Origin of the sequence: Streptomyces sp. HmicA12 (assembly GCF_000373565.1) — a bacterium.
Lineage (GTDB): Bacteria > Actinomycetota > Actinomycetes > Streptomycetales > Streptomycetaceae > Streptomyces.
Genome location: NZ_KB891851.1, coordinates 1 through 115,343, shown reverse-complemented (window position 1 = coordinate 115,343; position 115,343 = coordinate 1). Strand labels below are relative to the sequence as shown.

Below are 115,343 nucleotides of genomic sequence, written 5' to 3'. Positions count from 1 at the left end.
AAGCTCAGCGGCGTCCACATCATCCGCACCGCCTCGCTGTCCGTCCGCGTCAAGGACGTGCCGGACGCGCTCGACAGAGCACGCACCGCCACCGAGGACGCGGGCGGTTACGTCGGCAACGAGTCGACCGACCGCGACGGCCACGGCCACGAGCGCACCCGGGTCACGCTGCGGGTGCCGCAGGAGTCGTACGAGGACGTGGCCGACCGGCTCGCCGGCTCGGGCCGGCTGCTGTCGCGGAACGAGTCCGCCAAGGACGTCACCGACCAGGTCGTCGACGTGGACAGCCGGATCAAGTCCCAGCGGGCGAGCGTGGCGCGGGTGCGGGAACTCATGGACCGGGCGACGAAGTTGAGCGACGTCGTGACGCTGGAGGGCGAACTGAGCAACCGGCAGACGGAGTTGGAGGCGCTGCTCGCCCAGCAGGCGTCCCTGGAGGACCGCACGACGCTGGCGACGATCACGCTGAAGCTGTCCGAGGCCCCGGCGAAGGCGGGCGACGGGGGCGGCGACGACGGGCCTGGGTTCCTGGACGCGCTGTCCGGTGGCTGGGGCGCCTTCGTGACGTTCCTGAAGTGGATCGGGATCGTGCTCGCGGCCGTCCTGCCGTTCGCGGCGCTCGTGGCGCTGCTCGTGGTGGTGTGGGCGCGTCTCGTGCGGCCCCGGCTGCCGCGCCGGCCCGCGCCGGAGCCGGTGCGCACGGCCTTCGGCCCGCTCCCGGCGCACCCCGAGCGGGACGCCGACGAGCGGCACTGACGCGGGCGGTCCACGTAGCGTGGGGCCATGACTGCTGAGCGACTCGTGGTGATCGGCGGTGACGCGGCGGGCATGTCCGCCGCGTCGCAGGCACGCCGTCTTCGTGGCCCGGACGAACTGGAGATCGTGGCGTTCGAGCGGGGGCGCTTCACGTCGTACTCGGCGTGCGGGATCCCGTACTGGGTGGGGGGCCAGGTCGGGGAGCGGGACGAGCTGATCGCGCGCTCGCCCGAGGAGCACCGGGCGCGCGGCATCGATCTGCGGATGCGGACCGAGGTCGTGGAGATCGATGTCGAGGGGCGGCGGGTGCGCTCCCGTGACCTCGACGACGAGGGCTCGGGCGAGACCTGGACCTCGTACGACAAACTCGTGATCGCGACGGGGGCCCGCCCGGTCCGCCCGGCGCTGCCGGGGATCGACGCGCCGGGAGTGCACGGGGTGCAGACGCTCGGCGACGGGCAGGCGCTGCTCGACTCCCTCCGGGGGACGCGGGGGCGCCGGGCCGTGGTCGTGGGCGCCGGGTACATCGGCGTCGAGATGGCCGAGGCGCTCATCCACCGCGGGTACGAGGTCACCGTCGTCAACCGCGGGGCCGAGCCGATGTCGACGCTGGACGCGGACATGGGGCGCCTGGTGCACGAGGCGATGACCGGCATGGGCATCACCATGGTCGACGACACCGAGGTCACGAAGATCCTCACCGGGGACGACGGGCGGGTGCGGGCCGTGGCGGCCGAGGACGCCGAGTACCCCGCGGACGTCGTGGTGCTGGGGATCGGTGTGCGCCCGGAGACCGCGCTCGCGCGGGACGCCGGGCTGCCGCTCGGCGAACACGGCGGGCTGCTCACGGACCTGGCGATGCGGGTGCGCGGGCACGAGGACGTGTGGGCGGGCGGCGACTGCGTCGAGGTGCGCGATCTGGTGTCGGGGACCTTCCGGCACATCGCGCTCGGTACCCACGCGAACAAGCACGGGCAGGTCATCGGGTCGAACGTGGGCGGGGGTTACGCCACGTTCCCCGGCGTCGTCGGCACGGCGGTCAGCAAGGTGTGCGACCTGGAGATCGCCCGCACCGGGCTGCGCGAGAAGGACGCGCGGCGGGCCGGGCTGCGGTACGTGACGGTGACCATCGAGTCGACGAGCCGGGCGGGCTACTACCCGGGGGCGGCGCCGATGACGGTGAAGATGCTGGCCGAGCGGCGCACCGGACGGCTGCTCGGGGTGCAGATCGTGGGGCGTGAGGGGGCCGCGAAGCGGGTCGACGTCGCGGCGGTCGCGCTGACCGCGGGGATGACGGTGGAGCAGATGACCGCGCTCGACCTGGGGTACGCGCCGCCGTTCTCCCCGGTGTGGGACCCGGTGCTGGTGGCGGCGCGCAAGGCGGTGGCGGCGGTGCGGGCCGCCACCGGCTGACGCGTCGGTTCCTAAAGGGTGTTGCACATCGGTGATCTCGCTCGGATTCAGCCACCAGGCGCATGGTCAACTGCCCGCTTGTGCGGCGTTTTCCACCGTCTCGACCGGCGTCTACGGGCGGGAGCTGGAGATCGTTCCGACCTTGTGCAACGCCCTTTAGCGGGCGGTCTGCGTGTGCACGTACTCCACGAGCCGGGTCAGCGCCGTGGGGTCGGTGGTCGGCAGCACGCCGTGCCCGAGGTTGAACACGTGGCCCTCCAGTCCCGCGGCGGCGTCGAGCACCTCGCGCGCCTTCTCCTCCACGGCCTCGGGCGTGGAGAAGAGGATCGCCGGGTCGATGTTGCCCTGCAGCGCCTTGCCGGGACCGACGCGGCGCGCGGCCTCGTCCAGCGGGACGCGCCAGTCGACGCCGACGACGTCGGCGCCGGCCTCGCCCATGAGCCCGAGCAGTTCGCCGGTGCCGACACCGAAGTGGATGCGCGGCACGCCGTAGTGCGCGACCGACTGGAACACCTTTTCGGAGGCGGGCATCACCGAGCGGCGGTAGTCCGCCGGGGAGAGCGCGCCCACCCACGAGTCGAAGAGCTGCACGGCGCTCGCGCCCGCCTCGATCTGCACCTTCAGGAACGCGGAGGTGATCTCGGCGAGCCGGTCCAGCAGGTCGGTCCACAGCTGCGGGTCGCCGTACATGAGGGCCTTGGTGTTCTCGTGGTTGCGGGACGGGCCGCCCTCCACGAGGTAGCTGGCGAGGGTGAACGGCGCGCCCGCGAAGCCGATGAGCGGGGTGGCGCCCAGCTCGGCGGTGAGCAGGCCGACGGCCTCGGTGACGTACGAGACGTCGTCCGGGGTGAGGTCGCGCAGCTGGGCCAGGTCGGCGCGCGAGCGGATCGGGTTGGCGACGACCGGGCCGACGCCGGGCTTGATGTCGAGGTCGATGCCGATGGCCTTGAGCGGCACGACGATGTCGCTGTAGTAGACGGCGGCGTCGACCTTGTGGCGGCGCACCGGCTGCATCGTGATCTCGGCGACCAGCTCGGGCCGCGTGCACGACTCCAGCATCGGAATGCCTTCGCGGACCTTCAGGTACTCGGGCAGCGAACGCCCCGCCTGCCGCATGAACCACACCGGCGTGTGCGGCACGGGCTCACGCCTGCACGCCTTGAGAAAAGCTGAGTCGTACGTCGCTGACGGCTGCTGCTGGCCCGTGGCCTCGGTGTTGGCACTCACAGCGGAAAGTCTCGCACGCCCGCACGCAACCCCGGGAACGGCCTCGCCCACGGGTGTCCTTACCCGCGCCCGGCGTCCGTTCGCCTTACCCTTCCCACGCAGAGAACGCTGGCGACTCCGACGGGAAGAGTGAATCGGTGCGGGAGGGGCAGAACGCTCGGGACATGAACGCTGCACATGAGGACGACGCCACCCCGCCCGCCTTCCGCACAGCAGTCGACGCCCTGCGCGGCGCACGGCTGCGCCAGGAGATCGAGATCGACCCCACGCGCCCGCCGCAGCGCCTGGCTCCTTATTCGTACGCGCTCGAAGCCACGGTCGTCGAACCGGGCACCGACATGGACGACGCCGACGCGCTGGCCGACGGCCGCCTCGTCCTGCTGCACGACCCGGCCGGACACGAGGCCTGGCACGGCACCTTCCGCCTGGTGACGCTGGTGCGCGCGGAGCTCGAACCGGAGATGGCGGCCGATCCGCTGCTCCCGGACGTCTGCTGGTCCTGGCTGACCGGGGCCCTGCAGGCCAGAGGCCTCTCCTACGGGGAGCCGTCCGGCACGGTCACGCGGGCCAGTTCGCACTACTTCGGCGGCCTCGGCGACCGCCCGCCCGCCTCGCAGATCGAGATTCGCGCGTCATGGACTCCGCGCGAGGGCCTGGGCGGCGTACCGGACACGGCCGCGCACCTCGCCGCGTGGTGCGAACTGCTCTGTCAGGTCGCGGGACTGCCGCCGGTGCCGGCGGGTCCGCAGGGCTCGGACGGCGCCGTGGTGACGCTGCCGCAGCGAAGGGGCCCTCAGAGCCACTGATTCGAGGGGCGGATTTCGGCCACGTCGGTCGTGCCGCCCCTTCTTCATGCCCTCCTCCCGGGGGATTCGATTCGGTTCGATCTTCGGATGATCGATCACGTGTCCGAATTGCGTGAATTGTTACTCACCAAATCGTGATCTTTCTCTAAAGGCGGGCGGGTTTGCTGCCGAAGACGTCAGTGACCTTGAAAGCACGGTTCATCCCGGCTTCATCCCCGAGCCGGCCCCGTCCCGCACCCCAGGAGGCCTGGTGTCCGTTCTCCTCGAGCAGCCCTCAAGCCTGGTCGCCTACCGCCCGAACAAGCCGACCGCGATGGTGGTCGTGGCCGACCCCCGCGTCCGTTCCACCGTCACCCGCCATCTGTGGGCGCTCGGTGTTCGAGACGTGATCGAGGCCTCGTCCGTCGCGGAGGCTCGTCCCCGCATCGGCAACCCCCGTGACATCTGCGTCGCCGACGTCCACCTCCCCGACGGATCCGGACTGACGCTCCTCTCCGAAACCCGAGCCGCGGGCTGGCCCAACGGCCTCGCCCTCTCCGCCGCCGACGACATCGGCGCCGTACGCAACGCCCTGGCGGGCGGTGTGAAGGGCTATGTCGTCACCGGCACCCGCACCAACGTAGGTCTGCCCACCCGCCCCGGCGCCGCCCCCATCGGTTCGGCGGCCGCCCGTATGCAGCGCCGCCCCCCGGGTGCCCCGAGCCACCCGGGCGGCTACCGCGAGCTCTCCGGCCGTGAGGTCGAGGTGCTCCGGCTCGTCGCCGAGGGTCAGTCGAACAAGGCCATCGGAGTCTCGATGGGCCTGTCCGCGCTGACCGTCAAGAGCCACCTCGCCCGGATCGCCCGCAAGCTCGGCACGGGTGACCGCGCCGGGATGGTGGCGGTCGCCCTGCGCACCGGAATCATTCACTGAACCCACTGATCGCCTGCTGGCCGGATCTTTCCGGTGTACGCACCTTCAGCGCCCGTCGACGGAACGTTCCGTCGACGGGCGCCGTCCGTTCACAGATACCCTTGACAGGTGACCGACGCCCAAGAAACCGCAGCAGACAGCTCACTGCGCACCACCGGGGGCGCCCCTCCGGACGACGACGTCACTGCTGACGGGGCGCCGATTCCGCTGCTCGAACCGCGCGAGGGCATCCCGCCGGTGATCGCCGACGAGGCCGCGCTGGCCGAGGTGGTCGCGGCGTTCGCCGCGGGTACCGGACCGGTCGCCGTCGACGCCGAGCGCGCGTCCGGCTACCGCTACGGGCAGCGCGCCTACCTGGTGCAGCTGCGCCGCGAGGGGGCGGGCACCGCGCTCGTCGACCCCGTGGCCTGCCCCGACCTCTCCGCCCTCGGCGACGCCCTCGCGGACACCGAGTGGGTCCTGCACGCCGCCACCCAGGACCTGCCGTGCCTGCGCGAAATAGGCATGCTGCCCTCGCGGCTCTTCGACACCGAACTGGCCGGGCGGCTCGCCGGGTTCCCGCGCGTGGGCCTCGGCGCCATGGTCGAGAACGTGCTCGGCTACGTATTGGAGAAGGGGCACTCAGCGGTCGACTGGTCGACCCGGCCGCTGCCCGATCCATGGCTGCGGTACGCCGCCCTCGACGTCGAGCTGCTGGTCGACCTGCGGGACGCGCTCGAGAAGGAGCTCGACCGGCAGGGCAAGCTGGAGTGGGCCCGCGAGGAGTTCGACGCCATCGCCTCGGCCCCGCCCGCGCCGCCGCGCAAGGACCCGTGGCGGCGCACGTCCGGGATGCACAAGGTGCGGCGCCGCCGGCAGATGGCCGTCGTCCGGGAACTGTGGACCGCACGGGACAAGGTCGCCCAGCGGCGCGACGTCTCGCCGGGCAAGGTGCTCGGGGACGGGGCGATCGTCGAGGCCGCGCTCGCGCTGCCGCCCACCGTGCACGCGCTCTCCGGGCTGCCCGGCTTCGGGCACCGCATGGGCCGTCGTCAGCTGGAGCAGTGGCAGGCCGCCGTCGACCGGGCCAAGGAGCTTCCGGAGGCGGAGCTGCCGCAGCCGGGCCAGCCGGTCGCCGGACCACCGCCGCCGCGCGCCTGGGCCGACAAGGACCCGGTCGCCGCGGCCCGGCTCTCCGCGGCCCGCGCCGCGGTGTCGGCGCTCGCCGAGACGCTGAACATGCCGCAGGAGAACCTGATCACGCCGGACACGGTGCGGCGCGTGTGCTGGGAGCCGCCGGCCTCCGCGGACGCCGACTCCGTCTCGGCGGCGCTGGCCGGGCACGGGGCCCGGCGGTGGCAGGTGGAGCAGGTGACGCCGGTGCTCGTCGCCGCGCTGGCCGCCGCGCGGGGCTGACCCGTCCTTGGAGCGCCCCTCGATCTTTGGTCGGGGGGCGCTTTCTCTGTCTGCGGGTGGGTGGGGGCTGGTCGCGCAGTTCCCCGCGCCCCTGAGGGCTTGCGGCTTCGCCGCTTGCCCTCATCGATGGAGAAGGCGCACGCAGTGCGCATCTCCAGGGGCGCGGGGAACTGCGCGAGAAGCCCCACCGGCCGTCAGCCGACAACGGTGTGACCTTCGCCGCTCCGGCCGGGGGGACTGGGCAGCATGGTTACCCGCAAGTAGCATGATGGAGTGAGCGCACGCTCAGTCGCGCGCCGCAGCAGTGCAATCCCGCATCTGGAGGAGAGCCATCGTGCCTCGTACCGTCAGGGACGTCGTCTTCGTCGACGGCGTCCGCACCCCGTTCGGCAAGGCGGGCCCGAAGGGCATCTACCACGAGACCCGCGCCGACGACCTCGTCGTGAAGTCCATCCGGGAGCTGCTGCGCCGCAACCCGAACCTGGACCCGGCCAAGATCGACGAGGTCGCCATCGCCGCGACCACGCAGATCGGCGACCAGGGCCTGACCCTGGGCCGCACGGCGGGCATCCTCGCCGGGCTGCCGCAGTCGGTCCCGGGCTACTCGATCGACCGTATGTGCGCCGGTGCGCTCACGGCCGTCACCACCGCCGCGGGCTCGGTCGCGTTCGGCGCGTACGACGCCGTCATCGCCGGTGGCGTCGAGCACATGGGCCGTCACCCCATGGGCGAGGGCGTCGACCCGAACCCGCGCTTCGTCTCCGAGAAGCTCGTCGACGAGTCGGCCCTGTTCATGGGCATGACCGCCGAGAACCTGCACGACCGCTACCCGCACATCACCAAGCAGCGCGCCGACGAGTACGCCGTGCGCTCGCAGGAGAAGGCGGCGAAGGCGTACGCGAACGGGAAGATCCAGCAGGACCTGGTCCCGATCTCGGTGCGCAACACCAACGCCGAGGTGGGCGAGACCGGTTGGGGTCTCGTGACCGCGGACGAGCCGATGCGGCCGGGCACGACCCTGGAGAACCTCGCGGGGCTCAAGACGCCGTTCCGTACGCACGGCCGCGTCACCGCGGGCAACGCCGCCGGTCTCAACGACGGTGCCACCGCCTCGATCATCGCCTCCGAGGACTTCGCCCGGGAGAACAACCTCCCGGTCAAGATGCGCCTCGTCTCGTACGCCTTCGTGGGCGTCGAGCCGGAGGTCATGGGCTACGGTCCGATCCCGGCGACGGAGAAGGCGCTCGCCAAGGCGGGCCTGTCCATCTCCGACATCGGCCTCTTCGAGGTCAACGAGGCGTTCGCCGTTCAGGTCCTCGCCTTCCTGGACCACTACGGCATCGCGGACGACGACGCGCGCGTCAACCAGTACGGCGGCGCCATCGCGTTCGGCCACCCGCTGGCCTCCTCGGGCGTGCGTCTGATGACGCAGCTGGCCCGTCAGTTCGAGGAGCAGCCCGAGGTGCGTTACGGCCTCACCACCATGTGCGTCGGCTTCGGCATGGGCGCGACGGTCATCTGGGAGAACCCGCACTTCGAGGGGGACAAGTGAGCACCACCGCTGAGCTTTTGAAGGGTGCGGCCGAGCTGTTCCCCGGCGAGGTCGTCACCTCCGCCCACGTACGGCACCTCGAACTGCCTTACGGGGCGGGCCGGTTCGCCCTCATCACGCTGGACAACGGCTTCGACCACACGAAGCCGACCACGTTCGGCCCGGGTTCGCTCGCGAACCTGAACGTCGCCATCGACCAGGTCGAGAAGGAGGCGGCCGACGGTGACATCGTCGGTGTCGGTATCACCGGCAAGCCCTTCATCTTCGCGGTCGGCGCCGACCTCAAGGGCGTCGAGCTGCTGAAGAACCACGAGGACGCGCTCGCCATCGGCAAGGGCGGCCACGAGGTCTTCAAGCGCCTCTCGGGTCTGGCCGTGCCGACCTTCACGTACTACAACGGTGCGGCGATGGGCGGTGGCGTCGAGGTCGGTCTGCACTGCACCTACCGCACCGTCTCGAAGGCGCTGCCCGCCTTCTCGCTCCCCGAGGTCTTCCTCGGCCTGGTCCCCGGCTGGGGCGGCTGCACGCTGCTGCCGAACCTGATCGGTGCCGACAAGGCCGTCTCGGTGATCATCGAGAACAGCCTGAACCAGAACAGGCAGCTCAACGGCAAGAAGGTGCACGAGCTCGGGATCGCCGACGCGATCTTCGAGGGTGCCGACTTCCTGGAGCAGTCGCTGATCTGGACCGCTCAGGTACTGAAGGGCGACGTCAAGGTCGAGCGTCCGGACGTCGACCGCGGTGAGGCCTGGGACCAGGCCGTCGCGCGCGGCACGTTCATCGCCGACTCCAAGGTGCACGGCGCGGCCCCGGCCGCGTACCGCGCGCTGGACATCATCGCCGCGTCCAAGAACGGTGACCTGCAGGCCGGTTACGACGCCGAGGACCAGGCCCTCGCGGACCTGATCATGGGCGGCGAACTGCGGTCCGGCATCTACGCGTTCAACCTGGTGCAGAAGCGCGCCAAGCGGCCCGCCGGCGCGCCGGACAAGTCGCTCGCGCGCCCGGTCACCAAGGTCGGCGTCGTCGGCGCGGGCCTGATGGCCTCGCAGCTGGCGCTGCTGTTCCTGCGCCGCCTCGAGGTGCCGGTCGTGCTGACCGACATCGACCAGGAGCGCGTCGACAAGGGTGTGGGCTACGTCCACGCCGAGATCGACAAGCTGCTCGGCAAGGGCCGCGTCAACCAGGACAAGGCCAACCGCCTGAAGGGGCTCGTCTCCGGCGTCCTCGACAAGGCCGAGGGCTTCTCCGACGCGGACTTCATCATCGAGGCCGTCTTCGAGGAGATCGGCGTCAAGCAGCAGGTGTTCGCCGAGGTCGAGGCCGTCGCCCCGGCGCACGCGATCCTCGCCACCAACACCTCGTCGCTGTCGGTGTCCGAGATGGCGTCGAAGCTGAAGCACCCCGAGCGGGTCGTCGGCTTCCACTTCTTCAACCCGGTCGCGATCCTCCCGCTCCTGGAGATCGTGCGCGGCGAGCAGACCGACGACGCGGCGCTTGCCACGGCGTTCGGTGTCGCCAAGAAGCTGAAGAAGACCGCGGTCCTCGTGAAGGACGCCCCGGCGTTCGTCGTGAACCGCATCCTGACCCGCTTCATGGGCGAGATCCAGAACGTCATCGACGAGGGCACCCCCGTCGAGGTCGCCGAGAAGGCCGTCGAGCCGCTCGGTCTGCCGATGTCGCCGCTGGTCCTCCTGGAGCTGGTCGGCCCGGCCATCGGTCTGCACGTCTCGGAGACCCTGAACCGCGCCTTCCCGGAGCGCTTCACGGTATCCCCGAACCTCGCGGCCGTCGTCAAGGCCGGCAAGCGCGGCTTCTACGTCTACTCCGCCGAGAACGATTTCAAGCCGGAGCTGGACCCCGAGGTCGCCGCGCTCCTCAAGCAGGGCGACGTCGTCCTCACCGAGGAGCAGGTCCGCGACCGGGTGCTCGACGCCGTGGCCCAGGAGATCGGGCTCATGCTCGACGAGGGTGTCGTCGCCGAGGCGCAGGACATCGACCTGTGCCTGATCACCGGTGCGGGCTGGCCCTTCCACCTGGGCGGCATCACGCCGTACCTGGACCGTGAGGGTGTCTCGCAGCGGGTGAACGGCAAGCCGTTCCTGGAGGCGGGCGTGGCGAGCGTGCCCGCGTAACGCTCCTCGACCGCGTCGGTGGTGGCCGTCCCCGTGGTTCGGGGGCGGCCACCGCTGTGCTGGGGCCGCCCGCTCAGCCGGCGGCCTTCTCCAGCGCCGTCACCTGCTCGTGCACCAGGGACTTCGGGCTGCGGGCCGGCGTCGACGTCCCGGTGATGTTCTGCGTCGTGAACGTCGCGATCGTCGTGCCCACCCGGACGACGTGCACGTCCTCGGGAACCTTCGGGTCGTCCTCGGACGGCCCCATCCGCACGACGCCCCGGAAGGCCAACTCCTGGTCGCCCTCGCCGAGTTGCTCCGTTCGCCGGATCCCGGACCAGGCCGTGCCGTTCCGCGGGACCCGGAACGCGCGGCAGCTCGTGAGCGAGCTCCGCAGTTCGGCCATGACCTGCCCGGCGTCCTCGGCACGGTAGGCCGAGAGATACACGTACGCGGTGGCGCCGTCGCGCACCACCATGCGGGTCACACCATGCAGGGGTTGGTGGCCGCTCGCGCCCTGGAGCGCGCCGAGCACCGGTCCGCAGGTCGCCGGTTCGGCGGCGTCACGCGGCACGACCGACGCGGTGCCGTCGCCCACGCCCTCCGTGCCCGCGCCGATCTTCGTGCCGGAGAGGACCGCGCTCTGCAACTCGCGCCCGGTCAGCACCGGCCCTTCCACCCTGTCCTCGGCCCGTACGGTGGGCGACGCCTCCGGGGACCGCGCCCCGGACGTCTCCTCCCCGCCCCCGCACGCGCCGGTCAGCAGCACCGTCGCCACGCCCACCGCGACAGCGGCGACTCTTCGCCGCGCAGCAGTTCTGTTCACTCTTCCCCACCCCTTGATCGGCCGTGGGGCCTAGAACACGTGCCGCCACGCCTCCAGCGCAAGCCCTGTTTCGGCCTTACGGCGCGTGAGCAGCAGGCGATCCGGACCACCGGGCAGCAAGGCGGCGGCGACCACCCGCCCCTCCTCGTCCTCGGTCAGGGCGATCCGGGCGTCGGCCGGCAGCGGATCGCCCGACTCCGCCCACCAGGCGCCCGCGCTCTCCAGCTCGGTCGGGTAGGCGGCGAAGGCGATGCGGCCGGTGCGGGAGCGCTGGGCGAGGAGTGTGCAGTCGACGTCGTCGAGGCGGCAGCGGATCACCGCGACCGGGCCGTCGCCCGCCGCGTCCAGGACCCGTGCCGGGTCGGCGTCGCCGCGCCACGCGCACAGGGCGCCGCCCTCGTCCACGTAGAAGAGCGTGGTGTGGTCCGCTGACGTGGCAAGGGCTCGCAGGGTACCGGGCCGGGGTGCCGCCGTCTGTATCTCCTCGTCCCGCACCGGGGTGCCGCCCGGCTTCTCCTGGCGCCAGCGCAGGATGCCGTCGCCGGTCGCCGCGTACAGCTCGATCAGGCCCGACTCCCTCGCCACCGCGGCGAGTTCACCACGTACGTCGGTGCCCTTGAGGTCGCGCCACGGGTCCCAGCCGCCCTTCTCGGCCTGCGCGCGCATGCTGATCCCGCCGCCGTTGTTGCGGACGAAGACGTGGGCGCGGCCCTGCGCGTCGACGGCGACGGCGGGCGGTCCGGTGCGGTCGCCCTTCTTGTTGGGGTGGCCGATGGGGGCCCAGTCGAGCGCCGCGAGATGCGACTGGAAGTGGGTGGTGTGGATCAGGCCCGATTCGCCGGGGACGGTGGGGCGCCAGGAGACCAGGTGCGCGTAGCCGTTCGCGCTGCGCGCCAGGGCCAGGGCGGGGTGCACGCGCTGGTCGCCGCCGACCGTGCGCGGGGGTGTCCAGGGGCCGCCGGGATCGGACTCCGCACGGCAGACGACGGCGTCGCCCCCGGGGGCGTACGCGTAGGCGCAGAGCCTGCCGTCGCGGCCGCGGATCAGCCAGGTGCCATTCACACCTTCAGCTTATGCGGCCGCGTGCGGGCGGCCATGTCCCCCTCAGGCGGACAGAATTCCCTGCTCCTGGACGAACTCGCCGAGCCAGGTCCGGAACTCCGGACCGAGATCCTCGCGCTCGCACGCCAGTCGGACGACGGCGCGCAGATAGTCGCCGCGGTCCCCCGTGTCGTAGCGGCGCCCCCGGAAGACCACGGCGTGGACCGGGCCGCCCAGCCCCGGGTCGAGGGCCAACTGCCGCAGGGCGTCCGTCAACTGGATCTCCCCGCCGCGGCCCGGCGGGGTGCCGCGCAGAATCCCGAAGATCTGCGGGGCGAGGACGTAGCGGCCGATCACCGCGAGGTTGCTGGGCGCGGTGCCCGGCTCGGGCTTCTCGACGAGGTCGGTCACGGCCAGCACGTCGTCGGCGCCGCCGTCCGCCGGGCCCACCGCGGCGCACCCGTACAGGTGCGTACGGTCGTCCGCCACCTCCATGAGGGCGACGACGCTGCCCCCGCGCTGTTCCTGGACCTCCAGCATCCGCGCGAGCAGCGGGTCGCGCTCGTCGATCAGGTCGTCCCCGAGCAGCACCGCGAACGGAGCCTCGCCGACGTGCGGTTCCGCGGACAGCACGGCGTGACCGAGGCCGAGCGGATCGCCCTGCCGGACGTAGTGGACGTCGGCCAGCTCGCTCGACTCCCGGACATGAGCGAGCCTGGCGGCGTCCCCCTTCAGCTCCAGCAGGTGCTCCAGCTCGTAGGCACGGTCGAAGTGGTCCTCCAGCGCCCGCTTGTTGCGGCCGGTGACCATGAGCACGTCGTCGAGCCCGCTGCGCACGGCCTCCTCCACCACGTACTGGATGGCCGGGCGGTCCACGACCGGGAGCATCTCCTTGGGGGTCGCCTTGGTGGCGGGGAGAAAGCGGGTCCCGAGGCCGGCGGCGGGGATGACGGCCTTGCGGGCGCGGGGGTTCTTGACTGGCACGGTTGTCTCCTGGCGCGGCGGTGACGCGGCGCCTTCTCAAGATCGTCGGACTTCTTCACACTAACCACGCACGCGATCACCGCTTCGCGACCTTTTGGACATCGCGGACGCCCGGCGGAAGTGATTCGTAACCGGCCCTCGATCTATGTCAAAGAGCAACGGCTCCGCGTGCAACCTTTTGCGATCCTGTCCCCATGGACGAACTGTTGTTGGTCGACGGGGCCAATGTCGTCGGCTCGGTACCGGACGGCTGGTGGCGCGACCGGCGCGGGGCCGCCGAGCGCCTGCGGGACCATCTCGTCGAGTACGCCGAGCGCACCGGGACCACGGTGGTCCTGGTCGTCGAAGGCGCCGCACGGGGCGTCGAGTCGGTGCCCGGTGTGCGGGTCGAGTCGGCGTCCGGGAGCGGCGACGACCACATTGTGGCCTTCGTCGAACAGGCCGCACGCCCCGTGGTGGTGGTCACCGCCGACCGTGAACTACGACAAAGAGTGGGTGCGTTGGGGGCCCGGTGCGTGGGGCCGCGGACGGTGTGGCCGGGGCGGTAGGCCGTCGTGTCCCCGGGCCGTCACCCTCCGGCCTTGGCCCGTCGGACCAGTCGCACGCCCTGTCGGATACATTCCCCCCGACCACCGCGTCGAAAAAGGGGACCGTATGCGCACCGGCCGGGTCGTCGTGCTTTCTTTTCTGCTGACCATGGCTGTAGTGCTGGGGAGCGCGCCCTACGCGGCTGCGGGGAGCGCCACATACCGGCTGTGGCACTGGAACATCGCCGGGAACGCGCTGCACCACGGATCTGTTTCCGACGGGCTCATCGACGCGCTCACCGCCTCGGTTCGGCACCGCGACGCGGACCTGGTGTCGCTCAACGAGGTCTGCCACGGCCAGTACGAGGCGGTGCTGAAGCGACTCCGCCATCTCGGCTGGCCGGCCGACCGTACCAACTTCGCCCGGTTCACGCCGACGCTCGGACCACGCGAGGGCCTGTGCCGGGGCTCGGAGGCGTACGGAGTCGCTCTGTTCAGCAAGAGGCCGCTGGGCCCGGCGGCCACGTACGTCCTGCCGTCCGACGGTGCTGTCGAGCGCCGCGTGCTCCTGTGCGCGCCACTCGCCGCACGTCCGAAGGTGACGTTCTGCACCACCCACCTGACACCCATGAGTGCGTACAACAAACGGCAGATCACCGCTCTGCGCACCCACCTGGACGCCTTCGCCCACGCGGGACGCTCCTACATGGTGGCCGGCGACTTCAATGCCCAGCCCCATCAGGAACGCATGGAGCAGTTGTACGCGCCGTCCGCCAACTCGCCTGCCGACCAAGGCGATCGGGGCGCACACCGGGAGCTGGACGATGCGGACGCGAGGCACTGCATGGGGCGCGGCGAGCGGACCTTCACAGTGCCCGCCGCGTCTCTCGGCCCGTGCGGCTCTGGCGTCAAGCTCGATCACCTCCTCGTACGCGCCGCCCAGATCAGCGGCGCGTACTCGGCCGACGCGCTGGCCCTGCCGACCTCCTGCAGCGGCATGCGCTACTGCTCCGACCACCATGCCCTGATCGGTACCGTCTCCCTGCGCAGCGGGCGATAGGCACAGGTCATCGGTCCGACGCCGCGAGCCGGGCGATCGCGTCCGTGGCGCGCGCACAGTTGTCGCGATCCTCGAACGCGAAGAACGCTCGTGCTCGGCGGTCGTACTCCGGTTCCCGCCTGCATCCGTTGGCCAGGTAGCGGATCACTTCGTCGACGACCTCGCTGACTGTCTCGCAGACCGGCCCGAACCCATCGTGCGCCGCCTCGAAGTACCCCTTCCGGGCATGCTTCGCCCAGTACTCGTCCGGGTCGAACCGCGAGTAGATCAAAGGCGTGCCGAGGTAAGCCATGTCGAAGTGGACCGAGGACCAGTCGGTGATGAAAAGGTCGCACTGACGCAGGGCGGTCTGCACACTGACCTTCGTCTGGTCCAGGCGCTGCACGCGCGGGTGGTCCGGTACCACTCCGCCGATCATGTTGCGCATCTCGTAGTGCGGCAAGAAGTCGAGTACGTAGTCGTAGTACTCCAGTGCCTTCATGAGCCTCGGATCCCGCAGAAGGCGCACGTAGAAGTCCCGGTAGCTGGACTCCCGGAAGATCTCCTCGACGGCGTTCTGATCCGCGTCGTCGCCCTGCAGGTACGAGGGGATCGTCAGATACTTGCGCCAGGTGGGCATCAGCAGGATGCGGCGCCCACCGCGGTCGGGCTGCAACGCGTCGAAGCGCGGGAAGCCGAGCGCCTGGGCCTGGGCTCCGTAATGCATGTGCTCGGAGAAGTAGTCGGCCTCCCGCTGACTGGTCGCGAACACCAGGTCCACGCCCGTCCGGTTGCGGTGCAGTGCCTTGCTGCCGTCCTCATCGGTCACGCCGTGCTGGAGAAAGACCCGCCGGGCGCCCACCCGCCAGTTGAGATGCTTGAGGTACTTCGTGCGGTCCCAGTCGTCGGGAAGCATGTATGAGTCGATGTCGTACGCGTTGACCAGCAGGCTCGCGTGGAGCAGCAGGAGCTTGTGCTTCCAGGAGCCGTGCGCCACCACGTTCCCGAGCCGCTTGAGCTTGGCCAGGTCGGCGCTCTGCTTGTCGATGATGTAGTAGACCTTGCGGCGCCGCTCGTGCTTTCGCAGGTAGGTGAACAGGTGCAGGCTGTTGTCCTGCGCCGTGTCCTTGCGTTCGCCGATCAGCCAGATCTCCTTGCCACGGAAGAATCTGAGGGTCATCCGGCGGATGGACCGGGCCCGCCAGAACGGCGCCTTGCGCTTCTTCTGGTCCTGGTCCATGCCCTGGAGGAATTCCTCCCAGTCCCTGTTGCCTCCCTTGCCCCGCACCTCCCTGACGACCAACGACACCTGGTCCTTGCCCTTGGAGAGCGGCAGCACCCAGTGGCCAGCGGCCTTCATGCCCCGGGCGCCGCGCAGCATCGCCGTGGTGCTCATGCACGGCCGCGAGACATCACGGCCCGAGGTGCAGAAGACCAGCTTCAGCGGGAACTCCCCGTCCTTGACCGCTTCCACGGGGAGCAGCGCCTCGAAACCGCCCCATTCCAGGTCGTCCCGGGTCGCCTTGAGGTCGCTGCGCCACACCTGCCGTGCGGGCACCAATTGGCCGCTCTTCTCCGGCCACAGCTGCATGGGGTTGCGCATCGGCCGCTTCATCGGCAGTCCGTTGAGGACGAAGCGGCCCGCGACGAGTATCTCGTCGGAGTTCGGTGCCGGCTGTATCCGCTCCACGTGCACGCTGGTGGCGGAGACCTTGGTCAAGGACAGCAGGGCGCTGGGCACCGAGAGATCGAGGTAGAGGTCTCCTCCTCGCCCGTACACACCGCTGATCACCTGTTCCGGACGCGCGAACAACTCGAACCAGTTGAGGTACATCGCCAGGAACGGCACCCGGTGGCGGGTGTCGTGGGTGGAGCTCACGATCGCGTCGGGCGTCAACTGGGTGTAGACGGCGCGGGCCCGTTCGAAGAGCTGGAACAGCTCCGATTCGTGCATGGCCTCGGGCGCGCGGAGAGCGAAGCCTTGATAGCTGCGCACCAAGAACCGGTTGAGTACTTCCTGGCGGTGACCGGAGAGGCGGGGACGCAGCGACACCAGGTATTCCTCGAGGAGGAGGTGATCCCAGTAGTTCGCCTTGCGCTCCCACAGCTTGTCCATCGTGGAGTCCTCGGCGGCGCGCTTGCGGTACCGGTACACGGTGCTGGGCACCATCGCGATACGGTCAGCGAGAAGCATCGCGGGGACCGAGAAGAATGCGTCCTCGAAGTGCACGCCCTCACGGAAGCGAATGTTGTTCGCCCGGATGAACTCGACGTCGAAGAGCTTGTGGCATGCACTTCCGCCGTGGATCATCTCCGGAATGTTGTCGATTCCGGGATGTACCTGGACTCCGGAGCCGAAGTAGCGCAGCCAGGGCCAGTTGGTCTCCTCCGGAAAGGTCTCCATCCGCCCGATGGTGAGCGGAACGCGCTCCTTGACCGCGGTCCGCCACATGGTTTCCAGGGCGTCGTCGGGCAGCACGTCGTCGGAGTCGCAGAAGGTGATGTAGCGGGCACTCACCAGGTCCATACCTGCGTTCCTGGCGCCGCCGGCCTTGCCTTCGGGATGCACGAACGCCCAGACGTTCTGATACTGAGCGGCGAATGCGGTGGCGATACCGGGCGAGCTGTCGACACTCCCGTTGTCGACCAGGATCACCTGGCAGCGGTCGAATATCGTCTGACGGGCCAGCGAGTCCAGGCACTCCTGGAGATATCTCTCCACATTGAAGATGGGGACGACGACGGCGACGTCGTAGACGGGATCGAACACTTATGACTCCTGTTTTCTGCCGAGTACCCCATTTCTGGAGCGGATGGTGATCAGTGCTGGGCCGACTCGATGACGAGGTGGGCGTTGCCGCCGTCCGCCGTGAGACGCGTGAGACCGTGGAAACCGGTGACGGGGGGCTGTTGGGCAAAGCCTGGCGAGACCGTGCAGGGGCGCGAGACGTCCCGGCCTCGGGTGCACAGAACCAGACGTACCGGGAAGGAGCCGGCCTGGAACTGCCTGGGGTCGAGAGCGACGCTGAAGGCGGCTCCCGGTCGGCCTGTTCCGTCATGGGCCTGACCGTGGTTGACCGCGGGCAGGGTCTTGCCGCTCCGCTCGAACCAGACCTGCAGTTCGATCTTGGCGAGCAGTTCGTCGGGAAGCCCGTTGACCGAGAAGCTGCCGTGGACGACCACGGCCCCTCCCTCGCCCGCAGACACTCCATCGATACGGGCCGGGACCGACGTGACCTTGGTGAGGGGTAGCGCCCAGGACGTACCCGGGTAGTCGACGTAGAGGTCGCCCTCGCGGCCGAAGACCGAGCCGAGGACGGCGGCCGGGCGGTAGAAGAGGTCAAAGTCGCCGTAGTGCATCGCCAGGTATGGCAGCCGGTGCCGGGTGTCATTGGTGCTGCGCGCGAACTGCTCCGAGGTGATCCCCCAGTAGAGTGCGCGGCACCGCTCGAACAGCTGCCGACAGTCGCCCTCGCCGAACACACGCGGGGCCCTCAGCAGGAAACCCTGCAGGCTGCGGATGAGGAATCGCTCCAGCGTCTCCTGGTGGTAGGGGGTCAGGCTCTGGCGCATGCCGGCGAGGTACTCCAGCATCGCCAGTTGGTCAACGTAGTTCTGCGGCAGGTCCCAGATGGTGTCCATCACGGACGTGCCGTCACCCCGCCTGCGGTACTCGTAGACGGGAGCGTCCACCAGCGAGATCCGCTCGGACAGGAGCAGCGCGGGGATCGAGACGTACGCGTCCTCGAAGGCCATGGCGGAACCGAACCGGATGCCTTGGGAGCGCAGCAGGTCGAGGTCGAAGATCTTGTTCCAGCAGGACGCCGAGTGGATCAGGTCCGGGATGTCGACGACGCTGTTCACCGTCTTGACGTTCTTGCCGAAGTACTTGTGCCAGGGCGATTTGACCGGCTTGGGCGTGTGCTTCTCGCGCCCCACGACCACGGTGGCCCTGGTCTTGACAATGGTGTTCCGAAGGACTTCCAGGGACCCCTCGGGGACGATGTCGTCGGCGTCCCAGAAGACGATGTACGGCGTCGAAGCCATGTCCATGCCCATGTTGCGGGCGTCGCCGGCCCGGCCCTGCGGCTGAGCGACCAGGTCAACGTTGGGATGCGCACGCGCGAACTCGCTCGCGATGGCCACGGACTGGTCGCTGCTGCCGTTGTCGACGAGGATCACGTGCGCACGCGCGAAAGCCGTCTGAGCGGCCACTGACGCCAGAAACTCGGAGAAGTAGTTCTGGACGTCACGGAACGGCACGACGACCGTCACGTCACGGTTGGCTTGGGACATTTTTCCTCCTGGCAGACCACATCAGATTTCAACCCCGCACAAGGTGCTCGACGGCCTCGGTCACTCGCGCGTTGTTCTGCTGATCCCGGTACTCGAAGAACTTCTCGACCCGCCGCAGATACTCGGGCTCGCGTTCACAGCCCCCCTGGATGTAGCGAATGATCTCGCCCACCACTTCCTCGGCTGTTTCGCCGACCGGCCCGAATCCGTCACGGCGGGCATCGAAGTACCCCTTCTGGTAGTGCCCGTCCCAGTACTCGTCCGCGTCGAACTGCGCGTAGACCAAGGGAGTTCCGAGGTAGGCGACGTCGAAGGCGGTGGACGACCAGTCCGTGATGAACAGATCGCACCGGCGCATGGCGTCCTGCACGCTGATCTCGTTCTGGTCGAGGACGCGAACCCGGTCGTGGTCCGGCACCATGTCGCCGACAACCGCACGCATTTCGTAGTGCGGCAGGAACTCGAGGGTGTACCCGTACCGTTCCAGAGCCGCCAGCAGCGTCGGGTCGTTGAGGAACCGGACCATGAAACGGCGATAGCTGGAGGCGGACAGTTTGTCGCGCATGGCCTGCTTCGCCTCGCGGCCACCACCGTCACGGCTGTACGAGGGGACGGTCAGGTAAGACCGCCACGTCGGCATGAACAGAATCCGGCGCCCGCCGCGCTCGGGCACCAGCGCGTCGAACCGAGGGAAGCCGGTGATCTCCACCTGGCCCTCGTATCCGAGCTCCTCCGACAGGAACCAAGCCTCGTGCCGACTCACCGCGAGGATCAGGTCCACCCCGGTGCGATTGCGGTGCAGGCCCTTGCTGACGTCCTTGTCCGTCACCCCGTGCTGCAGGAACACTCGGCGTGCCCCCACCCGCCAGTTCAGATGCTTGAGGAAGCGGGTCCTGTCCCAGCCGTCGGGCAGCATGTAGGTGTCGATGTCGTAGGCGTTGATCAGTGCGGACGCGTGCAGCATCAACAGCTTGTGCCGAAGAGAGCTGTGCGCGACGACATGCCCGAGCCCCGCGAGCTGCGCCCGGTCGGGGCTGCCCGCGCGGATGACGTAGTAGGCACCGCGCCGCTTCTCGGCGGTACGTGCGTGCCGGAACAGGTGCCAGCTGTTGTCCTGCGCGGTGTCCCCGCGCTCCCCGAACAACCAGATGTCCCGGCCGAGGAACAGCGGCTTGGTCAGCAGGCGCAGCAGTCGCTGCTTCCAGAAAGGCCGTCTGCGCAGCACGTGCTTGACATCCTTGGCGAGCAGGCTGCCGCGGACGGCCGCCGGGCCGACGCCGCGCGAAGCACCGGAGACCATGAGGACAGCTCGGTTCTTCCCACGCCAGTGCGGCACCACGCGCACGGCACGGTGCCGCACGACGCGCGCCCCGCGCAGGAAACCGGCGGCGACCAGGCACGGGCTGACCGCCTGACCGCCCTCGGCGTCGACGACGAACTCAAGGTCATGGACCCCACGCCTCAGGGAGTCGAGAGGCAGGTCTGCCGTGAACCCGCCCCACTCGGTGTCGGACCGGATGTTCCTCATGTCCCGCCGACGGACCTGAGTGGCCGAGACGCTGAGACGACTCCCCCGCACCCGCACGCCCAGGCGGGCGGGCAAGGGCCGAACGAGCGGCATGCCACAGATCTCGAACCGTCCGGAGATACGCAGCACCTTAGTCCCCGGCACCTTGCGGATGTGCTCCAGGTGCACGGTGAAGGGCGTGCCCTCCAGGAGCGGGGCCAGCTGGTCCGGCAGCGCATCGCCGAGATACGGGCGTCCGTCGCGGACCGAGAGCATGCACAGCCTGGTCGCCCGGTCCGAGAAGAGTTCGAAGTCTGCGATGACGAACGCGACATAGGCCACCCGATGGCGCGCGTCAGCGGTGGCCTCGAGGATCGTCTCGGGTGCGACGTTCCAGTAGATGCTCCGGCAGCGCGCGTAGATCTCCTCCAGTTCGGCCCCCTGGAAGAGATCGGGCGCCCGCAGCGCGAACCCCTGATAGCTGCGTACGAGAAAGAGGTCGAGCACGGTCCGGACGCGGACGGGCAGCGCCGAGCCCAGCCGGTGCAGATATTCGACGAGCCGAAGGTGGTCCCAGTAGTTCTCCCGCCGGGTCCAGATCGCGTCCATGGTCGAATTGCCCGCCGCACGCTTGCGGTACTTGTAGACACACGCGTCGACGAGCGCGAGGCGGGTGGCCAGGACCAGCGCGGAGACGCCCACGTACGCGTCCTCGAAGTGCGTGCCCTCCGCGAACCGGATGCCGTGGGAGCGCAGATAGGCGAGGTCGAACAGCTTGTTGCAGGCGCTCGCGCTATGGATCAGTTCGGGTGCCTCGGCGATGCTGTCGAACGTCCGGTCCCCCTTGCCGAAGTGGCCCTTCCAGGCCCAGTTGGTGGCCTTCGGGAAGGTCTCCATCGCTCCGACCACGACCTGCGCGCCGGTCGCGCGGGACGCCTCCAGCATGCGTTCGAGGGCGGTGCGCGGAAGGACGTCGTCCGAGTCGCAGAAGGTGATGCGCGCGGCGGTGGCCCGGTCCATCCCGAGGTTGCGTGCCGCTCCGGCGCCGCCGCCGTGGCGTACCAGCACGGTCACGTTGGCGTGGCGACGGGCGAAGTCCGCGCAGAGTCGGTAGGAGCTGTCCGTACTGCCGTTGTCGACGAGCAGCACCTCGCACCGGTCGAAGACCGTCTGTGCCTCGATGGAGTCCAGGCATTCCTGGAGATACTGCTCGACGTTGTAGACCGGCACGACCAGCGTGACGTCATAGGAATTCATGCTCGGCGAGGCTCAATCACAAAGGGAGCGGCAAGGACGGGACTCTCAGTGATCAGCGGCATCGAGGACCTTCTCCGGCTCGGCACGTTGCTCAAGAACGTTCGCGTGGCCAGCGGTTTCGTAGGGGCTGGCCACCGGAAAGTAGGCGTTGAGGAAACACGCGAGCATGTCTCGCTGAGCCTCAGGATCTGCGCACTCGACGGTGTCGTTGAGGCAGAAGGTGTCCATGTTCCGGTTGGCGAGAAGCGTGTTCAGACGCCGTTCGGCCAGGTCCGCCGAGAGATCGATGTACCGGTACTGGATCTCGCCCACGGTCGCGCGGGCGGAGTGGTACGCGAAGTAGTGGTGGAGCGACGAGGCGATCGGCACATCCCCGGGCGAACGGAAGCGCGAGTGCTGCGTCGCGGTGTGTTCGTCGGGGAAGGTCCCCTCGATCTCCTGGAGCACGCTCCTGCGCAGCGCGTGCGGCGTGTGCTTCATCTTCTGGGAGATGGCCGTGCCGAACTTCTGCGCAATGAGCCAACGGCTGTTCTTGCCTGCCGCGTTGACCGGGAGATCGTCGGGAGACACCCCGCCACCGGGTATCAGCGCAGGCGAGGTGAAGAACTTCGTGATGCCGTTCGGGTGGAAGAAGTGTCCGGGCGTGACCGGGCGCCCGAAGAAGACGTCGTCGTTCAGGTACAGGAAGCACTCCGAGAGGCCCGGCACATGGTGCAACTGGCTTTCGATGGCGTGCGAGTTGAACGTGGGTAGCGCGGCGGGATCGGAGAAGATCTCCCGGTGATCCACCACGCGCAGGTTCGGGTGCTGCGTGTTGAGCCAGGACGGAACCTGGCCCGCGGTCACGAGGTGGATGTTTCGCACCCAGGGCGCGTTCTGATGGAGCGACCGCAGGGAGTAGCGGAGCTCGTCGCGGCTGGTGAACCGTGAATCGTTGGCCGCCTGCTCGTGCAGTCCGTCCGTACGGAACCAGCCGCGCACGCGGTCGCGCGACTCCCGCCAGACCGGGTCCGAATCGTCGACCCAGGTGTAGATCACATCGATCGGGAACTGGTGATCCTCCGGCAGCGGGACCGCGAACTCCGCCAGAGTGCGGGCGGTTCCCGTCTCGTACGCCGGAGGAATCGCACTGAACAGACTCTGTGGTGCCGACTTGCGGGGAGCATCCAGCGGGACGGCGTCGATGACACGGTTGGGACGGGGCGCCTTCAGTTCGCCGTCCCGCTCGGTCCACACCTCCAGGTCGCATCCGTTGGCCGCACCGAAGACGAGCTGCTGGGTCGGGTCGCACACGTACCACGCGACGCGCAACACCTTGTGCTTGCGCAGCTGCCGCCACGACCGTTCCTCGTCACCGGGCTCCATGCGGGACTCGTTTCCACCGGCGGGGCCCACATAGCCCGGCGCCTGAGCGAAGGCCAGCTGGAGCAGCTCCTCGACCTGCGGACGGGCATCGGCGGGTATCGCCACGGCCGGCAGTCCGCTGTTGGTGCCCCGTACGCAGAAGTGGTCTATGCCTGCCGCCTCGAGGACGGAGACCATGATGTTCAGGTTGCGGGCGCGAGCCGCCCAGTCCGTCGCGCCCTCGACGAGCAGCGCGCGCATGTGACGGCGCCCGACCCGTACGACACGGTTGTTGTACGCGGCACTGTGCCGAGGGGCGTTGCGCTTCCCGCCCATCGCCCAGACCACTGCGGCCGACCGCATGGAGTCGGCTGCGGTGAGCGAGGACTTGACCGCCTTTCGGACCGGGACGGGCATGCCGCGAACGATCCGCTGCCGCGCGCCGGTCGGTACCGCGGAGCGGTACACCGAGAGCAGCGCGCCGGCTTCCGGGTTGTCCGACCCAACCACGAGGCATCCACCATCCACACCTAGCAGCCCTGTTCGCCGGGGAAGTTACACATCTCGCGATGTGCCCCCTCGGCCCAGAGAAGCTCGCCATCACCACATACATCGGGCATCACCCGCATTGCTCTGAGATTGCCGAAACGCCGGGAATCCCAGAAACCTTCACATGAAGGTTTCTTAAAAGTACAGGCACCGACAGATTCTGATCACGTTTGGGCGTGTGACAACGCTCACCAAAAGGGCGTACAACCTTTTATGCTCTTGACGGAATCGAAGAGGGTAGATAGGGGCTCAGCAGCCGGGCAGTCGGTCCCAATCGGACAACACGAGTCCGGGCTCACGACACTGACGGCTCACCAGAACGGTCCGGTCCGACGCGACCGTCGCCATCACGACCCGCCCCCGCCCGTCCAGCGCCAGCGCCGGGGCGCCCGTGCAGGTCACCCCGGTGTCGGTCCACCACATTCCGGAGGCCTCGGCCCCGGCACCGCACAGCCCGAACACGGCCGTGCCGGTGCGCCCCTGATGAGCCAGGACGGTGCAGTCGTAGCCGTCGACAATGGCCCGGAGCATGGCGTGCGGACCCGCCCCGGGGGCCCCTCCCATGGGGAATGCCCACTCACCGGGTCGCTGCGCGTAGACGCCGGTCCCGGTCTGCTCGGTCCAGTACGCGGTGAAGACGCCGGGCACGGCCTCCAGGAGCGCCGCCGATCCTGGAGCAGGGGCCGGCATGAGGTCCTGCGCCCTGCGCAACTCCCCCGCCTGCTCCATCTGCACCCAGCGCATCACCGACCTGCGCCCCGGCGCCAACAGTTCGACGAACCCGGCAGAGGTGGCGGAGGCCGCAAGACCACCGGCCACCTCACCGCCCCTGAGATCCTTCCAGGCCTCCCATGCGCCACTCTTGGACTCACGGCGCAGCATGACCCCACCGGCACCACCGGAGACGAAGATGTGCACCGTGCCCTGTCCGTCGACGGCCGCAGTCGGCACGCCGAGCGCCACAGCGTCCCTCTGGTCGCGGAACGGGTTGCCCAGCGAACGCCATTCCCCCAGCGTCCGACCTGACTGGTACTGCACGGCGTAGACCACGTCGACCTTCGGCACGCCCCCGCTCTGACGCTTCTCCCTACGGCCGATGAAGTGCACGTAGCGGTTGGCGCCCTGGACGACGGTGAGGTCGGTCAGCCCGTCGACGGAGAAGAAGTCCGGCCCGCTCCAGCGTCCGCTGCCGACAACGGTCTCCGTCCAGCGGTGCACTCCGCCCTCGACCAGCGCGTACACCGCGAGTCGGTCGTCGTTCCCGCGCAGCAGCCACGCCCCCGAGGCCACGGTCGCCGCCGCACGGCGAGGCGGCACCTCGACGTCGACATCGGATCGGGACCGCCGCTCCACCGCCTGCGCACCTCTGCCGCGCATGTGTGCCGCCCCTTCCCTCGCCGGGCCCGATGTTCACAGAAGACTCCAGAATCCGGCACATCATAAGCCTGTACGAACACACGTCCTGCCACCCGGTGGATACCGCCCGCCCCCAGGTCACAGCCACGCGGACGGTTCCAGACGCCTGAAAGCCGGAAAGGAACGTCACCTAGGGGGCGTGATCAACCGGGCACATCGCTCAAATGAACATTCGAGTACATGTCTATAGTTCTGCAGTCAAGCGTCAGCCGAGCAGCACCGACCCGGCCCCTCACGGGAGCGGCCTGCTGCCCTTGCCCTCTGGGCACGAGTTGCGAGGACCCGCCGTGAGCCACGACCCGAACACCCCTGTGCCACCGTCCAGACATGCCGCTCCCGGCAAGCGCAGTCGCAAAGCGCCGAAGAAGAAGCGTCGCACGGGCCGGATCGTGCTCTTCTCCCTGCTGGGTCTCGTCCTGGTGCTCGGCGGCACCGCCTACTGGCTCTACTCCCGCCTCGACGGCAACATCACGGGCGTCGACCTCGACAAGGCCATCGGCAAGGACCGCCCCGAGAAGTTGCCGACCTCCGGCCAGAACATCCTGGTCCTCGGCTCCGACTCCCGGTCCGGCGCCAACGCCGCGCTGAAGACCGGCAATGTCTCCGGCGCCCGCTCCGACACCGCCCTGGTGATGCACATACCCGAGGGCCGCAAGCGGGCCACCGCGATCAGCATTCCCCGGGACACCCTGGTCACCCGGCCCGAGTGCACGAAGAAGGACGGCGGCACGCTGCCGTCGGCGAAGCGGGTCATGTTCAACTCCGTGTACTCGGTCGCCGGTCCGGCCTGTGTGGTCAAGACGGTCGAGGCGATGTCCGGGGTGCGCATGGACCACTTCATGGAGATCGACTTCGCCGGATTCAAGGGGCTGGTGGACGCGATCGGCGGTGTCACCGTCAAGGTCGACCAGCCGATCCACGACAAGTCCAGCGGCCTCGACCTCACCGCCGGGACACACGAGCTCGACGGCGACCAGTCGTTGGCGTTCGTGCGCACCCGGCACGGCATCGGCGACGGGTCCGACCTCGGGCGCATCGGCCTCCAGCAGCAGTTCATGATCGCCCTGCTGAGCGAGATCAAGAAGCAGGACCTGCTGGGCAGCCCCACCAAGACATACAAGGTCGCCGACAGCCTCACGGAATCGCTGACCACGGACTCCGGGCTCGCTTCGCTCACCTCGCTCGGCAAGTTCGCGCGCAGCATGAACGGTGTCGACCCCGCGTCCATGGAGACGATCATGCTGCCGGTCGCCTACGACAAGGTCGACCCCAACCGTGTCGTCGCCGCCGAACCGCAGGCGAGCACCCTGTGGAAGGCGATCCGCACCGACTCCACGATCCCCGAGTCGGCGAAGAAGTCACCCGCGACGGGCGGCTGACGCCTGAGGGCCGCCGGACGGGGCGTACACCACCGCTCCGTCCACCCGCGCGACCTCCTCGTACGGGCCGAGCATCCGCCTCAACGTCCGCACCCGCTCCACCCCATAAGCCGCACCCCGCGCATCGTCCACCACCAGCGCAGGCGGCCGCGTCGCGAACTCGGTGCGGAAGGCGCGCCACGTTCCCGGCACCGCCCACTTCTCCCCCACCTGTGGGCCGTCCCGGCCCCCGCTGTAGTTCGTCAGCAGCCCCGCCGTCAGGAAGCGGCTCGCCGGTGAGCGGTCGGCCAGCCAGTACGTCTCCGGGTGCATGCCCCACACCAGGACGGGGTCGTGCGGGGCGGACCGGGCCCGCACCTCGTCGGCGACCCGTTGCGCGTGGACGAGGTCGGGGCGCGGCGCGAGCATGCCCCAGGCCAGGAACAGCCCGCAGCAGCACACGGAGACGAGCAGGGCGCGGGCGACCCGTTCGCGCGGCAGGATCTGCAGTGCGGCGGTGCCCAACAGGGCCAGCGGGGGCACGAGTTGCAGGTAGTAGTGGCCGAAGAAGTGGAAGCCGGCCAGGACCGCGAGGACGGACGAGCCCAGCCAGAGCCACAGGTCGGCGCAGCCCGTGCGGGCGATGCGCAGGACGCGGACGACCGGCGGCAGGATCCCGGCGCAGGCCACGCCGAGGATCGCGGCGTTCACCAACCCCCGTACCAGTACGTGGAGTTCGGAGCCGGTGAAGGAGGCGTACGCGCCCGAACCCGTCACCGTCCAGAACAGGAAACCGGAGGGATCGGTGGCGCAGGCGGCCGCGAGGATCGGCGCCGTCACACCCACCGCGCACCGCACCACGTCCGCCCGGGGCGCCGCGCAGCGCCACATCATCCAGGCCACCGGGACAAGGATGGCCGCCCCGGTCTGCTTGGTGAGGAACGCTCCGGCGACCGCGGCCCCGCACAGGGCCCAGCGGCGCCGGTCGGCGCACCACACGGCCGCCGCGGTCCACGGCAGCATGAACACCTCGAAGGTCGCGGCCTGCGCGTCCTCCGGGTTGAGCCCGATGGACACGAGGAGGTACAGCGCGCCCGCGATGCGCCCGGCCGGGTTGCCCCAGCGGCGGCGGGCGATCGAGGCGAGCAGCACGGCCGTCGCCAACTGGGCCGCCACGGCGCAGACCTTGACCGGTGTGAGCGACTGTGACCCGAAGAGGGCGAACACGGCCTCGTACAGCCAGGGCACGAGCGGCGGTTTGCGGTCGACGACGGTCTCGTACAGGGCGCCGCCGTGCGCCAACATCCTTGCCTGGACGGCGAGATAGCCCTCGTCGGGGTTCCACAGGGGCTGCGCGAAGGAGGGGGCGCGGGTGACGCAGGCGAGCAGGGCGAGGAGCGGGACCAGTCGTCTCCAGTAGCCGCGGCGGGCGGTGGCAGGTCTGGTGTGCGGGGCGTCGCGGCGGTGTTCGGACACGTACGGTAGCGACGGCGACGCCTCGGTGAGCATGGGCGCCAAACTATCCGGCCCCGCAGTCCCTGCCGAAGCGGGACATACGGGGCCGGGTCAAGGGATTGACGGTTACCGGGAGTTGCCGGACCCCGAGGACCCCGAAGCACCCGAGGTGCCCGAAGTCCCCGCGCCCACCGCGGCGCGGCTGTGCCGGCGCCCGTACGCGAAGTAGATGCCGACGCCGATGACCATCCAGATCGCGAACCGCAGCCAGGTCTCCACCGACAGGTTGAGCATCAGCCACACCGAGCAGGCCACGGAGGCGATCGGCAGCACCGGCACCCACGGCGCCGTGAAGCCGCGCGGCAGGTCGGGGCGGGTGCGGCGCAGGATCAGCACGCCGAGGGCGACGATGACGAACGCGAACAGCGTGCCGATGTTGACCAGCTTCGACAGCTCCTCCAGGGAGATGAGGCCGGCCACCAGGGCGGTCAGCACGCCGAGGATGATCGTGGAGCGGTACGGCGTGCGGAACTTGGGGTGCACTGCGCTGAACACCGGCGGCAGCAGTCCGTCGCGGCTCATCGCGAAGAAGACGCGGCTCTGGCCGAGCAGCAGGATCATGCAGACGACGGTGAGGCCGACGACCGCGCCGAAGGAGATGACGCCCGCCCAGAAGGGGTGTCCCACCGCCTTGAAGGCCTCGGCGAGCGGGGCCTCGGGGTCGAGCTTCTTGTAGTTCTGCATGCCGGTGACGACGGCGGCGACGGCCACGTACAGGACCGTGCAGATGGCCAGCGACCCCAGGATGCCGAGCGGGACGTCCTTCTGCGGCTTGCGGGTCTCCTCGGCGGCGGTCGCCACCACGTCGAAGCCGATGAAGGCGAAGAAGACGACGGCGGCGGCCGTGAAGATGCCCATGATGCCGAAGCTGGACGGGGTGAACCCGGCGATCCCTTCGAGGAGGGTCTGGCTCAGTCCTGAGCCGCCCTCGGTGGGCTTGCTCGGCGGGATGTACGGGCTGTAGTTCGACCCGGTGATGAAGAAGGCGCCGACCGCGATGACGATCAGCACCACGGTGACCTTGATCGCGACGACCACGGACGTCACCCAGGCGGACAGCTTCATGCCGATGACCACGACCGCCATGACGGCGAGGACCAGCAGGAACGCGGGCAGGTTGAAGCTGAAGCCGCTGCCCGAACCCGGGCCCTGGAGCACGTCCGGCAGCGGGATGCCCCAGCTGTCCAGGAGTGACTGGACGTAGCCGGACCAGCCGACGGAGACCGTCGCGCAGCCCAGGGCCAGTTCGAGGATGAGGTCCCAGCCGATGATCCAGGCCGGGAACTCGCCGAGCGAGGCGAAGGCGAAGGTGTACGCGGATCCGGCGACCGGGACGGTCGAGGCGAACTCGGCGTAACAGAGCGCCGCGAGCGCGCAGACGACGGCCGCGACGACGAAGGAGAGGGTGACCGCCGGGCCCGCGTAGTCGGTGGCGGCGGTGCCGGTGATGACGAAGATGCCGGAGCCGATGACGACGCCGACGCCGAAGACCGTGAGGTCGAGCGCGGAGAGGGTCTTCTTGAGCTGGTGCTCGGGTTCCTCGGTGTCCTCGATGGACTGCTCGATGGACTTGGTGCGGAACAGGCCGTTCGTGCGTTGCGCACCCGGCCTGGGGCCTGAGTCTGGCTGCGTGGTCACCGGCATACCTCCATGCGGCTCGGTCCTCGGTCTCGACATGATCGAGACGAGTAGGCACCGAATACCCGGCCGGTCACGGGTTTTCACGCGAATGGGCCGGTCGAACCACCCGAAGGGGCCCGACCGGCCCAGAGGCTCGGTCCCGCGTGTGCCGCGGGTCAGTCGCGGGCCGGTTCCATCTCGGCCGCGGAGTGCTCCTGGCGGCCGTCCAGCTTCGACACCAGACCGGTGACCTGGCGGGCGATGTCCGGCGCCGTCAGGCCGATCTCCGCCATGACCTCCTTGCGGGAGGCGTGGTCCAGGAAGCGCGGCGGGATGCCGAAGTCGCGCAGCGGCATGTCGACGCCCGCGTCGCGCAGGGCCTGGGCGATCGACGACCCGACGCCGCCGACGCGGGAGTTGTCCTCGACGGTGACGACGACGCGGTGCCGCTCGGCCAGCGGGGCCATCGCCTCGTCGACCGGCTTGACCCAGCGCGGGTCGACGACGGTCGTGGTGATGCCCTGCTTGTCGAGCAGGTCGGCGATCTCCAGGCACATGGGCGCGAGGGCGCCGACGGAGACCAGGAGCACGTCGGGCCGGTCGGAACCGGGCTCGCGCAGCACGTCCATGCCGCCGACCTTGCCGACCGCCTCGACGGCCGGGCCGACCGCGCCCTTGGAGTAGCGGACGACGGTGGGGGCGTCCTCGACCTGGACGGCCTCGCGCAGCTGGGCGCGGACCTGGTCGGCGTCGCGCGGCGCGGAGATCCGGACGCCGGGGACGACCTGGAGGATCGACATGTCCCACATGCCGTTGTGCGAGGCGCCGTCGGTGCCGGTGACACCGGCCCGGTCCAGGACGAAGGTGACGCCGCACTTGTGCAGGGCCACGTCCATGAGGAGCTGGTCGAAGGCGCGGTTCAGGAACGTCGCGTAGACGGCGAAGACCGGGTGCAGGCCACCGGTGGCCAGGCCGGCCGCGCTGACCGCGCCGTGCTGCTCGGCGATGCCGACGTCGTAGACGCGCTCCGGGAACGCCTTGGCGAACTTGTCCAGGCCGACCGGCTGGAGCATCGCGGCGGTGATCGCGACGATGTCCTCGCGCTCCTGGCCGAGCTTGAGCATCTCCTCGCCGAAGACCGAGGTCCAGTCGGCTCCGGAGGCCTTGATCGGCAGGCCGGTGTCCGGGTGGATGGGGCCGATGCCGTGGAAGCGGTCCGCCTCGTCCTCCAGGGCGGGGCGGTAGCCGCGGCCCTTCTCGGTGAGGCAGTGCACGATGACCGGGCCGCCGAACCGCTTGGCGCGGGTCAGCGCGGACTCCAGGGCCTCGATGTCGTGGCCGTCGATCGGGCCGAGGTACTTCAGGCCGAGGTCCTCGAACATGCCCTGCGGGGCGATGAAGTCCTTGAGGCCCTTCTTGGCGCCGTGCAGCGTCTCGTACAGCGGCTTGCCGACGACCGGGGTGCGCTCCAGGAAGTCCTTCCCACGGGCCAGGAACCGCTCGTAGCCGTCCGTGGTGCGCAGGGTGGCCAGGTGGTTGGCGAGGCCGCCGATGGTGGGGGCGTAGGAGCGCTCGTTGTCGTTGACGACGATGACCAGCGGGCGGTCCTTGGCGGCCGCGATGTTGTTCAGCGCCTCCCAGGCCATACCGCCGGTGAGCGCGCCGTCACCGATGACCGCGACGACGTGGTCGTCCTTGCGGCGCAGCTCGTTCGCCTTCGCCAGGCCGTCGGCCCAGCCGAGGACCGTGGAGGCGTGGCTGTTCTCGATGACGTCGTGCTCGGACTCGGCCTGCGAGGGGTAGCCCGAGAGGCCGCCCTTCATCTTCAGCTTGGAGAAGTCCTGGCGGCCGGTGAGCAGCTTGTGGACGTAGGACTGGTGGCCCGTGTCGAAGAGGATCCGGTCCTGCGGCGACTCGAAGACCCGGTGCAGGGCGATGGTGAGCTCGACCACGCCGAGGTTCGGGCCGAGGTGGCCGCCGGTCTTGGAAACCGCGTCGACGAGGAAGGTCCGGATCTCATCCGCCAGCTGGTCCAGCTGCTCCTGGCTGAGCCGGTCCAGATCGCGCGGTCCCGTGATGCGGGTCAGCAGCGGCACCCGTGCCTCCTTGCAGTAGAGCTGTAGTAGCTGGTTGAGCTGTTCGAGCTTGCCGGGTCTGTCGAGTCTAATGTTCCGCCGTTGTCGGCGGCGTCCGGGCCGTGCGTTCGGGGCATGACTGTGCCCGGCGTCACCGTTGACGCCGGGCACAGTCAGCTCAGAGAGGCACGGTCAGGCGCGGCCGGCCGACTTCTGGGTCTTGCGGGTGACCGAGTCGATGACGACCGTGGCGAGCAGCACGCCACCGGTGATCATGTACTGGATCGGGGTGGCGATGCCCTGGAGGGCGAGGCCGTACTGGATCGAGGTGATGACCAGCACACCGAGGAGCGCGTTCCAGGTGCGGCCCCGGCCACCGAAGAGGCTGGTGCCACCGATGACGGCCGCGGCGATGACGTTCATCAGGAGGTCGCCGGAGCCGGCGCCCTGGTTGGCCGCCGCGATCTTGGAGGCCCAGAAGAGACCGCCGACCGCCGCGAACAGGCCCGCGATGGCGAAGACCGAGATCCGGACCGCCGTGACGTTGATACCGGCACGGCGCGACGCCTCGACGCTGCCGCCGAGCGCGAAGACCTTGCGGCCGTACGAGGTGCGGCGCAGCACGAAGTCCGAGCCGACGAGCACGATGGCGAAGAGCAGCACCGCGAGCGGCAGGCCCTTGTAGTTGTTGAAGATGATCGCCACGCCGAAGACGCCGATGGCGAGCAGCACCGTGCGCACCAGGAGGTCGCTCAGCGGGCGGGACGGGATGCCCGCGGCCTCGCGGCGGCGGTTGCCGAGGAAGCTCGGCACGAAGTAGGCGAGGACCGCGACGACGGCCAGGCCGTAGGCGGCGGCGACGTCCGAGAAGTAGTACGTGGTGAGCTTGCCGACCACGCCGTCGCTGTCGAGGTTGATCGTGCCGTTGGAGCCGAGGATCTGGAGCATGAAGCCGTTCCAGAACAGCAGACCGGCCAGCGTCACGGCGAAGGCGGGCGCGCCCACCCGGGCGAAGAAGAAGCCGTGCAGGGCGCCGATGACGGCACCGGCGGCCAGCGAGACGAGGACGGCGAGCCACTCGTTCATGCCGTGCGTGACGCTCAGTACGGCGGTGATCGCCGAGGAGACGCCGGAGACGGAGCCGACCGACAGGTCGATCTCGCCGAGCAGCAGCACGAAGATGATGCCGACCGACATCATGCCGGTGGCCACCATGGCGACGAAGATGTTGTTGAGGTTCTCCGCGCCCAGGAAGGCCGAGTTCAGGCTCTGGAAGATCGCGCAGATGACGATCAGGCCGATGACGACGGGTATCGCACCCAGGTCACCACCCTTGATCTTGCGCTTGAACTCGCTGATGTAGCCCGCGAAGCCCTGCTCGCGCACGAGGAGGCGGGGGTCCACGGCGGTCACGGCGGCGCCGGCCGCGGCGGGAGCGGCGTCCACGGGGGCCTTGCTCACCTTGGTCTTTTCGATGCTCACTTCTGAGCCTCCGCGTTGCTGCGCGCCGCACGACGGGTCACGGCGTTGTCCGTGGCGCCGGTGATGGCGGAGATGATCTCTTCCTGCGAGGTCGTCTTGACCTCGAACACACCGTTGTTGCGGCCGAGCCGGAGCACGGCGACCTTGTCGGCGACGGCCTTCACATCGGCCATGTTGTGGCTGATGAGGATGACCGCGTGCCCGCGCTCGCGAAGACGCTCCACGAGGTCGAGGACCTGGGCGGTCTGCTCGACACCGAGGGCCGCCGTCGGCTCGTCGAGGATGACGAGCTTGGGCTCGCCGAGCATGGAGCGGGCGATGGCCACGACCTGGCGCTGACCGCCGGAGAGCGAGGCGATCGGGATGCGCACGCTCGGGATGCGGATCGACAGGGTCTGGAGCAGCTCCCTGGCGCGGCGCTCCATCTCGACCTCGTCGAGCACACCGCGGCGCTTGATCTCACGGCCGAGGAACAGGTTGCCGACGACGTCGATGTTGTCGCACAGCGCGAGGTCCTGGTAGACGGTCGCGATGCCCAGGTTCTGGGCGTCGTGCGGCTTGTTGACCGCGACGGCCTTGCCGTCCCACTCGATGACGCCGTCATCGATCGGGTGCACACCGGCGATCGTCTTGACAAGGGTGGACTTTCCGGCGCCGTTGTCGCCGACCAGGGCGACCACCTCACCAGCGTGGACCTCAAGCTCTACGTCGGTGAGCGCCTGGACGGCACCGAATCGCTTGGAGACCCCGCGCAACGCCAGAACAGGCGTAGCGGACACGTGAACCATCTCCTTCGCCGCCAAAGGCCTGACCCGGCGGGAGGTTGAACAGAAGTGAAGACAGAGGGGGGTGATTTCCGTCCGGCGCCCCGCCGTTGAGCTTGCGGGGCTGTCGGCGGCGGGGCGCCGGACGTGCTTACACAGGAGCGCTACCGGGGAAGGTGCGCAAGTCCCGTGCAGGACAAGGGAGTTACCGGAGCGGTGACTCCAACTTGCTTACTTGAGGCCGATCTTGTCGCAGGCGGCCTTGTACTTGGCCGTGCAGATCTCGTCCAGGGTGTAGTAACCCTGGTCGATGACCGTCTCCTTGATGTTCTTCTGCGTCAGCGAGACGACCGGGACGATGACCGACGCGATGCCCTTGTCGGTACCGCTGTCGACGGTGCTGGTCTCCAGGCCCGCGGAGTCGAGCTTGCCCGTCTTGGCGATCGAGACGGCCATCTTGGCGACGGTCTCGGCCTCCTCCGGGTACGACTTGAAGACCGACATGTTCTGGTCACCGGTGACGATGCGCTGCACACCGGCGAGCTCGGCGTCCTGGCCGGTGACCGGCGGGAGCTTGCTCAGGCCCGCGCCCTTGAGCGCGGTGATGATGCCGCCGGCCATGCCGTCGTTGGCGGAGTAGACGCCCTTGATCTTGTCCTTGCCGATCGCCGAGATGGAGGCTTCCATGTTGGCGTTGGCGTTCTCCGGCTTCCACTCCTTGGTGTCGTAGGACTTGGCGATGTTCACCTTGCCCTTGAGCACCGAGAGCGCGCCGTCCTTGAACTGCTTGGCGTTCGGGTCGGTGATCGCGCCGTTCATCATGACGATCTTGCTGCTGGGCTTGGCGTCCGAGCCCATGGCGTCGAGCAGGGCCTTGCCCTGGGTCTTGCCGACCTCGGTGTTGTCGAACGAGGTGTAGGCGGCGATCGGGCCCTCGGCCAGGCGGTCGTAGGCGACGACCGGGATGTCGGCGTCCTTGGCCTTCTTCACGCCGTTGGCGACGGCCTTGTAGTCGACCGCGTCCAGGATCAGGACGTCGACCTTCTTGGTGATCATCGTGTCGATCTGCTGCGACTGCAGGGAAGCATCCTGCTTGGCGTTGAGGTACTCGACCTTGCCCTTGCCGTTGGTCAGCTTGGATATCTGCTTCTCGATGATCGGCTTGTCGAACTTCTCGTAACGAGCCGTCTGGTTCTCCGGAAGGAGCAGGCCGACGGTGATGGCGTCGCCCTTCTTGGAGCCGCTGCTGGCCTTGTCGCCGTCGTCCTTGGACTCCTTGGCGGAGCCACAGGCTGCGAGAGAGACAGCCATGGCGGTGGCACAGAAAGCAAAAGCCGCACGACGCATCTGCGTGTTCACTTCAGAAACCTCCCTGACGAGGCCGCGTCGTTGCGGCCGAGGTAGCTGGGAGTCAACTCGGCCGCAACACAAGCGTCAAGGAGTAAATACTTAACGAGATGGCAACGGTGTCATGCGTTCTCTAAGTGAAGGCAGGTGTAGCAGCGGGAACAGTGCTCCCACCAATACCGTCCAAAAGGGTCGAATCGCCCATTTCACTGAGTGCCAGGGCGAGCGCCCCCAGCACCTCCGCGCGGCCGCCCAACGCCCCAGGAAGGACGGAGAGTTGGCGGGCGGCACTCGGGATCGCGTAGCGGCTCACGGACTCCCTGATGGGCCCCAGGACCAGCTCTCCGGCCTCTGCCAGGTCGCCGCCGAGGACCACCCGGCTGGGGTTCAGCAGATTGCAAAGATTGGCCACACCCGAGCCGATGTGCCGGCCGACGTCCGCGATGACCCGGCGGCACCCGGGGTCGCCGTCGCGCGCGAGGCGGACGACGCCCTCCATGGTCAGATCGGTGCCGTGGCTGGACTGGAGCAGCGGCAGCACGTAGCGGGCGGCGGTGAAGGTCTCCAGGCAGCCGCGGTTGCCGCAGCGGCAGACCGGGCCCGACTCGTCGAGCGTGATGTGCCCGATCTCGCCCGCCGTGCCGCCGGGGCCGCGGTAGATCTTGCCCTCGATGACCAGGCCGGAGCCGACACCGCTCGCGACCTTGATGTAGGCGAGGTCCCTGACCCCGCGCCCGCTCCCCCAGACCAGCTCGCCGAGCGCGCCCAGGTTGGCGTCGTTGTCGACGTGCACGGGGACGCCGAGGCGCCTGCTGAGCTCCTCCGCGGGCCTGGTGCCCGTCCAGCCCGGCAGGATCGACGTGGAGCCGAGCGTGCCGCTCTCCACGTCGATGGGGCCCGGGACGCCGAGCCCGACGCCCGCGACCTTCGTACGGTCCACGCCGGTGGCCGCGATCAGGCGCTCGACCAGCTCTTCCGCGCGGTCGAAGCCCTGCGCCGCGGAGGCGTCCACGTCGAGCGGCTCGGACTCCTCGGCGAGCACCTGGTGCGCCAGATTGCCGATGGCGACCCTGAGGTGCGTGTGGCCGAAGTCGACGCCGATCACGATGCCCGCGTCACCGCTGAGCGAGACGCTGCGGGCCCTGCGGCCGCCGGCCGAGGTGGGCGTGACCTCGACCGTCCCCCCGTCCTTGAGCTCCCGGACGATGTTGGAGACCGTCGCCGCGGACAGGCCCGTCGTCCTCGCGATCTCCGCCTGCGTGAGCGACCCGGCGAGGCGTACGGCGCGCACGACCCGCTCAAGATTGGCCCGGTGCAGCGACGACTGCGACCCCGGAGTCTCCATTGACCCACCCTTATCCGTGGCGCGCGTCACCGTGGGTGACCGAGCCTTGTACAAGTTATGAACTCCAAGCTCCGCTGAATCGCCCAGTGACGTCAAGCCCTTGACAGAAATCGGTTCCAGGCCGTGTCCACCGCCGGCTACCGGCGGTAGCCCGTACACGTGCGAGGGTCCGGCCCCGGAGAGCTGTCTCTCCGGGGCCGGACCCCAGTACGCGAAGCGACGGTGGACGTCAGCGGAAGGTGCCCTGCGACACCGAACCGGCGATCCGGCGCTGGAAGATGATGTAGACGATCAGTACCGGCACGACCGTGATCACGATCGCCGCGAACAGGCCACCGTAGTCGATGTCGTAGACCTGCGAGGACGCGTAGGCGGACATCCCCTGGGTCAGGACCCAGTTGTCCTGGTCGGTGTTGAGCGCCACCGGCAGCAGGAACTGGTTCCACAGCCCCAGGAAGTTGAAGATCGCCACCGCCGCCATGCCCGGACGGGCCATCGGCAGCATCACCTGGAAGAACGCCCGCCAGTCACCGGCGCCGTCGATCAGCGCGGCCTCGTAGACGTCATGCGGCAGGGACCGGAAGAACGCATAGAGGAAGAACACCGTGAACGGCAGCGCGAACGCGACGTAGGTGAGGATCAGCCCCGGCCGCGTGTTCAGCAGCCCGAAGTTCTGCAGCTGGAAGAAGAGCGGCACGATCGCCAGGAAGACGGGGAACGTCAGCCCGGCGAGCATCACGTAGTAGATCAGCCGGCGGCCGGGGAACTCGAACCGGGCCAGGATGTAGGCGCACATCGCGCCCAGCAGCATCACCAGGAACAGCGCGCAGACGACGACGATCACCGAGTTCAGGAAGTACTTCCCGATGCTCGCGTCGGTCCACGCGTGCGCGTAGTTCTCGAACCTCCAGCGATGCGGCAGCTTGAAGGGTGACGAAAGGATCTCGCTGGTCGATTTGAAGGACGAGACCAGCACCCACAGCATGGGCACGATCACGATCACGGACCACAGGATCAGCAGGGTGTGCGAGATCACCGCGAACCTGCGGTCGCTGCTCGCGGCGGCTCTCGTCAGTTTCCGGTCCCGCGCCGGCTTCCGGTCACTCACCGGCTTCCGGTCGGCAGCAACAGCGCTCACTGGGCACCTCCCTTGGCTCCTGCACGCCGAGCCCCGAACCCACGCGCTTTCTTCTTGCCCTCGCCCTCGCCGCCACCCGTCAGACGGTTGACGAGGAACACCAGCGCCGCGAACACCAGGGTGACGACGGCGAGGACGACGCCCATCGCGGTGGCGTATCCGAACTGCTGCTTGGCGAAGGCGACATTGAACAGCCGCTGACTGATCGTCAGGGTCGAGTTGTTCGGACCACCGCCGGGCAACATCGCCTGTACGTAGACGAACGCGTCGAGGGCGGCGATGCCCAGGTAGATGTACGCCGTCTGCACACTGTCCCGGATCGCCGGAAGGGTGATCGAGATCGTCGTCCGGAACCGGCCGGCTCCGTCGATCTTGGCCGCTTCGTACAGCTCGCCGGGAACTCCCTTGATCGCGGCGATGAAGAGCACCGCGTAGAACCCGACGAGCCCCCAGACGATGACGAATATCAGGGCCGGCATCGCGCTCACCGTTTCGCCCAGCCAGGCGAACTTGTCGAACCCGTCGAGGCCGATCCCGGTGAGCACGCCGTTGAGCAGGCCGGCGTTCGGGTCGTACATCTGCGCCCAGATCAGGCCGACGATGATCGCCGGCACGACGTAGGGGAAGAACGAGATGATCCGGTAGAAGGACGCTCCCCGGATTCCCCGGACGGGGCCCTTGCTGGGCCCGCCCAGGGTGATGGCCACCGCGACCCCCAGGGCGAGCGTCAACGTCACCAACGGCACGCAGATCGCCAGCACCGTGACGTTGCGCAACGCCTTCAGGAAGATGTCGTCCTGGAACATCTTCGTGAAGTTGTCGAAGCCGACGAAGTGGTAGTCCGGGCTGAAGCCGCGCCAGTCGGTCATCGCCCAGAAGATCGCCTGCACGAAGGGATACAGGACGAAGAGCACGAAAATGGCCAGCGGAACGCCGAGGAACGCGAGGAAGAACGTCACCCGGTCGAAGGTGAGCTTGCGGCGTCGGGGCCGCCCACCGCGAGCGGCCGGCGTCGGCCGGCGGCTCGCGGTGTCGGAGGTGGTGGTCTTGTCTTTCATCGCAGTGCTAGCTGACCTTGATCTTGTCGACGGAGTCGTCTTCCCTGACCTTGTCGGAGATCTTCTGCAGCGCCGAGGTCAGACCCTTGGCGTCGAGGTCGCCGGCCAGGAACGAGTTCCACGGCACCAACTGGTCGGTGTTCAGCCCGTAGGCCTCGACGAAGTTGTAGGTGAAGATGTTGGTGCCGGCGGCCTCCAGCATCTTCGTCTGCGAGACGAGGGCGGACGAGCCGTAGCCGTCGGCGGGCACGGTGCCCTTGACGATCGTCGGGGCCAGCTTCGTCTTGGAGAAGTTGGCGGCCGCCTTCTCGGACAGCATCGCCCGCAGGACTTCCTTGCCGCCGGCCGGGTTCTTGCCCTGCTTGGGCACGATGTACGGCTCGCCCGCGGCCGCGCGAATCGCCTCGTACGGGATCTTCGGCTTGTCGGTGAGAGTCATCGACGGAAAGCCGGTCATCTGGAAGTCGGCCTTGGTGGCCTTCTTCATCTCGTTCTCGATCCAGCCACCGGACGGGTAGAGCAGCGCCTTCTGGTCGTTGCTCCAGATCGCCTGCGCCTTCTGGAACTGGGTGCCGGAGCCACCGGGGACGAACATCTTCTGCTTGACCATGGTCTCCATGACCTTGATGACGCCCTGGATGGCCGGGTGCGACCAGCAGCCCTTCTCCAGGTTCTCCAGCGCGAGCCGGACCTCGTCGCCGCCCTCCTTGATCGCCGAGTCGATCAGGAGCGTGCGGTAGTAGGTCGCCGCCTCCTTGCCGTGGACGAAGAGGTACTTGCCCTTCTTCTTCGCCTTCTGGCCGAGGTCGAGCGCCTCGTCCCACGTCTTCGGCGGGGTCCAGCTGTTCTCCGCGAACAGCGTCTTGGAGTACCAGACGCCGTACACCGTCATCACGTAGTTGAGCGCGACGAACTTGTCCTTGAACGTCCCCGGGTTCTTGACGCCGGGGTAGACGATGTCGGCGATCTTCTTGCCTTCGTAGGTGTTGGCCTCGAAGACGTCGTCGAGCTCCTCGAGCTGGTCGAGGATGCCGAGGAAGCCGATCTGGTCCTCACCGGAGTTGTCGATGAGGTCCGGCGGGTTGCCGCCGACGAACCGGGGCTGAAGCTCCGGGGCGATGTCGACGACCGGCTTGACCTGGACCTTGAGGCCCTTGACCTGGCTCCCGACCACCTGGTTGACGTAGTCGACGTAGTCGGTGCCGTAGCCGCCGTCGAAGATGGCCGCGTCGACCTTGGAGTTCGCGGCGACGCCGAACGGGTTCTTGGCGTCCTTCTTGCCCTTCGGGCCGCTGTCATTGTCGTCACTGCTGGAGGGAGAGCCACACGCAACCGCGAACGAACCCATGGCTGCCGTCGCGATCGCCCCGCGCAGGAGCGTCCGCCTGTCAAGAGAGCCGGCACGAATGGTCATCTCTGCATCCTCACTGATCGAATGGATCTGTACGGGTGTGCTGCGTGTGCGGCCGCCGGGCCGGGTTGGCCATGCGCCGGCCACACGTCTTTCTGCCGTCGTCTCGGAGCCGCTCGGCGGCACCGATGGTGATCAGCTGAGCAATGCCGGAAGAGCGGTCGCCGGGGCCGTGGCCGGAGCGACGGTCGCGCTCCGCTTGATCAGATCGCGATGGCCCACGCCGGGGGTGGATCCCATGCTCAAGTCCTCGCCTTCTCCAGGACTCAGGCGGTGAACCGGATCCTCCCCGGCACCGCGGTGATGTGCTGTGTTGTCCCCTTCTGAAAGGGGAACGCAGTTGGAGCTGGGTGGTACGAAGAGTTCCGGGGCAGATGAAGAAACACGGATCCCGGGCCGCTTTCCGCGTCCCAGCCGCATCCCCCGTCCCCCGGGTCCGGTCATGGCCTGAACTCGGGCGGGCCGGACGCCGACAGGTATAGTCCACTCCCTGTGAACTGGGCAAGATCGAAAGCAGGTTTGGACATCGGTCTTTTCCGAGTTGAGACCTCCCGGAAATAAGCCGCACCGCGGACGTTGTCGCTCCCCTCAACTGCCTTGCTTTCAAGGGATGTACACAGGGTCACATTCAGCCCTTCACTTCGGCGGCACGCCGACCCGCACCAACACCCTTGACACCGCTGGCCACTTGAAGCCCTACTGGACCTTGCGCAGCGAACTGACAACGTTGTCGACGTCGCCGGGAGGGTGCACACCCCATGCAAGGCAGATCAAGGCCCACACGAGGCAGACTCACCGCCACGGCCGCCCTCGGGGCGGCCGCTCTGGTGCTGACGGCGGCCGGTCAGGGTGCCGCCGTCGCGGCGGCGCCCCAAAAGCCGCGAGCAGCAACGGAGTTCGATTCATCCTTTGAAGCGGGACAACCCGCTCCGGACTGGCTGAACACCGTCGACACCGCCCCGGACGGCACCAAGCGGGCGTCCGGGGTCGACGGCAGCTACACCGGTGGTATTCCGGGCAATGTGAACGGCCATGTGACCGAGGTCCGCGCCAGTGACGAGAACGCGGGCGGCGGCGAGGTCGCGGCGAACCTCGTCGACGGTGAGGCGACCACGAAGTGGCTGGCGTTCACGCCGACTGCCTGGGTCGAGTACGACCTCGACTCCGCGGTCAAGATCACCAAGTACGCGCTGACGTCGGCCAACGACCACGACGAGCGCGACCCGAAGGACTGGGTCCTCAAGGGCTCGGCGGACGGCAAGGAGTGGACGACCCTCGACTCCCGCACCGGCGAGAGCTTCGACAAGCGGCTGACGGCGAAGACGTACGACCTTCAGAGTCCGGCCGAGTACTCCCATTTCCGTATCGAGTTCACGAAGAACAACGGCGCGAGCGACGCGACGCAGCTGGCCGACTTCCAGCTGTCGACGGGTGACGAGCAGGCCCCGGCGCCCGAGGACATGATCTCGCTCGTCGACAAGGGCCCGAGCGGGTCGCCGACGGCCAAGGCGGGGGCGGGCTTCACCGGCACCCGGGCCCTGCGGTACGCGGGCACGCACAAGGCGGACGGCCGCGCGTACTCGTACAACAAGGTCTTCGACGTGAACGTGGCGGTGGCGCGGAACACCGAGCTGTCGTACAAGGTCTTCCCGCAGATGGCGGACGGCGACCGGGACTACGACGCGACGAACGTCTCCGTCGACCTCGCCTTCACCGACGGCACGTACCTGAGCGACCTGAAGGCGGTCGACTCCAACGGCGGTCTGCTCACCCCGCAGGGGCAGGGCGACGCCAAGCGGCTGTACGTGAACCAGTGGAACGCCGTGAAGTCGTCGATCGGGTCGGTCGCGGCCGGCAAGACGATCGACCGGGTGCTGGTCGCGTACGACTCGGCGAAGGGCCCGGCGAAGTTCCGCGGCTGGCTGGACGACATCAGCGTCAAGCAGGTGCAACCGGCCCGTCCCAAGGCCCACTTGAGCGACTACGCGTCCACGACGCGCGGCACGAACTCCAGCGGCGGCTTCAGCCGCGGCAACACGTTCCCGGCGACGGCCGTCCCGCACGGCTTCAACTTCTGGACGCCGGTGACCAACGCGGGCTCGCTGAGCTGGCTGTACGACTACGCGCGTGACAACAACGCGGACAACCTGCCCACCATGGAGGCGCTGGCGGCGAGCCACGAGCCGAGTCCGTGGATGGGTGACCGGCAGACGTTCCAGATCATGCCGTCGGCGAAGTCGGGCGACGCGGTGGACACGTCCCGCACGGGCCGCGCGCTCCCCTTCAAGCACGAGAACGAGACGGCGCGCCCGTACTACTACGGCGTGAAGTTCGAGAACGGCGTGAAGGCCGAGATGACGCCGACGGACCATGCGGCGGCGCTCCGCTTCAGCTACCCCGGCGACGACGCGAGCGTCGTCTTCGACAACGTCTCCGAGCAGGGCGGCCTGACCCTCGACAAGGACACCGGGGTCGTCACCGGCTACTCGGACGTGAAGTCGGGCCTGTCGACGGGTGCCACCCGGCTCTTCGTCTACGGCGTCTTCGACAAGCCGGTCAAGGAAGCCGAATCGGCGGGCGTGAAGGGGCACTTCACGTTCGACGCGGGCAAGGACCGGACCGTCACGCTGCGGCTCGCGACCTCCCTCATCGGCATCGACCAGGCGAAGGACAACCTGGCGCAGGAGCTGCCGGGGTCGCGCTCCTTCGACTCGGTGAAGAACGCGGCGCGCGCCCAGTGGGACACGCTGATGAACAAGGTGGAGGTGGAGGGCGCGACGGAGGACCAGCGCACATCGCTGTACTCGTCGCTGTACCGCCTGTACCTGTACCCCAACTCGGGCTTCGAGAAGGTCCGTTCGGAGGGGAAGAAGGCGTCGTACCAGTACGCGTCGCCGTTCTCGCCGATGCCGGGCCCCGACACCCCGACGCACACCGGCGCGAAGATCGTCGAGGGCAAGCCGTACGTCAACAACGGCTTCTGGGACACGTACCGGACGACCTGGCCCGCGTACTCCCTCCTCACGCCGAAGAAGGCGGGTGAGCTGGTCGACGGGTTCGTGCAGCAGTACCGCGACGGCGGCTGGATCTCGCGCTGGTCCTCGCCCGGTTATGCGGACCTGATGACCGGCACGTCGTCGGACGTGGCGTTCGCCGACGCGTACGTGAAGGGTGTCGACAACTTCGACGTGGAGTCCGCGTACAAGGCGGCCGTGAAGAACGCGACGGTCGTGCCGCCGCAGTCGGGTGTGGGCCGCAAGGGCATGGAGACGTCGCCGTTCCTCGGCTACACCTCCACGGACACCCACGAGGGCCTGTCGTGGGCGCTTGAGGGCTACCTCAACGACTACGGCATCTCGCAGATGGGGCAGGCGCTCTACAAGAAGACCGGCAAGAAGCAGTACAAGGAGGAGTCCGAGTACTTCCTGAACCGGGCCCGCGACTACGTCAACATGTTCGACGACAAGGCCGCCGGTACGGGCTTCTTCCAGGGCAAGGACGCCAAGGGCGACTGGCGCGTGAAGTCCGAGGACTTCGACCCGGCGATCTGGGGCTACGACTACACGGAGACGAACGCGTGGGGTTACGCGTTCACCGCGGTCCAGGACAGCAGGGGCCTGGCGAACCTGTACGGCGGCAAGGACGGTCTGGCGAAGAAGCTGGACACGTACTTCGCGACGCCGGAGACGGGTTCGGCGGACGTGGCCGGTTCCTACGGCGGGGTCATCCACGAGATGACCGAGGCGCGGGACGTCCGGATGGGCATGTACGGCCACTCGAACCAGGTCGCGCACCACGTCACGTACATGTACGACGCGGCGGGCCAGCCGTGGAAGACGCAGGAGAAGGTCCGCGAGGTTCTTTCGCGGCTCTACACGGGCAGCGAGATCGGCCAGGGCTACCACGGTGACGAGGACAACGGCGAGCAGTCGGCCTGGTACCTCTTCTCCTCGCTCGGCTTCTACCCGCTCGTGATGGGCAGCGGCGAATTCGCCATCGGTTCACCGCAGTTCACGAAGATGACGCTGCACCTGGAGAACGGTCACGACCTGGTCGTCAAGGCGCCGAAGAACAGCGCGAAGAACGTCTACGTGCAGGGCGTGAAGGTCAACGGCCGTACGTGGTCGAAGACGTCGCTGCCGAACTCGGTCGTCGCCAAGGGCGGTGTCATCGAGTTCGACATGGGCGCGAAGCCGTCGAAGTGGGGTACGGGTTCGGACGCGGCGCCGACCTCGATCACCCAGGACGACAGGGTGCCCTCACCCCGCAAGGACGCGATCACGGGCTCGGGCCCACTGTTCGACAACTCCTCCGCCACGTCGGCGAGTTCGGAGTCGGTGGAGCTGCCGGTCGGCGCGGACGGCGCGAAGGCGGTGCAGTACACGCTGACGTCGGACGACAAGGCGAAGGCCCCGACGGGCTGGAAGCTGGAGGCGTCGGACGACGGTACGTCGTGGAAGACCGTCGACGAACGCTCCGGCGAGTCCTTCACCTGGGACAAGCAGACCCGGGCGTTCTCGGTACCGCAGCCGGGGACACACAAGCAGTACCGGCTGGTGTTCACCGGCGGGGCGGCGACGGTGGCGGAGGTGGAGCTGCTGAGCTGACCTTCTCCGGCAGCTGAACTCGCGGGCGGGCATGGATGGTTCATGCCCGCCCGTGGCGTCAGCGTCGCCCCATGGATCAGATGGGTCAGGGTGAACTGCGGCTGCACGCCTCGTCGTTCGGCGCCGCGGCGCCCGCCTACGCCGAGCACCGTCCGGACTACGCGCGGGCCGCGGTGGAGTGGGCGCTCGGATGCGCGCCCGGCCCGCGGGTCCTCGACCTCGGCGCCGGGACCGGGAAGCTCACCGCGGCCCTGGCCGCGCTGGGGGCCGAGGTCAGCGCGGTCGAGCCGGACTCGGCGATGCTGGCCGAGCTGCGCCGCGCGCTGCCGGACGTGCGCGCCCTGTCGGGGAGCGCCGAGTCGATTCCGCTGCCGGACGGGTCCGTCGACGCCGTGCTGGCGGGCAACGCGATGCACTGGTTCGACATGGCCGTCGCGGGACCCGAGATCGCCCGGGTCCTCGCGCCCGGCGGTGTCCTGGCCGGTCTGTGGAACGTGCTGGACGACGGGGTGGAGTGGGTCGCCGGGCTCGCGCGGGTCGCCGGGAGCGCGGCCGTCGGGCCGCGGGACACGCCCGCGAGCTGGTGTGTCGAGACGGCGGACATGCACCTTCCGAAGACCGGTGCGGACGCCCGGTTCGGCTCGCCAGAACAGGCCGAGTTCCCGCACGGGCAGGCCCGCACCGCCGACTCCCTCGTCGCGACCCTCGCGACGCGCGCGGGCGTCCTGGTCATGGAGGAGCGGGAGCGGGAGGCCGCGCCGGCCCGGATCCGGGCGTTCCTGGCGAGCAGGCCGGAGACCGCGCGCGGCGGGTTCACGCTGCCGATGCGGACCGGGGCGCTGCGCGTGCGGCGGCTTTAATCAGTGGACGGAACTCCATCACGGCGCCTACTGTCTGCCGTGAACCGTGACGCAGCCCGAGGAGGTGGGACCCATGACCGCAGTACGCAGGTGGGTGCTCCCCTCTTTCCCACGGTCGGGCGGTTGACATAGGTCGCCAGGAGCGCCTGGACGAGGCACTCCTGAAAGGCAGAGACCTATGGATCCAACATTTCCCGCAGTTCCCGCAGTTCCCGCTGTGACGATCGCCCGCGTTTCCGACGGGCAGTGGCAGGCGCTGGACGACGACGGCCGGGTGGCCGGTGACGGCGCGGCCTGGCCCCGGCCCGACGGGCGGCTTTTCCTCAGCATCGACTGCTGGCACGACGCCACGTTCGAGCGGCTTTCCGCCGCCATGCTCGCGGCCCTGCCGAGGCCGCTGTACACGACGGTCGACGAGGCCGACCCCGCCCAGAGGATCCAGTGGGAGCGGCTCGGCTTCACGGCCGGGCGCCGCGAGTGGGTGGTCCGCGTACCCACCGACCCGCAGGTCACGGGCCTGGGCGCGGTGCGGCCGCCGGCCGGTGTGACGGTGCTCCCCCTCGGCGCGGCGGACAAGGATCCGCTGCGCGCGCTGGACCGCGCGATCCGGGCCGAGGTCGAGGCCACCGTCGGCTGGCGGGAGATGCCGGCCGAGGTGCTGCCCCGCCTCGACGACGCCACCGTGATAGACCCTACGAAGTACGCGGTCGCCGCCGAGGGCGGCCGGTACGTGGGCCTGCTCCGTCTGGCGCCGGTGCCCCGGCAGCCACGGATCGGCCTCGTCGCGGTGCTCGCCGACCGGCAGCGCCACGGCATCGCCCGGGCGCTCCTCGCCGACGTGCTGGGTTCCCTGCACCGGTCCGGGGTACGAGCTGCCACGGGCGAGGTCGGCGCCGCCAACGCGGCCGCCGCCGCACTGTTCAACACCATCGGCGCCGAGCGCGCCGGCAGCAACCTGGAGGTCGTACTTCACTAATGCCGAAAACAGGTATCGAGATCGAAGGCACCGTCACGGAGTGTCTCCGCAATGCCACCTTCCAGGTGGAACTGACCAACGGGCACAAGGTGCTCGCGCACATCAGCGGCAAGATCCGGAAGAACTACATCAAGATCCTGCCGTTCGACCGGGTGCTCGTGGAGCTCAGCCCCTACGACCTGACGCGCGGCCGGATCCTCTACCGGTACCGCAACTGATGACCGGCTGAGGTGTCGACCTGACGTCGCGGGTGGGTGCGGGCTCTTCGCGCCCACCCGCTCCGGTGCGGGGCGGTCAGCTGTTCCCTTCCGGCGCGGACCACGCGCGCCGGACCAGGGACCTGACCTGCTCCGCCTGTGCCCGGTGCACCCAGAGCCGGACCGGCCCGTCGTCCGAGGAGCATTCGAGGACGACGGCCCCGGACGGGAGCCACAGCATTTCCTTGAGCGTCATCTCCCGCGTCTGAACCACGAGCAGACCGTCGGGAAGGTGCCGCAGCCGATTCCACCGCCACCGGGGCTCCCAGTGGAACGGCCGGTCGGAGCGGACCCGGCCCAGGCTGTACTTGCGCCCGTCCTGTGGCCGGTTGGCTCCGACGGCGAAGTGGACGGCCTGCCCGGCCTCGGCCCGGGCGGCGGCCCTGCGCGCACGCCACGTCGCGATGGCCGTCCCTGTCAGCGCGCCGAGCCCGACGCACACCCCCGTGAACATGCGCGCAGTAAAGCAGCCGCACGGCCGTGCTGTCCGGCTACCGCCAGAACAGATAGTGCGTGACGCCGCTCGCGCTGGGCACCACGTCCACCTGGAACCGGTCGCGCAGCTCGTCCGGCGACTCCCACAGACGCGAGCCCGAGCCGAGCTTCACGTGCGGCGAGACGGCGACGTGCAGGGTGTCGACGAGGTCGGCGTCGAGGAACTGCCGGATGACGGTCGCGCCGCCGCCGAGCCGGACGTCCTTGCCCTGGGCCGCCTCCTTGGCCTGTGCGAGGACGGTGGCCGGGTCGGCGTCGACGAAGTGGAACGTGGTGTCGGAGAGCGTGATCGGCGGGCGGGTGTGGTGCGTCATCACGAACACCGGCGTACGGAACGGCGGCTCCTCGCCCCACCAGCCCTGCCACTCGTGGTCCTCCCAGGGACCCTTCTGCGGCCCGAACTTGCCGCGGCCCATGATCTCCGCGCCGATGTTGCGGGGGTAGTCCCGTGTCAGGTAGTCGTCGAGGCCGCGGCTGCCGCCCGGGTCGGTGCGCATCGGCCAGCTCGCGGTGGCACCGCACCACGCGAACATGGTGCCCGGGTCGGCGTGCCCGAACGGCCGCTCGAAGCTCTGCCCCTCGCCGGCGCCGAAGCCGTCGCCGGAGACGTTGAAGTTCTGGACGCGCAGCAGTTGGTCCGTCATGCGTCACTCCTGTGATCGCGGGTGTCCTCAAAGTGACTCTGCCGGACGCGGGGACTCATCGCACCAGCGGACAGTCCTGGACGCTGCACACCGAGCAGGAGCGGTCGCGCGGCCCGTGCCGATGGCCGTCCAGTTGGAGGGGCAGCAGGGGGCGGTTCCCCGCGTCGTCCGTCTCCTCGCGCTCGCGGTATTCGAGGAGCATCAGCGCGGAGTCGTCGTCGACGCCCGCGCTGGTGTGGTCGTCGACGTCGCGGCGCAGCTCCACCAGGCAGTCGTCGAGGGACTCGCCGCGCAGCAGGGAGACGCGCTGCACGAGCGGGTAGAACGCGTCCTCGGCGTCCCGGGCCTCGGCGAGCCCGTCGGTGTAGAGCAGGACGCGGTCGCCGGCCGCCAGGTCGACTCGGGTCGGCTCGGGCGGGTCCGGGTCCAGCCACTCCAGGCCGAAGGGCATGGCGGGGCTCGGCGGGTGCGCGAGTTCATGGCCGCCGCCCGCCCGCACGATCAGCGGCGGCGGATGCCCGAAGGAGAGCATCGTCAGCCGGCCCGCGTCGTCGAGCTCGGCGAGGATCGCGGTGACGAACTGCTCCTCCACTCCCCTGCGGTGCAGCGCGCACGAAATGCTGAAGGCGACGCCGTCCAGGTCGACGGCGTCGTGGGCGCTCAGCCGAAAGGCGCTGAGGGTGACGGAGGCCGTGCGTACGGCGTTGAGCCCCTTGCCCTGGACGTCGCCGATGAGGACACGGACGCCGCCGCGCACCGGGACCACCTCGTAGAAGTCGCCGCCGATCCGCGCGTCCTCGGTCGCCGAGAGGTAGGAAGCGGCGATGGCGGCGGGCCCGGTGTCCCCGGGCACGGGGGCGAGGATGACGCCCTGCACGAACTCGGAGATCCGGCGCTGCTGCGCGGCCCGCTGCTCCTGCTGCACCCGCGCGTGGGCGGCGACGGCGGAGGCGACGCTCACCAGGAAGACACTGCCGAGCGCGACGAGCCCGCGCCGCGTGAACAGCAGGTCGTCGTAGGCAGCCACAGCCGCGCACAGCACCATCGCGAACGCCCCGCAGACGGCCACCCGCCGTGGCGAGGCACAGCACGCGGTGAGCGCGGGGCAGACCGCGTACAGCGCCAGCAGCCCGACGGACTCGCCGAGCAGGGCGTCGCACGCGGTGATGACCACGGCCGCGACGATGCCGGGACAGAGCGCGGCGGGCCAGGTGGGCCAGGCGGAGAACGCGGGTTTGCGCATCCCGAAACGGTACATATGCCCTTTGGTAAAGGAAAGGTAATGTCCAAAATGTGAACTACGCGCTCGCCGTACGTGCCGGGCCCGTCACGTACGGCCCCCCGAACTCGCACCACACCACCTTGCCCGGGTCCCGCTCCCCCACCCCCCACTTGTCCGCCAGCGCCGCCACGAGGAGCAGCCCCCGGCCGCCCTCGGCGTCGTCGACCGGTCGCGGTACGGCCGGGCAGCCGTCGCCGCTGTCGTGCACCTCTACGCGGATCAGCTCCCCATCCTCGTACGGCAGCATCCGGAGCAGAAAGCCCCGTCCGGGCGGCACCCCGTGCACCAGTGCGTTGGTGGTCAGCTCGCTGACACAGAGCAGGATGTCGTGCGCCCGCTCCCCCACGCCCCAGGCAGCCAGCGCGGCGCGGGCGAACTCCCGTGCGGCCGGGACCGACTGGCGTTCCCGCCGGTAGAAACGCTCCCGGAATCCGTGGAGTTGGGTGGTCTCGTTCATGGGCAGGAATGTGGCCGACGGTGACCGGCCGTCGGCAGTGCCGCGACCCCGACAGATTCTTTGTCGGGGTTCGAGCGGGATCGAGCGAGAGTGGGGGCGGGGACATTGACGGTCATGAGCACCGGGAAACGTCCGCCGAAGAATCCGTCGGCGATGAGGATGGTCGCCGACCTCGTCGCCCTGTTCCGCAAGTCCGCCGGGTTCACCCAGGCGGGGCTCGCACGCCGCCTCGTCGTCACCGAGTCGACCGTCGCCGCGATCGAGCAGGGCAGGCGGCCTCTGCTGCCGGATCTGGCCGCAGCGCTGGATCAACTCCTGGACACCAAGGGGGCGTTGTCGGTGGCCGTGGCCAGCCTGCCGGAGATCGACCAGTTCCCGTTGTACGCCGAGCAGTACATGGCGCATGAGCGGGAGGTGATCGCGCTGTCCTGGTACGACGTGTTGGCCGTGCCCGGCATTCTTCAGACCGAGGAGTGTGCCCGTACGGTGCTGCGCAATCGCGTCCCGGCGTACGACGAGGACGAGATCGAGACCAAGACTGCGGGCCGCGTCCAGCGCCAGAAGATCCTGCACCGCAAGACCCCGCCGACGCTGAGCTTCATCGTCTGGGAGGCCGCGCTCCAGCTGGCGTACCTGGAACCGCGAGCACGCATCGAGCAACTGCGCCACTTACGCGCATGTGCCGAACTAACGGGTCTGGCTCTGCAGTTCCTGCCGCTCGACGCCCCGGCACACGCCGGACTCGACGGCGCCTTCACCCTGCTGGAAACTCCGACCCACCAGCACCTCGCCTACACCGAGTCGCAACGCGGCAGCCAGTGGGTTTCCGACCCCGACGAGGTGTCCATCCTGGCGCGCAAGTATGCGATGCTGCGATCACAGGCCCTCACTCCGGAGCACTCCAGGGGCCTGCTGAACCGGCTGCTAGGAGAGTCATGAGCACCGTACGGAACTGGTTCAAGTCGAGCCACAGCGGCAGCGAAGGCGGCCAGTGCCTCGAAGTCGCCTACGACTGGCGGAAGTCGAGTTACAGCAACGACGAGGGCGGCGCCTGCGTCGAGGTGGCCACCCACCCCACCGCCATCCACATCCGCGACTCCAAGAACCCCGAAGGCCCCCACTTCACGGTCGCGCCGGAGGCCTGGGCAGCGTTTCTGGACAGCCGCGCGTGAGCGACAGGGACTGATCCGGCACCTCGCCGAGGTGGAGCGGGACTGGCGCACCTGGCTGACCCTGGACGAGCCGCTGCCGAAGCTGTAGGGGCCCAAGGGCGCGGACTTCCACGGGGCCGTGGCCGAGCGGGCCGTGGTCGACGCCGCGTACGCCGATCTGGAGCGCGAGCAGGCGGAGACGGACGCCGCGCCCGCGAAGTTCACGGACCTGGGCGAGCGCGTCGGCAGGGACGGGATCGCGATCCGGGAGCTGATGGTGCACCGGATCGACGAGTACGCCCGGCACAGCGGCCACGCCGACCTGCTGCGCGAGCGCATCGACGGACGGGTGGGCCAGTAGCACCGCCCGTCAGGAACGAGTGGCCGCACCCCCGCGCAGCAGCCACGCCACCACGAGCCCGAGCACGAGACACGCGGCCGCGAGCCCCCAAAGCAGCCCGTGGAAAGCCGAGTCGTAGGCGTGGCCCGCGCCGACCAGGCTCGCCATCACCGACCCGTACACGGCGACCGCGACGGCCTCGCTGCCCAGCCGCAGCGTGTTCACGAACCCGGCGGCCATCCCGGCCTTCTCGGGGGCGACCAGGGCGAGCGCCTGCCCGTCGACGAGCCCGGCCGACAGGCCCATCCCGGCGCCGGTGACGATCATCGGCAGGGCGATGACAGCGACGGCGGCGTGCGGCGAGAAGAGCAGCAGCCCGAGGTCACCGACGACCAGGCAGCCCAGGCTCACCAGGATCAACTTCCTGGCTCCGACACCCCGTTCGACGAGCCTCGCGGCGAGCACCGGGAACGCCGGCACCGGCAAAGTCAGGAGCAGCATCAGCCGACCGGCCGCCGAACTGTCGCGCCCGGTGACGGCCGTCAGGTAGCTCGGCAGGTACGTGAGCAGCGTGACGAAGCCGAAGGACGCCGCGACCGGGACGAGCGCGAGCCCGAGGAACCGCCGCTCGCGCAGCAGCCCGAGATCCAGCACGGGATGCGCGCTGCGCCGCTCCACGACGACGAAGACCGCCAGCGCCACCAGCGCGGCCGCGAACAGGGCGACCGTCCCCGCGCTCATCCAGCCCCACTGCGACGCCTGCACGATCCCGGTGGTCAGCAGCACCGTCGCGGCGACGAAGACGAGGCCGCCCGGTACGTCGAGGCGCGCTGATCCTCGTACGGAATCGGGCACGGTCCGGGCGATCACCGGCACCGCGCACAGCGCCACCAGCAGTGCGGCGGCGTGCAGCGCGAACACCCACCGCCAGCCGACGCCCGCCACCAGCTGCCCCGCGAAGGTCGGGCCGAGCGAGACGCCGATGCCCGCGACGGCCCCGAAGAGCGCGAAGGCGCGGGCCCGTTCGGCTCCTTCGTACGCCGTGGAGAGGATCGCCGCACCGGCCGAGAAGATCGCGGCGCCGCCGACCCCGGCGAGGGCGCGGGCCGCGTCGAGCGCGAGCGGGTCGCTCGCGAAGGCACTGCCCGCGGCGGCCAGGGCGAACAGGAACGCGCCCGCGGCGAAGACCCGTACCCGTCCCATGATGTCGGCGACGGAACCCCAGACGAGGGTGCAGCAGGCGAAGGCGACGTTGAAGGCGTTGACGACCCACTGCAGCGCGGCGTCGGAGGCGTGCAGGTCGGCGCCGATGCCGGGCAGCTCCACGGCGGTCCCGGAGATGGACATCGGGACGACGAAGACGGCGAGGAGGACGGCGCCGAGGGTGAGCCGCTTGCGCCCGCCCGCCTCAACCGGCGGCACGGGCACGGCAGTTGTTCCGGAGATGGACATGCGTGAGAGACCCCCGAGGAGATAGAGGCGAGAGGTTCGATGTGAATCGAACCTGACCTTCGCATGCCATGGAGGTACGATGCAAGTAGAACCTATGGGGATCAGAGAGACCTACGACGCGAGGAGCCGACCATGCCGGACGAGGACGGCCACCCCACCCCGGCCGAGATGGACCTGCGCACGGTCCTGCACGCGCTCTCCGACCCGCACCGCTTCGCGGTGATCGCACAGTTCCTGCGCGAGCCGGACGACACCGAGCGGACCTGCGCGTACTTCCAACTGCCGGTCTCCAAGTCCACGACCTCGCACCACTTCAAGGTGATGCGCGAGGCGGGCCTGCTGCGCATGGTCGACCACGGCAACAGCCGCACGGCGGTCCTGCGCAGGAAGGAGCTGGACGCGCGCTTCCCCGGACTGCTCGACCTCATGGCCGCCGGCTGAGGGCTTGCCCTCGACTCCCGGCGGTGCAACGGTGATTACATGCTTACAGCCGAACAGCACGAGCAGTTGCGCGGCTGGTTCGCCGGCCGCTTGCCCGACGGGCTCTTCGAAGGGCCCGCCGAGATCACCGTGGACCGCGAGGAGATCACGGTCGTCGGCCGTGTCCCCGAGCCGCGGGTCGCGAAGGACGCCTCCGACGCCGAGCGCGCCGCCGCCGTCGAGGGCCGCATCCAGGAGTTCCGCGAACGGACGCGCGAGGAGCGCGTCGGGGTCGCGCGCGAGGCCGAGCACCGGTTCCGCAGGAAGGTGTCCTGGGGCGTGCGCTGCGGCGACGAACAGGCCCTGTTCACCCACGTGTCGGCGCCCGTCATGACCCGGCTGCGGCAGCCCGAGCGCCAGGTCCTGGACACCCTGGTGGCCGGCGGCGTGGCCCGCAGCCGCAGCGACGCGCTGGCCTGGTGCGTTCGGCTCGTCCAGCGCAACGCCGACGACTGGCTCGACGAGCTGCGCGCGTCGCTGGAGCAGGTGCGGCGGGTACGGGCACAAGGGCCGGACGGACCGGACGCATGAGAGAGGGCCGCACCCCCGTCACCGGGGATGCGGCCCTCAACCGCTCTGCCGTACCGCTTAGTTGCGGATCAGGTTGCGCAGCACGTACTGCATGATGCCGCCGTTGCGGTAGTAGTCCGCCTCACCGGGGGTGTCGATGCGGACGACCGCGTCGAACTCGACACCGGTGTCGGTGGTGACCTTCACCGTGGACGGCGTGGTGCCGTTGTTGAGCTCCTCGACGCCGGTGAAGGAGAAGGTCTCCTCGCCGGTCAGGCCGAGGGACTCGGCGTTCTGGCCCTCCGGGAACTGCAGCGGCAGGACGCCCATGCCGATGAGGTTCGAGCGGTGGATGCGCTCGTACGACTCGGTGATGACGGCCTTGACGCCGAGCAGCGCGGTGCCCTTGGCGGCCCAGTCGCGGGACGAACCGGAGCCGTACTCCTTGCCGCCCAGGATGACCAGCGGGGTGCCCTGGTCGATGTAGTTGCGCGACGCGTCGTAGATGAAGGAGACGGGGGCGTCCTCCTTCGTGAAGTCGCGGGTGTAGCCGCCCTCGGTGCCGGGCGCGAGCTGGTTGCGCAGGCGGATGTTGGCGAACGTGCCGCGGATCATGACCTCGTGGTTACCACGGCGCGAGCCGTAGGAGTTGAAGTCACGACGCTCGACGCCGTGCTCCGTGAGGTACTTGCCGGCCGGGGTGTCGGCCTTGATCGCACCGGCCGGGGAGATGTGGTCGGTGGTGACCGAGTCGCCCAGCTTGGCGAGGACGCGGGCGCCCGTGATGTCGGAGACCGGGGTGGTCTCCATCGTCATGCCCTCGAAGTACGGGGGCTTGCGGACGTAGGTCGACTCGCTGTCCCACTCGAAGGTGTTGCCGGTCGGGATCGACAGGGCCTGCCACTGGGCGTCGCCCGCGAAGACGTCCTCGTACGACTTCGAGAACATGTCCTCGCCGATGGCGTTGGCCACCACGTCGTTGACCTCGGCCTCGGTCGGCCACAGGTCCTTGAGGTAGACCGGGTTGCCGTCCTGGTCGGCGCCGAGGGCGTCCTTGGTGATGTCCACCTTCATGGAGCCCGCGATGGCGTACGCGACGACCAGCGGCGGGGACGCCAGGTAGTTCATCTTGACGTCGGGGTTGATGCGGCCCTCGAAGTTCCGGTTGCCGGAGAGGACCGACGTGACCGCGAGGTCGTGGTCGTTGACGGCCTTGGAGACCTCGTCGGGCAGCGGGCCCGAGTTGCCGATGCAGGTGGTGCAGCCGTAGCCGACGAGGTTGAAGCCGACCTTGTCCAGGTACGGGGTCAGACCCGACTTGTCGAAGTAGTCGGTGACGACCTTCGAGCCCGGGGCGAGCGTGGTCTTGACCCACGGCTTGCGGGTCAGGCCCTTCTCGACGGCCTTCTTCGCGACGAGCGCCGCGGCCACCATCACGTACGGGTTCGAGGTGTTGGTGCAGGAGGTGATCGCGGCGACGGTGACGGCGCCGTGGTCCAGCTCGTACGTCGAGCCGTCGGGGGCGGTCACGGTGACCGGGTTCGACGGGACGCCGTTGGAGACGGCCGGGGCGTCGGAGGCCGGGAAGGACTCCTTGCCCGCCTCGGAGTCGTCCGAGACGTAGTTGCGCACGTCCTGGGCGAACTGCTGCGAGGCGTTCGCGAGGACGATGCGGTCCTGCGGGCGCTTCGGACCGGCGATGGAGGGGACGACCGTGGAGAGGTCGAGCTCCAGCTTCTCCGAGAAGTCCGGCTCGGCCTTCGGGTCGAGCCAGAGGCCCTGCTCCTTGGCGTACGCCTCGACGAGCGCGACCTGCTGCTCGCTGCGGCCGGTCAGCTTCAGGTAGTTGATCGTCTCGTCGTCGATCGGGAAGATCGCGGCGGTCGAACCGAACTCCGGCGACATGTTGCCGATGGTGGCGCGGTTGGCCAGCGAGGTGGCGGCGACGCCCTCGCCGTAGAACTCGACGAACTTGCCGACGACGCCGTGCTTGCGCAGCATCTCGGTGATCGTGAGCACGAGGTCGGTGGCGGTGGTGCCGGCCGGGAGCTCGCCGGTCAGCTTGAAGCCGACGACGCGCGGGATCAGCATCGAGACCGGCTGGCCGAGCATCGCGGCCTCGGCCTCGATACCGCCGACGCCCCAGCCCAGGACACCCAGGCCGTTGACCATCGTGGTGTGCGAGTCGGTGCCGACCAGGGTGTCGGGGTAGGCCTGGCCGCCCCGGACCATGACCGTACGGGCCAGCTTCTCGATGTTGACCTGGTGGACGATGCCGGTGCCCGGCGGGACGACCTTGAAGTCGTCGAAGGCCGTCTGGCCCCAGCGCAGGAACTGGTAGCGCTCCTTGTTGCGGCCGTACTCCAGGTCCACGTTCTGCTTGAACGCGTCGCTGGTGCCGAACTTGTCGGCGATGACGGAGTGGTCGATGACCATCTCGGCCGGGGAGAGCGGGTTGACCTTCGCCGGGTCGCCGCCGAGGGCCTTGACGGCCTCACGCATGGTGGCGAGGTCCACGACACACGGGACACCGGTGAAGTCCTGCATGATCACACGGGCCGGCGTGAACTGGATCTCCTGCGAGGGCTGCGCCTGGGAGTCCCAGTTGCCGAGCGCACGGATGTGGTCGGCGGTGATGTTCGCGCCGTCCTCGGTGCGGAGCAGGTTCTCCAGAAGAACCTTGAGGCTGTAGGGAAGGCGTGCGGAGCCCTCGACCTTGTCCAGCCTGAAGATCTCGTACGACTCGTCGCCCACGCTCAGCGTGCTACGGGCGTCGAAGCTGTTCGCCGACACGACAGTCTCCTTCATACATTTATGTGCGCGTTCCACCGCATCCTGCCGCCACGCCACGTTGCCGATCCGCTGAGGTAAGGCTAAGTTAGGTAACCCTTACCAGCAGGCTCGGAGATGCCGTGAGGCCGCGGTGCGCCTCGGCAGATATCTCGATGTCGAGATAACTCTAGTACATGACCCGACGGTGCCATCAAGCGGTGCCGGGCAGCACCTGCCGCTGCGCGTACCCGCGCGCGACCCATCCATCGCCGCATCCATCGTCGTACGAGGCGCGAAGGCGCACCAGCGCTGGCGGCGGCGACCCCTCAGGATTTACTAAGGCAGGCTTATAAACTAGGCTTAGTACATGGCCGAAGAACCGGATCCCGACGCGGTGGCCGCCGCCCTGCTGGCAGGCGTGAGCACGCTGGTGCGCCGCACGCTGCAACTGCCCGTCGACAGCGGACTGACCATGCCGCAGCGGACCGCGCTGTCCCAGCTGGAGCGGCTGGGTCCCACCACGTCCTCGGCGCTCGCCCGCGAGGTGCAGATCACGGCGCAGGCCATGGGCGCGACGCTCGGCGTGCTGCGGGACCGCGGCTTCGTCGAGCGCACCCCCGACCCGGACGACGGCCGGCGCATGGTGCTGACGGTGACCGAGGACGGCCGGCAGGCGCTGCGGGACAAGCGCAACGCCCGGGCCGAACTCATCGCCGGGGTGCTGAGCTCCGACGCGTTCACCCCGGCGGAGCTGGAGCGGCTCGCGGCGGCCGCGCCGCTGATCGAGCGGCTCGCCCGGCGCATCTGACACCGGGGTCCCGGCCCGACCGACGCCGGGACGCGCACCCCGCACCGGACCTGTCGGCGCACCGCCGCCCGTCCACCGACCCGTGCCCGGCGAACCGGCCGGCACCCTCAGGAGATCCTTCATGGCACTGACCGCCATCGATCCCATGCCCGCGCTTGTCGTGATCGACCTGCAGAAGGGCATCGCCCCGACCGGCTCCCCCTTCGCCCCCGTCGTGGAGCGGTCGGCCCGGCTGGCCGCCGCGTTCCGGCGGCACGAACTCCCCGTGATCCTGGTCAACGTGACCGCGGCCCCGCCCGGACGCACCGAGACCGCACGCGTCGGACGCGGCACGGCGCTGCCGGCCGGCTTCGCCGACCTCGTGGACGAGCTCGACGTCCAGCCGGGCGACCACCTGGTCGGCAAGCGGCGGCGCAGCGCGTTCCACGACACCGGGCTCGACACCCTGCTGCGGGATCTCGGGGTCACCCAGGTCGTGCTCACCGGCGTCTCGACCGGCTCGGGCGTCGAGTCGACCGCGCGATCGGCCTCCGACCACGGCTACCACGTCGTCCTGGCCACCGACGCGATGGACGACCCCGACACCGCGATCCACGAGAACAGCGTGCGGCGCGTCTTCCCCAAGCTCGGCGAGACCGCCACCACCGCCGAGATCATCGACATGATGGAGGCGACCCGATGACGCTCCTCGGACGACTGCTGAAGAACCGCAGGTCGGGCGATGCCGACATGGCGTGGCACCTGCCCACGTTGCAGGGCGCCGAGGCGCTGACCCTGTCCAGCCGGGACTTCGGCGACGGCGCCCCCATGCCGGCCCGGAGCGCCGCGAAGAACGTCCGCGGCGAGAACGTCTCCCCGCACCTGACCTGGACCGCTCCGCCCGCGGGAACGGCGCACCTCCTGCTGGTCATGGAGGACATCGACGTCCCGACGCCCAAGCCCGCCGTGCATTGCGTCGCGCTGCTCGACCCGGCGTGCACCGAGCTGGAGCCCGGCGCGCTCGACGCCCGGCAGCCTGCCGCCGGGGTGCGGGTGCTCCGGGCCGGCATCGGCCGCGGCTACCACGGTCCCGGGCCGATCAAGGGCCACGGGCCGCACCGCTACGTCTTCCAGCTGTTCGCCCTCGCGGCCCCCGTGGACGACTCCGTCGGGACGACCCAGGTGGACCGGGCGCGACCCCGGGCCCTGCTGTCCGCGATCACCGCGCCCGTCCTCGGCCGCGCCCGGCTGACCGGCACCTACGAGCGCTGAGGCACCCCTCCCCCAGCACCACGGCGCCGGTCCGATAGCGTCCCGCAATGGCCAGCGACCTTCGCCTCACCGTGCTCGGCAGTGCCACCCCGTACCCGGCGGCCGGGAATCCGTGTTCGGGATATCTCGTCAGCGGCGGCGGCGCCCGGGTGTGGGTGGACGCCGGGAGCGGAACGCTCGGGGCGCTGCAGCGGTACGCGCGCCTCGACGAGCTCGACGCGGTCTGGATCTCGCATCTGCACGCCGACCACACCGCGGATCTGCTCACCGCCTATTACGGGCTGCTGTACGCGGACGTACACCGCGAGGCGCCCCTCCCCCTCTACGGTCCGCCCGGCATCGCCGACCGTGTCGCCGCCTTCCTCACCCACGGCGACCGCCGCAGCCCGGTCGAGCGCGCCTTCGACGTGCGGGAACTGTCGGACGGGCACGGCGCGCGGGTCGGCGGCCTCGATCTGAGCGCGCGTGAGGTGGCGCACGGGATGCCCGCGTTCGCGCTGCGCGTGGAACACGCCGGGAACTCCCTCGTCTACTCCGGGGACAGCGCGCCCTGCGCGGCCCTGACCGAGCTGGCCGACGGGTGCGGGACCCTGCTGTGCGAGGCGGACGGGGACTCCGCGGACGGGGTGCACCACTCGCCGGAGGAGGCCGGGGAGACGGCCGCGGCGGCCGGTGCGGGGCGGCTGATCGTGACGCACGTGGGGCGGGCGATCGAGCCGGGGGACGCGGTGACGCGGGCCGCCTCGCGGTTCGCTGGCCCGGTGGCGTACGCGGCGCCGGGCGCCGTGTTCCCCGTCGACTGATCGGGGCGCGGGCGGGTACTCGGACGGCACCGAGCACCACGGAACGATCCAGCCGTCCCGGCCCAGCCGACCCACGGGAGCCGACATGCCGCTCACCTTCCGCAAGAGCTTCCGCATCCTTCCCGGGGTGCGTCTCAACATCAACCGCAAGTCGTGGTCGATCACGACGGGCGGCGGTTCGCACGGGCCGCGGCACACGCACAGCAGCACGGGCCGCCGGACGACCTCCATGGACCTGCCGGGCCCCTTCGGCTGGCGACGCACACGGACCAGTCGCCGCAAGGGTCACTGACGCTCCGTCACCCTGACGGACCCCCCGGAAATGCGTCATCTCATATCTGAGATAACCTGCCGCTATGGCAGACGACTACCTCGTACGCATCGGCAAGCTCATCCGCGACGCCCGCCAGCACCGGGGCTGGACACAGACGCAGCTTGCCGAGGCGCTCGGCACCAGCCAGAGCGCCGTCAATCGGATCGAGCGCGGCAACCAGAACATCAGCCTTGAGATGATCGCCCGCATCGGCGAGGCGCTCGACAGTGAAATCGTGTCCCTCGGGTACGCGGGACCGATGCATCTGCGCGTCGTCGGCGGACGTCGGCTCTCGGGCTCGATCGACGTCAAGACGAGCAAGAACGCGTGCGTGGCGCTGCTGTGCGCGTCGCTGCTGAACGACGGGCGCACGGTGCTGCGCCGCGTGGCCCGGATCGAGGAGGTCTACCGCCTCCTCGAAGTCCTCAACTCCATCGGTGTGCGCACCCGTTGGATCAACGACGGCGTCGACCTGGAGATCGTGCCGCCCGCCGAGCTCGACATGGGCGCGATCGACGCGGAGGCGGCCCGCCGTACGCGGTCGATCATCATGTTCCTCGGTCCGCTGCTGCACCGCATGGACCGCTTCAAGCTGCCGTACGCGGGCGGTTGCGACCTGGGCACCCGCACGATCGAGCCGCACATGATCGCGCTGCGCCGGTTCGGCCTGGACATCGCGGCGACCGAGGGGCTGTACCACGCGCAGGTCGAGCACGACGTCTCGCCGGACCGGCCGATCGTGCTGACCGAGCGCGGCGACACGGTGACCGAGAACGCGTTGCTGGCAGCGGCCCGGCACGACGGCACGACGATCATCCGCAACGCGTCCTCCAACTACATGGTCCAGGACCTGTGCTTCTTCCTGGAGGCGCTGGGCGTGCGGGTCGAGGGCATCGGCACGACGACGCTGACCGTGCACGGTGTGCCGCGCATCGACGTGAACGTGGACTACTCGCCGTCCGAGGACCCGGTCGAGGCGATGAGCCTGCTGGCCGCCGCGGTGGTCACGGAGTCCGAACTCACGGTCAAGCGGGTGCCGATCGAGTTCCTGGAGATCGAGCTCGCGGTCCTGGAGGAAATGGGCCTCGACCACGACCGCTCGGCGGAGTACGTCGCGGACAACGGGCGCACGCGCCTGGTGGACCTGACCGTGCGGCCCTCCAAACTGGAGGCGCCGATCGACAAGATCCACCCGATGCCGTTCCCGGGTCTGAACATCGACAACGTCCCGTTCTTCGCGGCGATCGCCGCGTCGGCGCAGGGCAAGACCCTCATCCACGACTGGGTCTACGACAACCGCGCCATCTACCTGACGGACCTGAACCGTCTCGGTGGACGCCTCCAACTCCTGGACCCGCACCGGGTGCTGGTCGAGGGACCGACGCGCTGGCGGGCCGCCGAGATGATGTGCCCGCCCGCGCTGCGCCCGGCCGTGGTCGTGCTGCTCGCGATGATGGCGGCCGAGGGCACCTCGGTGCTGCGCAACGTGTATGTCATCAACCGCGGTTACGAGGAGCTGGCGGAGCGGCTGAACTCCGTGGGCGCGCAGATCGAGACGTTCCGCGACATCTAGGCCCGATCCGATGCGCCGTGGCGGCCCCTTCCGGAGTGTTCCGGGAGGGGCCGCCGCGTGTGCGGCTACTTCCTGACCGGGCACACCCCCGGGGTGGCGACCGTGTTGTACTGCGGCGCGGCCTGCGCCGTCACGTTGGTGCTGCCGAGCTGGTTGAGGATCTCGTCGGAGAGCAGGTCCTGCTGGCCCTTGAGCGCGTCGGCGACCACCGTGTCCTTCGGGAACACCATCTCCGCGGCGATGTTGTCCTGCACGATGCGGGCGAGGTTGTCGAGCGCGGTGAAGATCGGGTCCGCCGGCGGCTCCAGGCCGGGCAGGTCGATCAGGTGGGTGGCGACCTTCGCCGCGTTCATGCAGTCCTTGATGATGATGGTGTTCTGGTTGAGCACGCTGGTGGTCCACTGCGAGATCACCACGCAGTACAGATCGGCCCACGCCGCCTCGCCGACCTTGCCGCGCCAGGTCTTCATGATGTCCTGCACGCCCTTGATCTGGGCCTGCGAGGCGTGCTCCATGTTGACGCGGATGGCCGGGTAGACGCTGCCGGAGAACTCCTCGAAGGACGCCATGTCGAAGTGCTGGGCGGCGACGGAGGTCTTGATGAACGCGAGGGCGCCGTCGAGGATCGTGGCGCAGGACGTCTGCAGCGCGGCGGGCAGTCCGGCGGCGGGCAGGTTCTGGCGGGCCGTGGAGAGCTTGCCGGCGTAGGCCTTCAGGGGCTCGATCCACGCGGTGGACGTGTCGTCGTTGTAGGCGACCATCATCAGGTCGTGCGGGTCGATGCGGTCGGCGTTCGGCAGGTTCGGGATCTTGTCCGCGAGATACGAGGCGATCACCGAGAAGACGCCGAGCGGGGTGTGGGCGATGGACTTCGCCAGCTCGAAGGTCTGCGCGACGGGGTTGACGGACTCCTGTCCGTCCTTGGTCACGAGCGTGAACCGGCCGCCCTTGGCGTCGTTCTGGACGACGACCACCGGGGCGAGATGCTTGATCAACTCTGCTTTGAGCGTCGCGTAGTTGGCGCGCATGCCCGCGTTCACGGCGAACATGGACTCCCGCGCCTGCGTCTGGGTGACCGCCGCGGCGGTCACGGTGTCCGCCGTCGAGGTGTCCGCGGCACTCGGGGTCGCCGAGTAGCCGAGCAGGGCCGCGGTACCGACACCGGTGGCGCCACCTATAAAACCTCTGCGCGTAGCCATCTTCGTTTTCTCCATGGGGATTTCGAGAGCTGTCTGCTGGTCATCGGGGGGATCTCGGTCATGGGGGGAACCTTCAACTGGGGGGATCGATGGGGGGATTGGGGGGAGACAGGGAAAGGGCGTGGGCCCTTTCCCTGCCGAAGTGTGTTCGGGTGGGCGCTACTTGAGGTCGCGCTGCTTGGGCACCACGACGCCGAAGCGGTCCTGGATCGTGGCGAGCGCGGCCTCGTGCACCTGCTGGGCCGGGATGCCCCGCGGGTTGCCGTTGACCGGGAGCGGGCGGGTCGCGGAGGCGTCGCCGATCACGGTCGGGTGGTAGCCGTTGTAGACGGCGCCCTCGGTGGTGAACAGGGTGCACATGTGGGTCATGAAGCCGGCGATGATGACGTTCTCGCGGCCGGTCTTCTTGAGCTCCGCGTCGAGGTTCGTGTCGTGGAAGCCGTTGGGGACGGCCTTCTCGACGACGGTCTCGCCCTTGACCGGCTTGAGCGCCGGGATGATCTGGCCCGCCTTCGACGTGAGGTCGTAGCCCTTCTCCACGATGTGGATGACCGGCGTGTGCGCCTTGCGGGCCCGCTCCAGGAGGGTCTTGGTGTTCTTGACGGCCTCGCGCCAGCCGGTGAGCTCCATCGTGCCGTCGGTGTAGACGTTCTGGTAGTCGACGAGGACCAGCGTGGCGTCGGACAGCTTCGCCGGGGTCTCGTCCAGCTTCATCAGCCGGCGCAGCGTCGTCGTGTCCTTCGCGTAGTTCTTCTCGTGCCCCCTCTCCTGGCTCTTCTCGGCGCGCTGGTCACGGCTGTCGGTGCGGGTGGCGGCCTGCGAGTCTCCCCCGCACGCCGTCAGGGTGGCCGCGAGCACGGCGGCGGCGCCCAGCGCGGCGGCCGAACGGAACAGCTTCATCGAACGATCTCCTTCTGCGTCGGAACCACGACCCCGTACAGGTCGGCGATGGTGGCGAGGGCGCTGTAGTGCACCTGGCAGGCGTCGAGGTCGGTGCCGGCGACCGGGAGCGAGCGGGTCGCGGTGGCCTCGGCGACGACGGTGGGGCGGTTGCCGTTCAGGAACGCGCCCTGGGCGGTGAACGCCACGCACATGTGGGTCATCCAGCCCGCGATGACGACGTCCTGGCCCTCCTTGAGGTGCGTGTCGAGGTCGGTGCCGACGAACGCGTTGGGGGCCTGCTTCACGACGACCGGCTCGCCGTCGACGGGCGCGACCTTCGGATGGATCTGCCCGATCTCCGCCCGGATGTCGTACGGGGTGCCCTCGCCGCCGTCGTTGATGACGTGCACGACCTTGGTGCCTGCCTCGCGGGCCCGGGCCAGCAGCTGCGCGGCGGCGTCGAGGGACTTCTCCCAGCCGTCGAGTTCCATGACGCCCCGGGTGTAGGTGTTCTGGAAGTCGATCAGGATCAGCGTCGAGTCGGCCAGCTTCGCGGGCGTCTGGTCGAAGCCGTTGAGCTCGCGCAGCGTGGTTCGGGACATGGGTGTACCGCCTTCGGGATTACGTGGGAGATGCGCGGTCCGGGCCGGTCCGTACGGGTCCGCCGGGCTGCGTCTGCAACGCTATGACCCAGCTGTGACGTCGGCAATGACGTCTAACATGCAGATACCGACATGCCGATCGCTCGCTCAGGAAGAGGGTTCCGTGCCCGACACCGACACCGACACCGCCACCGTCAGACGGCTCATCGTCATCGTGCTCTTCGAGGGCGTCGACCTGCTCGACGTCACCGGGCCGCCCGAGGTGTTCTCGCTCGCCCTGCGCGAGACCGACGAGGCGGCGGGCTACCAGGTCGTGCTCGCCGCGGAGAGCATGGACCCGGTCACCACCGGCGCGGGCGTCCGCATCCTGCCCGACGTCACCTTCGAGGAGGCCGCGGCGGGCGGGATCGACACGCTCCTCGTGCCCGGCGCGGTGGAGATCGACGGGGAGGGCCGGGTGCATCCGCTCGTCGATCCGGAGCTGGTCGGCTGGGTGAAGGTGCTCGCCGGGCGATCGCACCGGATCACCTCGGTGTGCGTGGGCGCGCACCTGCTCGCCGCGGCCGGGCTGCTCGACGGCAAGCGGGCCACCACCCACTGGTCGACGGCACAGCGACTGGCCACCGACCACCCGGCGGTGAAGGTCGACGCGGACCCGATCTTCATCCGCGAGGACAACGTGTGGACGGGCGCCGGAATCAGCGCCTGCCTCGACCTCTCCCTCGCCCTCATCGCCGACGACCTCGGCGAGGCCGTCGCCCTGCGCGTGGCCCGCCAGCTCGTGATGTACCTCAAACGCCCCAGCGGGCAGAGCCAGTTCAGCGTCCCGCTGGAGCAGGTCTCCACGACGCGGCGTATCGAGGACCTGCGCCATCACATCCTGCGCCACATCGCCGAGCCGCTCACGGTCGTCGACCTCGCCGAGTACGCGCACGTCAGCGACCGGCACCTCACCCGCCTGTTCAAGACCGAACTGGGGATGACCCCGCACGCGTACATCGAGTCCGTCCGGGTGGAGAAGGCCCGGCACGAGCTGGAGTCCTCCGACGCCACGCTCGAACGCGTCGCGTCCGTCTGCGGGTTCGGGACGGTGGACACGCTCGTACGTGCCTTCCGGCGCCGCCTCAACACGACGCCGACGGATTACCGGCGGCGGTTCCGGGTTCCTCAGGCGCCGTGACGTCTGTGAAAGTGTGCGGATGAAGCCTCGTCGCCGCTTTCCGTTCGTCGTGTTCGCCGTCGGTACCGCTCTGGCACTGGTGGCGGGATGCGGCGGCGGAGAGGGAACATCCGGGAGCAAGTCCCCTTCATCCGCGCATGGTTCGGCGTCCGATCTCCCGCAGGCCCCGCGGCAGAGCCGGGCGCCCGCGGCCGGAAAGGGGTCCAAGGATCCCGACGACATCAACGGGGACGGGCACAAGGATCTGCTGATGACCGTGTCGACGCTGCCCGTCGACGCCGCCTCGTCCGATCAGTCCGGCTCGCACGAACGGATCGGGGTCGTGTTCGGCTCGGCGCACGGGCTCGATCCGACGACGCGGGCCGTGTACGAGCGCGGCGACTTCGGGCTGCCCCCGCGCGATACCCAGTCCGCCGGCAGCGCGCGGAGCATCTCCACGTCCGGCCTCGTCAACGGCGACCTGGACGGGGACGGGTTCCCCGACTTCGTCAGCCTGGTGCAGGGCGGGAACATCCCCGACGCCTACGGGAACAGCACCACGGCACGCCGCCTCGACCAGTACGTGACCTGGGGTTCACCGGCGGGCCCCGATGGCGGCAAGGCGACCCGGATACGCCTGCCCGCCGAGGCGAAGGACGGCCTCTCCCTCGTGGTGCGCGGGGACTTCGACGGGGACGGGCATCTGGACCTCGCCGCCAATGACGCGGGTATGCGGGGCAAGGTGTGGCTGCTGTACGGGCCCATCGACCGGTCGACGGGCGCCCCGGCCCGCACCGCGACGCTGCCCGGCCACGGCGCGGGCCTCTACGCGGACGCGGTCGACCCGGAACACCCGCGCCGGACGGGCCTGTTGGTGAGCAGCGGCGACGACGGGGAGCAGGCGGACGGCGTCTGGTACGCCGATGTCCGCACCGGCCGCGGCCGGACGCTCCGCAAGGGCAACGCCCACGCGTTCGGCGACTTCGACGGGGACGGCCGCCGCGATCTGGCCGTGGGCGACGACGGCAACCGCAACGACGAGCCGGGGTACGAGAGCGAGGCGCCGGAGGTCGACGGCTCGCTGGCCGTGTACCCGGGCGACGGCGGCGCCCCGGTGACGTACGAGGTGCCGGAGCCGGAAGGGCGCCCCCGCTACGGCCTCGGCTTCTATCTGGCCGCCGATCCGGACGGCGACGGCCGCGACGGTCTCCTGGTCACCGGGGGCGGCGGCGGGGTCACCCTGATCGACGGGGACGCGCGGACCCGCGTACAGCGGCAGGGGCCCGCGCGGCGCGGCGGGAAGAAGGTGTCGGCCACGCGGCGCGCCGCCCATGTCGTCACGGTCGCCGACTTCGACGGCGACGGGAAGGACGAGGTGGTGTGGGCCTGGGGCTGGTTCGGCGGCGGCGGGGACCGCTCGGACGAGGCCACGCACTGGTGGGTCGCGCGGGGTGTGTCGACCCGGGACACCACGTCGTTCGTGACGTCGGGGTTCGCCCGCTGAATCGACGTGGCTGCCCGCGCCCCCGAAGCGAGCGAAGCTCGCTTCCAGGGGCGCGGGGAACTGCGCGGAGCAGGACCACCGGCCCGCACACGCCGAACAACCGGACCCGGCAGACGACAAGGCGCTCCCCGCGACAGACCTCAGGCCTGCGCCACGAACTCCCGGATCGCCGCGGCCAGCGCCCGCGGCTGATCCAGCGGAATCAGCGTGCCGCAGTCGTCCAGCTCCACCAGCCGCCCCTGGGGCAGCAGTTCGGCGAGACGGCGACCGTGGGCGATCGGGTTCATCCGGTCCTGCTTGCCCCAGACGACGAGGGCCGGCCGGTCGTACGCGCGCAGGGCGTCGGCCGCCTCCATCAGCTCGGTCTTCACTCCGGCGCGCAGGTAGTCGACGAGGACCGTGCGGGCCGTCGGGTCCTTGCGCAGCGGTTCGATCCAGCGGTCGAGCAGGTCGTGCGGAACGGGGCGCTGCGCCATCACCGCGTACCCGAGCCCGGGGACGCGCCGCACCGGGCGCACGGACAGGATCCAGGCGTGGAACGCGATACCGCCGGGGAGGCGGGCCGCCATGTCCAGCATCTTGCCGGGGATGCCCGGCGGGTAGTTGTCGAACGCCTCGCAGCCCGCGATGACCATCCGGCCCACCCGATCGGGCCGCTCGGCGACGAGCTGCTGGAGGCGGCCCGAGTCGTTCTCCACGAACACGGTGTCGTCGCCGAGCTTCAGCGCGTCGGCGAACTCGCCTATCAGCAACGCCATCGTGCGCGGGGAGAGTTGGGCGCCGGGCCGCAGGGGTGTGCGGTGGCTGCCGTAGGGCAGGGTCGGGACGATGCACCGTACGGACGTGCCGAGTTCGTCCACGACATGCCGCCACACCGTGCCGTCCTGGGCGAGGCCGTGGAGGAGGACGACGGGGGTGCCGTCGCCGCCCGTGTCCTCGTACGCGATCGGACCTACGGAGAGTTCGGTCTGCTGCGTCGTCATGCGGCCGAGCCTATGCCGCGGTCCGCGATCTACGGCAGGACCGCGGTGCCGTCCAGTTCCACGAGGGCCTGCTCGTCCCAGAGCCTGGTCACCCCGATGACCGCCATCGCCGGATAGTCGCGGCCCGCCAACTCGCGCCAGATGCGGCCGAGTTCACGGGCGTGGGCGCGGTAGTCGGCGATGTCCGTGGCGTAGACCGTGACGCGGGCCAGGTCCGCCGGGGTGCCGCCCGCGTGGCGCAGTGCGGTGAGGAGGTTGGTGAGGGCGCGGGTGAACTGCTCGGGCAGGCCGTCGCCGGTGACCTTTCCGTCGGCGTCCAGGGCCGTCTGGCCGGCGAGCAGGACGATGCGGCTGCCCGTGGCGACGACGGCGTGCGAGAAGCCGGTGGGCGGGGAGAGTTCGGGCGGGTTCACCCGCCGCACGTCGCGGCTCATCGGGCTGCCTCCTTGTACAACTCGCGGGCGATGATGGCCCGTTGGACCTCGGTCGCGCCCTCGTAGATGCGGGGTGCGCGCACCTCGCGGTAGAGGTGTTCCAGAAGGTGGCCGCGGCGCAGGGCCCGGGCGCCGTGCAACTGCACGGCCGTGTCGACGACGTGCTGCGCCGTCTCCGTGGCGAGCAGCTTCGCCATCGCGGCGCGGCGCGGGACGCCGTCGGCGCCCTCGTCGTACGCGGAGGCCGCCGCGTACACCGTCAGGCGTGCGGACTCGACGCGCAGCGCCATGTCGGCGACCTGGTGGGCGACGGTCTGGAGGTCCTTGAGCTTGCCGCCGAACGCGTCGCGTCGCGCGGTGTGAGCCAGGGTCGCGTCGAGCGCGGCCTGGGCCATGCCGAGCGCGAACGCGCCGACGCTGGGGCGGAAGAGGTTGAGGGTGTTCATCGCCACGCGGAAGCCACTGCCGACCTCGCCGAGCACGTCGTCCGCGGTCACCGGGACCCCGTCGAAGGTCAGCGTGCCGATGGGGTGCGGGGACAGCATGTCGAGGGAGGCGCCGGTGAGGCCGGGGCGGTCCGCCGGGACCAGGAAGGCGGTGACGCCGCCGGCTCGGGAATCCGGGGCTCCGGTGCGGGCGAAGACGGTGTAGAAGTCGGCTTCCGGGGCGTTCGAGATCCAGGTCTTCTCGCCACTGAGGAGCCACTGGCCGTGCGCTCCCGGCTCGGCCCGGAGTTCCATGGCCGCCGCGTCCGAGCCCGCGCCCGGCTCGCTCAGCGCGAAGGCCGCCACCGCCCGGCCCGCCCGCACCTCCGGGAGCAGGCGCCGGCGCTGCTCCTCGGTTCCGTACGCGTGGACCGGGTGCGCCCCGAGGCCTTGCAGCGCCAGGGCCGTCTCCGCCTCGGTGGAGACCTGGGCCAGGGACTCGCGCATCAGGCACAGGTCGAGCGCGCCGGAGGTGAACAGGCGGTCCAGGAGGCCGAGCCGGCCGAGTTCGGCGACCAGGGGGCGGTTGACGCGGCCCGGTTCCCCCTTCTCCGCGAGGGGCGCCAGGTGGCGCCGCGCGAAGTCGCGCAGCTCCGCGCACCGGGCGAGCTGGTCGGGGTCGAGCGAAAAGGTGCCCATACATCGAACGGTATCGCGCCCCGTTGACTGTCGTCACCATCACGATACGCTCGATGTGCGACCACGCGCCGAACAGCATGCGACGGCAAGGGGGCACCCGGCCATGGACCGTCCGCTCAGCCCGCTCCTCCCTTCCGCCCACGTCGACACCTTCGCGCGCGACCATCTGCCGCCTCCCGAGCTGTGGCCCGGCCTCCTCCTCGACGACCCCGAGCTGCACTGTCCCGACACGCTCAACTGCGGGGCAGAGCTCCTCGACGCGACGGTGGAGCGGTTCGGCGCGGACCGGCCCGCGCTCCACTGCCCCGGCCAACCCTCATGGTCGTACGGGGAGTTGAAGGCGACCGTCGACCGGATCGCGCACGTCCTCACCGACGACCTGGGCGTCGTGCCCGGCAACCGCGTCCTGCTGCGCGGCCCCACCACCCCTCGGCTCGTGGCCTGTTGGCTCGCGGTGATGAAGGCGGGCGCGGTCGCCGTCACCGTGCTCGCGCAGGCGCGCGCGGCCGAGCTGGCCACGGTGTGCGGCCTCGCGCGGGTGCGGCACGCGCTGTGCGACCCACGGTTCGTGGACGATCTGGCGAAGGCGGAGGCGCCGGGGCTGCGGATCACCGCCTTCGACGACCTCCTGCGCCGCGCGGCCACGAAACCGGCCGCGTACGACGCCGTGCGCACCTCCGCCGACGACGTCGCACTGATCGCCTTCACGTCCGGCACGACCGGGCGGCCCAAGGGCTGCATGCACTTCCACCGGGACGTGCTGGCGATCGCCGACACCTTCTCCCGGCACGTGCTGAAGCCCACGCCCGACGACGTGTTCGCGGGCAGTCCGCCGCTCGGGTTCACCTTCGGACTCGGCGGCCTCGTGGTCTTCCCGCTGCGGGCCGGCGCGTCGGCCCTGCTGCTCGAACAGGCGGGCGCGCCACGGCTGTTGGCGTCGGTGGCCGAGCACCGGGTGTCGGTCCTGTTCACCGCGCCGACCGCCTACCGGGCCATGCTCGCGGACCCGTCCTGGGCGTCGTACGACCTCACGTCCCTGCGTCGCTGCGTCTCCGCCGGGGAGAACCTGCCCGCCGCGACCTGGCACGCCTGGCACGAGGCGACGGGGCTGCGCCTCATCAACGGCATCGGCGCCACCGAACTCCTGCACATCTTCGTCTCGGCCGCCGACGAGGCCGCCCGACCGGGGACGACGGGGGTTCCCGTACCCGGCTGGCAGGCGCGGATCGTCGACCAGGACGGGAACCAACTCCCCGACGGCGAGCCGGGGTTGCTGGCCGTCCGGGGTCCCGTCGGCTGCCGGTACCTCGCCGATCCGCGGCAGACGGTGTACGTGCGGCACGGCTGGAACATCACGGGCGACACGTACGTCCGCGAGGCCGACGGCTACTTCCGGTACGTGGCCCGCGCCGACGACATGATCATTTCCGCCGGGTACAACATCGCGGGCCCCGAGGTCGAGGACGCGCTGCTGCGCCATCCCGACGTGACGGAGGCGGCCGTCGTGGGGCGGCCCGACGAGGCGCGCGGGCAGATCGCGGTCGCGTACGTGGTGCTGCGGCCCGGGGCGCGACGGGACCCGGAGGGCCTGCGGAACTTCGTGAAGGCGGAGCTGGTGCCGTACAAGTGCCCGCGCGCGATCGAGTTCCTGGACGCGCTGCCGCGCACCGCCACGGGAAAGCTCCAGCGCTTCCGGCTCCGCGAGCCCGGAACCGTACAGTGATCACGTGTCCGAGCAGACCCCGCCCCCGCATACGCCCCGGTCGTTGATCGTCACCCTGTACGGCGCCTACGGGCGCGGCTTCCCGGGGCCCGTCCCGGTCGCCGAGCTGATCCGGCTGCTCGGCGCGGCCGGGGTCGACGCGCCGTCCGTGCGCTCGGCGGTGTCCCGGCTCAAGCGGCGCGGTCTGCTGCTCCCCGCGCGCACCGACGCGGGCGCCGCCGGGTACGCGCTCTCCGACGACGCCCGCCTGCTCCTCGACGACGGCGACAGCCGCGTCTACGGCACCGGCGCGCCCCGCGCGGGCTGGATCCTCGCCGTCTTCTCCGTCCCGGAGTCCGAGCGCGCCAGGCGCCACGTCCTGCGCTCCACGCTCACCGGCCTCGGCTTCGGCACGGCGGCGCCCGGCGTGTGGCTGGCGCCCGCGGGCCTGTACGAGGAGGCCCGGCACACCCTGGAACGGGCCGGGTGCGCCGCGTACGTCGACCTGTTCACCGGCGACCACCTGGGCTTCGCGGCGACGGCCGACGCCGTGGCCCGCTGGTGGGACCTGGCGGCCCTGGCCAAGCTCCACGAGGCGTTCCTCGACGAACACGGACCGGTGCTCCGGTCCTGGGAGGCGCGGACCGAGACCCCACCGCAGGAGGCGTACCGGGACTATCTGCTCGCGCTCGACTCGTGGCGGCACCTGCCGTACGCGGACCCGGGGCTGCCGGCGGAGCTGCTGCCCACGGGGTGGCCCGGGGTGCGGTCGGCGGAGGTGTTCCGGGCCCTGCACGCGCGGCTGCACACCGCCGGGGCCCGCTTCGTGAACGCTGCATGAAGAAAGCCCTACCGGTGATCCACATCACATGAAGGCGTGCTAAGGGAACCCTCAGCTCGCTCCATCCCTCTTCTCAGATTGCGCACTTAGCGTCGGGACGCATGAGTCTGATGCGCAAGATGAACCGGGCGCTCACCGCCACCACCGGCCTCCAGGTGCAGCGTGCACACAAGGCGCCGGCGAAGAAGGTGCCGGTGCGGGCCGCCGCGAAACCGGCCGTGAAACCGGTGAAGCGGGCGCCGGCCGCGGTTCCCGAGTACCGATGTACCGACGACCTGGCGACCGACCGGCTGCTCACGAAGCCGGTCTTCATCATGTCCCCGGTGCGTTCCGGATCGACTCTGCTGCGCATGCTGATGAACGCGCACTCCCAGCTGCACTCCCCGCACGAGCTGCACATCCGCCGCCTGGAGGTCGGCTACGGCAGCAAGCTGTCGGAACGGGCCATGGACGCCCTCGACCTGAGCCGGGGCGACCTGGAGCACCTGCTGTGGGACCGCGTGATGCACCGTGAACTCACCAGGTCAGGCAAGGACTTCATCGTCGAGAAGACGCCCAGCAACGCCTTCGTCTACCGGCGGATCCGCGACTGCTGGCCCGATGCCCGGTTCGTGTTCCTGCTGCGCCACCCGGTCTCCATCGCCCGGTCCTGGCACGAGGGCGACCCCGGGAAGCGGACGTACGAGGAGGCCTGCGCCGACGCACTGCGCTACATGAAGGCCGTCGACAACGCCCGTAAGGGACTCACCGGCGGGCACACCGTGCGCTACGAGGAGCTCACCGCCGACCCCGGGGTGAGACTGCGTGGCATCTGCGACTTCCTCGGCATCGACTTCGAACCGTCGATGCTGGAGTACGGCAAGCGCGACGAGACCCAGATGCAGAAGGGGCTCGGCGACTGGCGCGACAAGATCAGGACGGGCACCGTCCAGCCGGGCCGCGAACTGCCGAAGGACGACGAGATCCCCGAGGTCCTCAAGCCCATGTGCAAGGCCTGGGGGTACCTGAAGTGAAGCCCCACGCCGAGGTCGAGCAGGTGTGGCCGCGGGACGGGCGGATCAAGGTGGTCGGCCGGCTGCACGGCCTGGACGCGGCCCGCGAGCGCGGGTGGCGGCTCACGCTGACCCGCCGCTCGCGCCCCGATCACGTACTGCGTTACGACGCCGACCTGCACGGCGAGCGCTTCGCGAGCGAGTGGAGCGTCGCCGACCTGGCCGCGTACGACGGATTCAGCGGCGCCGAGCAGTGGGACCTGCACCTGACGGACGGGACCCGCAAGCTGCGCGTCGGCCGCAGGCTCGACGACATCCGCGGCAAGAAGGCGATCATGGTCTATCCGCAACTGGCCGTACCGGGAGCGGACTTCGGCGTGCAGCCGTACTTCACGGTCGAGGACAACCTGTCCCTGGAGTGCCGCTCATGAGCCACTCCTCGCCGAAGATCCGCTATCTGCTCATGCACGCCTACGGGCGCGGCGGCACCATCCGCACCGTCTTCAACCAGGCCAACTCCCTGGTCGCCGCGGGCTGGGACGTCGAGATCGTGTGCGCCCTGCGCAACCGCGACGAGCTGCAGTTCCCGCTCGACAAGCGGGTTCCCGTGACGACGATCCTCGACATGCGCGAGGGACACCGCCCCGAACAGCCTCCGCCCGCGCGCGGGTTCGGCGCCCTGTGGCGGGCCCTGCGCGGCAGGGCCGAGGACCTGGACGGGCCCGGCAAGGAGATACCCGAGGGCGAGTTCGGCTCCCGGTACTTCACGCGGCGCGTCGAGCTCGCTCTCGCCACCTACCTGCGCTCCCTGACGGACGGCGTCCTCGTCACCACGCGCCCCGCACTGAACTTCCTGTCCGCCGCGCACGCCACGAACGGGGTCGTGCGGGTGGCGCAGGAGCACATGAACCACGGCACGCACAAGCCCGATGTGCAGCGGCGCATCGTCGAGACGTACGGCACCTTCGCCGCCGTCGCCGTGCTGACCGAGCGGGACCGCGCCGAGTACGCGCGGCTGCTGCCGGACGCGCGCGTCGTGCGCATCCCGAACGCCGTGCACTCGCTGGACCAGGTCCCCTCGGACCACGACGCGAAGATCGTGATCGCGGCGGGCCGGCTCTTCCCGCAGAAGGGCTTCGACATCCTGATCCCCGCGTGGGCGAAGCTCGTCGAGGCCTACCCGGACTGGCAGTTGAGGATCTACGGCACCGGCGAGAAGAAGGCGCAGCTGCGCGCGCTCATCGAGGAGCACCACCTCTACAACCACGTCTACCTCATGGGCCACACCGAACGGCTCGACGACGAACTCGCCAAGGCCTCCGTCTACGTGCTGAGTTCACGCTTCGAGGGCCTGCCGATGGTGATGATCGAGGCGATGGCCCACGCCCTGCCGGTGGTCTCCTTCGACTGCCCGACAGGCCCCTCCGACGTGCTCACGCACGGCGTGGACGGGCTGCTCGTACCCGAGCAGGACCCCGACGCCCTCGCCGACGCGCTCGGCCGCCTGATGGACGACGGCGATCTGCGCGCGGAGATGGGCACGGCGGCCCTCCTGACGGCGGCGGCCTACGGCCCCGACGCGGTGCATCCGCGCTGGGAGGCCCTCTTCTCCGAACTGACCACCCCCACCGATGAGTTGCGGCACACCGACGCCGCGAAAGGACGCCACGTATGACGACGGCCAACCGGGCCGGTACGGCACGGCAGCGGAACCGGGGAGCCACGATCTGGCTCACGGGTCTGCCGAGCTCCGGCAAGACCACCGTGGCGCGCGCCCTCGCCGGACGCCTCCGCACGGAGGGCCACCGCGTCGAGGTGCTCGACGGTGACGAGATCCGCCGGTTCCTCTCCGCGGGCCTCGGCTTCAGCCGTGAGGACCGGCACACGAACGTGCAGCGCATCGGCCTGGTCGCCGAGATCCTCGCGCGCAACGGCATCTTCGCCGTCGTGCCCGTCATCGCCCCGTACGCGGACAGCCGCGAGGCCGTCCGCAAACGCCACGAGGCGAGCGACACCCGGTACTTCGAGATCCACGTCGCCACTCCGGTGGAGGTGTGCAGCGAGCGGGACGTGAAGGGCCTGTACGCCCGTCAGGCCGCGGGCCGGCTCAAGGGGCTGACCGGCGTCGACGATCCGTACGAGCCGCCGGTCTCGCCGGACCTCTTCCTGGAGACGCAGCACCAGACGCCGGGCGAGTCGGCCGGTTCGGTGCACGGGGTCCTCGCGGCCAAGGGGCTGGTATGAGCAACTCCTCCTACGCACTGGGCCACTTGGACGCTCTGGAGTCCGAGGCGGTGCACATCTTCCGCGAGGTGGCGGGCGAGTTCGAGCGGCCGGTGATCCTGTTCTCCGGCGGCAAGGACTCCATCGTCATGCTGCACCTGGCACTGAAGGCGTTCGCCCCGGCGCCGGTCCCCTTCCCGCTGCTGCACGTGGACACCGGGCACAACTTCCCCGAGGTCATCGAGTACCGCGACCGCGCGGTGGCCGAGCACGGGCTGCGGCTGCACGTCGCCTCCGTACAGGACTACATCGACCGCGGCGCCCTGAAGGAGCGCCCCGACGGCACCCGTAACCCGCTGCAGACCGTCCCGCTCACCGAGGCCATCCAGAACGAGCGCTTCGACGCGGTCTTCGGCGGCGGGCGCCGCGACGAGGAGAAGGCACGCGCCAAGGAGCGGGTGTTCTCCCTGCGCGACGAGTTCTCGCAGTGGGACCCGCGCCGCCAGCGCCCCGAGCTGTGGCAGCTGTACAACGGCCGCCACGCACCCGGCGAGCACGTCCGCGTCTTCCCGCTCTCCAACTGGACCGAGCTCGACGTCTGGCAGTACATCGCCCGGGAGAACATCGAACTCCCCGAGATCTACTACGCCCACCGGCGCGAGGTGTTCGACCGGAACGGCATGTGGCTGACCGCCGGCGAGTGGGGCGGCCCCAAGGAGGGCGAGGTCCCGCAGAAGCGCCAGGTGCGCTACCGCACCGTCGGCGACATGTCCTGCACCGGCGCCGTCGACTCCGACGCCGAGACGCTGGAGCAGGTCATCGCCGAGATCGCCGCGTCGCGCCTGACCGAGCGGGGTGCCACCCGCGCGGACGACAAGATGTCCGAGGCCGCGATGGAAGACCGCAAGCGCGAAGGGTACTTCTAGACATGTCCGCCACCGAGATCTCCACGAGCGCCGACGTCGGCACCCTGCGCCTGGCCACGGCCGGGTCGGTCGACGACGGCAAGTCCACCCTGGTGGGCCGCCTGCTGCACGACTCCAAGTCGGTCCTCGCCGACCAGCTGGAGTCGATCTCCCGCACCGGCACCCCTGATCTGGCGCTCCTCACGGACGGTCTGCGCGCCGAGCGCGAGCAGGGCATCACGATCGACGTCGCGTACCGCTACTTCGCGACGCCCCGGCGCCGCTTCATCCTCGCGGACACGCCGGGCCATGTGCAGTACACGCGGAACATGGTGACGGGCGCGTCCACGGCTGAGCTCACGATCATCCTGGTGGACGCGCGCAGCGGCGTCGTCGAGCAGACCCGTCGGCACGCGGCGATCGCCGCGATGCTGCGCGTCCCGCACGTCGTGCTCGCCGTGAACAAGATGGACCTCGTCGGGTACGAGGAGGCCGTGTTCGCCCGTACCGCCGAGGAATTCGGCGTGCTGGCAAGCGAGTTGGGCATTCCGGAGGTCACGGCGATCCCCATCTCGGCGCTGGCCGGTGACAACGTCGTGGAGCCTTCCGCGCGCATGGACTGGTACGGCGGCCCGACGGTCCTGGAGCACCTGGAGACGGTCGAGGTCACGGCCGAGTCGCCGGACGCGCCGGCCCGGTTCCCGGTCCAGTACGTCATCCGACACGGGGAATCCCGCTACTACGCGGGCCAGTTGGTCTCGGGCACGCTGCGCGTCGGCGATTCCGTCGTCGTCCACCCCTCGGGCCGCACGTCGACCGTCACCGCCCTCGACGTGCTCGGTGACGCGGTGGACGAGGCGCACGCCGGGGCGTCCCTCACCGTCCGACTCGCCGACGAACTCGACGTGGCGCGGGGCGACTTGATCGCTCCGGCCGACGAGCACGGCCGGGCACCGGAGGTCACGCGGGACGTGCGGGCGGCCGTGTGCCACCTCGCGGACGAGCCACTGGCGGTCGGGCAGCGGGTGCTCGTGCGGCACACCACGCGCACGGTGAAGGCGATCGTCAAGTCCCTGGGCGACGCCGGCCGGTTGACGGCGAACGACCTCGGGCAGGTGGTGCTGCGCACCGCCGAGCCGCTGGCCCTCGACGCGTACGCCGAGATCCGGCGCACCGGCGCGTTCCTGATCGTCGACCCCGCGGACGGGACGACGCTGACCGCGGGGATGGCCGAGCTGTCCCGCTGAGCTCCGTCCGGTCCGGCCCGGGTCTTCGCGGGCCGGACCGCACAGGGTGTGGTCAGTCGTCGAGCGCCTGGTAGAGCGTGGTCCAGAAGTCGTGCATGAGGTGGATCGAGTACGGCACGGACGCGCCCAGCTGCGTGAGCAGGATGCCGGTGATCCCGTTGACGGGGTCGGCGTAGGTCGAGGTGCCGCTGCCGCCGTCCCAGCCGAACTGGCCGACGGGCGCGTAGTCACCGCGGTAGGTGCGCACCGCCATGCCGAGGCCCCAGCCGCCGTGCTGTCCCTGGCCGAACGAGATGTGGACGTTGTCCGTGGCCAGCGCGGTACGGGCGGCGGTCTGCTCCGGCGTGAGCCGGTTCGTCGTCATCAGCTCGACGGCGGGCCGGGACAGGATCCGCTCGCCCTCGTGCACACCGTGGTTCAGCAGCATCCGGAAGTAGGCGTGGTAGTCGTCGGCCGTGGAGTTCAGTCCACCGCCGCCGCCCTGGAACGCGGGCGGCGCGCTGTGGCGTCCCCCTTCGGCCTCGTCCCACACGTGGAACTCGCCGGTCGCCGGGTCGGGCGCGTACAGCGGGGGCAGCCGGTGGATCTGGTCCGCGGGCACGTGGAACCCGGTGTCCTTCATGCCGAGCGGCTCGAAGATCCGCTCGCGCAGGAACGACTCGAACGACTGGCCCGTGACCCGGGAGACGAGGACGCCGACGAGGTCGCTGGCGATCTGGTACTGCCAGCGCTCACCGGGCTGGTACATCAGCGGCAGCGTGCCGAGGCGACGCATCCACTCGTCCTGCTCCGGCATCGGCTCGGGCAGATTGGGGGTGATCCCCTTCCCGAAGACCTCGTTCATGATCGGGGTGCCGATCACCGTCATGTCCATACCGAGCCCGAACGTGGACGTCAGCACGTCCCGCACGGTGATCGGACGGCGGGCCGGCACGGTGTCGTCCACCGGACTGCCGATCGTCCGGAGCACCTGCCGGTCGGCCAGCTCCGGCAGCCACTGCTCGACCGTGTCGTCCAGGCGCAGCCTGCACTCGTCGAGCAGAACCGTGGCCGCCGCGATCGAGACCGGCTTGGACGTCGAGGCCATCCGGAAGATCGTGTCCCGGCGCAGCGGCTCGCCGCCGTCGTGCCGCATCGTCCCGAGGGTCTCCACGTGCGTCTCGTCGCCCCGGCTGAACAGGGCCACGACGCCCGGGATGTTCCCGGACTCGACGTGCCGCGCCAGCACGTCGTGCACCTTCCGCAGCCCCGGCTTCGAGAACCCGCCGTCGTTCTGTCCCATCACGCGTCTCCCCCTGTGTGCCCCAGGAATCCTCGAACGCCCCGCAACGTACATTGCGTTTACGAAGTCGTCAATGATCGGATGGGTAACTGGGCCTTGAATATGCGGAGTTAAGGAGGCGTTAAGGTTTCGTCATTGCAATGAGCTGTCACTGAACGCACCCTCGGTCCCGGTCAACTCGGCAGCACCAGACGGGGCTTGGGCGCGTCCAGGCGTCCTGTCTGCGGCCGCCTGCTCCCCGCGCGGTAGGGCTCGGGCCACACCACGCCCGGTCCCGTGTAGCCCTGCTCGGCCGCGGCGTGCAGCGTCCAGTGCGGGTCGTACAGGTGCGGCCGTGCCAGCGCGCACAGGTCCGTACGCCCGGCCAGCACAAGGGAGTTGACGTCGTCCCACGAGGAGATCGCGCCGACCGAGATCACCGGGATCCCGGTCTCGCCCCGGATCCGGTCCGCGTACGGCGCCTGGTACGAGCGTCCGTACGCGGGCCGCTCGTCGGCGACGACCTGGCCGGTCGACACGTCGATCGCGTCGGCGCCGTGCGCGGCGAAGGCGCGTGCGATCGCCACCGCGTCGTCCCCGGTCGTGCCGCCGTCGGCCCAGTCCGTCGCCGAGATCCGTACGGTCATGGGCCGGCCGTCGGGCCACACCCCGCGCACCGCGTCGAAGACCTCCAGGGGGAACTTCAACCGCCGCTCCAGGGAGCCTCCGTAAGCGTCGGTGCGCCGGTTCGTCAGCGGGGACAGGAAGCCCGAGAGCAGGTAGCCGTGGGCGCAGTGCAGTTCGAGGAGGTCGAACCCGGAGCGCGCGGCCCGCCAGGCGGCGGACGCGAACTGCTCGCGCACCTCGGCGAGTTGGGTGACCGTCAGCTCGGACGGGGTCTGACTGTCCGGCTTGTACGGGATCGGGGAGGCGGCCACCAGGGGCCAGTTGTCCGCCGGGTCGGGCAGCGGCTCGTCGATGCCCTCCCACATCAGCCGGGTCGAGCCCTTGCGGCCGGAGTGTCCGAGCTGCACGCCGATCGCGGTGCCGGGCGACCTGGTGTGCACGAACTCGGTGATCCGCCGCCAGGCCGCGGCCTGTTCGGGGGTGTAGAGCCCGGCGCAGCCCGGGGTGATGCGGCCCTCGGGGCTGACGCAGACCATCTCCGTCATGATCAGGCCCGCCCCGCCGAGCGCCCGCGCCCCGAGGTGGACCAGGTGGAAGTCGCCGGGGACGCCCTCGACCGCCGAGTACATGTCCATCGGCGAGACGACGACCCGGTTCCTGAGCCGCAGCCCGCGCAGCTCGAAGGGCGTGAACATCGGCGGTGTCCCCGCCGGGCAGCCGAACTCCCGCTCCACGGACTCGGTGAAGCGCGCGTCGCGCAGCCGCAGGTTCTCGTGGGTGACGCGGCGGCTGCGGGTGAGCAGATTGAACGCGAACTGGCGGGTGGGCTGGCCCAGATAGCGCGGCAGATCCTCGAACCACTCCAGGCTGGCCCGCGCGGCCCGCTGCGTGGAGGCGACGACGGGCCGCCGCTCGGCCTCGTACGCCTTCAGCGCCGCACCCGTCGTGGGGTGTTCGTGCAGGCACGCGGCGAGCGCGAGCGCGTCCTCGACGGCGAGTTTGGTGCCGGAGCCGATGGAGAAGTGCGCGGTGTGCGCCGCGTCCCCGATGAGCACGCAATTGCCGTGCGACCAGCGGTCGTTGACGACGGTGCGGAAAGTCAGCCAGGAGGAGTTGTTGGACTTCAGGGCGCGCCCGCCGAGGGCGTCCGCGAACGTCTTCGCGCACCGCTCGACGGATTCCCGTACGTCCATGTCGGCGAAGCCGGCCGCCCGCCAGACCTCTTCGCGCATCTCGACGATGACGGTGGACTCGCTGTCGCTGTACGGGTATCCGTGCAGCTGCATCACGCCGTGCTCGGTCTCGGCGATCTCGAAGCGGAACGCGTCGAACGGGAAGTCGGCGGCGAGCCAGATGTAGCGGTTGCGGTGCTCCTCGATGCGCGGGCGGAACGCGTCGGCGTACGTCTCGCGGGTCGCGCTGTGCACGCCGTCGGCGGCGATCACCAGGTCGTACTCGGCGCGGAGCTCGTCCGGCGGCGGCGCTTCCGTACGGAACCTCAGCTCGACGCCGAGCTGGCGGCAGCGGCCCTGCAGTATCTCCAGGAGGCGGCGCCGGCCGAGTGCGGCGAAGCCGTGGCCCCCCGAGGTGTGGCGGACGCCGCGGTGCACGAGGGCGATGTCGATGTCGTCCCAGCGCACGAACTCGTCGCGCAGCGCCGCGTACACGACCGGGTCGGCGTGCTCGATGCCGCCGAGGGTCTCGTCGGAGAGGACGACGCCGAAGCCGAAGGTGTCGTGCGGCGCGTTGCGCTCCCAGACCGTGATCTCGCGGTCCGCGTCGAGGCGCTTGAGGAGCGCGGCCGCGTACAGGCCGCCGGGTCCGCCGCCGATGACGGCGATCTTCTGGGGACGCACGCCGGCGTCACCTCCCCTGCCACTTGGGCGGGCGCTTCTCGGTGAAGGCCGCGTGGAACTCGGCGTAGTCCTCGCCGTTCATGAGCAGGGCCTGGGTCGCGGCGTCCATCTCGACGGCGGCGGCCAGCGGCATGTCGAGCTCCGCGGTCAGCAGGGCCTTGGTCTGCGCGTGGGCGAGGGCGGGGCCGTCGGCGAGGCGGCGGGCGAGGGCGAGCGCCGCCGCGTCGGCCTGCCCCTCGTCGGCCAGCTCGCTGATCAGGCCGATCCGCTCGGCCTCCGGGGCGCGCACCGGGTCGCCGAGCATCAGCAGCCGGGTGGCGTGGCCGAGGCCGACGACGCGCGGCAGCAGGTACGCCGCGCCCATGTCCCCGCCGGACAGGCCGACCTTGGTGAACAGGAACGCGAAGCGGGCGCTCGGATCGGCGATCCGGAAGTCCGCGGCGAGCGCGAGCACCGCCCCGGCGCCCGCGGCGACCCCGTGCACGGCGGCGATCACCGGGAACGGCGCTTCGCGCACGGCCCGCACCACCTGCCCCGTCATCCGGTTGAAGTCCAGCAGCTGGGCGGTGTCCATGGAGAGGGTGGCGCCGATGATCTCGTCCACGTCGCCGCCGGAGCAGAAGCCGCGGCCCTCGCCGGTCAGGACGAGGGCTCGGACCGTCTTCTCGCGGGACAGCTCGGCGAGCAGGTCGCGCAGATCCGCGTAGGCGCCGAAGGTGAGCGCGTTGAGTTTCTCGGGCCGGGCGAGGGTGACGGTCGCGACGTCCCGCGCGTCCACGGCGTACGAGAGGTGCCGCCAGGTCTCGGTCGGGCGGGCGGAGCCGGTGAAGGGACTCATACGCGTGCGGCCTCCTGCGGGCAGGCGTGCTCCGACGACGACACCCCGAAGGTATCACCGCTTTGTGACTGTCGTCAGCAGTACGCGATACCCCGCCACGCACGGCGACATGAGAAGCACATCAGGTGATAGAGCCCAATGTCCCGAGGAACACCACCGGGAGCCTCTATCGAGGCACGCCGTACCATTCATAAGGTTGAAAGCAGGACGGTCACTTCACGCACGCCACCCCATCCAGCCCGTCCCGCCCGAGCCACCCCCCGCCGCCCCTCAGGACCTGCTGTGACTCCTCCCCCAGGGCCCTCCACGCCCACGTCGTGGCGCATAGCCCTGCCGCACACGGCCGCCGCCGTTCCGGTGGCGCGCGCCCTCGTCCGTACCGCGCTGACCGAGATCGACTCTCCGGCGGCGGACATGGACACCGCGGAGCTGCTCACGGCGGAGCTGGTGGCGAACGCGGTGGAGCACACCGCAGGCGACGCCCCCATCGAGCTGGTCGTGGAGCTTCTGGAGTCCGGCTGTCAGGTCGAGGTGCACGACCCGGACCCGGCGCCGCCCGCGGAGCTCACCAACCCGGACGACCCGGAGGAGCCCGACCCCTGGCAGGAGCACGGCCGGGGCCTGCTCCTGATCCGCACCCTGTCCTCCTCGTGCGGACACCGCCCCACCGAGTCCGGCAAGGCGGTGTGGTTCACGCTTCCCGCGGTGCCTAAGCAGCGCCCCCCGTCGGAGCCGTAGCGGCGCCGAGGCGCGAGTTCTTGCGCCCGTAGAAGGCGTAGACGAGCGCGCCGACGACGAGGAACACCGCGAACTGCACCCACGTCGTCCAGCCCGTGCCCCAGATCAGGTAGAGGCAGAAGGCGACGCCCAGGACCGGGCTGACCGGGTACAGCGGCACCCGGAACGAGCGCTTCAGCTCGGGGTGCGAGCGGCGCAGCGCCACGACCGCGATGTTGACGACGACCATGGTGGCGAGCGTGCCGATGGTCGTGAGGTTCACGACGGCGTCGAGCGAGGAGAACGCGGCCGGGACCGCGAACACGAGCGCGACGATCCAGGTGCCGCCGACCGGCGTCGACGTCCTCGGCGAGACCCGCTCGAAGACCCGCGGGATCAGCCCGTCCCGGGACATCGACATCAGGATCCGGGTCTGCCCGTACATCACCGCGAGCACGACGGACGCGATGGCGACGACCGCGCCGAAGGCGATGATGCCGCCGCCGACGGTGGAGTCGGTGACGTCGTTGACGATGAGGGAGAGCGCGGCCGGCTTGTTGCCGACGGCGTCCGCGCCGAGCGCGCCGATGGCGGCGACGGCGACCGCGCAGTAGAGCAGCGTCACGATGCCGATGCAGATCATGATCGCGATCGGGATGTTCTTCCGCGGGTTCTTGACCTCTTCACCGGCCGTGGTGATCGCGTCGAAGCCGATGTACGAGAAGAAGGCGAGCGAGGCGCCGGAGGTGACGCCGCCGATGCCGGACGAGAGGAACGGCGTGAGGTTGTCGTCCTGGAACGCGGTGAAGGCGATGGCGCAGAACGCGATCAGGATGCCGATCTTGAGGACGGCCATGGCGGCGGTGGCCCGCGCGCTCTCCCGGATACCGCGCACGAGCAGGGTCGCGGCCATCAGCATGACGACGACGGCCGGCAGGTTGATCACGCCGCCGTCGGACGGGCCCGCGGACAGGGCGGCGGGCAGCTGCCAGCCGAAGAGACTGTTCAGCAGCTCGTTGAGGTACTGGCTCCAGCCCACGGCCACGGCGGACACCGAGACGCCGTACTCCAGGAGCAGGCACCAGCCGACGAGGAACGCGACGCGCTCGCCGAGCGTCGCGTAGGCGAAGGAGTACGAGGATCCGGAGACCGGGATCGCGCCGCCCAGCTCGGCGAACGAGAACGCGGTGAAGATGCAGGTGATCGCCGCGAGGACGAACGAGATGATGACGGCGGGTCCGGCCTCGGCGACCGTGTCGGACAGACCGACGAAGATGCCGGTGCCGACGATCGCGCCGACACCGAAGCACACGAGCTGGAAGAGCCCCATGGTGCGCTTGAGGCCGTGGCCTTCGAGGTCGGCGCCCGATTCGGCGATGAGGGTTTCGGGCGACTTGATGCGCAGGCCGGTGGGGGTCGGCGACATGGGGTGGTGCTCTTTTCTGGTGGTACGGGTGCGGTGGGGTGGACCGCATGCCGGTGGGGCCGGAGAAGGTGTTCCGGCCCCACCAGTTTGAACGGTTATGAGGTGTTTCTTTTGTTTTCTACGGGCGGCCGAGCGTGGCGACCATGATGGCCTTGATGGTGTGCATCCGGTTCTCGGCCTCGTCGAAGACCACGGAGTGCGCCGACTCGAAGACCTCGTCGGTGACCTCCAGGGACTCCAGTCCGTACTTCGCGTGGATCTCGCGGCCGACCTTGGTGCCCAGGTCGTGGAAGGAGGGCAGGTCGTGCATGAACTTCACGTCCGCGTTCCCCGTCGCGCGCAGCACGTCCATCGTGACGGCGTACGGCGCGAGGGCCTTGATCCGCTCGTCCCAGACCTCTTCGGGCTCGCCCATGGAGACCCAGACGTCGGTGACCACGAAGTCGGCGCCGGCGACACCCTCCTCGACGGACTCGGTGAGCGTGATGCGCGCCCCGCTCGTCTCGGCGAGCTTCCGCGCCCGGGCGACGGTCGCCTCGGCAGGCCAGTAGGCCTTCGGCGCGACGATCCGGACGTCCATGCCGAGCAGGGCTCCGGTGACGAGGTAGGAGTTGCCCATGTTGAACCGGGCGTCGCCGAGGTAGGAGAAGGCGATCTCGGTGAGCGGCTTGTCGCTGTGCTCGGTCATCGTGAGCACGTCGGCGAGCATCTGGGTGGGGTGCCAGTCGTCGGTCAGGCCGTTGTAGACCGGGACGCCCGCGAACTCGGCGAGCGTCTCGACCGTCGCCTGCTCGTCACCGCGGAACTCGATGGCATCGAACATCCGGCCGAGGACGCGGGCCGTGTCCTTGCTCGACTCCTTCTTGCCGATGTGCGAACCGGCCGGGTCGATGTACGTCGTCGAGGCGCCCTGGTCGGCGGCCGCGACCTCGAAGGAGCACCGCGTCCTCGTCGACGACTTCTCGAAGATCAGCGCGATGTTGCGGCCCTTGAGGTACTGCGTCTCGGCGCCCGCCTTCTTGGCGGCCTTCAGCTCGGCGGCCAGCTCGACCAGGCCGCGGAACTCCTCGGCGGTGAAGTCCACCTCCTTCAGGAAGTGGCGGCCTGCGAGGTCGGGGCGGGCGGTCGTCGCCATGGGGGCGCTCCTGGGTGCGGATCGGGGACGGGGCTGGGGAACAACAGGATGATGGAAGTCTATACGACGACCCACATTTATATACAGCCTGTATGCGGTGTGCTACGCCACCGGGTCCCGCTCCACCGGACAGCTCATGCAGCGCGGTCCGCCCCGGCCGCGCCCCAGCTCGCTGCCCGGGATCTCGATGACCTCGACGCCCTGCTTGCGCAGAAAGGTGTTCGTGGTCGCGTTCCGCTCGTACGCGACGACGACGCCCGGCTCGACCGCCAGGACGTTGCAGCCGTCGTCCCACTGCTCGCGCTCGGCGGCGTGCACGTCCTGCGTCGCGGTCAGCACCCGGATCCCGCTGAGCCCGAGGGCCGCGGCGATCGCCCGGTGCATGTGCTCCGGCGGATGGTCGGTGACCTTCAACTCCCGCGCCGAGGTGCCCGGTTCGATGGTGTACGAGCGCAGCATGCCGAGCCCCGCGTACTGCGTGAACGTGTCCCCGTCGACCATCGTCATCACGGTGTCGAGGTGCATGAAGGCCCGCCGCTTCGGCATGTCGAGCGCGACGATGGTGCGGGCCGAGCCCGCGGCGAACAGCTTGTGCGCGAGCATCTCCACGGCCTGCGGGGTGGTGCGCTCGCTCATCCCGATGAGCACGGCGCCCTGCCCGATGACCAGGACGTCGCCGCCCTCGATGGTGGACGGGTAGTCGGCCTGTCCCTCGGACCAGACGTGGAAGCGCTCGTCGCGGAAGAGCGGGTGGTGCCGGTAGATCGCCTCGAAGTGGACGGTCTCGCGCTGCCGGGCCGGCCAGCGCATCGCGTTGACCGAGACCCCGTCGTAGATCCAGGCCGAGGTGTCGCGGGTGAAGAGGTGGTTGGGCAGCGGCGCGAGCAGGAAGTCGTCGAGGTCCATCACGTGGAAGCGGACCGACGTCGGCTCGGGGTGGCGCTCCAGGAACTCCCGCTTGGTCATGCCGCCGATCAGCGCCTCGGCCAGCTCCCGTGCCGGCAGCGTCTCGAAGGCGGCCCGCAGATGGTCGGTGGCGAGCGGCCCGTACTCCTTCTCGTCGAAGACCCGGTCCAGGACGCGGGTCCGGGCGGCGTCGACGTCCAGGGCCTCGGCGAGCAGGTCCCCGAAGAGGTGGACGGTGACGCCCCGGTCGCGCAGCACGTCGGCGAACCCGTCGTGCTCCTGCCGCGCCCGCCGCACCCAGAGCACGTCGTCGAAGAGCAACTGGTCCTTGTTGCTGGGCGTGAGCCGCTTCAGCTCCAGATCGGGGCGGTGCAGGATGACGCGGCGCAGCCGCCCGGCCTCGGAGTCGACATGGAATCCCATGGGCTCATCCTGACCGCTGCGCCGCGCCTTCACCCCTCCGTACTTCTGTTACGGCGGCTTCAGCGGCTCGGCAGCGACTGCCGCGTCCGCTCCGGCCTGGCCAGGAGCCGGCGTGCGGTGCGGCCGGGGTGGACGGTGGCGCGGGCCACGATCCATCCGGCGAGCACATGCGGATCGTCGGGCGCGAGGCGCAGGTCGTCGTCGTAGCGGGCGAGGGCGCCCGCCGGGTTGCCCGCCGCGAGGTGCTCGTCGCCGGTGCGCGGCGCGGCGGGCGGGACGGCCAGGGCGTGGGTGCGCAGGTCGGGCCAGGAGCCGCCCGGGGTGCGCAGCCGCGGGGCCGCGCCGGGCGGCGCCGGCAGGACGTTGCGCAGCCGCCACTCGGTGCGGTGCAGGGCGGCGGCGGTTCGGGCGCGGGCCAGCGCGTCCGGGCGGACCGGTACACGCAGCCAGCCGTCCAGGGAGTGCGCGAGCCCCTCGACGAGCCGACGGCCCGGCGCGGTGAGCCCTCCCTCGGTGAGCAGCGTGCGCACGACCAGGCGGGTCTGCAGGCGGCGCAGCGCGAAGTGGTACGCGGCGGCCTCCCCGTGCGTCGGGTGGCCGAGCAGCCCGTACCAGAACCCGGTGACGCCGGTGAAGGCGTACGCGCCGTGCAGCAGGCCCGTGCGGTGCCGGGGGTCGGCGCGCCAGGGCGCGTAGTAGCGCTCGACACGGTCGTCGTCGAGGAGCGGCAGCAGATGGAGGAGCGCGCCGAGCTTGCTGTGCTGGAACTCGTGCACGAAGGTTTCCGCGAGCGCGAGGGCGTTGCCCGGCCGCGCGATGACCATGGCGCCGAACGAGTCGCCGCTGGAGGCGGAGACGCGTACGTGCGGCGGGGCGGGCGGCATGGTGGCGGTGCGGCCCCACGGGACGACGGCCCGTACGAGCGTGAGGTCGAGGCCGCCGTCCCCGGCCCGGGCGAGCAGCGCCGCGGCCTCGTCGAACAGGTCCTGCCAGACGGCCGCCTCGTCGGCGTCGAGCCGGGCGGGCGGCACCGGCTCGTCGAGGTCGCGGTAGGGGTGGAGGTCGTCGAGCGGGATGGTGACGGGGCCCGCGTCGAGGGTGCGCAGGGGGGTCCAGCAGGGGTCGGGCGGGGTGCTCCGACCGGGGCGTGCGGGGGCCGTCACCGGGCGGCAGCGAACGGCGCCGGGCGTGGCGTCCGAGGACGACAGGGTGAGTGTGCCGCGGCCGTCCACGAGGAGGTGACCGACCGTCAATCCGGCTGGTGCGTACGGAAGTCGGACGGTACCCAGGCCCGGCAGGTGCACCGCGCCGTCGTCCAGCGGCACCAAGACGTCGGCCTCCGTACCGGCGTGCAGGGCCGCCGAGACGGCGAGCGCGCCGAGGTGGCCGGCCTCGGCCCACAGGGGCGGGCCCGGGGCGGTGCCGTGGGCCCGGCGCAGCAGGTGGGCGAGCCAGCTGCCGGTCTGCGGCGCGAGCAGCAGCCGCTCGACGGGCTCGGGGGCGTGCCGGGCCGCCTCCCGCAGTCGGCGCCAGTTCTCGGCGGGCGCCGTCAGTGGGGTGGCCAGTCCGTCGAGGCGGTCGAGGGCGGTGCGCAGGAGCAGCAGTCTGCGATGGCGCTCGCCGCGCTCCAGCAGGGCCAGCGCCTCCCGGGAGCCGCCGCCCGTGGCCAGTTCGGCGAAGAGGGCGCCGGGAACACTCAGCCGGGGCGGGAGCTGCTCACTGGTCATTCCCGGGACCTCCGGAGCGTGGGGCGGGCGGTCGAGGTGTGCTCACCGGGTCGTGTCGGGGGCGGGCGGCTACTCCGCTCTTCCCGGTCCTGGTTCGCCGCCACCCCGCATGCTGCCGCGGGGGCGCAGCACTTCCTCGAGGATGCGGGCGGTGGCCGCCAGGGGCGGCAGGTCCTCTACGTCGGTCAGCGCGACCAGGGTCAGGTCGGGCAGGTCCGACTCCCAGTCGAGTACAGCGGCCTCGTGAGCCGGATCGACCGGGTGGGACGGGGTGGCTTGCTCCGCGCGTAGCGACTGGTCCAAGATCCGTTCCCCTCCTCGCACGGTGGCACTCGATGCCCCGCGTCCTTCCATCATGACGAACCGGGCGCGCATGGGAAACCCGTACGATCACGCCACACGATCAGCGCCGCCCGTCTCTCGCCTGCCCAGCACCGCCCAACTCACCCAGTGCGGCAGCGAGTTCGGCCTGCCGTTCGGGGTCGTCGTCGAGTGCCGTGACGGCCGAGAGGAGCTCCCCGAGGGCCTCCGGGCCACGACGGGCCAGTGTGGTGAGCATGCCGGTGGCGTCGGTACGGGGCTTGGTGTGCCGGGGCATCGTGGAACCCAGCCGGGGGCCCAACGCCTCGACCAGGGCCTGCCGTTCGGCGGGGTCCGTCATCAGGGGATAGTCCAGCAGCGCGTTCACGGCGCGCCCCAGCACCGCGACCCCGGACCCCGGGCTCCTGGGCGGTTCCAGCCGCGGCAGGATCTCGGTGCGTTCGGGGCTCCGCATCCGGATCTCGGGGCGCTGCGCGGTGCGTCCCTCGGCGCGCAGCACGGCGAAACTCCGGCGCACCGCGGGGAACAGCTCCTCCGGGTCCGGCAGGGCGGGCAGCACGGCCGCCCGCTCGCGCAGCAGTCCGAGAAGAACGTCCGAGAAGAGACCCGTGGCACGGACCGGATCGTTGGCGGCGGCCCGGCCCGCCCCCGCCGCCCGCAGCACGGTCTGTCGGTGCCCGAGGGTCCGCTCACCGGCCGGCAGGGCGTCGGGCGGCAGCGGTCCGCGGAAGCCGAGCCGTTCCTCGAACGTCTCGCAGGCGTCCACGATCCAGAGCTGGTCGGCGAAGCCGGGCACGGCGTCGCCGGCGTAGCGGATGAGCGCGGAGTCCAGGTCGACGGCGACCTTGTCGGCCGTGGTGGCGTCCGCGCAGAACAGCCGGGTGTGCCCGGCCCGGTCGAGGACGCCGTGCCCGCCCCACCACACCCACAGCACGTCGCCCTGGTGCTCCGGCAGGTGCCGTACGAGTGCGTGGCGGAGGGTGGCGTGGTCGGCGGGCGCGTACGCGACGTCCGGCGTGTACGGCGCCAACGGGGACAGATGCAGATGAAGTTGGGACTGCGGCACACCGGCGTCGCGCAGCAGCGCGTGGAACGCCACGGCGTCGCGGGCCGGTCCCGGCAGGTCCCAGGAGGAGCCCGCCTCGTACTGCTCGATGCCGACGACGAGGGCGTGCACCCGGGCCGGGTCGACGCCCCGCGCGGGGGTGGCCTTGTCGGTCACGTCAGCCGCTCCGCGATGTGCCGGTACGTCGCCGGGTTGGTCCAGTAGGCGCTGTGCGCGGCGGGGAACGGCTGGCGGCTGTCGACGGCGATGTCGGTGACCCTGCCGGGGAAGAGCCCGGCGCCGAGGTAGCCGAGCAGGTCGCGCGGATCGTACAGATTCAGCCAGTCGGGCATGTGCGGGGGCAGCGGCTCGGGGTGGGCGAGCGAGGGCAGGGCCCCCGACTCGTACAGGAACGGGCCCTGCGATCCGGCCGTGACCAGCAGGGCGACCTGGGGCAGTGGCGTCTCGATGAGCGTGTCGAGGGCGATGATGCCGCCGAGGCTGTGGGCGACGACGGTGACGGGCGGTTCGAGTCCGGCGATCAGGGTCCGCAGCCCGTCGCGGAAGCCCGCGCCGCGGCTGAGGTAGCGCAGCACGTCCCCGGCGGCCGGGTGCGCGGCCTCGGTGAGGGCGCGGCGGCGGCGCACCACGGCCCGGGACGCGGCGTTGCCGACCAGGCTCAACAGGCCGCTGCGCAGGCCGCGTTCGGCGCCTTCGGCGGCCGCTCCGAGCTGTTCGGCAAGGCGCGCCACGGCCGCGTCCCGCTGATCGCCGTCAGGCACGAGCGGCGCGTCGGCGTCGAGGAGGCCGGCGACGGCGCGGGCCACGGCGGCGCGGGCGGCGAGCAGGGCGAGGTCGTCGGGGTCGAGGGCGTCGGCGGCGGCCGGGAGCAGCGGATGGCCGGCGAGGCGGCTCAGCGCCGCGGCGAGGCCCGGCAACAACGCGCCGGCCTCCGCGTCGTGGGCGGCGGCGGTCAGCCGGTCCTGGAGCGCCTGCTCCGGGAGGGCGGCGTACGGCGGCCGCTCGGCGCGCTCCTTCAACGTAGCTGCCGCCAGGGCGAGTTCGGTGTCGGGGTTGCGGTACAGGGCGGCCCAGGCGGCGGTCTCGTCCCCCTCGCCGATGTCGCGGGCCGTGCCGCCGGGCGGCGGGGGCAGGCTGGCGCCGCCCGCGGCGAGCGTCGCGCCGTGCTCGGCTCCCCAGTAGTAGGGCACGATCCGCAGTCCGGGCCGCAGCGAGGTGAGTTCAGCGGCGAAGCGCCCGGCGAGCGCGGAGAAATCCGGTTCGCGCACCCCCGTGCCGTGGACGAAGACGACCGTCGACATGTCCCTCCCCCGTGACGAACATTCAACTCGACTGTGCGATGGGCCAGTTGCTCCAGTATGACCACAGACGGAGGGGGCAGCACCGGGTGCCGCCCCCTTGGATCCGCGCGTCCGGCCGGGCGCTACAGCGGCATCGGCGCCGTGTCGCACTCGATGCGCCGTCGCTGACGGGCCGCGAGCAGCCACGGGTGGTCGGGGCGCACGATCCGGGTGAAGCCGTCCACGGCCCTGCGCTCCAGCTCGTCGGCCTCGGCCCCGCGTCCCAGACCCCGCAGGTCGAGGGCGAGATTCGCGGCGCAGGAGAGCGTCAATGGGTGTTCCTCGCCCGCGACTTGGGCAAGCTTGGGCAGATTCTGCTCGTCGATCTCGCACGCCTTGTCGAAGTTGAGGCGGGCGTACTCGGTGCTCGCCCGGCCGAGCGCGACGGTGAGCGACAGGATATGCCGGGGCCCGACCGTGTCCGCGAGCGCATGGGCCGCTTCGGTGTCGAGCTCCTCAGCCACCTCGAACGCGCCGAGGGCCCGCATGGTGGCGGCCAGGTTCGCCTTGGTGATCAGGGTGTGCGCGTGCCGGGCGCCGAGCCGGTGCGTGTAACGACGCACGGTCGACTCACCGAGTTCCCGAGATCCTTCGAGGTCTCCGACGAGCCTGCGGTCGACGGCGACGTTGATGGCAGCCGCCAGCGTGAAGGTATGGTCGGCGCCGTAACGGGTGGTCAGACGGCGCAGGACGTCCTCGGAAAGCTTGACGGCCTCCGCCAGAGAACCGTCTCGACGACGACCCACCGCCAGGTCATTGGCGGTGCGAAGCGCGAAGGGGTTGTCCTCGCCCAGTGAACTGCGCTGCCTGCGGTAGACGTCCTCCCAGAAGTCGCGGGCCCCTGGGTAGTCCCCGCACTCCCGCATGTCGATGGCGAGGGCGTTGAGCGTGTTCAGGGTCAATCCGCTGGACGGCCCGAACAGCAGGTCACGCAGCCGGGCGGTCTCCTCGTCGAGCGCCTTTGCCTCCTGGAACTCACCGCACAGCCGCAGCGACACTCCCCAACTGTGCACCGCACGCAGCGTCGTGGGGTCCTCCGGACCGAACAGCGTTCGGGCCCGCTCGGCGGCTTCCTGGTCCAGCTCCCTGGCCTCCTGGAACCGGCCCTGGTAGCGACGCCCGTCGGAGAGGGAAACCATGGAGTCGATCAAGTCCTCCACGTCGACGTCGATGCGTCGGCAGACTTCCAGAGCCCGCTCGTTGAGCGGGATGGACTCCTCGACCTGCCCGACGACCCGCAGACAGAACGCGAAGGTCTTGGACATTCGGATGACATGGATGTCCTCCTCGCCGGACACCTCCAGCCAGGTGCGCCAGGCCTGCCGGGCGAGGTCCACGGCGGACTCGTGGGCGCCCCAGTAGTAGAGGAACATCACGGTGTCGTAAACGAGTTCGCGGGCCCAGGTGTCGGTGGAGCGCACCGCGTCCGCGGTCAGGACGTGCGGCAGCAGCGCCTGGTAGGCGGGCCATTCGCGGGAGGACGCGTAGTGGCCGGGCTTGGCCGCCGACAGGATCTGGTGGGCGGCGTCGCGCATGCGCTCGCGGTCGTCGGGACCGAGTTTGGCGAGGAGCACGTTCTGCAGCAGACGGTGCATCTGCAGGGTGTCGGCGCGCAGGTCGAGACGGACCAGGGAGAACTGGTTGAGGTCGCGGATGGCGCGGCTCAGCTTGATGGACTCCCGCAGCAGCAGGTCGAGTTCGGGGGTGATGTTGATGCCCCGGCTGCCGCGCAGCAGGGAGAGCGGGACCGGTTCAGGGGCCATGCAGGCGCAGATGTCGAGGAGCTGGCGGGCGCCCGGGTTGTTCTCGGCGATCCGCTCCAGCGAGATGTCCCAGGCGGCGGCGACCGAGACCGGGTAGTCGGGCGCCGGGTCGAGCTCCAGGATCTCCGGGCTGCGGCGCTCCAGGAGGGTGAGGTAGTCCTCGACGAGCATGCCGGTGACCGCGCGCCAGGCACCCGCCTGCTCGACGGCGAGCGGGAGGTCACCGAGCGCCTCGGCGAGCTGGTCGGCGTCACCGCGGGACAGGTCGGGCGAGCGCTTCTGCAGGAGCTGGATCGACTCCTCGCGCTCGAAGACGTTCACCGGCAGCGGGCTCGCCACCCGCTCCCACTCGCGGTTGCGGGAGGTGACGATGATCTTGCCGGGGCCGTTGGTCGGGAAGTAGTTGCGCACCACGTCCAGGTTCTCCGCGTTGTCGAAGACCAGGAGCCAGTTGTCGTACGGGGCTCCGGTGCGCAGCGCTTCGAGGACCGCGGGCACCGCGGTGTTGGCGGCCGGGGCGCCGCCGGCGTCGTCTCCGCCGGGGAACAGCCGCAACCGGGCGGCGAGCGTGGCCAGGCCGGCGAGGATCAGGCTCTCCCGCTCCGCGGCGATCCAGCAGATGACCTTGTAGTCCTGCTGGTGGGTGTAGATGTACTCCAGCGCGAGCTGCGACTTTCCGACGCCGCCCATGCCGTGCAGGGCGTGCGGGAGCACCGCCGCCGTGTCCTGGGAACCCAGCTGCTCCTCGACCGCGCGGAGCAGTGCGGTGCGCCCCACGAACGATGTGTTGCGCAGCGGCACGTTCACCAGGAGTGCAGGCGTTCCGGTCGCGATGCTGGGCATGAGCGGTTCAGCCTCCTGGGCTTCGGATCCGGGCGTGACTTCGTTGACCAGGGGCGGCACATTCTCTCCAGAGGGATCAGGAACCAAGGGCTCCTGATCCCTGCCCCCTCCCGAACCTGACGATTCCGCCGAACGGTCATTGGTCGTGACTTCTGGGGCATCAGGTACCAAACCCGGCTCCAGGCGTTTCGCACGTTCGGAGTACGGGCCGGAGAGCGCCCGCATCACCGCCAGCTCGCTGCGCCGCCAGCCCCGCTCGTGCGGGGCGGGCAGGGTGGCGCCGACGGGGTCGCGCAGCGCGGCCCGCAGGGCGACGCCCCGCTCACCGGCCGCCGGCAGATCGCCCACCACGCCGACCGTGCGGGCGAGTTGGGCCCGGGTCGTCGTCGCGAGCAGCGCCTCGCGCACTCCTTCGGCGAACTCGGGACGCCCCTCGCCCTCACTGTCCCAGTCGATCAGACCGCCCATCATGATCTCGGCCAGATGGGCGGGTTCCGTCTCGGGCATGGTGCGCTTGCGTAACTGCTCCACCAGGTCGAACTCAAAAGGCACCGCCGCGAGTTGGGTGGCGAGGCGACGCGCGGCGGGGGTGGCGAGGGTGAAGAACCGGCGCACGGCGGCCGCGGCCCGGCGCGGCAGCGGCGGGGCAGTGAGACCGGGCGCGGGCGCCCCCTTGGTGAGCGCGCCGGCCAGCACGATCGGCAGGGCCCGGCGCACCCCGCGTTCACCGGTGACCAGATCCGCCCAGGCGGCGATCGAGCCGGGCTTGAGGGACAGCACGGGGACGGGCACCGCGTCGTCGCCCGCCTCGGGCAACGGGCGCAGCGGGTCGGGGCCCTCGCCCGGGGCGCCGTGTCCCAGACTCACGTTGGACGCGCCGAAACCGCCGGCCTCCAGGACCGCCGCGTACGGGTACACCGAGGACCGGTGCCGCATGTGGGGCGGCAGCAGATGGATCATCGCGGTGGGTCCGGAGCGGGCCAGGCGGCCGAGCAGCTTGTCGGCCGCGGGGGCGGTCCACCCGTGCGCCAGGCCGTCCGTGACGACGAGGAAGACCCGGCCGCCACCCCCGTCGAGCAGCTCCGCCGGATCGGCCGGGGTGCAGGCGGCGCCGCCGCGGACCGTCGGCAGCCCGGTGCGCGGCACCCTCACCTTGACGGTGCGTACGACGCGGAAGCCGCCGCTGTGCTCGGCGGCCGCGACGAGCCGGGCGATCTCCTCGTCCCAGATCCGCATGGTCGGGGCGTCGTCGGTGAGCAGGACGAGGTCGAAGGCGGTGGCCTCGGCGGGCCGGAAGAACGGCATCCAGAGCTCGTCGGCGAGGCCGCGTTGGGCGGTGAGCTCCTCGTCGAGCTCCACCTGCACCGGCGAGGGCACACGGCGGGCGAGGCGGTGCAGGGCGCGGGCCAGCAGGGCCCAGCGTCGGCCCACACCGGAGGGTTTGGGAGGCGGTCCTGGCAGCTGCGGTCGACCGAGATGCACCGTGTCGGGGCCTTCGGGATCGAGGGTGGGCAGCGGAGGATCCAGCAGACTGCCGGGCCACAGCGGGTCCGCGAACGGATCGGGGGGAAGCTCGGAGGTTCCGGGCTCCCAGGTCGTGTCGGTCTCCTCGAGGTCCACGGCCGGCTGCTCCGTGGCTTCGGCGGGCCGCGCGGCCCGGTCCCAGTGGGCGGCGAGCCAGATGGCGTCGGCGATCTCCTGCCACTGCGGGGTCCGGCCGGGCTCCTCGCCCGGAAGCTGCGAAAATCCCGGTTCGCCACCGTCGGCGCCGGGTGCGCGCTCCCTGGGAAAGCCGTTCATTCAGCGGCCCTTCGCGAGATCGCGGAGCAAGCTTTCCACGAGCTTACGCCCGTCACCCTCGGCCTGGAAACCACCCGCAGTAGTCAACTGAACCGCATTGAGCAACTGATCCAAGGAGTGTGTCCCTCCGGCATGAACCCGCTGGAGGAAGAGGTCGACCAGCTCCTCGGAGCCCTCCGGACGGGTCCTCAAATGCCCTTCCACCATGGCCAGAAGCTGCTCCCTGGAGGGCGTGCGCATCTCCAGGGGCAGGCAGCGCCGGCGGAAAGCGGCGGGGAATTCCCGCTCGCCGTTGCTGGTGATCACCACGACGGGGAACTCGCGGCACTCGATGCGACCGCGGGACACGACCGCCCGCCGCCCGGGGTCGTCGGTGTGCACCTCGGCGCTGCCTGCGGCGTCGCGTACCAGTTCCGGAATGTCATAACTGCCGTTCTCCAGCACATGCAACAGGTCATTGGGCAGATCGATGTCGCTCTTGTCCAGTTCGTCGACGAGCAGCATGCGCGGCCGCTCATAGGGCAGGAGAGCTGTACCCAGTGGGCCCAGCGTAACGAACTCACCCAGGGGCGGCGGAAGTTGACGTTCAGCCTCTTCGGCGTACGCCGGGTCCGCCGCGGCGGCGCCCGGGTCCGGCCGCAGGGCCGCGGCGCGCCAGGCGGCGATGGCCTGGGCCCGGCCGATGGCGTCGTGGGCGTACAGGCCGTCGCGCAGCGTCGTGCGGCTCACGATGTTCCAGGCCAGGACCCGGCCGAGGCCCAGCTCCCGCGCGATCAGATAGGCGAGGGTGGACTTGCCGACGCCCGGCGCACCGGTGATCAACAGCGGCCTGCGCAGCAGCAGCGCCGCGTTGACCACGTCGATCTCCTCGGCGCCGAGCTGCGGCGACGCGGCGACGTGGCCCAGCCTGCGCGTCGCCGCCTTCTCGTCGTCCTCGGCCTGGGGCTGTGCGGGAGTGCCGTGGAACCGGCGCCACGGCGGCGCCTCGGGCAGCACGGGCGGCTCCTGCGGGGGAACGCCCGAGGCCCTGAAGACCCGCCAGTCGTCCGGGACCGACGGCGCGCCGTCGGTGTCCCGCTCCGGCTCGTTGACCTGCGCACTCATGCCGATGCCTCCTCGTCGGCGGGATCGCCGTAGTCGATGGCCTGGAGGTCGACGACCCGGTTCGGGTCGTCCCAGAGAAAGGCGATGTTCCGGCCCAGCAGCAACGTGCCCTGGTCGCCGCCCTGGACGGCTTTGCGACGGAGTCGGTGGATGGCCATGGGGATCTGTGCGGAGGTCTGCGCGGTGGCGAACACGGCTGTGACTACTTCCCGTCGCTCCGTGAGGAAAACTCCCCTGCGATCCCACACGGCAAGCCCGATACCGGAGGCGATGGCCGTCTTCAGGGCCTCCAGAGCGGCCCCTTTGTCGGGGGCGTCGAGGACGACCGCCGTGTGGCCGGGCTCCCCCGCGAGGTCGAGCTGCCAGGCCTGCAGCGCCTCGGGCTCTGCGGAGCTCCAGTCGTGCACGGAGATGCCCTGCCTGCGCAGAGCGCTCCACCGCAGCCGCCAGCGTTCCCTGACCAGTTCGTCGTCGCTGCGCATCCGGTCGAGGCTGCGCAGATGCACGGCGAACTCCATGCCGAGCGGCACCGACTGGCTGCCCGAAACGAGCGCCAACCCGGCCACATCGTGGTTCAGAAGGTCATACGGAAGGATGAACTCGACGTACGGCGGCTGCTGTCCCACTCCGGTGGACGCGCCTTCACGCCCTCCCCGCCACAGCCGGATGCCTTGACGTAACGCCCGCGCCACGGCGGCGGAGAGTTTGTCCATGGTCGTCGTGACGGGCTCGGCGGGCTGCGGATTCCAGTACCCCGCCACGGTGTTGAGCCACGGCCGGACCACGATGTCACCCGACTCGTCCCGGGCCGGTTCGACCGCGACGAGCAGACAGCGCGGCACCTCCGGGTCGTAGGTGTGGTCGATCCGCTCGGCGCGCCGCCGCTCCAGGGCGGGCAGCAGCCCGGCGTGCTCGGCCCAGGCCCGGGCCCACCCCTCCAGGGCGGCCCGGTGATGGGGGCTGGCCACCTGTGACGCCGCCTGTTCGATGAGGAGGACGGCGGGCGGCATCTGATCGGGTTGCACGTTCAACTGCATGACGTGCCGGAAGAGTTGGTCGCACGAGGCGTTCAACGGGAGTTCCACACTGCCGAGTTCTACCGCGAGCGCGTCCCGCAGCCGCTCCGGCGACATCTCGCCCTTGACGGCGTCCAGCAGGGCCAGCGCGGCACTCTCGTCGTAGCGTGAGACCGGGCCCTGGAACCCGGACGCGGGGGACCTCGGCCGGAACGGGACGAACAGCCCCTGGAATCCGTCCGCGGTCTCCTCGCCCTCGAAGATCCCGATCACGCTCACGAGAACGCTGACGCCGTCCGGCCGGCTCAGAGCGGCATTGACCAGCTTTCGGGCGTCGTCGCGCAGCCGGACGCCGCTCACGTCGACACGCTGCTCCAGGTACGTCCCCAGGGTCAGCGCGAAGTCCGCCCGCTCGGAGGCCGCCTGGAGGCAGCCCAGCTCGCACAACGCATCGACCATCCGGCGAACCGCCTGGATGTCCGGCGGGTGCTCCGACTGCGAGTCGGGCCCACCGGAACTCGCACTTGCCACCACCGACCGTCCCCCATGAGCCGGTACAACTGCTTGCCCGGTCTGCGAAATTAACATGTCAACTCGTGGTTAACCAGGGGTACTTGAGGCGCTCGGCCGGTTCTGACCGTCCGGCGGCGCGGGGCCGGACGGTCAGAACCGCGGAGCGGGAGCTACAGCCGGGGGTCGACCGGCTCCGACTCCAGCGCGAGCACCGCGAACACCGCCTCGTGCACCCGCCACAACGGCTCGCCCTCCGCCAGCCGGTCCAGCGCCTCCAGCCCCAGCCCGTACTCCCGGATCGCGAGCGAACGCTTGTGTCCGAGGAACCGCTGGCGCAGTTTCGCCAGGTTCTCCGGCCGGGTGTACTCGGGCCCGTAGATGATCCGCAGGTACTCGCGTCCCCGGCACTTGATGCCGGGCTGCACGAGCCGCCCCTTCCCGTCGCGCACGAGCGCCCCGACCGGCTTGACGACCATGCCCTCGCCGCCGCGCCCGGTCATCTCCAGCCACCAGTCGGTACCGGCCCGCACCGACTCCGGGTCACCGGTGTCGACGTACAGACGGCGCGTCGTCTGGAGCAGGCCGCTCGCGTCGTGCTCGACGATCCGGTCGAGCAGCGCGAGCTGCTCGTCGTGCGGCAGCCCGGCGAGCGACCGGCCGCGCACGGCGAGGACCTGGAACGGCGCGAGCCGTACCCCGTCGAGCCCGTCCGTGCTCCAGCAGTAGCGCCGGTACGCGTCCGTGAACGCCGCGGCGTCGGCCGCCCGCCCGCGCTGCCGCTCGAGCAGTTCATTCACGTCCACCCCGCGCCCGGCCGCGGCCTCCAGCGCGGACAGCGCGCCGGGGAACACGGCACCGGAGGCGGCGCCCACCGCGGCGTACTGCGAGCGCAGCAGACCCGCCGCCTTGAGCGACCACGGCATCAACTCGGTGTCCAGCAGCAGCCAGTCGGTGTCGAGCTCCGCCCAGAGCCCGGCCGCGGTCACGGCGTCCCGCACCTGTCCGAGGACCGCCTCGGTGGTCTCCTGGCGGTCGAAGAACGGCCGGCCGGTGCGGGTGTACAGCGAGCCGGTCACCGAACCGTCGTCCACGCCGAACCGCTCCCGCGCCACCCCCGCGTCCCGGCACACCAGCACCACGGCCCGCGACCCCATGTGCTTCTCCTCGCACACGACGCGCGCCACACCGTCGGCGGCGTACTGCGCGAAGGCCTCGGCCGGGTGCTCCAAGTAGCCCTCGCTCTCGGACGTCGCCGTCGGCGCCATGGTCGGCGGCAGGTACGGCACGAGCCGCGGGTCGACCGCGAACCGGCTCATGACCTCCAGGGCCGCCGCCGCGTTCTCCTCGCGCACCGTCACGCGACCGCTCTGCCGGGTCTCCACGAACCGGCGTCCGTGGACATCGGCGAGGTCGAGCGGCCGGCCCTCGTGCCCGCCGGGCGCCTCGGTGGCCAGCGGTCTGACCGGCTCATACCAGACCCGCTCGGCCGGTACGTCGACGACCTCGCGCTCCGGCCAGCGCAGCGCGGTGAGCTTGCCGCCGAAGACGGCGCCGGTGTCGAGGCAGATGGTGTTGTTCAGCCAGGTCGCGGTCGGCACCGGGGTGTGGCCGTAGACGACGGCGGCCCGGCCGCGGTAGTCCTCGGCCCACGGGTAGCGCACGGGCAGCCCGAACTCGTCGGTCTCGCCGGTCGTGTCCCCGTAGAGCGCGTGCGAGCGCACCCGGCCGGAGGTGCGGCCGTGGTACTTCTCGGGCAGTCCGGCGTGGCACACGACCAGCTTGCCGCCGTCGAGGACGTAGTGGCTGACGAGACCGCGGACGAACTCCTGGACCTCGGCGCGGAACTCCTCGCTCTCCCCCTCCAACTGCTCGATGGTCTCGGCGAGTCCGTGCGTGTGCTGCACCTTGGCGCCCTTGAGCCAGCGGCCCAGCTTGTTCTCGTGGTTGCCGGGCACGCACAGCGCGGTGCCCGCCTTCACCATCGCCATGACGCGGCGCAGCACGCCGGGGCTGTCGGGCCCGCGGTCGACGAGGTCGCCGACGAACACGGCGGTACGCCCCTCGGGGTGCGCCCCGTCGACGTACCCCAGCTTGCCGAGCAGTGTCTCCAGTTCGCTCGCGCAGCCGTGGATGTCACCGACGATGTCGAACGGTCCGGTGAGGTGCGTGAGGTCGTTGAACCGCTTCTCGCGCACCACGCTCGCCTGCCGCACCTCGTCCGCGCCCCGCAGGACGTGCACCTTGCGGAACCCCTCGCGCTCCAGGTGCCGCAGGGAGCGGCGCAGTTCGCGGGTGTGCCGGGTGATGACGCGGCGCGGCATGTCGGCGCGGTCGGTGCGCTCCGCGTTGCGCGCGGCGCACACGTCCTCCGGGACGTCGAGCACGACGGCGATCGGCAGCACGTCGTGCTTACGGGCCAGGTCGATCAGCTGGCGGCGCGACTCCTTCTGCACGTTCGTCGCGTCGACCACGGTCAGGCGGCCGGCTTCCAGCCGCTTGCCCGCGATGTAGTGCAGTACGTCGAACGCGTCGCCGCTGGCGCTCTGGTCGTTCTCGTCGTCGGCGACCAGGCCGCGGCAGAAGTCGCTGGAGATCACCTCGGTGGGCTTGAAGTGGGCCCGCGCGAAGGTGGACTTGCCCGAACCGGACGCGCCGACCAGGACGACCAGCGAGAGGTCGGTGACGGGCAGTACCCGCCCTGTGTTCTCGATACCGGTCATGCCGCCGCCTCCTTCTCCGCTGTCTCCTGTGTGGTAAAAACCGCCATCTGCGTGGGCGGCCCCACCTCGGGGTCATCGGGCCCCACCGGTACGTACCGCACCCGGTATCCGTGCCGCCCGGCCACCCGCTCCGCCCAGTCCCGGAACTCCTGCCGGTTCCACTCGAAGCGGTGGTCGCCGTGCCGGACGTGGCCGGCGGGCAGGGTCTCCCAGCGGACGTTGTACTCCACGTTCGGCGTGGTCACGAGGACGGTACGAGGGCGGGCGGACCCGAACACCGCGTACTCGAGGGCAGGCAGCCTGGGCAGGTCCAGGTGCTCGACGACCTCGCTGAGCACCGCCGCGTCGTACCCCTTGAGCCGCTTGTCGGTGTACGCGAGCGAGCCCTGGAAGAGCCGCACCCGTGCTGCCTGCCGCTCCCCCATGCGGTCCAGCTTGAGCCGCCGGGAGGCGACGGTGAGAGCGCGCACCGACACGTCCACGCCCACGATCTCGGTGAACCGCACGTCCTTGAGCAGCTCCTGCACCAACTGGCCCTGCCCACAGCCCAGGTCGAGGACCCGGGCCGCCCCCGACGCGCGCAGCGCTTCGAGGATCGCCTCGCGCCGCTGAACGGCCAGCGGGACCGGCTTCTCCTCCGCGTCGCTCATCTCGTCCACGGCGTCGACGGCATTGTCGAGGTCCTCGACCTTCATGTCATCGGCGTCCGCGAGCCGCACCAGCTCGAGCCGCTCCCTCGCCTGCCGGGTCAGCGACCAGCGCCGCGACAGATACCGGCTGGTGATCAGCTGCTGCTCGGGGTGCGCGGCGAGCCAGCCCTCCCCCGCCCGCAGGAGCTTGTCCACCTCGTCGGCCGAGACCCAGTAGTGCTTGGCGTCGTCGAGCACCGGCAGCAGCACGTACAGATGCCGCAGCGCCTCCGCGAGCCGCAGCTCGCCCTCCAGGACCAGCCGCACGTACCGCGAGTCCCCCCACTCGGGGAACTTCTCGTCGAGCGTGACCCGCTCGACGTCCACCGCCCAGCCGAGCGGCTCGAACAGCTTCCGTACGAGGTCGGGGCCACCGCGCGCGGGCAGCGCGGGCACCTCGACGCGCAGCGGCAGGGTCTCCTCCGCCCGCTCGGGACGCGCCTTGCACACCCCGCGCAGCGCGCTGGAGAAGACCGAGCTCAGTGCGACGGCGAGCAGCGACGAGGCGGCGTACGGCCGGTCGTTCACATACTGCGCGAGCGCCGCGTCGGCGGTGTTGCCCTTCTTCGCCCGCCGCACCAGGGCCACCGGATCGACCTCCAGCAGCAGCGCGGCCGTGCACCGCTCCGCGCTCGCCTCGGGATAGAGGACGTGCGCGGTGCCGTAGGAGGTGGAGAACGCCTGCGCGCTCTCGGGATGCTTGTGCAGCAGGAACCCGAGGTCGGTCGCGGGGCGTTCAGGGGTACCGGTGGTACTGATCGTCAGGAACACACCAGGCAGTCTCCCCCGGTGGGCACGGTGCCGACCAGCGAGTTTTCCGGTGCACGCCCGCCTCGCGGGCATCATGGTCCTATGGATCTTCGAGTTTTCACCGAGCCGCAGCAGGGTGCCACCTACGAGACGCTGCTCCGCGTCGCGCAGACGGCCGAGGAGCTGAACTACGGAGCGTTCTTCCGCTCGGACCACTATCTCCGCATGGGTTCCACCGACGGGCTGCCCGGCCCGACGGACGCCTGGACGACACTGGCCGGTCTGGCCCGCGAGACCCGGCGGATCCGCCTCGGCACGCTGATGACCGCGGGCACCTTCCGGCTGCCCGGGGTCCTGGCCATCCAGGTCGCCCAGGTCGACCAGATGTCGGGCGGCCGGGTCGAGCTGGGGCTCGGCTCCGGCTGGTACGCGGAGGAGCACGCCGCGTACGGCATTCCGTTCCCCAAGGAGAAGTTCGGGCGTCTCGAGGAGCAGCTCGCCGTCGTCACGGGCCTGTGGGAGACGCCGGTCGGCCGGCGCTTCACCTTCGACGGCACCTACTACCAGCTGAAGGACTCCCCCGCCCTGCCGAAGCCCACCCAGTCGCGGGTTCCGGTGCTCATCGGCGGTCACGGCGCCAAGAAGACACCGGCGCTCGCGGCGCGGTTCGCCACCGAGTTCAACATTCCGTTCGCCTCGATCCCCGACACCGAGGCGCAGTTCAAGCGGGTCAAGGCCGCCGCCGTCGAGTACGGGCGCGCGGCGGACTCCCTCGTCTACTCCAACGCCCTCGTCATCTGCGTCGGCCGCACCGACGCCGAGGTGAAGCGGCGGGCCGACGCGATCGGCCGCGACGTCGACGAGTTGAAGGCGAACGGACTCGCGGGCTCTCCCGCCGAGGTCCTGGAGCGCATCGCCGCGTATCAGGCCGTCGGCTCGCAGCGGATGTATCTGCAGATGCTCGACCTCGACGATCTGGACCACCTGGAACTGATCGCCTCCGAGGTGGCACCGCACCTCTCCTGAACCTGTCACTTTCCCCGTCCCCCTGTCCGCCATCTCGCCCCTCTCCCCCATCTCGCCGGCCCTCTCTCTCGTCTCTCACCTGGGCATGTACCGCTCGCACTGATCGAACAGGCGTCAACGCCGCCGTCGCCCGGCCCATCGCCGTCACCCCTGTCGGGTGAATCGCGTCAACCCGGTGCGCACGGCGGCCCCGCCGCAGTGACCCGGCCCGCCCGGAGATCGTTGATGCGGGCGGAGCCGGACCGCCCGGCACCCGCGCGGGCGGTCGATGCCGCGCGTCACTTGCGTCGACTGCCTTCCCCGCTGAGGGGAGGGCGAGGGCCGAGGAGGCCGTCATGTCCCAGGAAGCCGTGCCCGAACAGGCCGCGCACGAGACGACCGTGCCGGAGCAGCAAGGCGCGCCCAAGGGTCTGCTGCAGCAGATGGAGGAGCTGATGGCGGCGCTCAACGCCGACCTGTCACAGCTCGACGCCGACCTCCAGCAGTCCCCGGGCGGTACGCGTCCGCCCGCCGACGACGTCTGACGGTCGCCACCCGTCAAGGCTTCGCCGCGCTCCCTCGCCACCGCGCCGGGAGCGCCGCGACGGCCGCGCCGCTTCCGCCCGCCGCCGGTCAGGCCGCCGAGTCCGAGTCGGGCTTCGGCTCAGGGTCCGACATCCGGCTCTCCCGCTCGGGCAGCCGCCGCAGTATCTCCAGGACGCGGTCCCGGGACTCGTCCGCCGCGTCGATCGCTTCCATGCACTGCCAATAGGCCCCTTCCTCGAAGGACTCGCTCGCCACCGCGACGAGCGCGATCCCCACGTCACCGAGCAGCGCGCCGAGGCCCGTCAACGCCCTGCGCACCTCGCCCAGTTCGGTCAGCTGCGCCGCGCGTATCCCCCCGGCGCCGATCACCGGCACCGCCGAGCCGCCGCTGCCGCGCGCTCCCGCCTCGCACAGACCGAGCGCCTCGCCTCTTAACTCCGGTGGCCCCAGCATCGCGAGCCGACTTCCGATCGCCTGCGCCAAGGCCTGCGCCTGCCACGCCTCCCTCATGATGTTCGGCGCGTCCTGACTCTCCGCCAGGGCCCGTCGCCCGACCCCGATGAGCCGCACCGCATCCATCCGCGTCTCCGCCCGTCCCGCCCGAACTCCCTTGTCCACTACCCAGAGTGAGGGCTCGCGAGGTGAAAAGCCAGGGGAAGCCCGAAATCTGTGGACACGGAATCCGATGTGGATATTTCTATGACTCCGGAGAGTGACGGTGCGTCGCACTCGACCCCGGCGCCGGGACCGGGAATCGGGTCTCGTTCCGGTCGATCTTCGCGGCGAGCGCGGCGAGCGCGTCGATGCCGAGCACCTCGCACAGCTGCAACAGATAGGCGAGGACGTCGGCGACCTCGTCCTTGACCCGGTGCGCCGACTCCGGGTCGTCCATCACCCGTGCCGACTGCTCGGGGGTCAACCACTGGAAGATCTCGACCAGTTCGGACGCCTCCACGCTGAGCGCGGCGACCAGGTTCTTCGGTGTGTGGAAGGGCTCCCAGTTCCGGGCGGCGGCGAAACGGGCGAGGCGGGTCTGCAGGGCCGGCACATCGAGGGGGCCTGCCTGGCCGGCAGCCCCGGCCCGCCCCTGAGCCCCGGCCTGGCCGTTGCCTCCGGCGCGGCCCTGGGCTCCGGCTGTGTCGTTCGGTGCGTCTGTCACGGCTTCAGGTCTACCACCGTCGCGCCGTGCGCCCGCGCCGCCCCGTCCGCGGCCGAACCCTCGCCCACCGCGGCGACGAGCCGGATGTGGCCGCGGGCGCACATCCGGGCGGCGAGCGCGGTGAGTTCGGCGCTCTGGGTCCGGTCGAGGCCGCGGTCGAAGCCGTCCGCGACCACGGTGAGGGTCTGGTACGCCTCCGGCACCTCGGCCGCCGGGTCGACCTCCAGGACGCGCGGCCCGGTGAGCAGGACGCAGGCGAGGGCGAGGTATCTCAACTCGCCGTCCGCGAGGCGCTCGACGGGGGTGCGCAGTCCGTCGCCGCGGTCCACGAGGGCCCGCACGGCTCCGTCCCGCCCGGCGACCGGCTCGGTCAGCACGTCCACGACCGGTCCCGCGAGGCCCGCCCGGGCCGCCGCGACGAGCAGCGCGTGCCGGTTGCCGCACTCGTCACGGGTGCGGCGCAGTACCGCGGCGAGGTTGTCGCAGCCGCCGAGCAGCCGGTCGGCGCGGGCCGCGACCGGGGCTCGCATCCGGGCGGGATCCGGGTCGCAGGCGAACGCCGAACGCAGCCCCACGACCACCTGTTCCGCGGCCGCCAGCACCTGTCGCTGCCCGTCGGTGCGCCCGGCGACGCGCAGCGGGAGCAGAGCCGTGCCGAGGAGGTCGTCGGGGAGCGGGCCGCGGGTCACCGGCACGGAACCGGCCGTGTACCAGGCGGCCTGGACGTCGCGGCGGCCCGGGTCGCGCAGCGCGGTCTCCAGGTAGACGACGCCGGGCCCGGTCAACCGCTCTCCCACGACCCGCAGTTCGGGCTCGGCCTGCACGGCGAGGTCGAGCCGCACGGGTCCGGCCGGGCCCTCGACGGTGCACCCGATGCGGAAGCCGCGGCGGCTCTGCGCGTCGGGCCGGGCGCGCTCGGGGACGCAGGCCCGAGGGTCGCGGAACACCTCGTCCAGGTGGGCCCCGCCGCCGAGCCGGGCGAGCGCGTCGAGGGCGCGCAGCGCGCTGCTCTTGCCGCTGCCGCTGGGGCCGGTCAGGGCGGTGAACGGGCCGAGGGGAACGGTGGCGCCTCGGTGACGCGCGAAGGCCGAGAGCCGCAGCTCGGTCACGCGGGGACGGCCCGGGGACGCGTCCGGGGGTAACGGGGGCGCGCCCCGCTGGAGCACGGTCATGCCGTGAACGTAGGCGGCCCGCCGAAGCAGAACCGATTCTCCTCGATGACCTTCCTACGAACGGGCGACTATGCCCTCCGGAATTGCCAGCAGCGCGAGGACCGCCGGAAGCCCGGAGATCGCCGGAAGCCCGGGGGCCACCAGAGGCCCGGGGACCACCGAATGCCCCCGGGTTCGCTTCAGGAGAGCGCGCCCGCGCCCGCCACCAGGCCTTGGACCTCGGTGCCGGGCGGGGCCAGCAGGAAGACGTTGCGGTCCACTCGGTGCATGCCGCAGCCGAGGCCGAGGACGACGCCGCTGCTGAAGTCCAGGACCCGCTTGGCCACCTCGGTCTCGGCGCCGGTCAGGTCGAGCAGGACCGGGATGCCTGACATGACGGTCTCGGCGACCTCGCGGGCGTCACCGAAGACGTTGACCCGCAGGACGACGAAGCGGCGGCGCGGCTCCGTCTCCGGAAGGGCCCGGTGGTCGACCGCCGACGGCCATTCGTTGCGGCTGCGCAGCGGTACGACCTGGGCGAGCCCTTCCCACTGTTCGTCGGTGACGTCGTGGCTGTTCAATGCCCCCACCCCGTCCGGGCTCGCACTCGTGTCTGCACCGGTCAATTCTTACGCGATGTCACCCGCTTGGCCCAACACCGACACGGACCGGCTCACGCCGCCAGGGCCACGGCGTCCACCGCGGGAACCCGTACGCCGCGCCACGCGGTGACCAGGCTGGTGACCATGGTGGCCGCCGCAGCAATGGCCACGACCGTGATCCAGATGCCGAGTCCACGCTCCGGCAGCAGTCCGTCGGTGCGCACCGCGGTGAACGGGAGGATGCCCGCGAGTGCCGCGAGTGTGCCGAAGAACACTCCGGTGACGGTCAGGACGACGCCCTCCACCGCGACGGTTCCCAGGACCTGGGCGGGGGTCGCGCCGGCGAGCCGCTGCTGCCCGAACTCCCGTACGCGATACGCCGTGGCCGCGTACAGAGAGTTGATCAACATGACGCAGGCGAACACGACGATGATGCCGACCACGGTGAGGTTGAGCGTCTCGAGGTTCTTGTCCTCTATTGACTTGGTCAGCCCTGAAGCCTTGATCGCATCGTTCTCGACGGCCTGCATGTACAGGGTCGCGGTGGCCATGCCGGTGAAGAGGATCAACGGGACGAGGACCCCGGAGAGTTGGGAGGCGCGCTGCCGCATGTTCCGTACGGTCAGATAGCCGCTGGCCCCGGTGAGGGCGGTCAGGAGGGGCTCGACGCGGCCGAGAGCGGCGCGCAGCAGTCCCGTGGAGACGACGGCGAGACCGACGGAGAGCAGGATCGCCCCGTAGGCGGGGGCCGCCATCAAGGCCGCGTCCGTGGGCTTCATCGCGTACGTGGAGCAGACCGCCGCGCCACCCAGGGCGAGTGCCGCCCAGGACAGGAACTTCCGTGCCCTGCCGGGGCCTTGGCGTACTCCCGCCGCCGCCCTGGTGGCGCGGCGGACGGCCAGGAAGGCGGCGCCCGCCGCGGCGAGGAGGGTGACGTCGATGCCCGACATGAGGGCGATCGGGCCGAAGGAGTGGTCGACGGAGTCGGCGACCTGGCCGCTGTCCTTGAAGACGTCGAGCAGGACGGCGCCGCCGAGCACGGCCGGGCCGATGGCGAGGAGGGCCCCCGCCAGGGCCACGACCACCGCTTCGCCCACGACCATCCGCTTGATCTGGCCGGGCGTCGCACCCGTGTTGCGCAACAGGTTGATCTCGTCGTCACGTTGACGGACGTTGACCGTCAACGTCGAGGCGATCGCGAAGAAGACCAGGAGGGTTCCGTAGCCTCCGACGACGCTCGCCGCCGTGGTCAGGGTGTCGGCGCTGACCTTGTCGACGCCGTCGCCGGCCGCCGTGTCGTGCATCGAGTTGAACGTCATGATGATCGTCGCGCCGAGGAAGGCGGACAGGAGTGTGGCCAGGAAGCGGCCGGGGCGTTGCCGTACGGACCGCAGGGACAGGCCGAGTGTGGTGAACATGCCTCACGCCCCCGTCCGCACGTCGTCGCCGAGGTGCGCGAGGCGTTCGGCGACCGCGTCGGCCGTCGGGGCCGGGAGGTGTCCGGCGAGGCGGCCGTCGGCGAGGAACTGGACGGCGTCCGCGTACGACGCCGCCACCGGGTCGTGCGTCACCATCACGACGGTCCTGCCGTGCGCCCGCACCGCCTCCCTGAGCAGCCGCAGCACGTCGCGGGCGCTGCGGGTGTCGAGGGCGCCCGTCGGCTCGTCCGCGAAGATCACCGAGGGTTCGGTGACCAGGGCGCGGGCGATCGCCACGCGCTGGCGCTGGCCGCCGGAGAGCTGGTCGGGGCGGTGGCCGAGCCGGTCGCCGAGGCCGACCTGGGTGAGGATCTCCTCGACCCGGGCCCGGTTGACGCGCCGGCCGGCCAGCTTGAGCGGCAGGATCGTGTTCTGGGCGACGGTGAGCGTCGGCAGCAGGTTGTACTGCTGGAAGACGAAGCCGACGCGGGTGCGGCGGAACTTGGTGAGCGCGGCCTCGCTGCGGGGCGCGCGCGTGGAGTCGGTCAGCTCCTCGCCGTCGACCATGACCAGGCCGTTGTCGGGCCGGTCGAGTCCCGCGGCGCAGTGCAGCAGCGTGGACTTGCCGGAGCCGGAGGGGCCCATCACCGCCGTGAAGGTCCCGGTGGGCAGGGCGAGGGTGATGTCGTCGAGGGCCCTGATCGTGGCGCCTTCGGCGGCCCGGGGGCCGTAGGTCTTGGTGACCTTCACCAGGCGGAGCGCCTCGGTGCGGGTGTGTGCGTGGTCGGTTCGCATGGTCGCCGATCCCCTCGTCCGTGCGCTCTGCGCGCCTCGTCGTCGATGTCTTCGACGCTAGGGACGGCGGGCCGGGAAAACATTGGGCGTACGGACCGGACCCGGGGTGTTCCTACGTACACCCCGGGGGTGGCGCGGGTGTCGGGGCCGCTGGTCAGGCGGCACCGCCGGAGCGCGCGAGCCAGCGGCCCGCGTGCCGGGTGACCTCGATGGGGCGGCCGAAGCAGGCGGTCATGCGGTCGTCGGTGAGGACGTCCTCGACGCCGCCGCGGGCGAGGACGCGGCCCTCCTTGAGGAGCAGCGCGTGGCTGATCGCGGGCGACAGCTCCTCCAGGTGGTGGGTGACCGTGACCGTGGCCAACTCCGGTCGGCTGCGGGCCAGTTGGCGCATGGTGTCGATGAGGTCCTCGCGGGAGGGCAGATCGAGCGCGTTGAACGGCTCGTCGAGCAGGAGCAGCGCCGGGTCCGCCATCAGGGCGCGGGCGATGAGGATGCGGGCGCGCTGGCCGCCGGAGCAGACCCCGTACGGGCGGTCGGCGAGCTCCTTGATCTGGAGTTCGGCGAGGAGCTCGTGGGCGCGGTCGCGCGCGTCGGTGTCGTACGACTTCCAGAGCGGCTGGACCGTGCCGGAGTGTCCGGTCAGGACGACGGTGTGGCCGGTGAGGTCCTGCGGGACGCGCTGGGAGGTGGAGACATGGCCGATATGGGCGCGCAGCTCGCGCACGTCGACGCGGCCGAGGCGGTGGCCGAGGACATCGACGGTGCCGGTGGTGGGGAAGGTGGTGGCGCCGATGAGGCGGAGGATGCTGGTCTTGCCCGCGCCGTTGGGGCCGAGCAGCGCCCAGTGCTCGCCGGAGCGGACGGTCCAGTCGATGGCGTCGAGGATGACCTGGCCGGTGGTGATGCGGCGCATGCTCGCGCCGTCGAGTGCGGCGACGACGCGCGCTCCCGTGTTCCCGCTGGTCTCGCTCATGGTGCATGCCTCCCGCTTTGTCGCGTACCGGACGGAGAGTAGCTGTAGGCGACACTTACCTGCTGGTGTGTCCAGGTGGCGGACCCGGGGTCCACCGGTCGGTGGACGCGAAGTTCAACCGGCCGCCGCTGCCGCGCCCGCACCCCGTCCGAGCAGCATGGACGTCATGACCAACTACCCCGTACACATGGCTCGTTGGAGCGCCGGACACCCGTGGCGCGCGATCGCCGGATGGTTCCTCTTCGTCGTGCTCTGCCTCGGCGCCGGCATCGCCGCCGGGTCGAATCCGGCCACGTCCGCCGACTTCGGTGTCGGCGAGGCCGGCCGCGCCGAGGCGCTGGCCCGGGAGGGCGGGCTCGCGCAGCGGCCCGTCGAGCGGGTCCTGATCGAGAGCCGTTCCGGAGCCCTGGACCGGACCGAGGGGGCCGCCGTCGCCCGGGACGTCGCCGCGCGGATGCGGGCCCTGCCCGAGGTGCGGTCGGTGGCCGGTCCGGTGTGGTCGAAGGACGGCCGGGCGGTCCGCGTCGACGTCACCATGAAGGGCGCCGAGCTCGACGGCAAGAAGCACGTCGACCCGCTGCGCGCCCAGACCGCCGCCGCGCAGAAGGCACATCCCGGACTGCGGGTCGAGGAGACCGGCGGGCCGTCCATCAGTCAGGGCGTCGACAAGCTGCGCGGCAGCGATCTGTCCCGTACCGAGCTGATCGCTCTGCCCATCACGCTGCTCACGCTGCTGTTCGTGTTCCGGTCGGTGGCGATGGCGACCGTGCCGCTGCTGCTCGCGCTGTCGTCGATCGTCGCGTCGGTGGGCCTGTCGATGCTGGCCTCGCACGTCTTCCCGGACGCGGGGGTCGGCACCAACATCATCCTGCTCATCGGGCTCGCCGTCGGCGTCGACTACACGCTCTTCTATCTGAAGCGGGAGCGGGAGGAACGGGCCCGTGCGCAGGGGAAGTTGAGCTCTCAGGCGCTCGTCGAGCTGGCCGCCGCGACGTCCGGGCGGGCGGTCGTGCTCTCCGGGCTCGCCGTCGCCGTCTCCAGCGCCACGCTCTATCTCGCCGACGACGTGATCTTCTCCTCCATCGCCACCGCCGCCATCGTGGTCACGCTGGTCGCCGTCATGAGCTCGCTGACCGTGCTGCCCGCGCTGCTCGCCAAGCTGGGGGCGCGGGCCGAGCGGCGCGCGGCCCGCGGGAACAAGCCGCAGGCCGCCCCGAAGCCCGTACGGCACAACGCGCTGCTGCGCCTGACCGCCCGCCGCCCTGCCGCCGTCCTCGCCGTCGCGGCCGTCGCGATGCTGGCCCTGGCCGCGCCGGTGCTCGGCATGAAGCTCACCGACATGGGCCGCGAGACGCACTCCCGGCAGACCCAGGCGATGCCCACCTTCGACCGGCTCAACGCGGCGTTCCCCGAGGTCAAGGCCGCGCACCAGGTCGTCGTACGAGCCGACGCCGGCCGCGCCGACGAGGTGGCCGGCGCGCTGCGCGCCCTCGCCGCCGAGGCGAAGGGCGACCCGGGCATGAACGGCACGTACACCCTGCGCACCTCCGCCGATCACCGCGTCACCTCGCTCGACCTGCCTGTGCCGCACTACGTCAGCGCGCGGCCCGCGCAGGACTCCCTGGAGCGGCTGCGGGACCGGTATCTCCCGGACACCGTGGGGAAGTTGGGCGTGGAGGCGGCCGTCACGGGTGACGTGGCCCGCTACGCCGACTATCCGGAGCACCAGAAGCAGAAGCTGCCGCTGATCATCGGGGCGCTGCTGCTCGTGACGTTCGTGATGACGGTGTGGGCGTTCCGGTCCGTGGCCCTCGGGATCGTCGGTGTCGTGCTGAATCTGCTGTCGGCGGGCGCGTCGCTCGGCGTACTCACCCTGACGTTCCAAGGGAGTTGGGCCGAGGGCCTGCTCGACTTCGACTCGACCGGGACGATCGGTTCGCGTGTGCCGCTGTTCCTCTTCGTGATCCTCTTCGGGCTCTCCATGGACTACCAGGTGTTCGTGATCAGCCGGATCCGGGAGGCCGTGCGGCGCGGGGTGCCGACGCGGCAGGCGGTGCTCGACGGGGTCGGCAGTTCGGCGGGGGTGGTGACCAGCGCGGCGTTCGTGATGGTGACCGTGTTCGCGAGCTTCGTGTCGCTGCACTTCATCGAGATGAAACAGATCGGGTTCAGCCTCGCGGTGGCGGTGCTGCTGGACGCCTTCGTGATCCGGGTGCTGATCCTTCCCGCGCTCATGTTGCTGCTGGGCGACCGGAGTTGGTGGCCGACGCGGGGTGCGCGCGAGCGTGCCGGGTCCCGGTCCGAGCGGCACCTCGTGAACGTAGGCTGATCACCATGGACCCGAGCCGGCAGAGCATTCCCGTGCCCCACCGGTGGAACGCCGTCGTGTGGGTGCTGTTCGGACTGGTGCCGCCCGCTCTCGCGGTGGCGGACGCCGGGGCCGGCACGAAGTACTCGACGTACGGGCTGCTCTCCGCGCTCACCTTCGCGTACGCGGCGGTGGCGATGTTCCCCACGAAGCCAATGCTGCGGCCGGGCGTGTACCTCGCGGTGCTCGTCGTCGAGCTCGGCGCCGTCGCGTACCTCATGGGCGGCGGCGCGGCCCTGTTCATCGTGTCGCTCCCGCACTTCTGGATCTACGCCGCCGGGCCCGCCGCCGCGCTGTGGACGAGCGGGGCGGGGGCGGGCCTGACGGTGCTCGGCACGCTCGCCGGACGCGGCTTCGACGGGCTCTCCGGTCAACTCCGCACCGGGAACGTGGTGTTCACGGTCGTCGGGTACGCCGTCGGGGCCGGGGCCGGTCTTCTCGTGCACCGGATCACGGCGCAGGGCGAGGAGCGGGCCCAGGTGCTGACCGACGAACTGGTCAGCACGCAGGCCGCGTTGGCCGAGGCGCACCGGGAACAGGGCGCGGCGGAGGAGCGGGAGCGGATGGCCCGCGAGATCCACGACACGCTCGCGCAGGGCTTCGCCTCGATCATCGTGCTGGCGGAGGCGGCGCGGTCCGGCATCGAGTCCCAACCGGCGCGTACCGCACAGCAGTTGACGTCGATCGAGCAGACGGCCCGGGAGAACCTGGCGGAGGCGCGGGCCCTGGTCGGGTCGACGCCGCCGCCGGACGGGGCCGTGCAGGGGTCGGTGGCCGGTGCGCTGCGCCGCACTCTTGAGCGCTTCTCCGAGGACACCGGCCTCTCCGTGGAGGCCGAACTGCCGGACGTGGACTGCGACCAGCAGACCCGCATCGCGCTGTTGCGCTGCACGCAGGAGTCCCTGGCCAACGTCCGCAAGCACGCCGGGGCCTCGACGGCCGTCGTGACCCTCTCCCTGGTCCCGTACGGCATCGAACTGGAGATCACCGACGACGGGCACGGCTTCGACGTGGCGGCGGCGCGCGGCTTCGGCCTCGACGGGATGCGCAAGCGGCTCGCCGAGCTCGGCGGCGAGCTGACCGTGACCAGCTCGCTCGGGGACGGCACCCGCGTCCTCGCCTCCCTGCCCCTCACCCACGACACCGAGGAGTCCTCATGACGGAGTCGAACCGGCTGCGCGTCGTCGTGGTCGACGACCACACCGTGATGCGCGCGGGGGTCGTCGCGCTGCTCGCCCCGGAGCCCGGCATCGAGGTGGTCGGCGAGGCCGGGGACGGCCACGAGGGCGTCGAGCTGGTCGAGCGGCTCACCCCCGACGTGGCCCTGCTCGACCTGCGGATGCCGGTCCTCGACGGGGTCGCTGCGACACGGCGGATCGTCGCGGGGCCCGCCGCGACCCGCGTCCTGATCCTGACGACGTACGACACGGACACCGACATCGAGCACGCGGTGGAGGCCGGCGCGATCGGCTACCTCCTCAAGGACACGTCGCGCGAGCAGCTCGTCGACGCGATCCGCTCGGCGGCGCGCGGCGAGACCGTGCTCGCGCCGCGGGTCGCGCAGAAACTCGTGGCGAAGATGCGCCGCCCCACGCAGGCGGCGCTCACCGCGCGCGAGGTCGACATCCTCAGGGCCGTGGCCGACGGTCTGTCCAATCCGGACATCGCGCGCCGCCTGGTGATCGGCGAGGCGACGGTGAAGACGCATCTGCTGCGGGTCTTCGCGAAGCTGGACGTGAGCGATCGGACGCGGGCGGTGGTCGTGGCGATGGAGCGGGGGTTGCTGGAGGCATCGGGTCAGGGGTGAGGCGAGCGGGCACGGGTCCGGTGGGGGCCGGTCGCGCAGTTCCCCGCGCTCCTGGCAGCGAGCTCCGCTCGCTCCAGGGGCCCGAGAAGCTCCACCGGCGCCGAACCCGCACCCGGCAGACACTCCCGAACCGGTCACGTGCTATCCAGAGCCCGTGACGATCTCCTCCGCCTCCGGCCGCCCCTTCGACGCCGTGCTGTGCGACGTCGACAACGTGATCCGCTTCTACGACAGCTCGCGGCTGACGGAACTCGAACATGCCGCAGGGCTGCCGGAGGGCGCCACCGCGGAGGTGGCGTTCGCGCCGGAGGTGGACGCCCCGCTGATGCTCGGGGAGATCGACATGCGGCAGTGGGTGGAGGCCATCGTCGCCGCGTTCGCCGGGCGGGTGCCCGAGGAGCGGGCGCGGGAGCTGGGCGAGGCGCTCGCCGCGTCGCCGTTCCACGCGGACGACGAGGTCGTGCGGCTGCTGCGACGGGCGCGGGCGGCGCGGCTGCCGCTGGTCCTGGTGACCAACGCGACCGTGGAGCTGGAGAACGACCTGGCGGCGATGGGCCTGACCGACCTCGCCGACCACGTCGTCAGCAGCGCCCGGGTCGGTGTCGCCAAGCCGGAACCGAAGATCTACGAGATCGCGGCGGCGCTGGCCGGTGTCCCGATGGAGCGATGCCTGTTCGTGGACGACACCCGGGAGAACGTCGACGCGGCGGTCGCGCTCGGGATGACCGGCGTCGTGTACCGCGGGCCCGCCGACCTGCACCCGCTGCTGGGTGGGCTGCCCGAGCGCTGACACCGCACCGGTTCGCCCCGGGCCGTCGGTCAGCTCGCGTCGTTCAACTGGCGTAGCGCGACGTTGAGTTCGAGGACGTTGACCGTCGGCTCCCCCATGAATCCGAGGATCCGTCCGTCGGTGTGCTCGGCCACCAGCTTGCGCACCCGGTCGACGGCGAGGTGGTTCCGCTCCGCGACGCGGTGCACCTGGAGGTCGGCGTACCGCGGGGAGATCGCCGGGTCGAGCCCCGAGCCGGAGGAGGTGACGGCGTCGGCGGGGACGTCGGCGGCCTTCACCCGGTAGGTCGCCGTGGAGTTGTCCTCGACGACGGCGGCCTTGGCGTCCTCGACCTGCTTGATGAGGTCCTTGTTGTCACCGGAGAGGTTGGTGGCGCCGGACAGGATCAGCTTGTACTGGGTGTTGACGCTGTTGGTGCCGAGGCCGTTGGACGGGCGCGGCTGGAACCAGCGCAGGTCCGGCTTGCCGTCCTCGGTGAGGTAGGTCTGGCCGATGAGGGACGAGCCGACGACCTTGCCGTCCTCCTTGATCTCCGAGCCGTTGGCCTTGTCGTGGAAGACGGCCTGCGCGACACCGGTCACGGCGAGCGGGTAGAGCACGCCGCAGACGACGGTGAGGATGACCAGGGCGCGTAGGCCCGCCCACAGCAACCGGCCTGTGTTTCCTACGGAGTTGTTCATGGTGATCAGCACGCTTTCGGAAGGTCACAGCCCGGGGACGAGCGAGATGAGGAGATCGATGATCTTGATGCCGATGAAGGGGGCGATCAGGCCGCCGAGGCCGTAGATCCCGAGGTTGCGGCGGAGCAGCTTGTCGGCGCTCACGGGCCGGTACCGGACGCCCTTCAGGGCGAGCGGGACGAGCGCGATGATGATGAGCGCGTTGAAGATGACCGCGGACAGGATCGCGGAGTTCGGCGAGGACAGGTGCATGATGTTCAGCTTGTCCAGGCCCGGGTAGACCGCCGCGAACAGCGCCGGGATGA

Annotated in this window: 95 protein-coding genes and 2 pseudogenes (1 of these 97 running past the window's edge); 42 read left to right on the top strand and 55 right to left on the bottom strand. The window is 70.5% G+C overall.

The window, feature by feature from the left end; all coding sequences use genetic code 11:
* Window positions 1–756, top strand: the 3' portion of a protein-coding gene (locus B072_RS0139540) for a DUF4349 domain-containing protein (protein ID WP_018535536.1). The gene continues 234 nt to the left of window position 1, outside the view; 756 of the gene's 990 nt are visible here — the last part of the coding sequence; its start codon lies off the left edge, out of view; it ends in the stop codon at window positions 754–756.
* 27 nt (window positions 757–783) lie between these two features.
* Entirely contained in the window at window positions 784–2,169 is a 1,386-nt protein-coding gene (locus B072_RS0139535) for an FAD-dependent oxidoreductase (protein ID WP_026246792.1), read from the top strand.
* A gap of 156 nt (window positions 2,170–2,325) precedes the next feature.
* On the opposite strand, the gene hemE is transcribed toward B072_RS0139535, so the two are convergent.
* Window positions 2,326–3,396: a uroporphyrinogen decarboxylase gene (gene hemE / locus B072_RS0139530; protein WP_026246791.1), complete on the bottom strand. Its 1,071-nt coding sequence runs from the start codon at window positions 3,394–3,396 to the stop codon at window positions 2,326–2,328.
* 164 nt (window positions 3,397–3,560) lie between these two features.
* Between hemE and B072_RS0139525 the strand changes: the two genes are divergently transcribed.
* The 5 genes from B072_RS0139525 (at window position 3,561) to B072_RS0139505 (ending at window position 10,197) form a co-directional block, all read left to right on the top strand.
* Window positions 3,561–4,202, top strand: coding sequence for a DUF3000 domain-containing protein (locus B072_RS0139525; protein WP_018535533.1), 642 nt, complete (start codon window positions 3,561–3,563; stop codon window positions 4,200–4,202).
* Window positions 4,203–4,452: 250 nt separating this feature from the next.
* On the top strand, window positions 4,453–5,115 hold the full coding sequence (locus B072_RS0139520) for a response regulator transcription factor (RefSeq protein WP_018535532.1): 663 nt from the start codon (window positions 4,453–4,455) through the stop codon (window positions 5,113–5,115).
* Window positions 5,116–5,223: 108 nt separating this feature from the next.
* Window positions 5,224–6,510, top strand: coding sequence for a ribonuclease D (locus tag B072_RS0139515; protein ID WP_018535531.1), 1,287 nt, complete (start codon window positions 5,224–5,226; stop codon window positions 6,508–6,510).
* A gap of 334 nt (window positions 6,511–6,844) precedes the next feature.
* Window positions 6,845–8,062: a thiolase family protein gene (locus B072_RS0139510; RefSeq protein ID WP_018535530.1), complete on the top strand. Its 1,218-nt coding sequence runs from the start codon at window positions 6,845–6,847 to the stop codon at window positions 8,060–8,062.
* Entirely contained in the window at window positions 8,059–10,197 is a 2,139-nt protein-coding gene (locus B072_RS0139505) for a 3-hydroxyacyl-CoA dehydrogenase NAD-binding domain-containing protein (RefSeq protein WP_026246790.1), read from the top strand. Before B072_RS0139510 ends, B072_RS0139505 begins: the two co-directional genes overlap by 4 nt.
* Before the next feature lie 73 nt (window positions 10,198–10,270).
* Here the strand turns inward: B072_RS0139505 and B072_RS0139500 are convergent, their stop codons facing one another.
* From B072_RS0139500 to galU, 3 genes are read right to left on the bottom strand one after another with little or no spacing between them, the layout of a single operon-like run.
* On the bottom strand, window positions 10,271–11,002 hold the full coding sequence (locus B072_RS0139500) for a hypothetical protein (protein WP_158689294.1): 732 nt from the start codon (window positions 11,000–11,002) through the stop codon (window positions 10,271–10,273).
* Window positions 11,003–11,032: 30 nt separating this feature from the next.
* Window positions 11,033–12,064, bottom strand: a complete 1,032-nt coding sequence (locus tag B072_RS0139495; protein WP_018535527.1) for a hypothetical protein — start codon at window positions 12,062–12,064, stop codon at window positions 11,033–11,035.
* Between the two features lie 42 nt (window positions 12,065–12,106).
* Complete coding sequence (galU, locus tag B072_RS0139490) at window positions 12,107–13,027, bottom strand: UTP--glucose-1-phosphate uridylyltransferase GalU (protein ID WP_018535526.1); 921 nt, start codon at window positions 13,025–13,027, stop codon at window positions 12,107–12,109.
* Window positions 13,028–13,221: 194 nt separating this feature from the next.
* On the opposite strand from galU, the gene B072_RS0139485 reads away from it, so the two are divergent.
* Both B072_RS0139485 and B072_RS0139480 read left to right on the top strand, forming a co-directional pair.
* Window positions 13,222–13,575, top strand: a complete 354-nt coding sequence (locus B072_RS0139485; protein WP_018535525.1) for an NYN domain-containing protein — start codon at window positions 13,222–13,224, stop codon at window positions 13,573–13,575.
* Between the two features lie 148 nt (window positions 13,576–13,723).
* Window positions 13,724–14,614: an endonuclease/exonuclease/phosphatase family protein gene (locus B072_RS0139480; protein WP_026246789.1), complete on the top strand. Its 891-nt coding sequence runs from the start codon at window positions 13,724–13,726 to the stop codon at window positions 14,612–14,614.
* Window positions 14,615–14,621: 7 nt separating this feature from the next.
* On the opposite strand, the gene B072_RS0139475 is transcribed toward B072_RS0139480, so the two are convergent.
* From B072_RS0139475 to B072_RS0139455, 5 genes are all read right to left on the bottom strand, one after another.
* Entirely contained in the window at window positions 14,622–17,363 is a 2,742-nt protein-coding gene (locus tag B072_RS0139475) for a bifunctional glycosyltransferase/CDP-glycerol:glycerophosphate glycerophosphotransferase (RefSeq protein WP_018535523.1), read from the bottom strand.
* A gap of 50 nt (window positions 17,364–17,413) precedes the next feature.
* On the bottom strand, window positions 17,414–18,889 hold the full coding sequence (locus B072_RS0139470; RefSeq protein WP_018535522.1) for a glycosyltransferase family 2 protein: 1,476 nt from the start codon (window positions 18,887–18,889) through the stop codon (window positions 17,414–17,416).
* Window positions 18,890–18,917: 28 nt separating this feature from the next.
* Window positions 18,918–21,653 (bottom strand): bifunctional glycosyltransferase/CDP-glycerol:glycerophosphate glycerophosphotransferase, encoded by a 2,736-nt coding sequence (locus tag B072_RS0139465; protein WP_018535521.1) that lies wholly within the window; start codon window positions 21,651–21,653, stop codon window positions 18,918–18,920.
* Window positions 21,654–21,698: 45 nt separating this feature from the next.
* Window positions 21,699–23,507 carry a stealth family protein gene (locus B072_RS0139460; protein WP_018535520.1) on the bottom strand — a complete coding sequence of 603 codons (1,809 nt, stop codon included), beginning with the start codon at window positions 23,505–23,507 and terminating at the stop codon, window positions 21,699–21,701.
* A gap of 288 nt (window positions 23,508–23,795) precedes the next feature.
* Window positions 23,796–24,923, bottom strand: coding sequence for a hypothetical protein (locus tag B072_RS0139455; protein ID WP_018535519.1), 1,128 nt, complete (start codon window positions 24,921–24,923; stop codon window positions 23,796–23,798).
* A gap of 350 nt (window positions 24,924–25,273) precedes the next feature.
* On the opposite strand from B072_RS0139455, the gene B072_RS0139450 reads away from it, so the two are divergent.
* The gene (locus B072_RS0139450; protein ID WP_026246788.1) at window positions 25,274–26,341 is read left to right on the top strand and encodes an LCP family protein; all 1,068 of its coding nucleotides are present in this window, start codon (window positions 25,274–25,276) and stop codon (window positions 26,339–26,341) included.
* Here B072_RS0139450 and B072_RS0139445 read toward each other — a convergent pair.
* The 10 genes from B072_RS0139445 to ngcE form a co-directional block, all read right to left on the bottom strand.
* Entirely contained in the window at window positions 26,321–27,829 is a 1,509-nt protein-coding gene (locus tag B072_RS0139445) for an ArnT family glycosyltransferase (RefSeq protein ID WP_018535517.1), read from the bottom strand. The genes B072_RS0139450 and B072_RS0139445 overlap by 21 nt on opposite strands.
* 72 nt (window positions 27,830–27,901) lie before the next feature.
* Window positions 27,902–29,479, bottom strand: coding sequence for an amino acid permease (locus B072_RS0139440; protein WP_018535516.1), 1,578 nt, complete (start codon window positions 29,477–29,479; stop codon window positions 27,902–27,904).
* Window positions 29,480–29,631: 152 nt separating this feature from the next.
* Complete coding sequence (gene dxs / locus B072_RS0139435; protein ID WP_018535515.1) at window positions 29,632–31,551, bottom strand: 1-deoxy-D-xylulose-5-phosphate synthase; 1,920 nt, start codon at window positions 31,549–31,551, stop codon at window positions 29,632–29,634.
* 171 nt (window positions 31,552–31,722) lie between these two features.
* Window positions 31,723–33,012, bottom strand: coding sequence for a sugar ABC transporter permease (locus B072_RS0139430; RefSeq protein WP_018535514.1), 1,290 nt, complete (start codon window positions 33,010–33,012; stop codon window positions 31,723–31,725).
* Window positions 33,009–33,800 (bottom strand): ATP-binding cassette domain-containing protein, encoded by a 792-nt coding sequence (locus tag B072_RS0139425; RefSeq protein WP_026246787.1) that lies wholly within the window; start codon window positions 33,798–33,800, stop codon window positions 33,009–33,011. The genes B072_RS0139430 and B072_RS0139425 overlap by 4 nt, the downstream gene beginning before the upstream one ends.
* Before the next feature lie 207 nt (window positions 33,801–34,007).
* Window positions 34,008–35,123: a sugar ABC transporter substrate-binding protein gene (locus B072_RS0139420; protein WP_199791148.1), complete on the bottom strand. Its 1,116-nt coding sequence runs from the start codon at window positions 35,121–35,123 to the stop codon at window positions 34,008–34,010.
* 133 nt (window positions 35,124–35,256) lie between these two features.
* A complete protein-coding gene (locus B072_RS0139415) occupies window positions 35,257–36,468 on the bottom strand; it encodes an ROK family transcriptional regulator (protein ID WP_026246785.1) in 1,212 nt (403 codons plus the stop codon).
* A gap of 229 nt (window positions 36,469–36,697) precedes the next feature.
* Window positions 36,698–37,606 (bottom strand): carbohydrate ABC transporter permease, encoded by a 909-nt coding sequence (locus tag B072_RS0139410; RefSeq protein WP_026246784.1) that lies wholly within the window; start codon window positions 37,604–37,606, stop codon window positions 36,698–36,700.
* Window positions 37,603–38,664, bottom strand: coding sequence for a carbohydrate ABC transporter permease (locus B072_RS0139405; RefSeq protein ID WP_018535509.1), 1,062 nt, complete (start codon window positions 38,662–38,664; stop codon window positions 37,603–37,605). Before B072_RS0139405 ends, B072_RS0139410 begins: the two co-directional genes overlap by 4 nt.
* Window positions 38,665–38,671: 7 nt before the next feature.
* Window positions 38,672–40,012 carry an N-acetylglucosamine/diacetylchitobiose ABC transporter substrate-binding protein gene (gene ngcE, locus B072_RS0139400; protein ID WP_018535508.1) on the bottom strand — a complete coding sequence of 447 codons (1,341 nt, stop codon included), beginning with the start codon at window positions 40,010–40,012 and terminating at the stop codon, window positions 38,672–38,674.
* Between the two features lie 821 nt (window positions 40,013–40,833).
* Here ngcE and B072_RS0139395 point away from each other — a divergent pair.
* From B072_RS0139395 to infA, 4 genes are all read left to right on the top strand, one after another.
* Entirely contained in the window at window positions 40,834–44,682 is a 3,849-nt protein-coding gene (locus tag B072_RS0139395) for a GH92 family glycosyl hydrolase (protein ID WP_026246782.1), read from the top strand.
* A gap of 71 nt (window positions 44,683–44,753) precedes the next feature.
* Window positions 44,754–45,542, top strand: a complete 789-nt coding sequence (locus B072_RS0139390) for a class I SAM-dependent methyltransferase (RefSeq protein WP_018535506.1) — start codon at window positions 44,754–44,756, stop codon at window positions 45,540–45,542.
* A gap of 178 nt (window positions 45,543–45,720) precedes the next feature.
* A complete protein-coding gene (locus tag B072_RS0139385) occupies window positions 45,721–46,518 on the top strand; it encodes a GNAT family N-acetyltransferase (RefSeq protein ID WP_026246780.1) in 798 nt (265 codons plus the stop codon).
* Window positions 46,518–46,736 (top strand): translation initiation factor IF-1, encoded by a 219-nt coding sequence (infA, locus tag B072_RS0139380; protein WP_018535504.1) that lies wholly within the window; start codon window positions 46,518–46,520, stop codon window positions 46,734–46,736. The genes B072_RS0139385 and infA overlap by 1 nt, the downstream gene beginning before the upstream one ends.
* Window positions 46,737–46,812: 76 nt before the next feature.
* On the opposite strand, the gene B072_RS0139375 is transcribed toward infA, so the two are convergent.
* From B072_RS0139375 to B072_RS0139360, 4 genes are read right to left on the bottom strand one after another with little or no spacing between them, the layout of a single operon-like run.
* Window positions 46,813–47,229, bottom strand: coding sequence for a hypothetical protein (locus B072_RS0139375; RefSeq protein ID WP_018535503.1), 417 nt, complete (start codon window positions 47,227–47,229; stop codon window positions 46,813–46,815).
* Between the two features lie 37 nt (window positions 47,230–47,266).
* Entirely contained in the window at window positions 47,267–47,914 is a 648-nt protein-coding gene (locus B072_RS0139370; protein WP_018535502.1) for a dihydrofolate reductase family protein, read from the bottom strand.
* Window positions 47,915–47,969: 55 nt separating this feature from the next.
* Window positions 47,970–49,157, bottom strand: coding sequence for a PP2C family protein-serine/threonine phosphatase (locus B072_RS45070; protein ID WP_158689293.1), 1,188 nt, complete (start codon window positions 49,155–49,157; stop codon window positions 47,970–47,972).
* A gap of 55 nt (window positions 49,158–49,212) precedes the next feature.
* Window positions 49,213–49,653: an ATP-binding protein gene (locus B072_RS0139360; RefSeq protein WP_018535500.1), complete on the bottom strand. Its 441-nt coding sequence runs from the start codon at window positions 49,651–49,653 to the stop codon at window positions 49,213–49,215.
* A 114-nt stretch (window positions 49,654–49,767) separates the two neighbouring features.
* Here B072_RS0139360 and B072_RS0139355 point away from each other — a divergent pair, with 114 nt between their 5' ends.
* The 3 genes and pseudogenes from B072_RS0139355 to B072_RS45065 all read left to right on the top strand — a co-directional run.
* Complete coding sequence (locus tag B072_RS0139355; RefSeq protein ID WP_026246779.1) at window positions 49,768–50,592, top strand: helix-turn-helix domain-containing protein; 825 nt, start codon at window positions 49,768–49,770, stop codon at window positions 50,590–50,592.
* Window positions 50,589–50,825, top strand: a complete 237-nt coding sequence (locus B072_RS0139350) for a DUF397 domain-containing protein (protein WP_018535498.1) — start codon at window positions 50,589–50,591, stop codon at window positions 50,823–50,825. Before B072_RS0139355 ends, B072_RS0139350 begins: the two co-directional genes overlap by 4 nt.
* Before the next feature lie 7 nt (window positions 50,826–50,832).
* A pseudogene (locus tag B072_RS45065) lies at window positions 50,833–51,165 on the top strand (DUF664 domain-containing protein); the annotation flags it as partial.
* Window positions 51,166–51,174: 9 nt separating this feature from the next.
* Here B072_RS45065 and B072_RS0139340 read toward each other — a convergent pair.
* Window positions 51,175–52,596 carry an MFS transporter gene (locus B072_RS0139340; protein ID WP_051127397.1) on the bottom strand — a complete coding sequence of 474 codons (1,422 nt, stop codon included), beginning with the start codon at window positions 52,594–52,596 and terminating at the stop codon, window positions 51,175–51,177.
* Window positions 52,597–52,728: 132 nt separating this feature from the next.
* On the opposite strand from B072_RS0139340, the gene B072_RS0139335 reads away from it, so the two are divergent.
* Both B072_RS0139335 and B072_RS0139330 read left to right on the top strand, forming a co-directional pair.
* Window positions 52,729–53,037 carry an ArsR/SmtB family transcription factor gene (locus tag B072_RS0139335; protein ID WP_018535495.1) on the top strand — a complete coding sequence of 103 codons (309 nt, stop codon included), beginning with the start codon at window positions 52,729–52,731 and terminating at the stop codon, window positions 53,035–53,037.
* Between the two features lie 39 nt (window positions 53,038–53,076).
* Window positions 53,077–53,607 (top strand): hypothetical protein, encoded by a 531-nt coding sequence (locus tag B072_RS0139330; RefSeq protein WP_026246777.1) that lies wholly within the window; start codon window positions 53,077–53,079, stop codon window positions 53,605–53,607.
* Window positions 53,608–53,664: 57 nt separating this feature from the next.
* Here B072_RS0139330 and acnA read toward each other — a convergent pair whose 3' ends face one another.
* Window positions 53,665–56,379, bottom strand: coding sequence for an aconitate hydratase AcnA (acnA, locus tag B072_RS0139325; protein ID WP_018535493.1), 2,715 nt, complete (start codon window positions 56,377–56,379; stop codon window positions 53,665–53,667).
* Between the two features lie 346 nt (window positions 56,380–56,725).
* On the opposite strand from acnA, the gene B072_RS0139320 reads away from it, so the two are divergent.
* The 6 genes from B072_RS0139320 (at window position 56,726) to B072_RS0139295 (ending at window position 61,106) form a co-directional block, all read left to right on the top strand.
* On the top strand, window positions 56,726–57,166 hold the full coding sequence (locus B072_RS0139320; protein WP_018535492.1) for a MarR family winged helix-turn-helix transcriptional regulator: 441 nt from the start codon (window positions 56,726–56,728) through the stop codon (window positions 57,164–57,166).
* Window positions 57,167–57,287: 121 nt separating this feature from the next.
* Window positions 57,288–57,848: a cysteine hydrolase family protein gene (locus B072_RS0139315; protein WP_018535491.1), complete on the top strand. Its 561-nt coding sequence runs from the start codon at window positions 57,288–57,290 to the stop codon at window positions 57,846–57,848.
* Window positions 57,845–58,417 carry a YbhB/YbcL family Raf kinase inhibitor-like protein gene (locus tag B072_RS0139310; RefSeq protein WP_018535490.1) on the top strand — a complete coding sequence of 191 codons (573 nt, stop codon included), beginning with the start codon at window positions 57,845–57,847 and terminating at the stop codon, window positions 58,415–58,417. The genes B072_RS0139315 and B072_RS0139310 overlap by 4 nt, the downstream gene beginning before the upstream one ends.
* A gap of 47 nt (window positions 58,418–58,464) precedes the next feature.
* Window positions 58,465–59,220, top strand: a complete 756-nt coding sequence (locus B072_RS0139305) for an MBL fold metallo-hydrolase (RefSeq protein WP_018535489.1) — start codon at window positions 58,465–58,467, stop codon at window positions 59,218–59,220.
* An 85-nt stretch (window positions 59,221–59,305) separates the two neighbouring features.
* Window positions 59,306–59,512 (top strand): DUF4236 domain-containing protein, encoded by a 207-nt coding sequence (locus B072_RS0139300; protein WP_018535488.1) that lies wholly within the window; start codon window positions 59,306–59,308, stop codon window positions 59,510–59,512.
* A 64-nt stretch (window positions 59,513–59,576) separates the two neighbouring features.
* Window positions 59,577–61,106, top strand: coding sequence for a helix-turn-helix domain-containing protein (locus B072_RS0139295; RefSeq protein ID WP_018535487.1), 1,530 nt, complete (start codon window positions 59,577–59,579; stop codon window positions 61,104–61,106).
* A 65-nt stretch (window positions 61,107–61,171) separates the two neighbouring features.
* Here B072_RS0139295 and B072_RS0139290 read toward each other — a convergent pair whose 3' ends face one another.
* The 3 genes from B072_RS0139290 to B072_RS0139280 form a co-directional block, all read right to left on the bottom strand.
* The gene (locus B072_RS0139290; RefSeq protein WP_026246776.1) at window positions 61,172–62,305 is read right to left on the bottom strand and encodes a hypothetical protein; all 1,134 of its coding nucleotides are present in this window, start codon (window positions 62,303–62,305) and stop codon (window positions 61,172–61,174) included.
* 159 nt (window positions 62,306–62,464) lie between these two features.
* The gene (locus B072_RS45060) at window positions 62,465–63,205 is read right to left on the bottom strand and encodes an isochorismatase family protein (RefSeq protein ID WP_018535484.1); all 741 of its coding nucleotides are present in this window, start codon (window positions 63,203–63,205) and stop codon (window positions 62,465–62,467) included.
* Complete coding sequence (locus tag B072_RS0139280) at window positions 63,202–63,789, bottom strand: isochorismatase family protein (RefSeq protein ID WP_018535483.1); 588 nt, start codon at window positions 63,787–63,789, stop codon at window positions 63,202–63,204. The genes B072_RS45060 and B072_RS0139280 overlap by 4 nt, the downstream gene beginning before the upstream one ends.
* A gap of 163 nt (window positions 63,790–63,952) precedes the next feature.
* Between B072_RS0139280 and B072_RS0139275 the strand changes: the two genes are divergently transcribed.
* Together B072_RS0139275 and B072_RS0139270 are read left to right on the top strand one after the other, a co-directional pair.
* The gene (locus tag B072_RS0139275; protein ID WP_018535482.1) at window positions 63,953–64,969 is read left to right on the top strand and encodes a GlxA family transcriptional regulator; all 1,017 of its coding nucleotides are present in this window, start codon (window positions 63,953–63,955) and stop codon (window positions 64,967–64,969) included.
* Window positions 64,970–65,219: 250 nt separating this feature from the next.
* Entirely contained in the window at window positions 65,220–66,452 is a 1,233-nt protein-coding gene (locus B072_RS0139270) for an FG-GAP-like repeat-containing protein (RefSeq protein ID WP_234019015.1), read from the top strand.
* A gap of 140 nt (window positions 66,453–66,592) precedes the next feature.
* On the opposite strand, the gene B072_RS0139265 is transcribed toward B072_RS0139270, so the two are convergent.
* The 3 genes from B072_RS0139265 to B072_RS0139255 are packed head-to-tail and all read right to left on the bottom strand — an operon-like array spanning window position 66,593 to window position 68,993.
* Window positions 66,593–67,435 (bottom strand): alpha/beta fold hydrolase, encoded by an 843-nt coding sequence (locus tag B072_RS0139265; RefSeq protein ID WP_018535480.1) that lies wholly within the window; start codon window positions 67,433–67,435, stop codon window positions 66,593–66,595.
* 29 nt (window positions 67,436–67,464) lie between these two features.
* Window positions 67,465–67,869, bottom strand: a complete 405-nt coding sequence (locus B072_RS0139260; RefSeq protein ID WP_018535479.1) for a RidA family protein — start codon at window positions 67,867–67,869, stop codon at window positions 67,465–67,467.
* Entirely contained in the window at window positions 67,866–68,993 is a 1,128-nt protein-coding gene (locus B072_RS0139255) for an acyl-CoA dehydrogenase family protein (RefSeq protein WP_018535478.1), read from the bottom strand. Before B072_RS0139255 ends, B072_RS0139260 begins: the two co-directional genes overlap by 4 nt.
* 103 nt (window positions 68,994–69,096) lie before the next feature.
* On the opposite strand from B072_RS0139255, the gene B072_RS0139250 reads away from it, so the two are divergent.
* The 8 genes from B072_RS0139250 (at window position 69,097) to B072_RS0139215 (ending at window position 76,903) form a co-directional block, all read left to right on the top strand.
* Window positions 69,097–70,716, top strand: coding sequence for an AMP-binding protein (locus B072_RS0139250; protein WP_018535477.1), 1,620 nt, complete (start codon window positions 69,097–69,099; stop codon window positions 70,714–70,716).
* Window positions 70,717–70,720: 4 nt separating this feature from the next.
* A complete protein-coding gene (locus B072_RS0139245; protein WP_026246775.1) occupies window positions 70,721–71,536 on the top strand; it encodes a PaaX family transcriptional regulator C-terminal domain-containing protein in 816 nt (271 codons plus the stop codon).
* Window positions 71,537–71,637: 101 nt separating this feature from the next.
* Window positions 71,638–72,549 (top strand): sulfotransferase family protein, encoded by a 912-nt coding sequence (locus B072_RS0139240; RefSeq protein WP_026246774.1) that lies wholly within the window; start codon window positions 71,638–71,640, stop codon window positions 72,547–72,549.
* Window positions 72,546–72,959, top strand: a complete 414-nt coding sequence (locus tag B072_RS0139235) for a hypothetical protein (protein WP_018535474.1) — start codon at window positions 72,546–72,548, stop codon at window positions 72,957–72,959. The genes B072_RS0139240 and B072_RS0139235 overlap by 4 nt, the downstream gene beginning before the upstream one ends.
* Window positions 72,956–74,203 (top strand): glycosyltransferase family 4 protein, encoded by a 1,248-nt coding sequence (locus B072_RS0139230; RefSeq protein WP_018535473.1) that lies wholly within the window; start codon window positions 72,956–72,958, stop codon window positions 74,201–74,203. Before B072_RS0139235 ends, B072_RS0139230 begins: the two co-directional genes overlap by 4 nt.
* Complete coding sequence (gene cysC, locus B072_RS0139225) at window positions 74,200–74,772, top strand: adenylyl-sulfate kinase (protein ID WP_018535472.1); 573 nt, start codon at window positions 74,200–74,202, stop codon at window positions 74,770–74,772. Before B072_RS0139230 ends, cysC begins: the two co-directional genes overlap by 4 nt.
* On the top strand, window positions 74,769–75,677 hold the full coding sequence (gene cysD / locus B072_RS0139220) for a sulfate adenylyltransferase subunit CysD (RefSeq protein ID WP_018535471.1): 909 nt from the start codon (window positions 74,769–74,771) through the stop codon (window positions 75,675–75,677). The genes cysC and cysD overlap by 4 nt, the downstream gene beginning before the upstream one ends.
* Window positions 75,678–75,679: 2 nt before the next feature.
* Complete coding sequence (locus B072_RS0139215; protein WP_018535470.1) at window positions 75,680–76,903, top strand: sulfate adenylyltransferase subunit 1; 1,224 nt, start codon at window positions 75,680–75,682, stop codon at window positions 76,901–76,903.
* A gap of 52 nt (window positions 76,904–76,955) precedes the next feature.
* Here B072_RS0139215 and B072_RS0139210 read toward each other — a convergent pair whose 3' ends face one another.
* The 3 genes from B072_RS0139210 to B072_RS0139200 all read right to left on the bottom strand — a co-directional run bounded on the left by B072_RS0139210 (window position 76,956) and on the right by B072_RS0139200 (window position 81,485).
* Window positions 76,956–78,185 (bottom strand): serine hydrolase domain-containing protein, encoded by a 1,230-nt coding sequence (locus B072_RS0139210; protein ID WP_018535469.1) that lies wholly within the window; start codon window positions 78,183–78,185, stop codon window positions 76,956–76,958.
* Between the two features lie 173 nt (window positions 78,186–78,358).
* Complete coding sequence (locus B072_RS0139205) at window positions 78,359–80,647, bottom strand: bifunctional salicylyl-CoA 5-hydroxylase/oxidoreductase (RefSeq protein WP_018535468.1); 2,289 nt, start codon at window positions 80,645–80,647, stop codon at window positions 78,359–78,361.
* Window positions 80,648–80,654: 7 nt separating this feature from the next.
* Window positions 80,655–81,485, bottom strand: a complete 831-nt coding sequence (locus B072_RS0139200) for an enoyl-CoA hydratase family protein (protein ID WP_018535467.1) — start codon at window positions 81,483–81,485, stop codon at window positions 80,655–80,657.
* Between the two features lie 282 nt (window positions 81,486–81,767).
* Here B072_RS0139200 and B072_RS0139195 point away from each other — a divergent pair, with 282 nt between their 5' ends.
* On the top strand, window positions 81,768–82,223 hold the full coding sequence (locus B072_RS0139195) for an ATP-binding protein (protein ID WP_026246773.1): 456 nt from the start codon (window positions 81,768–81,770) through the stop codon (window positions 82,221–82,223).
* Here the strand turns inward: B072_RS0139195 and B072_RS0139190 are convergent.
* The 12 genes from B072_RS0139190 to B072_RS0139135 form a co-directional block, all read right to left on the bottom strand.
* Window positions 82,195–83,628 (bottom strand): amino acid permease, encoded by a 1,434-nt coding sequence (locus B072_RS0139190; RefSeq protein ID WP_018535465.1) that lies wholly within the window; start codon window positions 83,626–83,628, stop codon window positions 82,195–82,197. The two genes, B072_RS0139195 and B072_RS0139190, sit on opposite strands and share 29 nt — an antisense overlap.
* Window positions 83,629–83,746: 118 nt before the next feature.
* A complete protein-coding gene (gene argF, locus B072_RS0139185; RefSeq protein WP_018535464.1) occupies window positions 83,747–84,763 on the bottom strand; it encodes an ornithine carbamoyltransferase in 1,017 nt (338 codons plus the stop codon).
* Between the two features lie 102 nt (window positions 84,764–84,865).
* Entirely contained in the window at window positions 84,866–86,092 is a 1,227-nt protein-coding gene (locus B072_RS0139180; RefSeq protein ID WP_018535463.1) for an arginine deiminase, read from the bottom strand.
* 59 nt (window positions 86,093–86,151) lie between these two features.
* Window positions 86,152–87,819: an aKG-HExxH-type peptide beta-hydroxylase gene (locus B072_RS0139175; RefSeq protein ID WP_018535462.1), complete on the bottom strand. Its 1,668-nt coding sequence runs from the start codon at window positions 87,817–87,819 to the stop codon at window positions 86,152–86,154.
* Between the two features lie 69 nt (window positions 87,820–87,888).
* On the bottom strand, window positions 87,889–88,122 hold the full coding sequence (locus B072_RS0139170; protein WP_018535461.1) for a hypothetical protein: 234 nt from the start codon (window positions 88,120–88,122) through the stop codon (window positions 87,889–87,891).
* A gap of 100 nt (window positions 88,123–88,222) precedes the next feature.
* On the bottom strand, window positions 88,223–89,362 hold the full coding sequence (locus B072_RS0139165; protein WP_018535460.1) for an effector-associated domain 2-containing protein: 1,140 nt from the start codon (window positions 89,360–89,362) through the stop codon (window positions 88,223–88,225).
* Window positions 89,359–90,507, bottom strand: coding sequence for a hypothetical protein (locus B072_RS0139160; RefSeq protein WP_018535459.1), 1,149 nt, complete (start codon window positions 90,505–90,507; stop codon window positions 89,359–89,361). Before B072_RS0139160 ends, B072_RS0139165 begins: the two co-directional genes overlap by 4 nt.
* Before the next feature lie 122 nt (window positions 90,508–90,629).
* Entirely contained in the window at window positions 90,630–94,952 is a 4,323-nt protein-coding gene (fxsT, locus tag B072_RS0139155; RefSeq protein WP_018535458.1) for an FxSxx-COOH system tetratricopeptide repeat protein, read from the bottom strand.
* Window positions 94,953–96,056: an AAA family ATPase gene (locus B072_RS0139150; protein ID WP_018535457.1), complete on the bottom strand. Its 1,104-nt coding sequence runs from the start codon at window positions 96,054–96,056 to the stop codon at window positions 94,953–94,955.
* Entirely contained in the window at window positions 96,053–97,603 is a 1,551-nt protein-coding gene (locus tag B072_RS45055; RefSeq protein WP_202538620.1) for an effector-associated domain 2-containing protein, read from the bottom strand. Before B072_RS45055 ends, B072_RS0139150 begins: the two co-directional genes overlap by 4 nt.
* Window positions 97,604–97,755: 152 nt before the next feature.
* Window positions 97,756–100,305, bottom strand: a complete 2,550-nt coding sequence (locus B072_RS0139140) for a polynucleotide kinase-phosphatase (RefSeq protein WP_018535455.1) — start codon at window positions 100,303–100,305, stop codon at window positions 97,756–97,758.
* A complete protein-coding gene (locus B072_RS0139135) occupies window positions 100,302–101,765 on the bottom strand; it encodes a 3' terminal RNA ribose 2'-O-methyltransferase Hen1 (RefSeq protein ID WP_018535454.1) in 1,464 nt (487 codons plus the stop codon). The genes B072_RS0139140 and B072_RS0139135 overlap by 4 nt, the downstream gene beginning before the upstream one ends.
* Window positions 101,766–101,846: 81 nt before the next feature.
* Here B072_RS0139135 and B072_RS0139130 point away from each other — a divergent pair, with 81 nt between their 5' ends.
* Entirely contained in the window at window positions 101,847–102,770 is a 924-nt protein-coding gene (locus tag B072_RS0139130; RefSeq protein ID WP_018535453.1) for an LLM class F420-dependent oxidoreductase, read from the top strand.
* Between the two features lie 335 nt (window positions 102,771–103,105).
* Window positions 103,106–103,294, top strand: a complete 189-nt coding sequence (locus tag B072_RS0139125; RefSeq protein WP_018535452.1) for a hypothetical protein — start codon at window positions 103,106–103,108, stop codon at window positions 103,292–103,294.
* Between the two features lie 88 nt (window positions 103,295–103,382).
* Here the strand turns inward: B072_RS0139125 and B072_RS0139120 are convergent, their stop codons facing one another.
* From B072_RS0139120 to B072_RS0139090, 7 genes are all read right to left on the bottom strand, one after another.
* Window positions 103,383–103,874, bottom strand: a complete 492-nt coding sequence (locus B072_RS0139120) for a DUF6099 family protein (RefSeq protein WP_018535451.1) — start codon at window positions 103,872–103,874, stop codon at window positions 103,383–103,385.
* Window positions 103,875–103,992: 118 nt separating this feature from the next.
* Entirely contained in the window at window positions 103,993–104,343 is a 351-nt protein-coding gene (locus B072_RS45050; protein WP_018535450.1) for a nucleotide pyrophosphohydrolase, read from the bottom strand.
* Between the two features lie 107 nt (window positions 104,344–104,450).
* Window positions 104,451–105,626 carry an AAA family ATPase gene (locus tag B072_RS45045; protein ID WP_051127394.1) on the bottom strand — a complete coding sequence of 392 codons (1,176 nt, stop codon included), beginning with the start codon at window positions 105,624–105,626 and terminating at the stop codon, window positions 104,451–104,453.
* A 179-nt stretch (window positions 105,627–105,805) separates the two neighbouring features.
* A complete protein-coding gene (locus B072_RS0139105; RefSeq protein WP_018535448.1) occupies window positions 105,806–106,186 on the bottom strand; it encodes a cell division protein SepF in 381 nt (126 codons plus the stop codon).
* 92 nt (window positions 106,187–106,278) lie between these two features.
* Window positions 106,279–107,625, bottom strand: coding sequence for an FtsX-like permease family protein (locus B072_RS0139100; RefSeq protein ID WP_018535447.1), 1,347 nt, complete (start codon window positions 107,623–107,625; stop codon window positions 106,279–106,281).
* Window positions 107,626–107,628: 3 nt separating this feature from the next.
* On the bottom strand, window positions 107,629–108,420 hold the full coding sequence (locus B072_RS0139095; RefSeq protein WP_018535446.1) for an ABC transporter ATP-binding protein: 792 nt from the start codon (window positions 108,418–108,420) through the stop codon (window positions 107,629–107,631).
* 154 nt (window positions 108,421–108,574) lie between these two features.
* A complete protein-coding gene (locus B072_RS0139090; RefSeq protein ID WP_018535445.1) occupies window positions 108,575–109,393 on the bottom strand; it encodes an ABC transporter ATP-binding protein in 819 nt (272 codons plus the stop codon).
* A 166-nt stretch (window positions 109,394–109,559) separates the two neighbouring features.
* Between B072_RS0139090 and B072_RS0139085 the strand changes: the two genes are divergently transcribed.
* The 4 genes from B072_RS0139085 to B072_RS0139070 all read left to right on the top strand — a co-directional run bounded on the left by B072_RS0139085 (window position 109,560) and on the right by B072_RS0139070 (window position 114,358).
* Window positions 109,560–111,722, top strand: a complete 2,163-nt coding sequence (locus tag B072_RS0139085) for an MMPL family transporter (protein ID WP_026246771.1) — start codon at window positions 109,560–109,562, stop codon at window positions 111,720–111,722.
* 5 nt (window positions 111,723–111,727) lie between these two features.
* Entirely contained in the window at window positions 111,728–112,921 is a 1,194-nt protein-coding gene (locus tag B072_RS0139080; RefSeq protein WP_018535443.1) for a sensor histidine kinase, read from the top strand.
* Window positions 112,918–113,568, top strand: a complete 651-nt coding sequence (locus tag B072_RS0139075) for a response regulator (RefSeq protein ID WP_018535442.1) — start codon at window positions 112,918–112,920, stop codon at window positions 113,566–113,568. Before B072_RS0139080 ends, B072_RS0139075 begins: the two co-directional genes overlap by 4 nt.
* Before the next feature lie 154 nt (window positions 113,569–113,722).
* The gene (locus B072_RS0139070) at window positions 113,723–114,358 is read left to right on the top strand and encodes an HAD family hydrolase (RefSeq protein WP_018535441.1); all 636 of its coding nucleotides are present in this window, start codon (window positions 113,723–113,725) and stop codon (window positions 114,356–114,358) included.
* 29 nt (window positions 114,359–114,387) lie between these two features.
* On the opposite strand, the gene B072_RS0139065 is transcribed toward B072_RS0139070, so the two are convergent.
* On the bottom strand, window positions 114,388–115,038 hold the full coding sequence (locus B072_RS0139065) for a potassium-transporting ATPase subunit C (RefSeq protein WP_026246770.1): 651 nt from the start codon (window positions 115,036–115,038) through the stop codon (window positions 114,388–114,390).
* 24 nt (window positions 115,039–115,062) lie between these two features.
* Window positions 115,063–115,343 (bottom strand): annotated as a pseudogene (locus tag B072_RS45040) (potassium-transporting ATPase subunit B); the annotation flags it as partial.

What these genes read in the sequence shown, in the direction of transcription:
- B072_RS0139160 (WP_018535459.1), bottom strand. Translation starts at nt 90,507, where the DNA reads ATGTCGACGGTCGTCTTCGTCCACGGCACGGGGGTGCGCGAACCGGAT.
- B072_RS0139270 (WP_234019015.1), top strand. Translation starts at nt 65,220, where the DNA reads ATGACCGTGTCGACGCTGCCCGTCGACGCCGCCTCGTCCGATCAGTCC.
- B072_RS0139335 (WP_018535495.1), top strand. Translation starts at nt 52,729, where the DNA reads ATGCCGGACGAGGACGGCCACCCCACCCCGGCCGAGATGGACCTGCGC.
- B072_RS0139200 (WP_018535467.1), bottom strand. Translation starts at nt 81,485, where the DNA reads ATGAGTCCCTTCACCGGCTCCGCCCGCCCGACCGAGACCTGGCGGCAC.
- B072_RS0139425 (WP_026246787.1), bottom strand. Translation starts at nt 33,800, where the DNA reads ATGGTTCACGTGTCCGCTACGCCTGTTCTGGCGTTGCGCGGGGTCTCC.
- infA (WP_018535504.1), top strand. Translation starts at nt 46,518, where the DNA reads ATGCCGAAAACAGGTATCGAGATCGAAGGCACCGTCACGGAGTGTCTC.
- B072_RS0139525 (WP_018535533.1), top strand. Translation starts at nt 3,561, where the DNA reads ATGAACGCTGCACATGAGGACGACGCCACCCCGCCCGCCTTCCGCACA.
- B072_RS0139190 (WP_018535465.1), bottom strand. Translation starts at nt 83,628, where the DNA reads ATGTCGCCGACCCCCACCGGCCTGCGCATCAAGTCGCCCGAAACCCTC.
- B072_RS0139175 (WP_018535462.1), bottom strand. Translation starts at nt 87,819, where the DNA reads ATGACCAGTGAGCAGCTCCCGCCCCGGCTGAGTGTTCCCGGCGCCCTC.
- B072_RS0139295 (WP_018535487.1), top strand. Translation starts at nt 59,577, where the DNA reads ATGGCAGACGACTACCTCGTACGCATCGGCAAGCTCATCCGCGACGCC.
- B072_RS0139210 (WP_018535469.1), bottom strand. Translation starts at nt 78,185, where the DNA reads ATGGGACAGAACGACGGCGGGTTCTCGAAGCCGGGGCTGCGGAAGGTG.
- argF (WP_018535464.1), bottom strand. Translation starts at nt 84,763, where the DNA reads ATGGCGACGACCGCCCGCCCCGACCTCGCAGGCCGCCACTTCCTGAAG.
- B072_RS0139470 (WP_018535522.1), bottom strand. Translation starts at nt 18,889, where the DNA reads ATGTCCCAAGCCAACCGTGACGTGACGGTCGTCGTGCCGTTCCGTGAC.
- B072_RS0139260 (WP_018535479.1), bottom strand. Translation starts at nt 67,869, where the DNA reads ATGAGCCGCGACGTGCGGCGGGTGAACCCGCCCGAACTCTCCCCGCCC.
- B072_RS0139480 (WP_026246789.1), top strand. Translation starts at nt 13,724, where the DNA reads ATGGCTGTAGTGCTGGGGAGCGCGCCCTACGCGGCTGCGGGGAGCGCC.
- B072_RS0139265 (WP_018535480.1), bottom strand. Translation starts at nt 67,435, where the DNA reads ATGACGACGCAGCAGACCGAACTCTCCGTAGGTCCGATCGCGTACGAG.
- B072_RS0139455 (WP_018535519.1), bottom strand. Translation starts at nt 24,923, where the DNA reads ATGCGCGGCAGAGGTGCGCAGGCGGTGGAGCGGCGGTCCCGATCCGAT.
- B072_RS0139100 (WP_018535447.1), bottom strand. Translation starts at nt 107,625, where the DNA reads ATGTTCACCACACTCGGCCTGTCCCTGCGGTCCGTACGGCAACGCCCC.
- B072_RS0139125 (WP_018535452.1), top strand. Translation starts at nt 103,106, where the DNA reads ATGTCCCAGGAAGCCGTGCCCGAACAGGCCGCGCACGAGACGACCGTG.
- B072_RS0139230 (WP_018535473.1), top strand. Translation starts at nt 72,956, where the DNA reads ATGAGCCACTCCTCGCCGAAGATCCGCTATCTGCTCATGCACGCCTAC.
- B072_RS0139280 (WP_018535483.1), bottom strand. Translation starts at nt 63,789, where the DNA reads ATGTCCCGAACCACGCTGCGCGAGCTCAACGGCTTCGACCAGACGCCC.
- B072_RS0139120 (WP_018535451.1), bottom strand. Translation starts at nt 103,874, where the DNA reads ATGGATGCGGTGCGGCTCATCGGGGTCGGGCGACGGGCCCTGGCGGAG.
- B072_RS0139090 (WP_018535445.1), bottom strand. Translation starts at nt 109,393, where the DNA reads ATGAGCGAGACCAGCGGGAACACGGGAGCGCGCGTCGTCGCCGCACTC.
- B072_RS0139485 (WP_018535525.1), top strand. Translation starts at nt 13,222, where the DNA reads ATGGACGAACTGTTGTTGGTCGACGGGGCCAATGTCGTCGGCTCGGTA.
- B072_RS0139370 (WP_018535502.1), bottom strand. Translation starts at nt 47,914, where the DNA reads ATGACGGACCAACTGCTGCGCGTCCAGAACTTCAACGTCTCCGGCGAC.
- B072_RS0139420 (WP_199791148.1), bottom strand. Translation starts at nt 35,123, where the DNA reads ATGCGTCGTGCGGCTTTTGCTTTCTGTGCCACCGCCATGGCTGTCTCT.
- B072_RS0139150 (WP_018535457.1), bottom strand. Translation starts at nt 96,056, where the DNA reads ATGAGTGCGCAGGTCAACGAGCCGGAGCGGGACACCGACGGCGCGCCG.
- B072_RS45060 (WP_018535484.1), bottom strand. Translation starts at nt 63,205, where the DNA reads ATGAAGCTGTTCCGTTCGGCCGCCGCGCTGGGCGCCGCCGCCGTGCTC.
- B072_RS0139315 (WP_018535491.1), top strand. Translation starts at nt 57,288, where the DNA reads ATGGCACTGACCGCCATCGATCCCATGCCCGCGCTTGTCGTGATCGAC.
- B072_RS0139445 (WP_018535517.1), bottom strand. Translation starts at nt 27,829, where the DNA reads ATGCTCACCGAGGCGTCGCCGTCGCTACCGTACGTGTCCGAACACCGC.
- cysC (WP_018535472.1), top strand. Translation starts at nt 74,200, where the DNA reads ATGACGACGGCCAACCGGGCCGGTACGGCACGGCAGCGGAACCGGGGA.
- B072_RS0139535 (WP_026246792.1), top strand. Translation starts at nt 784, where the DNA reads ATGACTGCTGAGCGACTCGTGGTGATCGGCGGTGACGCGGCGGGCATG.
- B072_RS0139305 (WP_018535489.1), top strand. Translation starts at nt 58,465, where the DNA reads ATGGCCAGCGACCTTCGCCTCACCGTGCTCGGCAGTGCCACCCCGTAC.
- B072_RS0139310 (WP_018535490.1), top strand. Translation starts at nt 57,845, where the DNA reads ATGACGCTCCTCGGACGACTGCTGAAGAACCGCAGGTCGGGCGATGCC.
- B072_RS0139440 (WP_018535516.1), bottom strand. Translation starts at nt 29,479, where the DNA reads ATGCCGGTGACCACGCAGCCAGACTCAGGCCCCAGGCCGGGTGCGCAA.
- B072_RS0139340 (WP_051127397.1), bottom strand. Translation starts at nt 52,596, where the DNA reads ATGTCCATCTCCGGAACAACTGCCGTGCCCGTGCCGCCGGTTGAGGCG.
- B072_RS0139075 (WP_018535442.1), top strand. Translation starts at nt 112,918, where the DNA reads ATGACGGAGTCGAACCGGCTGCGCGTCGTCGTGGTCGACGACCACACC.
- B072_RS0139300 (WP_018535488.1), top strand. Translation starts at nt 59,306, where the DNA reads ATGCCGCTCACCTTCCGCAAGAGCTTCCGCATCCTTCCCGGGGTGCGT.
- B072_RS0139290 (WP_026246776.1), bottom strand. Translation starts at nt 62,305, where the DNA reads ATGGCTACGCGCAGAGGTTTTATAGGTGGCGCCACCGGTGTCGGTACC.
- B072_RS0139415 (WP_026246785.1), bottom strand. Translation starts at nt 36,468, where the DNA reads ATGGAGACTCCGGGGTCGCAGTCGTCGCTGCACCGGGCCAATCTTGAG.
- B072_RS0139140 (WP_018535455.1), bottom strand. Translation starts at nt 100,305, where the DNA reads ATGACCGGTATCGAGAACACAGGGCGGGTACTGCCCGTCACCGACCTC.
- B072_RS0139240 (WP_026246774.1), top strand. Translation starts at nt 71,638, where the DNA reads ATGAGTCTGATGCGCAAGATGAACCGGGCGCTCACCGCCACCACCGGC.
- B072_RS0139360 (WP_018535500.1), bottom strand. Translation starts at nt 49,653, where the DNA reads ATGAACGAGACCACCCAACTCCACGGATTCCGGGAGCGTTTCTACCGG.
- B072_RS45070 (WP_158689293.1), bottom strand. Translation starts at nt 49,157, where the DNA reads ATGCGCAAACCCGCGTTCTCCGCCTGGCCCACCTGGCCCGCCGCGCTC.
- B072_RS0139385 (WP_026246780.1), top strand. Translation starts at nt 45,721, where the DNA reads ATGGATCCAACATTTCCCGCAGTTCCCGCAGTTCCCGCTGTGACGATC.
- B072_RS0139390 (WP_018535506.1), top strand. Translation starts at nt 44,754, where the DNA reads ATGGATCAGATGGGTCAGGGTGAACTGCGGCTGCACGCCTCGTCGTTC.
- B072_RS0139405 (WP_018535509.1), bottom strand. Translation starts at nt 38,664, where the DNA reads ATGAAAGACAAGACCACCACCTCCGACACCGCGAGCCGCCGGCCGACG.
- B072_RS0139250 (WP_018535477.1), top strand. Translation starts at nt 69,097, where the DNA reads ATGGACCGTCCGCTCAGCCCGCTCCTCCCTTCCGCCCACGTCGACACC.
- cysD (WP_018535471.1), top strand. Translation starts at nt 74,769, where the DNA reads ATGAGCAACTCCTCCTACGCACTGGGCCACTTGGACGCTCTGGAGTCC.
- ngcE (WP_018535508.1), bottom strand. Translation starts at nt 40,012, where the DNA reads ATGGGTTCGTTCGCGGTTGCGTGTGGCTCTCCCTCCAGCAGTGACGAC.
- B072_RS0139215 (WP_018535470.1), top strand. Translation starts at nt 75,680, where the DNA reads ATGTCCGCCACCGAGATCTCCACGAGCGCCGACGTCGGCACCCTGCGC.
- B072_RS0139065 (WP_026246770.1), bottom strand. Translation starts at nt 115,038, where the DNA reads ATGAACAACTCCGTAGGAAACACAGGCCGGTTGCTGTGGGCGGGCCTA.
- B072_RS0139255 (WP_018535478.1), bottom strand. Translation starts at nt 68,993, where the DNA reads ATGGGCACCTTTTCGCTCGACCCCGACCAGCTCGCCCGGTGCGCGGAG.
- B072_RS0139330 (WP_026246777.1), top strand. Translation starts at nt 53,077, where the DNA reads ATGCTTACAGCCGAACAGCACGAGCAGTTGCGCGGCTGGTTCGCCGGC.
- B072_RS0139320 (WP_018535492.1), top strand. Translation starts at nt 56,726, where the DNA reads ATGGCCGAAGAACCGGATCCCGACGCGGTGGCCGCCGCCCTGCTGGCA.
- B072_RS0139130 (WP_018535453.1), top strand. Translation starts at nt 101,847, where the DNA reads ATGGATCTTCGAGTTTTCACCGAGCCGCAGCAGGGTGCCACCTACGAG.
- B072_RS0139095 (WP_018535446.1), bottom strand. Translation starts at nt 108,420, where the DNA reads ATGCGAACCGACCACGCACACACCCGCACCGAGGCGCTCCGCCTGGTG.
- fxsT (WP_018535458.1), bottom strand. Translation starts at nt 94,952, where the DNA reads ATGAACGGCTTTCCCAGGGAGCGCGCACCCGGCGCCGACGGTGGCGAA.
- B072_RS0139085 (WP_026246771.1), top strand. Translation starts at nt 109,560, where the DNA reads ATGACCAACTACCCCGTACACATGGCTCGTTGGAGCGCCGGACACCCG.
- B072_RS45045 (WP_051127394.1), bottom strand. Translation starts at nt 105,626, where the DNA reads ATGACCGTGCTCCAGCGGGGCGCGCCCCCGTTACCCCCGGACGCGTCC.
- B072_RS0139375 (WP_018535503.1), bottom strand. Translation starts at nt 47,229, where the DNA reads ATGTTCACGGGGGTGTGCGTCGGGCTCGGCGCGCTGACAGGGACGGCC.
- B072_RS0139465 (WP_018535521.1), bottom strand. Translation starts at nt 21,653, where the DNA reads ATGAATTCCTATGACGTCACGCTGGTCGTGCCGGTCTACAACGTCGAG.
- B072_RS0139395 (WP_026246782.1), top strand. Translation starts at nt 40,834, where the DNA reads ATGCAAGGCAGATCAAGGCCCACACGAGGCAGACTCACCGCCACGGCC.
- B072_RS0139350 (WP_018535498.1), top strand. Translation starts at nt 50,589, where the DNA reads ATGAGCACCGTACGGAACTGGTTCAAGTCGAGCCACAGCGGCAGCGAA.
- B072_RS0139180 (WP_018535463.1), bottom strand. Translation starts at nt 86,092, where the DNA reads ATGGGATTCCATGTCGACTCCGAGGCCGGGCGGCTGCGCCGCGTCATC.
- B072_RS0139080 (WP_018535443.1), top strand. Translation starts at nt 111,728, where the DNA reads ATGGACCCGAGCCGGCAGAGCATTCCCGTGCCCCACCGGTGGAACGCC.
- B072_RS0139355 (WP_026246779.1), top strand. Translation starts at nt 49,768, where the DNA reads ATGAGCACCGGGAAACGTCCGCCGAAGAATCCGTCGGCGATGAGGATG.